Genomic DNA, 109705 nt, shown 5'->3' with positions numbered 1-109705 from the left:
GGGGCCCGGAAGCAGGTTCCCGGGCCCCTTACGGCGAAGGCCCCACTCATGACGGAACCCACTGAGGGCTATCTACTGGCCCCGCCGCCGCCACCTGAAGCCCCGCTGACGGCGCGGAATCTGGAAGACTACGAGGAGTGCCCCCGCAAGTACCTCCTGTCCCATTTTGCTACCCGCGCCGAGACCCGGGACTTCTCGGGAGGACCGGCAGCGCTGCACCGCGCGGTAAGGACCGCTCTCCTGGAGATGTACAAGGCCGGCGGCCCGGAGGTCTTGGGCCTCCCGGCCCTGTTAGAGTCTTTTGAGGACACCTGGGACGGCTCTCTGTGCAAGGACAGCCGCGAGGAGGAGGACCTGCGCCGCGACGGCCTGCGGATGCTGGAGCAGCACTGGTCCGAGCCGCTCTCGGTCACCTCAGCACTGAGCGTGGATCTGCGGCTGGAGGCAGAGCTGTCCGGGCATCGACTGGTCGCGGTCGCCGAGCTGCTGATTGGTGAGGGTTCGCCCTTGCCCCAGGTCGTGCGTTTCACGACCTCGCGACGCCCACCTTCCTCCGGGGAGCTGACCGGCGGCTTCTCCTGGGGCCTGCTGTACCTACTGGCGGCCCGACACCTCGGCGGCACTGAGGTGCAGGGAGTCATGGTGGACCTGCGCCGAGGCAGGCAGGTGACCTACGCTCTCAGCCTGCCGGAGCAGGAGGACCTCGTGAGACGCCTGGCCGGTGTTGCCGGGCAGATCCGCCGCGACCAGGCCTTCGGAGCGAAGAAGGGTGGCCAGTGCCGGTGGTGCCGCTCGCGAGGGGACTGCCCGGCATGGAGGAAGTAGGCTGATGGCGTCGTGGGTTCGGCCTCTGCTCTGGTTGGTGATGCTGGCGGTCGCTGCGAGTGGCGGTCTGACCCAGGGGGAGCGCCTCTCTCTGGGCGGTCGGAACCTCGACATCCGCTACTGGCCCGACCAGGAGGACATCGCCTTCGAGGTTCGCGGCTACGGTCAGGAGGCTCTCAAGGAGCTCGGCGAGACGCTGGACCTGCCCGTCACCGGAACCATTACGGTGGAGATCGTGCGCTCTGCCGAGGAGTTCGACCAGCGTGCCGGGGTCAAGCTGCCTCCGTGGACGCTGGGCGTCGCAGTGCACCACCGTCGACAGGTGGTCCTCAAGCCCTTGCACGGTAAGGACTTGCAGCGACTTGTCACCCACGAGTTGACGCATGTGCTGCTGGATATGAAAATGGGGCGTGAGGGTCTTGAACCGCCACGGTGGGTGCATGAGGGACTCGCGCAGTGGATGGAAGGCGAGATGCCTGCGGCACAGAAAGATGTCCTGGGGAGGGCGTCCGTGGAGGATCGCCTGCTGAGCCTGGACAACCTGGAGCAGGCCTTCAGCGGCAAGCGCGAGACCGTCGATCTGGCCTACGCCCAGAGCCATACGCTGGTTGACTTCATGATCGACAACGGGCCGCCGGGGGCCCTTGGGCGGTTCCTGGAGATCCTCGCTGCGCAGGGCGACGAACGCTTGGCCCTGCGTCGTGCCCTGGGGATGCCGCTCGATGTGATCGAGAAGCGGTGGTTGGCTGAGACCCGCAAGCAGTACGTGTCACGAGGGGTGCCGTTGACCGTGGAGTTGGCGATCTTCGGGGCGATGGCTGCGCTCTTCCTTGTCGCGGTGGTGGTGCGTTTCCGGATAGCACGGGAGATCCGGGAGCGCATGCAGGAAGAGGAACGTCTGCGGGCGCTGTTCGTCGGGATCGAACCGGACGACGAGTTTCTCGAAGGCACCAACGACGAAGGGCCACTCAGGGAGTGATTCGGCGTGAATGGTAGCTTCTTCTTGTACGTTCGCCACCTGTGGGCGGGCAATCTGCCCTTGCAGCTGACGCGAGCCGTCCTGGTGGCGGCCCTGTTCGAGGCGCTCGTATACCTCATCAACGCTCGCCTGCGGCGCCTGCTGGCTCCGGCCCTGGCCCGAGATGCAGGAGCCGAGAACCTCCAGCGCCTTGAGCGCCGGCGCCTCGTGCTCGGGATCCCGCTGATGCTCACGCGTGTGATCCTGTACACCGTGGCGCTGGCGATCATCTTGCGGATCTTCCGCTTCAACCCGCAGATGGACCTGTATCCGCTCGGCCTTGGCCTGCTGATCTTGGTGGCCCTCGGGATGCGCCAGCCGCTGCGCGATGCCGTGGCAGGGTATCTGCTGCACTACGACTACCTCTTCGCGGTGGGCGATGACGTGCAGATTGGTGCCTACAGCGGAACGGTCAGCGCCCTCACGCTGCGCAACACGAAGCTGCGCACTCGTGACGGCGAGGAGATCATCGTCCCCAACAGCGAGATACGCGGTCTCGTCAACCAGAGCGGGCCACGGAACCGGGCAGGGGAAAAGTAGCCTGTCCGCCCTTTGACGTGGCCCTTCGGCAGACTTGCGTCGGTGAGCGCGCTTCATGGAGCTCGTACTACCTCCTGATCCGCCGTCCGAGGTACCGGCTGCGTGGCAGGACCTCCTTGGGTCCCTGCCGGCCACCGGAAGGCTGGTGGTGTTTGGCGCCTCGGACAGTGGGAAGACCACGCTGGCCTGGTGGCTGGCTGAGCAGCTCCGGTCAGGTGGTCGCCCTTCCGTGACCCTGGTGGACGCCGATGTCGGCCAGTCCCGCATTGGTCCGCCGACCACCGTGGGATGGTGGCAACTGGGCACCGACCGCAGCGGGTTCTACTTCGTTGGAGCGACCTCGCCGGATCGTCGACCGGCGGGCATGGTGAAGGCGACCCTGGCCGCCTGCCGGGCCGGCGCAGGAGCCGGTTCGGATTGGGTTGTGCTGGATACCACCGGCTGCGTGAGCGGTCCCGTCGGTCCAGTGCTCAAGAGCGCCAAGATCAGGTACCTGCGTCCGGTCCACGTGGTCCTGCTGGGCGAGCTCACCGAGTTGGAGTCCTCCCTGGAGTCTTGGCGGGACGATCCCGGGGTGTCCTTCCATCGCCTGGCCGTCGCGCCGGCGGCGAAGGGCAAGTCGGTGGCGACGCGGAAGGCCTGGCGCGAGAGTCTGTTCGCGCGGTGGTTGTCGGGGGCGAATCTGCGGTGGGTCGAGAAGCAGGACCGGGACTGGCTCCACGCACCGGCTCCCGAGTTGTTTGCCGCTGATCCGGGCCTTGCCGAGCGGCTCAAGGGACTGCTGCTGGGGTTTTGCGACGGCGAAGGCCGCGGTATGTGCGTTGGCTTGCTGCAGGCGATTGACTGGCGCGCCGGTCGGCTTCTGATCCTGGGACCACCTCAGGCCGAGGAGGCCAGGGTGGTTGATTTCGGTTGCCTGCGGCTCAAGCCCGATGGAACCCAATTCTGAGGAGTGCTCCTAACCTTGAACAGAGATGATTCACCCAGGGAGACCTTGTTCACTGAGGAGGGACTGACCCTTCCCCTGCCCGAGGAGGGGGAGGAGGACATGAAAAAGCACTTCGTGCGCGACCTGGTCCCCAACGCACGGGTCACCAGCGTCTTCGCCGTCAAGAGCAAGTCGCTGGCGAGCTTCCGCAACAAGCCCGGCCAGTACATGAACCTGGTCCTGTGTGACCGCACCGGCGAGATCAAGGGACGGGTCTGGGATCGCGCGGAGGAGCTGGCTGCGGGTTTCGAGGTCGGTGACGTGGTGCTGGCCAGTGGCCGCGTCGAGGAGTACCAGGGCACACTCCAGTTCGTCCTTAGCGAGGTCGTGCTCGCCCCGGAGGGCACTTACGATCCGGCGGAGCTCATCGCCCGGTCCGGGAAGTCGCCCGATGAGCTGCTTGAGGGGCTGGATGCGGCAGTGGCCCAGGTTACTCAACCCTACCTGCGGGCGCTTCTGGACTCCTTCGTGACCGACGAGGACTTCCGGCGCAACTTCGCCTGGGCCCCGGGCTCGAAGACTCTGCATCACTCCTACGCCGGCGGGCTGCTGGAGCACACCCTGTCGGTCGTGGCGCTGCTCAACACGGCGGCCGATATGCACCCCGAGCTTGACCGTGACCTGCTGATCACGGGCGGGCTCTTGCATGACCTCGGCAAGATGCGGGAACTTGGCGGCGCGATAACGGTTGACTATACTGATCTGGGCCGGTTTGTCGGGCACACCGTGCTGACCGATCGCTGGGTGGGAGAGAAGATCGCCCAGATCGACGGCTTCCCCACTGAACTGGCCAACCTGCTGACCCACATGCTGCTGAGCCACCACGGAGAGCGCGACTGGGGAGCTCCCGTGGTTCCTTCGACGATGGAGGCCTGTGCTCTGCACTTCGCGGACAATCTGGACGCGCAGGTGCAAGGCTTCAAGCAAGTCATCCAGCGCGGTGAGCGAACGGGCGGATGGTCAGAGTACCATCCCTTGTACCAGCGGGCGATCTACCGAGGCAGGCCGAGTGAGCCTGGCGACGAGGCAGTGGTGCCGGCTGAGGATGCCTAGTCGGGGTGGTAGGTGAACAATCCCTATCCAGAAGCGTCCACCAATGTTGAGGGACTCCACAACAACTCAACTGGCGACGGAGGCCCTCGTTGAGCGCGCCAAGAACGGCGACCGGCGCGCTTTCGAGGGGTTGGTCGACTCCTACAAGGACAAGGTTTTCTTGTACGTGTCGCGCATGCTCCATGACCCAGAGGAAGCGCACGACATCGCGCAGGAAACCTTTGTGCGGGCCTACCAGTCCCTGCCCGGCTTCCGGGGCGCTTCGAGCTTTCAGACCTGGCTATACCGCATCGCGAGCAACCTTGTCATTGACTCGGTCCGACGGCATCGGCGGCGCGAAGACTCGGCCGTCTCTCTGGATGCACCGGTCGACACTCAAGAGGGCCAGATGGGGCGAGACCTGGCCGATGACCGAAGAGGCCCGGAGGCGCTGGCCGAAAGCAGCGCCGTGCAGCACGAGGTCCAGCGGGCCATCGCAAAGGTTACTCCCAAGTTGCGCGCGGTTCTGGTAATGTACGATATTCAGGGGATGAGCTACCAGGAAATCGCGGAGGTGCTTGGCTGTCCCCTGGGAACTGTAAAGAGTCGTTTGTTCAATGCACGGTCCCAGCTCAAAGACCTACTCGAGCAGCGTGGGGTGCTTTGAACAAGCGGTAGCCGTTGAGGGTTACTGCGGTCAGCGGGACATGAGCGGGCAAGTGATGCTCGCAGGTCCCACAGGTGGTGAGACGTGTGAACTGCAAGACCTTTCGCAAACTCGTGATGACGACCCGCCCTTCCGAGCGTTCGGGAGCCCTGGCGGAGCGGCTTGCGGCCCATGGTGAGCGCTGTGCGGAGTGCGCGCACTACGAGGCCCAGAGCGAATCGCTGGCAAAGCTCCTGGACGGGCTGAGGGCCGGGTCTGCACCAGCCGACTTCACTCGGTCCGTGATGGCGCGGGTACAGAAGGATCCAGTGCGCGCGCACGGGAGTCTGTGGAACCGCGTCTTTGGTGCCCTGCGTGCTCCGGCGCCCACTTTCTCGCTACGTCCGGCGATCGCGATTGTGGGAGTGGCCGTGATGGTGGGGGCCTTCGGAGTCTTCGTACGTGAGGAGCCACCGGCGAGCACCACTCAGCCGGCGCCGTCGGCCACGACACAGGTGGCTCAGGACGGCTCACAGGCGATGGACGATCTGGTCTACCGGCACCGAATTGCCGAGACCTCACTGCAGCCTCTGCCCGAGGATGAGGGCATGAGGCTGGTATCCTCTTACTGAGTCGAGGAGGTTCCTGGCGGCCGCGGTTCGAGGGCGGTCGCCGCGACCAATGCTTTCCCGCTGCAGGTCTGAGGGGCGCCACGAACGAGGTCTTATGATCTCGGCCCGTTTGGTTGTCCTGATATGTACCCCGCTCGTTGCCTTGCTTCTCCCCGTGCGCGCCCATGCTCTCACTCCCGCCGACATACTCCGGCTTGCGGTCAAGGCCGACGGTCGCATCGCCTACACGGCCGAAGTCGAGATCGGTGTCTACGACAGCGGCCATCAGGTCGGGGTCCATGCACAGAGGATCACCAAGGCACCTGTGAATCGTCGACGTGTGGAGAGTGTGGGCAGGTATGGCGGCGGCGTGATTGTGTCCAACGGCCGTGAGGAGTGGGAGTACCGCAATGGCCAGCCGGAGGCCCGGGTAAGGGAGCTGTCTAGCCCCGAGGATGTCCTGCGCTGGCGTCTCGCGGCTCTCGACGCTGTGGCCGGGACTCTCCACCCCGTGTACGAGGGACAGGCCACCATCGCCAAGCGCAAGTGCCATGTGATCGCCGTCAAGCCTCCCGACGGCGAGCGGACACGGAAGCGCGTCTGGATCGACAAGGAGAGATACGTAGAGCTCAAGACCATTCGGTACTCGCCAGGGGGCAGCATCCAGGCCACCTGGACGGTCAAGAGCATCTGCTATGAGCCTCGCATCTCTCCCTCGGTCTTCGAGTTCCGACCGTCTGAGGGTACCAGGGTTCGCCGGATCCCTCGAGCGCCACGGATGAACCTCTCTGCTGCCGAGCAGCGGGTCGGCTTTGAGGCCGTCCTGCCCGACTACGTCCCCGACGGCTACGTGCTGCTCAGAGAGCAGGTCGGGGTGCTGCCGGGACCGCGCGGCGGAGGTCTGTGGCTCCAGTTCACCGATGGCGTCGACAGCTTCTCGTTCTTCGAAAACCGCGGGGGAGGCCCGCCACCGCCACGAGGCGGTCACGGCGTCACCTCCTGGCAGGCCAGGGGTTACTCCTTTGTCCTTGTGGGACCTATCTCGCGCGAGGAAGCCGAGCGCATCAAGCGCTCGACAATGGACTGAGCCCGGCGCGAGTTGCTGCAAGAAGGCTGGCTTTCCGGTACACCTGCCACTTCCCGTGGCAGGTGTACCTGTCTCTGGAGCCCTGCTTCGGGAGCCTGCTGCACCGTAGATCACAGAAAGTGTGAACGAATTCCGCGGCAGCGCTTAAGTTGTGACTGCACGTGCCGATAGTCGACCTTGGAGGGCGATTGTCTCTGGGGGGCGCGGGATCGGAGGGACAAGACCATGAGGATCGACTCACCCCCGCCGCGAACGGCCTCGGCCGGGTCGACGGGGCGAATTGAGCGGCAGACCTTCGAGGACAAGCAGAGGGCAGGTGCGCAGCCTGCAGTCGGGGCGTCGGGGGCTGACCAGGCCATCCTGAGCCCGCTGGCGCAGGACATACTGGCCGCACGACGGGCCCTTGAGGCCACCGATGAGGTGCGCGCCGACAAGGTCGCCCAGATGCGCCAGAAGATTGCGAACGGTACCTTCAAGGTCGACGCTGAACTCGTTGTCGACCGCATCCTGGACGGTGAGCTCTAGGACAGGCCCTGCCGAAGGTACGAGGCGAAGTGGGGCCTTTACGAGGCTGCAGACACAACACCGGTCGTCGTGCCTTCCCCCTGCACGACGGCCGGTTCGTCTGTGCCTTGTGAATCGTGATCGGCCTACTCGTCTTTGTCGGAGGCGATCCCCAGAAGCTCGTTGATCTCCTCGCGGGTCGGCAAAGAGGGGATGGCGCCATGGCCCGTCGCGGTAATGGCCCCGGCGGCGTTGGCGAAGCGGAACAGCTCCTCCAACTGGGCGTGCTCCAGCTCTGAGACGTCCTGCTCACACTCCAACAGCCACACAAGCATCGCAGCGGTGAAGGCATCGCCGCAGCCCGTAGTCTCATCCACCGGAACCTCGAAGCCCGGCACCTGGCCGAAGTGGTGGCCGTTGTAGAACCAGCAGCCCTCAGGTCCGCGGGTCACCGCCACCAGCTCCGGGCCCATGTCCCACAGCGCGTGCACTGCCGTCTCGGGATCATCGTTGCCGGTGATGAACTCCAGTTCCTGCTCGCTCACCTTGATGACATCGCACAACTTCACGCCCTCGCAGATCCACTCGTGGGCGTCATCAAGAGACGGCCACAGGGACGGCCGCAGGTTCGGGTCGTAGCTGATGAGCAGGCCGGCCTCGGAGGCCACGTCGATCGCCTGGAGCGTCGCGCTTCGCACCGGATCGTCGATGAGAGTGATGGAGCCGAAATGGAAGGTCTGACCGCTCTCGATGTACTCCGGTCGCAGGTCCTCCTCCGTCAGCATCTGGTCGGCGCTGCGCTTCACATGGAAAGAGAAATCGGGCACGCCCTGAGCATTCAGCGCCACGAAGGCCAACTGCGTTGCGTAGTCCGGCGTCGTCAGGAAGTGATCCAGATTCACCTCGGCGTCGAACAGTGTCTGGCGGATGAACTCGCCGAAGTGGTCGGCGCCGACCTTGGTGATGATCCCGGACTCAACGCCGAGGAGGGACACTGCGGCAGCCACGTTGGTGGGGGCGCCACCGGCGGCTTTCTCGAAGGTGGTGGACTGAACAAGCCCCATCCCAGGCTGAGCGGACACCATGTCGATTAGCGCCTCGCCGAGGCAGATAAGGTCAGGCATTGGCAAACCTCCGTACCCAAAGGCCTGCGCACAAAGGGCGCAGGTCCAGTACTATGATTGAGGCAGGATTCTCCTCGACCAGGGCGAACTCCTGCCGCGCCCTTCTATCACCCGAGGTGACACCCATGCGCACGTGCCTGAACTTGGTAACACTGCAACGCGGCTTCGACACACTGCAGGGCCTTGACGTCGCAGCAAGAGCTGGCTTCGGCGGCGTCGGCATCTGGGCCGACAGTCTCGAGAGCCAGGCCTCGCCGGTGCACTATGCAAAGCAGGTGGCCAAGGCGGCTGCCGATACCGGCGTACGGGTCGAGGAGATGTGCTTCGTCGGTGGCTGGATGTGGGCCGAAGGTGAGGCCCGGCAGAAGGCCCTCGAAGCGATCCGCCGACGGGTCGAGATCGCTGCGGCGGCTGGTTGTCCACTGGTCATCGCCTGCGCCTCGGGCGGCACCGGTGAGCTCGCTGCCGCTGCCGAGGACTTCCGACAGGTCTGCGAGATCGGCCGCGAGCAGGGCATCTCCCTTGCCCTGGAGTACATCGGCGCCTTCCCGCAGATCAAGGATATCCCCTCCGGGCTCGAGGTCGTCCGGGCTGCTGATCATCCCAACGGGAAGCTCCTCATCGACATCTTCCACACCTTCCGGGGTGGCTCGACGGCGGAGGACTTCAAGCTCCCGCAGGGCAAGGAGGTCGGGCTGGTGCATATGAACGATGTGCCCGCCGGTGACCTCAGCCAGATGAACGACTCGCACCGGGTCATGCCGGGAGCCGGGGTCCTGCCGCTGACCGAGTGCCTCACCAATCTCCAGGCGAACGGGTATGACAGCGCCCTGTCGGTGGAGGTCTTCAGTCAGGACTGGTGGCAGCGTCCACCTGAGGAGACCGCCGCAGCGGCCTTTGCGGGCCTGGGTAAGGTCACCCCTGCCTGAGGACCAGAGCACAGAACCACAGCGCCGTCGGCTTCGGAGGGTGTGATCTCCGGCCGACGGCGTTTTCGTGTCTGATGCGGGGCAGTGCAGTTCGCCTATCCGACCGACGGCAGATCGCAGAACTCGGTCATGTGGCGGAGCTGCTGGTAGCGCTGGTACAGGTCGCCGACCGTGAGCCGGTGCAGCCCCTCGAGCGAGAACTCCTGCACGCAAGCCGAAGCCAGCACGGTGCCGCAGGCAAGAGCCTGTCGCAGCGAGGGCTCGTCGGTCGTTCCGAGCCAGGACAGGAAGCCGATTAGCCCGCCGGCGAAGCTGTCTCCGGCCCCGGTCGGATCGTGCACCTCGGGCAGCGGATAGCAGGGCAAGCAGAACTGCCCCTCCTGCGACACCAGCGAGGCCCCGTACTCGCCCTTCTTGATGACTACGTAACGCGGACCCAGAGCAAGGACCTGCTCGGCGGCCCTGGCAAGGTTGGGCGTGCCGGTCAACTGCCGGACCTCGGCATCGTTGAGCAGCGCCAGGTCGACGCGCGCCAGAACCTGCAGCAACTCCTCCCGGGCGCTGCTGATCCAAAAGTTCATCGTGTCGCACATGGTGAAGCGCGGCGACCGCACCTGGTCGAGCACCGAGAGCTGCAGCGAGGGCTGGATGTTGGCCAGGAACACAAAGGGGCTATCGGTGAAGCTGTCCGGGATCACCGGGTTGAACTCGCCGAACACGTTCAACTGGGTGTCGAGGGTGATCGCCGAGCTCATGTCGTACTCGTAGCGTCCGGCCCAGTGGAAGGACTTACCGCCGGGAACCCGCTGGACGCCCTCAAGGTCGACGCCACGGTCGGCCAGGGTCTCAAGGGCCTCCGCAGGGAAATCGTCGCCGATCACTCCCACCAGACGCACGGGAGCCAGCAGACTCGCTGCCGTGGAGGCGTAGGTGCCCGCGCCGCCAAGGGCCTGCTCGACCTTACCGAAGGGCGTCTCGACGCTGTCCAGCGCAACGGAGCCAACAATCAGAACGGGACTTCTCATGGAGGGTGCCTTTCAGTATCAAGAGCTCGGACCTGGGACGCGAGTCAGGGTCGGGGAGCGGCGTCCTCGATGTGTCCGGGCGGACGCAGCAACTCGGAGAAGGCGAGCAGCACGATCCGGGGTAGAGCCGTGAGTCGCGGCAAGCGCGAAGGCTCCTTGGCCACACGATACAACCACTCCAGACCCATGCGCTGCATCCAGACCGGAGCGCGCTTCTTGAGGCCGGAGATCACGTCGAAGCTGCCGCCAATCCCCACGCAGATGGGCACATTCAGCTCCTCGAGGTGCTTGCGGATCCACTTCTCCTGCCGCGGAATGCCGAGGGCCACGAAGAGCACGGCCGGGTGAGCCCGGCGGATCTCCTCCACCAGTGCCGGCTCCTCCTCTTCGCTGAAGTACCCGTCGCGACACCCCGCAACCTGCAGCCCCGGTACCTGCTGCACAAGCTTCTCGGCGGCCTTCTCAGCCACGCCGGGAGCGGCGCCGAGCAAGTACACGGGACGCCCGAGACGGGTCGCCACGCCGCACAGGCCCGACACCATGTCACAGCCCGGGCAGCGCGCCTCTATCGGGATATTGAGCAGTCGGGCCGCAAGGACAACCCCGGCGCCATCGGGAGTGACGAGGTCCGCCTCATTCACAATCTGACGGAACTCCGGGTCATCGTGAGCCCGCATGAAGCCGGTGGCGTCCGTGGTGACGATCATGTGCGGCCGGTCCTCGCGGATGAACCGCTCCGCCTCTCCCAGTGCGTCGGGCATGGTGACGGCGTGGAGGCGGACGCCCATCATCTGGATCGCCTGCACGCCTTCGGGTCCCTGCTCGGGCCTCGGGCGCCGCATCATGCGCAGGACAACGTAGAAGAACGCCAGGCCGACGACGACCGCCGCCAGGATCAGCAGCGCCTTCACGACAAAGGTGACCTCGACAATCGCCACGAGCAGCAAGGCCAGCAGACACAGGTACACGGTGCCCGCCATGACCACCTGCAGCACTTGGCGCGGCGAGTATCCCTGACCGATCAGGATCTCGTGCAGATGCCGGCGTCGCCGACTGACTGCGACCGCACGCCAGCCCGAGCGCAGGTCCGCCGCATAGGTGATGACTGCCGCGAAGAGGGGTGCGCCGACGACCAGCAGGGGCACCGCAGCTACCAGGAAGGCGGTGTTCTTGAGTGCGCCGGCGATGCTCACCGTGCCGACCAGGAAGCCTATCGCATACCCTCCTGCGGCGGCTCCTCCCCGCTGGAGCTTGCGCGCCAGGAACATCTGGGGGAGACAGACCCCGGACAGCGCCAGCGCCGCCGAGGCCGAGGTGGCGTTCGAAAGATCGGGGCGCAGATGGCCGATGGCGTAGAAGGTCAGACCGGCTGCAGCCGCTACGCCCGGCGAGACTCCGGCAATCGTCCCAGCGCGACCAAACAGCACCGAGAACACCAGCAGCCACAGGGCCGTCACGACCGAGGCCTCAACCCCCAGGTGTACGAAGCTCGTGGTGAAGGGGACCTTGAGGGTCTCGATGCAGACCCCCTGCTCCGCCAGGATCACCCCGGCGGCAAAGATGAACAGCGTGCGCAGGGTCGAAGCCGAGATCCCGTAGTCGACGAGAGCGCCCAGCACCAGCACGCCGAAGGCCCAGCCCACTACGGCAAGCTCCGGCTGGGCAGCGCTGCCCGCGGTGACGCCGAAGACGCAGGCCAGGGCGATCACCGTGGCCAGGCCGGTGAAGTCATACTTGGCGGCCGAGGACTTCCCCATCGGCAGCCGTGCTGTCACGGCCGCTAGGAGGAGGCCCCCTACCAGCGAGAAGACGAAAGACAGGGCAAACAGGTAAGCATCAGATACAGGCATATCACCAATCGTCTCCAAGGATACGCACTCCGCGGGTTGACGTCAACCAAGTGAGCACCCTCAGCTCCCGCAGGCAGGTGACTGTCACGGTGCAGAGGAATCTGTCGACATCTCTCGCGTGCCCCGGGAGGGGACCGCCTCCAGGTGAGCCTATGACAAGGCAGCCCGACTTCGAACGCCTGCGCACAGCCCTCTTCTGCGGACAGCCCGACCGCGTGCCGACGGCCGAGCTCAAGTGCGAGGACTTCATCAAGGAAGCCTTCCTGGGCGAGAAGCTGCCCTCACTGTCGAAAGACCCGCGAGGCTACCTGGAGAAGGACATCGAGTTCAGTTACCGTGCGGGCTACGACTTCGTGCGCGTCGCTCCGATGGTCAACTATGGCGAGCAGTGGCAGCCGGCCACCTTCGCCTATGCCACCGGGTCACCGGAGTTGCGGCAACGCAACTGGGCCATGACTCACGAAGGCCTGCTGCGCACCGAGGATGACCTTGACCGGTTCCCCTGGCCTGACCCAGCCAGCGCCACCTACGAGTGGATCGAGATGGCGCAGGAGCTGCTTCCGGCTTCCATGCAACTGGCGACCAGCCTCAAAGGCGGCGGAATCTTCGAGCGCGCCTGGATGCTGATGGGTTTCGAGGCCTTCAGCTTCGGCCTCCTCGAGCGCCCCGACTTTGTGCGCCGTGTCATCGACCACACGGGGCAGGTCTACCTCGAGTTCCTCCGGCGTGCCTTCGAGTATGAGCGGGTGCAGTTCGTCTGGCTTGGTGACGACCTCGCCTACTACTCCGGCCTGATGGTCAACCCACGGTTCCTGCGCGAGATGGTATTCCCCTACTATGCGCAGATCGCTGAGCTGTGCCGAAGCTACGACCCACCGAAGGCCTTCGTGTTCCACTCCGATGGGAACCTGTGGGAGATCATGGACGAGATGGCCGGGCTGGGGATTAACGCGCTGCATCCCATCGAGCCCAAAGCGATGGATATTGTCCGGGTCAAGCGTCACCTGGCCGGGCGCGTCTGCGTGATCGGCAACATTGATCTGGGCTACACCCTGACCAGGGGCACACCGGAGGAAGTGCGCGAGGAGGTACGTCGGCGCATCGAGACCTGCGCCCCCGGCGGCGGCTACGTTGTCAGCAGCAGCAACAGCGTGACCGAGTACGTGCCGATAGGGAACTACCGGGCGATGCTGGCCGCAGTGGAGGAGTTCGGCGCGTATAGCTGACAGCGCGTGCAAACGAGGCACAAACACAGACGCCCGGCCTGCTCGAGGCCGGGCGTCTGTCTCGTGGGGGACGGTCACGACTTTCAGGCAACGCCCTTGGCCTCCTGGCTTGCACAGTAGCGTTGTACGACCTCACCCAGTTCATCGAGCCCGAAGGGCTTGCTGAGCACTTCGGCCGCTCCCAGCCGCAGGGCCTGCTGCACATGCGCATCCGTGTCGTTGGCGGTGATGATCACGACCGGGGCTTGCGGCTGAGCGTCGGCGAGCACCGGCATCATTGCGTCGGCATGGCCATCGGGGAAGTGATTGTCGAGCAGCACCAGGTCGAACTGCCCGTCCTGGGCCCGCTCGCGACCTCGTGCAAGGCATGGGGCTGTAACGGCCTGACATCCCATCAGGCCCAGGGCCGCCTCCAGCATCTCCAGCAAGGCTTCCTCGTCGTCAATAACCAGAACTCGGGTGTGCACCGTTGATCTCCAGGATGGGAAGAGTGACGACCATGCGGGTTCCCACGTCCTTTGTGCTTTCGACGACGATGGTCCCCCCGTGGCCGTTTACAACGCTCTGACAGATGCTCAGTCCGAGTCCGGTCCCCTGACCGGCCGGTTTGGTCGTATAGAAGGGCTCCAGGGCGTGGTCACGCGTGGTCTCGTCCATCCCCGGTCCGTCGTCGGCGACCACCAGTCGCACGCTGTCCGACCGCGTCTCGGCGGCAAGGGTGACGTTCTTGGCCCCCGCCTCGAGGGCATTGTTGAGGAGGTTCACGCACATCTGCAGAAGCTCTGCTTGGTCGCCCCACACCCGGCAGTCCGTGGTGCTGTCTTGCAGCGAGAAGCGCACCGCTGCCTTCCTCGCCTGGGGGCCGACCAGTGTGATGACCTTCTGCAAGACATCGGAGACGACCACGGGTCGGAAGGTCTCCGTGTCGCTGCGTGCGAAGTCCAGGAGACTGCGCAACAGTGCGGTACTTCGCCGGATTTCGTCGCGCATCCCATGGAGGCTCTCACGAGCCAGGGGATCCTGGACGCCCTGCAGAAGCATCTCGGCGCGCAACTGGATCGGCGACAGCACATTGCGGACTTCGTGCGCGATGGAAGCCGCCATCTTACCGGCCATAGCCAGGCGCTCGCTGTGCAGAACCTGCCGCTGGGCCTGGTCGAGGTTGGCCATCATGTAGTTGAAGGCCGAGCCGACGCGGCCAAGGGCGTCATCGGTCAGCACTTCCACCGGCCGGGTGTCACGCCTGCCTTCCGCCAGTGCCTCTGCCCGAACTCGCAGCTCGGCGAGCGGCCGTGCAACCCAGGCGCTCACCAGACTGGTAAGCAGCGCCCCCAACAGAAGGGCACAGGCAAAGGCACACAGCGCAGCGATCCCGTAGCTGGGCCCACGGCCCGGGAGCGCCGAACGGTTCATCGACACGCTCACCAGGGCAGCCGGTGCCTCCCTGGCCAGTCCATAGAGCACCGACTGGGCCTGCACCCCGTTGCGCAGGATCCGAACGTCCAGGCCAGTGTGCGCGAAGCCGGAGGGTCCGGCCGGCCCGCGAGGCTTGACGTGCCGCTGCGTCTCCTGTGCGCTCAAAGACCGCACCGAGGCCCGGCAGGAGGCCAGTCCCAGGTAGTCCTCAAGCTCCGCTGCCCTGAGCCTGCGGCCCACCGCGAAGACGTGCCCGGGAAGGACAGACCCCGAGACCAGCACCGGGGCCGCTGCCACGAGAGTAAGCTCCGTCTTGTAGGGGAGAATCCCCCAGGCGGCTCGGCCCTGTGCGGCAGTCTGCACCCAAGGTGCAGAAGCTATTGCCGCATTGAGCGCAAGGTCCTCACCGGAAAGCACAGGCGAAGCGTCGGACCCGTCGTACACCAGCGCAGCGGCACTGATCTGGTGGTCTTGAGCATACTGTCGAAGACAGCTCTCCTCGTCGGCGTGCGAGCCCGCAAAGCAGGCCTGGCCCAACTGCCTGTCGGCAGCCCCCATCGTGGTCTCGTAGAGAAGCTCAACGCCCTGGGCTTCTACGTGTTGCTCGGCGACTAGCAAGCTCTGGCGCAGCGCAGACTCGTCGATCGCATCCAGCCGCACGCGCGTCAGGCTGTCCACAACGAAGGCATAGCCGACCAGTGGCACGCCAATCGCCACGGCGAAGGCCAGAATCAGTTTCCGGGCAAAGGGCAGGCGTGCAAGCGTCCGCCCCAGGCTGCATCTCTTGGCCCCGGCAAGGTGCAGCGCAATGGAATCAGAAAAGCTCATCCTTGTCATTCCCCCCCCCACGGCCAGGCAAGAGGCCCGGCCAAGGAATGTATGCCGAGCATATATGACCAGTACCACCGAGTCAAGCAGACGGTGATTTCTGCTCAGGACAGCGTGGCGTCGGCCAACAGGGCTCTCTCACTCCTGCCTCCGCATCGGCAACGAGCGAAGGCGAATCCCGGTGCCCGCGAGCTCCCTTGCCCCTTTGACGACCTCTGCCTTCCGGCGCATAATGGAGCCAGCTAAGGAGGGACTCTTCCATGCGTGAACGTCCGCGAATTGCCGAGGACATGACGCAGTTGATCGGCCACACCCCGCTCGTGCGGATTCGCCGCGTGACAGAAGGCTGTGTGGCACAGATCGTCGGGAAGCTGGAGAAAGAGAACCCCTGGGGAAGCGTCAAGTGCCGCATCGGTGTGTCGATGATTGAGGCCGCCGAGTGCGAAGGCCGACTCGACCACGACACCGTGATCATCGAGCCCACCAGCGGCAACACGGGTATCGGTCTGGCGGGTGCCGCCGCTGCCCGGGGCTACCACTGTATCCTGACCCTGCCGGAGACCATGAGCGTCGAGCGGCGGTCACTGCTCAAGGCCCTGGGCGCCGAGGTCGTGCTGACCCCCGGCTCTGAGGGGATGCGCGGCGCCATCGCGAAGGCCGAGCAGCTCATGGCCGAGTACCCGAAGTCCTTCATGCCCATGCAGTTCGCCAATCCGGCCAACCCGCAGATCCATCGCGAGACCACCGGCCCCGAGATCTGGGAGGATACGGACGGTCGTGTGGACATCGTGGTGGCAGGTGTCGGCACCGGCGGCACCATCACCGGCATCGCCGAGGCCCTCAAGCCGCTCAAATCCGGGCTGCAGGCCGTGGCCGTTGAACCCGCCGAGTCCGCTCTACTCTCCGGCAATCAGCCCGGACCGCACGGGATCCAGGGCATCGGCGCCAACTTCATCCCGGAGATCCTCAACCGTGAGATCCTCGACGAGGTCCTCCCGGTGCGCTCACAGGACGCCCTGGAAATGGCCCTGCGCCTGGCCCGCGAAGAGGGCATCCTCGTGGGCATCTCCGCCGGCGCTGCGGTCTGCGGCGCGATTGAGCTTGGCCGTCGGCCCGAGAACGCCGACAAGCTGATCGTCGTCATCCTGCCCGATTCGGGCGAGCGCTACCTCAGTGGCCCGCCCTTCTCCGAGGCGTAGTCCCTGCCTGCCGTGCCCAGATCCCGACGCGTGTCTTCCTGGAGGCTCCCATGCTTGCCGCCGTCGTCGAGAAGCCCGGCGTCCTCGCAGTGCGCGAGGTGCCCATGCCCACCTACACGGAGACGCAGTGCCTGGTGAAGATCCTCGCCTGTGGCATCTGCAACAGCACCGACCGCAAGATCCTCGATGGCCACTTCCGCTACAAGGGCGCCGATGCTTACCCGGGCATCCTGGGCCATGAATCGGTTGGCCGAGTGGTGGAGTGCGGCAGCAAGGTGGAGTCCTTCGAGGAGGGCGATCTGGTGATCCGGCCGGGCGCGAGCTACCGACCGGAGGAGAACGTCGGCCTCAACTGCATGTATGGCGGCATCGCCGAGTACGGAGTCCTCCAGGACCCCGTGCATGGCGGCAACAAGATGCACCAGATTGTGCCCCCGGACTACGACCCGGTGGATGCGACCATGCTCGTGACGCTGAAGGAGACCCTCTCGTGGCTGCAGCGTTGGGGCGTCGGAGGCGGCCAGAGCCTGGTCGTCCTGGGCAGCGGGCCGGTAGGTGTGTCCTTTGGGTACTTCGCGAAGCTCCTGGGATGCTCTCCTGTGATCGTCCTGGGCCGCAGGGATGAGCCCCTGGCACGGGCTCTTGGTCTGGGCATCGACGCCGTCGTCAACATCACCCGCGACGATCCTCTGGAGGTCGTGCGGCATTGGACGCGCGGCAAGGGTGCCGACCGAGTGGTGGAGGCTGTCGGGGACGACTCGCTCGTCGAGCTAGGCCTGCGCATGCTCAACAGCACCGGCAAGCTGGGCATCTATGGCATTGCGCCGACCCGCGAGCCTGGTGACATGGAGCGGCGTGCCATCGACATCGCCATGGGTCGGGGAGAGTGGGCAGTGGAGTTCTTCGGCCCGCAGGAGTGGGCACCGCACGACCACCTGCTATGGCTGGTCGACCGGGGCATCGTGCGCCTGCGAGACTACTATACGCACGTGGTGCCGCTATCGGAGACCCAGCGGGGCTTCGACCTCCTGGCCTCCAAGGAAGCCTTCAAGGTGGTCGTGAAGGTCGGCTAAGGTGCAGGTGAACCCCGTCCGTGCCCCTCCTTACACCCGCGTGTCGCGGCGGTAGACTACGATCGCTGCCTCGGGCTTGCTGGGGCACTTGTTCTCGCAGACCCCGCAGCCCACGCACTTGTCCGCATCCACCACCGGACGCTTCTGCCCCTCGTACTCGATCACTTTCACCGCGTCATAGGAGCACTGCTCGTCGCAGACCAGGCAGAGCTTGTACAGGTCGCCCTTCCGCCAGCAGAGGCACTTGTCGGTGTGGATGGTCGCCAGTCCGATCTGGATCTGCTTCTTCTCCTCCACGCGGAACTGCCCCAGCGCTCCCGTAGGGCAGACCTGACCGCAGGCCGTGCAGTTCTGCTCACAAGGCCCCAGCTTCGGTATGAGGATCGGCGTGAACAGCCCGTCGAAGCCCGCTTCCACGACCGCCGGCTGCAGCCCGCCGGTCACGCAGGCCTTCATGCAGTTGCCACAACGCACGCACAGGCTCCGGAACTCGCTCTCCGACATGTTCCGCGGGCCCGAGGGAGTGCGCAGGATGGCGCCCGGTGGACGCAGCAGGCGGCTGTGAGTGGCATGACGTCCAGCCCCGGTGGCAGCCGTGGCCCCGTAGAGCAGTCCCAGGCCGAGAGCTCCCACGAAGCGCCGCTTGCTCAGGTGGGTCTTCTCGTCCACATCACCGCTGCGGGTGCTGAAGCCGAGGCCACTGATGCCCTCTTGAGGGCACACCAGGCAGTCGAAGCATTGTACACACTCGGCGGCGACGGTGCGCCGGTAGTCCTCGCAGGGCTCCCCCGGGGCAGGAATCGCGCCCATCTTGCACTCGCCCTGACAGCGCTTGCAGCTCACGCACCCGTCAACCTTGCGGCCCAGGAAGCTGAAGCGTCCCACCAGGGCCAGCAGCGCTCCCAGGGGGCAAAGCGACCGGCACCAGTAGCGGCGACTCAAAGCTCCCAGGCCCAGGATTACCACGAAGACCGCCAGGACCAAGAGGTTCAGCGCGAAGACCGGCTCGCGGTCGGTCGGATAGGCGGACAGGCCGACGGCCTGCAACACCGGGTGGCCGACGGTCACGCCCAGGTTGTAGGCGGCGACGGCCAGCGGGTAGGCAACCACCGTGAGGGTACGAGTGAGCAAGGGGATCGGGTCGAGCAGCCAGCCAAGCTGCGCACCGAAGACGGCGGAAGCCAGGACTGCCGCCAGCAGGTAGTACTTCCAGGTGGGCCGATTCAGCTCCGGGCGTGGACTGCGCTTGCGCCACAGCAGGTGGTCGCTGAGGTCGAGGGTGGTCCCCAGCGGGCAGATCCAGCCGCAGAACACGCGTCCCAGCAGCACGGTGACCAGGAGGGTGATTGCTGCGGGCACAAAGAGCGGCAGCCAGGTCGGCGTCGGAGCCAGCCAGGCCGTCAGGGCAGTCAGCGGACCAAGTCGCAGGAACAAGGGTGGGGGAGAGCCGGTGCCCTGGCCGTGCCAACGGGTCTGCCAGAACAGGAAGAGGAAAGCGAGGAGTGCGAGCACCTGGACCGTGCGGCGAAGGACCTTGAGCGGGTTTCGCATATCGCACCTGCGGTGTCGTATGAAGAAGGCCGGGGATCGTGCCCCGGCCTTCCGGATTGCTCTGCGTCCGTGTCCACCTACCTGGTGGAGCGTGGGAGGCGGGCTGTTCACCCACCCATCGGGACAGTAGAGGTCGACTCGTCGGCCGGCTCCGGGCTGTTCTCAACCGCACCACGGTCGAGAGTCTGGTCGCCGCCGACCTTCTCGCCCACCAGTTCCTTCAAGGCCAGTTCCAGGTCCTCCGGCGTGCTCTTGGAGTCGAGCTTGAACCGCAGGTTCCCGTCGCGGTCGATGATCCGCACCTGCGGAATGGCCAGCGATCCCGTCGCCTCCGGGAAGTAGTCCTTCTGCATCTGCTCGCTGAACATGGCGATCTGGTAGGGGAAGTTGTTCTGCTTGGCCCAGCCGGCCGCCACTTCGGGGCCGGAATCGAGGGACACAGCCAGCAGCTCCACGCCCTGATCCGCGTACCTGTTCAGGATCGGCCCGTAGGCCGCGAGCTTCTTCTTGCACGGCTGACACCAGGTCGCCCAGAAGTCGAGGATCAGGACCTTGCCGCTGAAGTCGGCCTTGGTCACGTCCTGACCTTCGGTGTCCTTCAAGGTGAAGTCGGGGGCGAAGTCGTCCGTCTGCTGGACGCCCTGGGAGAAGGTAGGCGCGACCTCAGCGCTCGTAGAGGCAGAGTTCTCGGTAGCGCTCGTGTCCGGCTTCTGCATCGGGCAACCAGCCAGCCCAAGAACCACCAGGGCCAGCAAACTCACGGTCAAGATTGCTCTCATGAGGCTTCACCCTTGGCTGCCGCGGCACTCTGGATCTGCTCGTTCAGACGCGCCACCAGGGCATCGGGATCCAGGCCATGGGTCGTCGCGCCCTCTGCGAGCGTCTCCATTCGGGCCACGCTGCAGCCCATGCACGACATGCCCTCGTCGAGGAGAATCTGCAGCGCCGCGGGGCTGATCTCGAGGACTTCGGCCAGTGTCATCTCTTTGGTGATCATCTTTGCCATCGGCAACTCACCACTCCTCCTGCACGTCTGACGCTCTGAAGGCGCCGGACGGCATCACTGCACGCCGGTGTGCCCGAATCCGCCCTCGCCGCGGGAGGTGTCGTCAACCGCTGCGACGAGATCCCACTCAACGCGTGTGACAGGCGCAACGACCATCTGGGCGATTCGGTCGCCTCGGCTGATGGTGAAGGGCTCTTCACCCAGGTTGATGAGAATCACGCAGATCTCGCCACGGTAGTCAGCGTCGATGGTGCCTGGGGCATTGACCAGGGCGATACCCTTGCGCAGCGCCAATCCACTGCGAGCCCGGATCTGCGCCTCATAGCCCACCGGCAGGGCGATCTTCAGGCCCGTCGGTACGGCATAGCGCTTGCCGGGGTCGAGAGTCACCGGGGCGTCGACAGCCGCTCGCAGGTCCATTCCGGCTGCCGCTGCCGTCTCATACTGCGGCAGGGGCAGTCCCTGCGCATGAGGCAGAACCTCGACGTCCAGCTTGATCGCCTGGCGGTTCAGATTGTCGCTTCTCAGGTCGTGATTCGGCACATGGAGGATTATAGCATAGGCCCTCAGGGCAGGCAATTGCGGACGGCTCTAGTCTTGCGCAACGGGCCTGCAGGCTGTATGATGGCAAGCCCGAGTGGCGGGCGTTCCGCCACCGTGTTGCGCTGGATGGCCGGCGCCGTGCGACCTTTACGAATCCAGCCAATTGAGATCTGTTTCATTAGGTATGCATATTCCGAAGGGAGGTGCGGACTACGGCACTCAGAGTTCTCGGAGATCGTGTGCTGATCCGGCCTGACAAAGAAGCTGCACAGACCAACGGCGGCATCTATCTGCCCGAATCGGCCCAGGAGAAGCCGCAGCGCGGAACCATCATTGCAGTGGGTGAGGGTCGGCGGCTGGACAACGGGACGCTGGTGGCCCCCGATGTTAAGGTGGGCGACTGCGTCATGTACGCCAAGTACGTGGGCAACGAGGTAACCGTGGACGGCGAGAAGCTGCTGATCGTCAACACCAGCGGCATCCACGCCATCGTAACGGAGTAAGCGGCTGTTTCTGCCCGGCTTTGCTGGAGGGAGCCTCACGGGGCACGGGCTCTGGCCCGGGCTGGACTCCCTTCCCAACCAAGACCGCCAAGACACAAGGAGAATACCTGGATATGCCAGCCAAAGAGGTTCTGTATGACGAGGACGCAAGGCGTGCGCTGGAACGAGGGGCTAACCTCGTCGCCGACGCTGTAAAGGTCACGCTTGGCCCGGCAGGGCGGAACGTGCTGCTGCAGAAGAAGTTCGGCTCCCCCACGATCACCAAGGACGGCGTCTCCGTCGCCAAGGAGATCGAGCTGGAGAACCGCTTTGAGAACATGGGCGCCCAGCTACTCAAGCAGGTCGCCTCGCAGACCAACGACGTCGCCGGTGACGGCACCACCACCGCGACGGTCCTGGCTCAGTCGATGCTGCGCAACGGCCTCAAGGCTGTTGCCGCCGGCGGCAACCCGATCTTCCTGAAGCGTGGTATGGATAAGGCCGTCGCCGCTGCCGTCGCACGAATGCGCAGCATGGCCCAAGAGGTCAACACGCCGGAAGAGATGCGCAACGTCGCCGCCATCGCCGGTAACGACGATGCCATCGGCGCAATCGTCGCCGACGCCATGAGCGAGGTCGGCAAGGACGGCGTCATCACCGTCGAGGAGTCCAAGACCACCGAGACGCGCCTGCAACTCGTCGAGGGCATGCAGTTCGACAAGGGTTACATCTCCCCGTACATGATGACCGAGCGCGAGACGCTGCAGGCCATCCTCGAGGACCCCTACATCCTGCTGTACCAGAAGAAGATCAGCAACGTTGCCGAGATCGTTCCGCTGCTGGAGCAGGTTGTACAGTCGGGAAAATCCCTCCTGATCGTGGCTGAGGACGTCGAGGCCGAGGCTCTGGCCACCCTCGTCGTCAACAAGCTGCGTGGCGCTCTGAACGTCGTGGCCGTCAAGGCCCCCGGGTTCGGCGACCGCCGCAAGGCCATCCTCGAAGACATTGCCACCCTCACCGGCGGCGAGTTCATCAGCGAGGACCTGGGCATTAAGCTCGACAATATCTCGCTGGCCCAGTTGGGTTCGGCCAAGCGTGTGACGGTTTCCTCCGACGAGACCACCATCGTTGAGGGTGCCGGTAGCCCCGAGGCCATCAAGGGTCGCATCGAGCAGATCCGCCGCCTCATCGAAGAGACCGACTCGGACTACGACCGTGAGAAGCTCGAAGAGCGCCTCGCCAAGCTGTCCGGCGGCGTAGCGGTCATCGAAGTCGGCGCGGCCACCGAGACCGAGCTCAAGGAGAAGAAGCACCGCTTCGAGGACGCGCTGTCCGCTACCCGCGCGGCTGTCGAAGAGGGCATCATCGCCGGCGGCGGCGCCGCTCTGCTCCATGCCGCTCCGTGTCTAGACGACCTCCCGACTGCCGACGAGGACGAGAAGACTGGTGTCGAGATCGTCCGCAAGGCCCTGGGCGAGCCCATGAGATTCATCGCCGAGAACGCAGGCTACGAGGGCATGGTCATCGTCGAGCGCTGCATCAAGAAGAGCCAGAAGACCGGCTTCAATGCCCGCACTGGCGAGTACGAGGACATGTTCAAGGCCGGTGTGACCGATCCGCTCAAGGTCACCCGCTCCGCGCTGGAGAACGCCGCCAGCATCGCCAGCATGATCCTCACCACCGAGAGCATCATAGCCGACATCGAGGAAGAGCAGCCGATGCCCGCAGCACCTCCGGGTGGAATGGGCGGCATGGGCGGCATGATGTAACGGGCGCAAGCCCTCGCACAGACTGACCCTAGCGGCAGGCTGAAGGGCATGCGACCGGCGTTTCTACGCGCGGTCACGGCCTGGAGGCCTGCCGTTCCTTTACCCCCACGGATGGAGCAGGGGCATGATTCCGCTCTCCGACAATCTCCGCTCACGCAGCACGCCGGTGGTGAACATCGGCATCATCCTCACCTGCGTCGGCGTGTTCCTGCTGGAGGTCCTGCAGCCACAGTTTGTTGACCGCTGGGCCTTCAAACCCGCCTACCTGCTGTCTGCCCAGTTCTTCCAGATCGGGCCGGTCCTGGTTCTGCAGTCGATGATCGCCTCCGTCTTCCTCCACGGCGGCTTCCTGCATATCGCCGGCAACATGCTGTTCCTGTGGGTCTTCGGGGATAACGTCGAGGACCGGATGGGGCACGTCAAGTACCTGGTCTTCTACCTGGCCTGCGGAATTGTGGCCACGCTGGTGCATAGCCTCTCAGCGGTGTTCGGGCTGATGCACAGCCCGCAGGCGCTGGAGCAGGGAATTGTGGGAGCCAGCGGGGCGATTGCCGGCGTCCTGGGGGCCTACCTGGTGCTGTGTCCGGGGTCGACCATCCGCACCCTGGTCATCCTCGTGATCTTCATCACGGTGATCAACGTCCCCTCAGCGCTGTTCATCGTCTTCTGGTTCATCCTGCAGCTCTTCAACGGGGTCGGCAGCCTTGCAGGGCCGCTGGGCGGCGGAGTTGCCTACTGGGCTCACATCGGGGGCTTTGCGATGGGGTACTGGTGGGCGCGAAAGCTGATCTCCTACCGCAGTCGCAGACCACCCGACCCGCGGGTGATCAACATGGACGTCCGCGATCTGTAGCTCTCGCGCCGTGAGGGCCGGCTCAGGTCTCGGGAGTGGCTAGGCGTAGTTGCCGCGGACGTGGTCCATCTCCCGCAGCTCGGCGACGGCGCCCTGGTAGCCCTGAGGGTGGTTGAAGTACCACGAGCCGGTGACCACGGCATGAGCGCCGGCCTGCAGCACATCAAGGCCGGTCACGTCGTTTACTCCGCCATCCACTGAGACGAGTGTCGGCAGACCGTGCTGGTCGATGAGCTTGCGTACGTGGGTGATCTTGCGCAAGGCGATCGGCATGAAGGCCTGTCCGGCGGCCCCTGGCTCCACACTCATGATCAGCACCTGGTCCGCAGCCTCCAGGAGTGCCTCAATGCCCATCACCGGCGTGGCGGGGTTGTAGACAATCCCGGCCTTCTTGCCAAGAGCGCGGATGCGGTTCAGCAGCCGGACCGGCCGGTCCTCCACCTCGCGCTGGACGAGGATATGATCGGCGCCTGCCTCGGCATAGCTCTCGATCTGGGCGTCGGGATTGGTGATCATCAGGTGCACGTCGAAGGGTAGGTCCGTGAGGGGTCGCGCGGCCTTGAGCAGCACCGGGCCGAAGGTGAGGTTCTCGACGAAGTGCCCGTCCATGATGTCGAAGTGGAACCAGTCCGCGCCGGAATCGGCAACGGCCTTCACCTCTTCGCCCAGGCGTGAGAGGTCACTGCACAGCATGGAAGGGGCAATCTGAAGCACAGGCGCAACTCCTCTGCAAAAGCCGACCGGCGTGGCCCTAGACGATGCGAGCGAGGGGACGGCGGGTACGGGCCTGACTGCCGGCGGCTACCATCTCGTAATACAGCGCTTCGGTCTCATCGGCCATGCGGTCCAGGGTGAACATCCGCGCCACACGCTCCTGCCCGGCGCGTCCCATCTGCTGTCGCAAATGCGCATCTCCCACCAGGCGGTCAAGGGCTCCCGCGAGTGCGACGGGATCACCCGGCGGGACAAGCAGACCGTTCTCGCCCTGCGCAATGACCTCGTCGATGCCGGGAATCGCGCTTCCCACCACCGGCTTACCCAGGGCACCGGCCTCCACCAGGCACACTCCCAGCCCCTCCTTGGCCACCGAGGGCAGCACGATGATGTCCATCGCCTGCATCAGGTCGACAGCGTCGGGCCGGTAGCCCATGAACCGCACCTGGTCCGTGACGCCCTTCTCGGCCGCCAGGGCCTCGAGTTCCTCGCGCTGGTCGCCCTCCCCGACAAGATAGCACCGCAGATTCGGACGGCGGGACCGAAGCAGTGCCGTCGCCTCGATCAGGTAGCGCTGGCCCTTCTTCGGCGAGAGGTGAGCCGCCACGCCGACCACGGGTTCACCGTTGGTGAGACCCAGGTCATGGCGGACCTCGGGAAGCGGGCGTAGGCTCCCGGCCTGCGGCAGGTCGATACCGTTGTAGATCACGTGGATCCGGTCCGGCGGAACGCCCTGCACCACCAGATGGTCCTTGACGCCCTGCGAGCAGGCCGCGATCCGGTCGGCGTAGACAAAGCAGGTCTTCGTGTTCAGCGCATGGACGTGGGCCAGAACCGGGATGCCCAGCAGACGCCCCGCGAAGCTTCCCCACCAGGCGCCCGTGGACAGGTGAGTATGGATCACATCGGGCCGGACCCGACGGCACAGGGCCATCACCCGCAGCAGGGCCGCCGGGTTCACCTTCCCCGAGACGCTGGTGCTAAGACACGCCAGGTCGCGCTTACCCAGCTCCTCGAGGAACTCCTCCTGGTACTTGCACGCAAAGACGACGCGATGCCCGCGTTCCTGCAGTTCGGCGGACAGGTACGTGGCAATGCGTTCAGCCCCCGAATAGCGATGAGGGGCGATGATCTGGAGAACGGTTAGTGGGCGCTTGGACTGTGGCATGTCTGCGTACTCGAAGACCGGTACTCGCGCTATTGTACCACGGCACCGCAAGCTTGCCGTGCCTAATCTGGTCAAGCTTAACCTCGCTCCAGCTCTCCGCGCAAGACATCTCCCGTCGCGCTGTGGGTCCGCACTCGCACCAGCCGACCCCGAAGGCGCTCCTCAGCAGGCACCAGAACGCGGAGGTAGTTGTCGCTCAGCCCGTCGAAGACGCCGTCCAGGTCTGCCGCCGGGTGCTCCAGCACCACCGAGACCGTCTGTCCGGCTACCCGGCCTGCGAACTCCTCGCGCTTGCTCACAGACAGGTCACGGAGCCGGTGGTTGCGGGCGATCTTGACCTCGTGCGGAACCTGATTGGGCATGTCGGCAGCCCGGGTGCCGGGACGCACGGAGTAAGTGAACACGTGTAGATGGTTCAGCGGCAGCGCCTCGACCAGCCGGAAGGTCGTCTCGAACTCCTCGTCGGTCTCTCCCGGGAAGCCCACCATCACGTCGGCCCCCAGACAGGTCGCGGGCTCGGCTTCATGGATCCGCGTCAGCAGGTCCGCGTAGAAGGCGGTGTCATAGGGCCGGCCCATCCGCCGAAGGACTGCATCGCAGCCGCTCTGCAGTGGAATGTGCAGGTGACGGCAGAGACGCGGATGCCCGGTGACGAGCTCGATCAGTTCCGGCCCGACTTCGCGAGGCTCGATCGAGCTGAGGCGAATCCGTCCCAGTCCGGGCAGCTCAACCAGCGCCTGGAGCAGCCCTGTGAGGTCCGGTGCACCCTCCAGGTCGAGGCCATACTTGCCCAGATGGATGCCAATCAGCACCAACTCGGGAAAGCCGGCCTCGATCAGCCGCTGCGCCTGGGCCAGTACTTCCTCTGGTGGCACGCTGCGACTGGTCCCTCGTGCCTGCGGGATGATGCAGTAGGCGCAGTGCGCATCGCAGCCCTCCTGCACCTTGACGAAGGCCCGGGAGTGCTCGGCGAAGCCTTCCAGCATCTCGCCGTCAGCGTAGGAGTGATGGTCGGCCGGGAGCGCAGTGACTGCGCTTGCCTGAGAGCCGAGAAGCCCCGGCGAAATCCTCTCAGCGATTCTGTGCCCGAGCGAGGCCTTGCCGTCGTTGCCGACCACCAGGTCGGCCTCCGGGATCGCCTCCAGTTCCTCGCGATGGACCTGGGCATAGCAGCCGGTCACGGCGATGAAGGCCTCGGGGTTGAGTCTGTGGGCGTGGCGGATCAGCCGGCGGCAGTCGCGGTCGGTCCGCGCGGTCACGGTGCAGCTATTGATGATGTACACGTCCGCCACCGACTCGAAGGGCACAGAGGAGAAGCCCAGCCGCGCGAGTTGCTCGCGGATCTGCTGGCTCTCGAACTGATTCAGCTTGCAGCCGAGTGTTTTGATGGCGGCTGTGGGAGGGTTAGGAGACATGGAGGCAGTCGGAATGGGTGATGGGTGGATGCACGGGCCTTATTCCGGCGGGGTGCTGCGTCGAACCGCCGGGAGTATGTAGGCAACCCAGTATACACCGCCGACCATCAGGGCGCCACCAAGGATGTTGCCCAGGGTCGCGGGCAGGAGGTTGCCCACCAGGAAGGCCCGCAGCGTCAGGGAAGAGGAAGTGGCGAGGTCCACACCGGGGACCAGGCTCTTGAGGACCATGCCCAGCGGGATGAAGTACATGTTGGCGACGCAGTGCTCGAACCCACAGGCGACGAAGCCGGTGATCGGGAAGAGGATCGCCATGACCTTGTCCGTGGTGCTGCAAGCGCTGTAGCACAGCCACACGGCCAGGCACACCAGCGCATTGCACAGGATCCCGCGGGCCAGGACCACGGTGAAGGGTAGCTGGCACTTGGCGGCCGCCAGCTTGACGGCAGTCATGCCGACGGCGTTGTCGGCGAGGCTGTACTGCTCTGAGGCCACCACCAGGGCCACGAGCAGCAGCGACCCCAGCAGGTTCCCCAGGTACACGATCGCCCAGTTGCGAACCAAGGCCGTGCCGCTCACGCGACCACTGAACCAGGCCATGACGATCAGGGAGTTGCCGGTGAACAGCTCCGCGCCGCCGATGCCGACGAGAATCAGACCCAGCGAGAAGCAGAGACCGCCCAGAACCTGTTGGACGCCGAAACCGAGTTGGTTGCCGGTCTTGGCGATCTCGTAGAAGTTGGCCCCAAGGCCAATGTAGATTCCGGCAAGGAGGGCGAGGACGAGAGTGGGGAGGAAGGGGAGCCCGGCCTTGGTCTGGCCGCTGTCCAGGGCACGCTGGGCCATCTCCGGCCCGGCACAGAACCTGGGTGGCGGCGTCTCTCGCGGCGCTTCCACAGACATGAGGGGTCACTCGCAAGGATCGGGAGCGACCGGGGCCTGGGAGCGGCTTCAGGGCTCAGGAAGAAGGCGACCGAACTGCACAGACGAGAACGCGAGCGGGTGCGACAGTCGGCTTCCTGAGGCATGAATCCGTGTCTGGCAGCCCGTGGGTCAAGTCCCGTTCTGTTGTCGTGGCCTCGCGGCTTGTGCTATAATCGCGGCCGTTCGCAAGCGCCTCGTAACACAAGGCGGCCGGGGACAAGCTCCGGCCGCCTTCTCAACTTCAGGGTAGTCGGCCCCTGGTGGGGTCGAGAGATCTACCCGGCCTTCTGTACCTTGCCGGCCTTGATGCACGCGGTACACACGCGCATATGAGCGTTGCCCTGAGGCGTCGAGACATGCACGCGCTGCAGGTTCGGCATCCAGCGGCGCTTCGTGTGGCGCATTGAGTTGCTGACGTTGCACCCGGTGGACGGGCGCTTTCCGCACACTTGACAGACCTTAGCCACGGCGAACCTATCCCTTCCAGAAACTGCGCCTCGTGGCGCGCTACAAATAGCGAAGGCGGATCATAGCATAAGTTGGCCGAGCATGCAAGGTCGGTCAGGTGCTGCCGGGGTTGTGACTGCACCCAGACGGACGAGGAAGACTACGGAGTGAACGAGCATTCCTGACCAAGAGCCGATGTCTGAGTACCCCCAGTTCCATGCCTTCGAGGCCGGCCCGGTGATGCCGGTCCCTCGCATCTCGGGCACAGCCATGCCGCACGGCGTCTTCCTGTCCACCGGCACCGCCTCGACCGCCGGCCTCCTCAGCCTCTTCCTGACGGGTTTCTCAATCGTCAGTATCGGTATCCTGGCTGCGGTCCCCACCTATGTCCTGGCCTGGCTCGCCGACCAATACCTGCACTTGTCTTTGCCCGCGGTACTGCTGCAGATCGGGGGACCGGCCGACCCGACGCTGTCTGCGATCGCCCACATCCTCATCAACCTGCTCACCTTCCTGGTCTTCCTGCTGGTCCTGCGAGCCACACCCCTCGCCGGTTACCATTCTGCTGAGCACATGACGGTTCACGCTATCGAGCACTACGGCGTCCTCGGCTGGGAGCCCTTCGTCGAGCAGATGCCCCGCGCACATCGACGCTGCGGCAGCAACCTGCTCTCCGGCATTCTGCCCATCCTGCTGGTCGGCGCTCCGCTGGTCAGTGAGGGATCACCAGTGGCCCTCGCTCTTGCTGTCTTGCTCGCGATTGTGGGCTGGCGTGTGCGGCACTACGTCGGCTTCTTCATCCAGAACACCTTCACCACCAAGCCGCCCACAGAGCATCAACTCGCTCGTGGCATTGACGCCGGACAGAGGCTGATGTCCCAGTGGCTCGCCGGGCCGCCGCCCGTCCTGTCTCCGGTGCGGAGATGGCTGCACAGAGGTCTGCCGCAGATGGTCGCCGGCGTCTCTTGTGCCATCTATCTGATGAGCGCTGTCGCCGAGCAACTCTACCGCTGGCTCGACTGGTAAGCCGACAAGAACTTGACAAGCCGCGAAGTTGCGGTACCTTGCTATTCCCACTACCGGTATGGAGAGGGGATGGCCGACGTCGCCTAGGTGACCTCGGCACCCCATCGAGAGAGGCCATCAGTACATGATTCGCACGCAGGTTCAGGACCTAATCAGCGCCGGACTTCGAGCCGCCGCCGAGGCCGGAGAGATTCCCGACCTCGAGGCAACCATCGAAGTCACCCCGCCCAGGAAACCCGAGCATGGCGACCTTTCGACCAACGTCGCCATGATGATCGCCAGCACGGCCAAGCTGAATCCCCGCGAGGTGGCCGGCAAGCTCGTGGCGAGGATCCCGGAGAGTCCGCTGGTTTCCGCTATCGAGATCGCCGGGCCGGGGTTCATCAACTTCCGCCTGAACCCCACCTGGCTGCAGGAGGTCATCACTCGCTGCTGCACCGAAGGTGACCAGTACGGTCGCAGCAACTTCGGCCAGGGGAAGCGGATCCAGGTCGAGTTCGTCAGCGCCAATCCGGTCGGGCCGATTCACATCGGCAACGCCCGGGGTGGCCCCTATGGCGATGCCCTGGCTTCACTGCTGGACGCCGTGGGCTACGCGGTCAGCCGCGAGTACTACGTCAACGACGGCCCCGACAACACCCAGTTGAAGCTCTTCGGCAGCTCCATCCAGGCCCGCTACCGCACGCTGCTCGGTGAGGAAACGCCGCTGCCCGAGAACGGCTACCAGGGCGAGTACATCCTCGGTCTTGCCCAGGAGTTGCTGGACCAGTGCGGCGACCAGCACCTTTCGGTACCCTTCGACGAAGAGGGTGGCCTTCACTTCGCCCGACTGGTTGAGGACACGATGCTGGAGGGCCTGCGCGAGGACTGCGCGGCGGTCGGCATCGAGTTCGATGTCTGGTTCCGCGAGCAGCTCCTCCATGACGAGGGTGCTGTGAAGCGCGCCGTCGATGACTTTGTGTCTCGTGGCATAGCCTATGAGCAGGACGGCGCCATCTGGCTCAAGACCCAGGACTTTGGCGACGACAGCGACCGGGTGGTGCAGCGCAGCAATGGGGCGTATACTTACATCGCCTCCGACGTGGCCTACGCGGCGAACAAGTTCGACCGCGGCTTCGAGCACCTCATCTATGTGTGGGGCCCGGACCATGCCGGCTACGTTCCGCGGCTTAAGGCGGCAGTGGATGCCCTGAACCGGGGGACCTGCGAGATCATCATCTACCAGCAGGTGCGCTTCCTTGAGGGCGGCCAGCCGATGAGCCTGTCCAAGCGCAAGGGCGCCATCGTCTCCGTTCGCGACCTGGTGGAGGAGATCGGGCGCGACGCCACGCGGTTCTTCTTCCTCATGCGCAGCGTCGACGCACACCTGGACTTCGATCTCGACCTGGCACGCACGCAGAGCCAGGAGAACCCGGTCTACTATGTGCAGTACGCGCATGCGCGGATCTGCAGCATCGCCCGGGAAGGTCGAGAGCGAGGCATCGTCACCGATGAGAAGGCGGAGGCCGATCTGTCCCTGCTCACCCATCCGGATGAACAGTCTTTGATGCGCAAGATCGCCGAGTATCCCACGGAGCTGATTGAGGCCGCCAGGCTCCGGGCGCCGCACCGTCTGACCTACTTCGCGCGGGAACTTGCCCAGGCCTTCCACCAGTTCTATGGTAGTTGTCGGGTCCTTGACGCCGAGGCGCCCGAGTTGTCGCAGGCGCGCTTGCAGTTGGTGCGCGCCGCACGGACCGTTCTGCGCAATATCCTCAGCCTCCTGGGCCTCACCGCTCCGGAGCGGATGTAACCTTGTTCCGGCCGCCGATTCTCGGGACGTCGCCTCTTCGGGACGCCTGACAAACCTGAAAGGTCCTGCTGGATGAGCACAGAGCTAAAGCAGCGTCTAGAGCAGATTCTCTCCCTTGAGGCCGCGCCGGCGCGGTCACTTACTCCCGAGCAACGAGATGCCCTGGAGACCATCTTTGGCGGCGTGGATGACGAGTTGGCCCTCAACGCGCTGCTGCAAGTCGCCGTGACGGCCTTCACCCACTATGGCGGCAACCTTCGGGCCCGGTATGCCATGGCGCTCGCCCGCGAGGCAGCGGGCGACGACGAAGATGCCGGACTGGGCTTCCATGAGCTGGCCCGCGAGCTTGGTCAGCGTGAGGATTGGACCGGTGCCCGCGATCTGGCGGTCCATGCCCTCTCCCTGCGCCCCGACCACAAGACCATCCGTCTGCTCCTGGAGATCTGGGACCACCTCGAAGACAAGACCGAGATGGAGCAGGACCTGGAGCTCGCCCACCAACTGAATCCCGAGGCGCCTGATCTGCTGTGGCTGGACGCTCAGCGCGCGGCAGAAGAGGGACTCGTGGAGCAGGAAGAGGCCTTCGCCTGCCAGGCGCTCAACGAGTTCGTGCGTGCGAAGGAGGGTGACCGTGCGGAGGAGCCGCTGCTGCGAATCCTCGACAGCACCTCGCCGCGCGTCTTCCGCGACCTCTTGAAGATCCTCCCGCGGATGGCCACCGCGGGCCTGGACGATCTGATGCACACGACGCTGGAACTGGCCGGCAGCAAGTTCGAAGCGCATGGCCTGGAGGGTGACCTGGCGAAGTCCCTGGAGGCCATTCTCCTCAAGCACAAGGACCTGGCTCGTCTCCGGCCCGCCTACGGACGTGCGCTGCTGATGTCCCAGGGCGGCGACGCTGGAGTGGCCGCCTTCATCCATGACTGCGGCCTCGACAACCCGGAGATTCCGCTCGAGGACGCCCTCGAACGTTTCCGCGAGATGTACGACCTGCGACCGGGGGCCTATGTCCAGCATCACAACTTCGGTGTCGGCCGCATCAGCGCGCACGACGGGGAGTTCCTGATCATCGACTTCGAGGAGAAGCAGGGGCACCGGATGGCCCTGGAGATTGCCCGGCGGTCACTGCGACCCCTGCCCGACGGCTGCCTCCGCGTGGCGAGGTTCCGCGACCCCGAAGGCATTGCCAACGAGATTGCCAATGACCCCGCGAGCCTGCTGGTCCGGGCCCTTACTGAGCTCGGCGGCGAGGCCACTGCGCGTGACCTGCGCGAGTGTCTGGCCGGGACGACAGTGCCCGACGGCGACTGGACGAGTTGGTGGAAGAAGGCCCGCGACGCCGCGGCCAAGGACGATCGCGTGGACACCTCTCAGGCCTACCGGCAGTTCTACCGGCTGCCCGGGGTAGCCCCAGAGGACGAAGAGCTGGAGCTGCCCGCGCTCCCGGTCAAGAGTGGTCCGCGAGCCGTCATCACTCTTGTCGAACGCCTCCTCAAGCAGCATCCCGAACTCGAGGATCGCGTCCGCCGGCAGTATTGCGATGACCTGATTGATCGCGTGCAGAACGCTGATTCGCGAAGCGACGCCCTGGCCGCCGTTCCCACGCTGCTGCGCTGGCTTCCCAACCGCAAGGACCAGTGGCTGGAGATCGCACGCCACGGACTGCAGCGCGAACCCGGCGTCGCAGCCGGTGTGAATGCGGAGCAGCAGAAGGAACTCCTGGCCTTCGGTCTCGGCAGCGATGTGTGGCAGGAGGCGGCGCTCTCGGCCCTGGCCTCGCGCTTCCCGGCCATCCGCGACACGGCACTCAATGCCCTGCACGAGCGCCTGGGCGACGAGTTCACCTCGCGGCTGCAGGAGGTCTTGGTCTCTCGCTATCCACTGCCGAACACCCAGTTGGCCCTGGTTCGCATGGGTCTTGCCGGAGCTCTGAACGGCGAGGTCTTCTCGGCCTGGGACATGCTCGAGGGTCTTGTCCGGGTACTGGGCGGCAATCCGCCCCAGAAGCTGCGAATGGCGGCCCTCGAGCTCCTCGACCCGCAGGAGGAGCTGGGCAAGCTTCTCCGCGAGGCGCCGATGGATGACGAAGCTGAAGAGCGCGTCAGTCGCGCCACTCGTGAGTTGAGCGCAAGTGAGTCCGGCCTCGACGCCCTGGTTCTGCTGCTGAACGAATGCGGCCATGGAGAGGCCGTCGCGAAGATCCGCGAGGCGCACGCAGTGGCGGAGCGCGACCCGGTCCTGCTGCACTTCGACCCCAAGATCATGTTCATGTCGCGCGTGACCTTCGACCAGAACACGGAGAAGATCAAGGACCTGCAGCACCAACTCGCGGTGGCCATCCCGCGCGAGATCGGTCTTGCCCGCAGCCTCGGCGACCTGTCCGAGAACGCCGAGTACCATGCAGCTCGTGAGCGGCAGGGAATCGCCGATGCCACCTTGCGCCAGTTGCTTTCGCAGATGGAGCATGCGCGGGTCATCGAGGACCAGCACTTCCCGCCCAACACCGTCGTCGTCGGCACCGAGGTCGTCATCCGAAGCCTGGCCGACAGGGTCGAGCGCACCCTCTGGCTCCTGGGACAGGGCGACAGCGTTCAGGACGCGAGTGTCATCAACTACCTGGCGCCGCTGGGACAGGCCATCATTGGCAAGCACGTGGGCGATGTGGCCGACTTCGAGGCTGAGGGCGCGGTGCCGCAGCGGCTGGAGATCATGTCGATCAAGCGGCGACTGCCGCAGTAGCGGACCGGTCGTTTGTTGCCCATTCCCTTGCCCATCATACAAGGGGGCTTGGGGGGTGAGGTGCCGCTTGGCCTTCCGACAGCGGAAGTGGGTAGGTGTCGTTCGTCGTCGCATACTAGAGTAGAACCTCAGGGCCCCATGACCTTTCATGGGGCCCTGTGCCGAGACTGTCCCCTCCGATCGCCATACAGCAAGGCCTCCGGGAGTTGTCGATGTCGCCTGCCTTCCTTCTCGGCTCCGTGGTAGGGAGCGCTCTGCTGTGCCTGATTCCCCTGGGTCCGGCACGGGTCCTCGGAGCGATCGCTCTCGTGTGCTTGCTCCCGGGTTGGTGTCTGTGGCAGGCTCTGGACGAGACTTGGCCGACCCGAAAACCAGACTTGCGCCTGGTGCTGGCCTTTCTCGGGTCGGGGGCACTCACTCCCCTCACCCTCTACTGGGCCTGCTACGGTCGTCTCCTCACTGCTCCAGTCGTCGGCGCGGCGTTGGTACTGGTGTGCGTCGCGCTGATTGCGCTGAGCCTCCTGCGGCAGACTCCCACGACGCAGGCGAGTGCTGTGCCCGGCTTGCCCTGGTATGTTAGGCTCGGCCTTGCGGCGGTCTGCGTAGTGTTCGCAGCCCTGGTTCTGTGGCCCTGGGCCGGCAGCGGACGTGACCTCGCCGGGCTGGTGAACCACTCTCCCTGCTCGGGCGATTGGTCGGCGCACCGAGCCGTCACCTACGCGCTTCTCGACACCGGCGTCCCGCCACGCAACCCCTTCCTGTGCTACAAGCCGCTCACCTACTACTACGGTCACTACCTGGAGGCCGCAGCGCTGGTGCGCCTGTCTGGAGGCGCGCTGAGTGTCGAGGCAGCCCTTGCGCTGCTGTCGGCGCTTCTGGCGGTGGCTACCTGTCTGCTCGTGTTCCACTTGGTATGGCGGCTCTTCGGAAGTGCCCCGGCAGCCCTCGGTGCGGCGACCTTGACGGTGCTGGTCGGCGGCCTGGATGTGGGCGTGCTGGCGGCCACCAGGTACCTCCTGGACCCCTACTGGTGGAATCTGGGCCATGCCGGTGTCTGGACCTTGCAGCCGAGGCTTCCCTTCGCCTTCTCCAACCTGCACTGGTCGCCCCATCACCACATGGCAGCGCTGATTGCCCTGGCGACCCTGGCCCGCCTGGGTGAGACGAAAGCCCTGCAGGGGTCCGGAGCCTCAGCGCCGAAGAACTCCTCGGCCTTGGGCGGCTTGGGATGGCTTGCGGTGCCCCTGGGCGGGATCCTGGTCGGCGGAGTGGTGGTGAACAGCATCTACCTGGGCATGGTGGTGCTCGGTGCGCTGGCACTGCTGCAGCTTTGGCGACTCCTCTCCTGGCTGATCTGGCGCCGGGAGACGGCGGCTTCGGTAGCCGGGCCGATCCTGATCGCTGTGCTCGGGGTGCTTCTGGCCTCGGGGATTCTGCTCGAGGTTAGCCGGATGGTCGGCAACGACCGCCGGAGTCTCCAGGTGGCGCTGCCCTGCCTTCCCGTGGCCGAGGAGTTGCTGAAGGAAGCCACGACTCCGGCTCCTTCATCGGAGCGGATTCGGTACTTCATGCGGACCTCCGACCGGGTGACGCGCGAGCCCAGTACCGTCGATTGCGTGGCAGGCGCGGTGGCCGTTCCCCTGCAATTGGGGCTGATAGGTCTGTTGGGATTCCTGGGGTTGGTGCGACGTCGTGCCGGCTGGGTGCCCGCGCCGCTTCTGTGCCTGCTCTTGTCGGCCGGGCTAGTGGCTGTGTTCGTCAAGAACTTTGACCTGCAGATTCGCGCCGGTGGGTTGCTCTGGTTGGTGCTGGGCGTCTATGCGGGCCGGTACCTGACCCGCGCTCGACTGCGCTGGCCGATGTGGGTGCTGGTGGGAGTGCTGACGGTCGTGGGCGTCGGGAGTGTGCTGTTCGAGGTCGCAGGCATGTCCCGGCCGGTGTACTTCGACGCGCAGGATGTGCACGTGTTCTCCTGGGTGCGCGATCACACGCCGCCGCAGTCGGTGGTGCAGGCCTATCCCTTCACCTCACCACGGGTGGCATGGATGCCCACAGCCCGGTACTTTGTGCTCCCGTCCTTCCCGGAGTTCACAGGACGAGGCGCACTCCTGGGCGACCGCTCACACATCGCCATGTACGAGTTGCCGCCCACGCGGACCATGATCGCCCGCAAACTCGCAGCGGCCTTCAGCGCGAAGTCGGCAGAGGAGTCAGCCCGGGCCTTCTCGCGTATGCATGTAGACTATGTCCTGTGGACCTCGGGAGACGAACTGAGTGCCCACGCGGAAGCGAAGCGACTGCTGCTTGATACGCGCCACTTCCGCCTCGAATACCGGGATGGGGATAGCTTCGTGGTATCGCCCCTCCGGTAAGATTGGAGCCAGGACGATGGTGCTTGTCCTCTGCCGGGCCCTGAGCCTGCTGTGTCTTCTCGGTGCGATATCCTCTTGCTGCGCGGAGGGTGCAATGACCACGTTCTACGTTGCCACGACCGGAAGGGACACCTGGTCGGGTACGCTCGCTGCTCCGAACGCAGCGGGCACCGACGGTCCCTTCGCCACGATCACCGCAGCTCAGAAGGCCGTGCGCCAGGCCGTCGAGCGCAAGCAGCCGGTGACCGTTCAGATCCGCGGCGGACGCTACAGCCTCACGAGACCCTTGCGCTTCACCTCCCTTGATGGCGGAACACCCGAGGCGCCGGTCACCTACGAGGCCTTCCCCGGCGAGCGGCCGGTGTTCACCGGCGGGCAGCTCGTCACCGGCTGGCACAAGGGAGACGGGGAGTTGTGGGTCGCCGATATTTCCGAGGTGAAGGCCGGCGAGTGGTACTTCAACCAGCTCTTCGTCAAGGGTGAGCGGCGCATCCGGGCTCGGACTCCCAACGAGGGCTACCTGCGCATCGCCGGGACACTGGTGCCTCTCGGCGACCGCGAGGCGGCACGGCGCAATCCGGCCACCAAGCAGGGCTTCCGCTACACCCCGGGCGACCTGGCTGCCTGGAAGAACCCAGACGACGTCACCATCTTCTTGTACCACGCCTGGACGGCCTCGCTGCAGTGGATCAAGGAGCTCGACGAGAAGGAGCACACGGTACGCTTTACGGCGCCCTGCGGTTGGCCGGTGGGTTGGTGGGAGGCGAACCAGCGCTATCACCTGGAGAACTACTTCGAGGCGCTGGACTCACCGGGTGAGTGGTACCTGGATCGCGCCGAGGGACGGCTGTACTACTGGCCCCTGCCCGGCGAGGACATGACCAAGATCGAGGTCATGGCTCCTCGGCTCCAGCATCTGGTCGAGATCGTCGGTGACGCCTACGCCGGCCTGCCGGTCGAGAACCTCACTCTCCGCGGGCTCTCCTTCCAGCATGCCGACTGGCTGCACGACCGCAACAGACCCGCAGACGGCCAGGCCGCGATTCATCTCAGTGCTGCCGTCGTCGCCACCGGCGCTCGCAACTGCCTTCTCGACGATTGCGAGATCGCCCACGTCGGCGAGTACGCGGTGATCCTCGGCGAGGGCTGCAAGAACAACAAGATCGTCCACTGCCACCTTCACGATATGGGTGGCGGCGGCGTGCGAGTGGGCGAGACGAACCTGTGGCCCGAGCCCGAGCGCCAGACCGACCACAACGTGGTTGACAACTGCTTCCTCCACGACGGCGGAAACGTCTTCCGTGCCGGGATCGGTGTCTGGATCGGCCGGAGCAGCTACAACACCGCCTCGCACAACGAGATCTGCGACTTCAACTACTCCGGTTGCTCAGTGGGCTGGAGCTGGGGCTACGCCGCAAGCTCGGCCAACAACAACCTCTTCGAGTACAACCACATCCATGACGTGGGCAAGGCCGTGCTCAGCGACCTGGGCGGCATCTACTCCCTGGGGGTCTCACCCGGCACGGTGGAGCGCTTCAACCTCGTGCACGATTGCTACTCCTACAGCTACGGCGGCTGGGGCCTGTACACCGATGAGGGCTCCTCGGACATCCTGCTGGAGAACAACGTGGTGTACAACACCCGCAGTGGCGGCTTCCATCAGCACTACGGGCAGCGCAACCTGATCCGCAACAACGTCTTCGCCTTCGCGATGGAGGACAACATCAAGAGCTCGCGCAGCGACCTCCCGAACTCGCTGACCTTCGAGCAGAATTTGGTGCTCACCAACAACGGCATCCCCCTGGGCGGCAGGCTCGAGAAGCCCAACTTCACCTTGCGCAACAACCTCTACTGGGACTACGAGGGCAACGAGCCGGACTTCTACGGTCACACGCTGAAGGAATGGCAGGCTCTGGGCAAGGACGAAGGCTCGGTCGTCGCCGACCCGCTCTGCGTGGACCCGACCAAGTATGACTTCCGCCTCCGTGAGGGATCACCGGCGCTCAAGCTCGGCTTCAAGCCTTTCGATATCAGCACCGCCGGCCTCTACGGCTCGCCGGAGTGGGTCGACGCACCAAAGAAGATCGTCCGCAAGCCGGTCGTCATCCCCCAGGCGGAGCCGCAGAAGGTCGCGGACGACTTCGAGGGCACCGCCGTCGGGCAGCCGCCTGCGGTGGCCAAGGTCTCCGGGGAGACCAAGGGCGCCTCAATCCGCGTCAGCGACGAGACCGCCGCGAGCGGCAAGCACAGCCTCAAGTTCACTGATGCGCCGGGACTGGCCTACAACTGGCAGCCCCACATGGTATACTCACCGAAACAGCACAAGGGAATCGCGCGCCTCGAGTTCAGTGTGCGGAGGGAGAAGGGCGCCATCCTCTGGCAGGAGTGGCGCGATGCCGCTAGCCCCTACCGCGTCGGCCCCTCCTTGCGGATTGACAAGAACGGTGAGCTGCGGGCCGGTAACAAGGTTCTCACCACCCTTCCCCTCGGGCAGTGGATCAAGCTGCAGGTGACCTGCGGCCTGGGCAAGGACTGCACCGGCGACTACCAGGTGACCGTCACAGTCCCGGGCCAGGCTCCGCAGACCTTCGAGAAGCTGCCTCTGGGCACAGCGCAGTTTCGGTGGCTTGATTGGCTCGGGTTTGTCAGCGAGGCCACCGAGACAACCGTGTTCTACCTGGATGATCTCAAGCTGGAGGTGGAAGACCGGCAGTAAGATCTGTCGGCCCACACAGTCATGATCGGGTTTGTCTACGACGACATCTTCCTTGCCCACGGAGTGCCCTGGCACCCGGAGAATCCCAGGCGACTCGAGGTCACCCTTGAGCACCTGGGGGCGACCGGCTGGCTGGATCGTCTGACGCGCCTGCCCTTCGAGGCGGCCACCGTGGGCCAGCTATCCTGGCTGCACCAGCCCTTCTATGTGGAGGACTTGCAGGAACACTGCGCCTCCGGCGGCGGCTCCTACGTGCCGGATACCGTGGCAACCGAGCACACCTTTGAGGCGGCAACCATGGCCGTCGGAGGTTGCATGGCGGCCGTCGTCGCAGCCCTGAAGTCGACCGGGGCCAAGGACGACGCCTCGCCCAGGCAGAGCTTCTGCCTGGTGCGTCCACCGGGGCACCACGCCCTGGCCGAGAGGCCGATGGGCTTCTGCTTCTTTAACAACGCGGCCCTCGCAGCCGAGAAAGCACTTCGCGAGGGCTTGAGTCGAGTCGCGATCGTAGACTTCGACGTGCACCACGGCAACGGGGTGCAGGAGATGTTCTACGACCGCCGCGATGTGCTCTACATCTCCTTGCACGAGTCCGGGCGCTACCCTGGCACCGGCTCCCTGGATGAAGTCGGGGTCGAGGAGGGTGCGGGGTACACCATCAACGTACCGCTTCTGCCCGGTGCGACGGACGAGCATTATGTCGGGGCCCTGGAGCAGGTCGCTATCCCGGCGCTGGATGAGTATAAGCCCCAGCTCTTGCTGGTCAGCGCAGGCTACGACGCTCACCACCTCGACCACCTGTCCTACTCGAACCTGACGGTGCGTGCCTACCACCAGATGACGTCGCTGCTGGCCGCTGCCGCCGCGAAGCATTGTGAGGGACGCATGGTGGTCGTCCTGGAGGGCGGCTACCACGACGACGCTCTCAGCCAGGGCATCGAGAACACCTTGCGAGCGATGGCGGGCGAACCGCCCAGCGAGACGGACGACCAGGCGCCGCAGCTTCACCCGGACCAGCGCGAGACCATCGACCAGTCCCTTGAGCATGTGGTGGAGACTCACCGAACACGCCTGGGGTTAGGGACGGCCTAGCCTTCCTTGCCGCACACAGCACTGCCATGATCTGGGGCTCCGAGACCTCTCGGGGCCCCTTGCAGAAGGAGACTCTGAAGTCAGGCGGCGGGGCTTAGCACCCGACTGCCGTGAGAACGCACCATGGACGAACGTACACTGCGAGTACTCGAATACGAGAAGGTGAAGCAGCGACTGGCCGAACAGGCGGCCAGCTCCCTGGGCAAGAACCTCGCCTTGAGCCTGTCCCCGAGCGCACGCGTCAAGACCGTGCGAGCCGCTTTGGCGGAGACTGCCGAGGCCCGGCGGCTTCTGGAGCGCTACGGGACACCGCCCTTCGGTGGCCTGACGGATGCCGGGCCGCTGGTGGCCCGTGCGCGTGCCGGAGGACGCCTGGAGCCCGACGAGTTGCTGCGGATCGGCGACTTCCTGCGCTGTGTCCGGCGGCTTCGCGGCTATCTGCTTCAGGGCGTAGAGGACGCACCGCTCCTCGCGCAGATGGGCGAGACCCTGTCGCAGCACGAGGACCTGGAGAAGGAGATCGGCCGCTGCATCGACGATAACGGCAACGTGCGTCGCACCGCCTCCGAGCAACTCGGACGCCTCATCGACCGCGCCGACGTCCTCGAGCGCCGCGCCCGCGAGCGCATGGAGTCCATCCTGCGTCGCGAGGCCGAACGCGGACTGCTGCAGGATCCGATCATCGTCCAGCGCGAGGGCCGCTTCTGCCTCCCGGTGCAGACCAATCAGCAGTCCCGCTTCCACGGGATCATCCACGACCGCTCCGACAGTGGCGCGACCGTCTTCATGGAGCCGCTCGAAGTCGTCGAGATCGGCAACGAGCTGCGCCAGAACTACCTGGAGATGACCGCTGAGGTCGAGAGAATCCTGCGCGCACTCTCGGCGCAGGTCGGCATGATCGCCGGAGAGCTTGAGGAGGATCTCAAAACCGCCGGGACGCTGGACTTCATCACCGCCAAAGGCCGCCTGGCGCAGACGATGAATGCGACGGAGCCCGACCTGGTCTCCGAGCCGCGCCTCAAGCTGCACGGTGCCCGGCATCCGCTGCTGTCGGGGAACGTGGTCCCCATCGACGTCTGGCTGGGAGAGGACTTCGACACCCTGGTCATCACCGGGCCGAACACAGGGGGCAAGACCGTCACGCTCAAGACCGTCGGCCTGCTGGCGCTGATGGCCCAGAGCGGCCTTCATATCCCCGCCGATCCCGGTTCGCAGTTGACCGCCTGGCCCTTCATCTACGCGGACATCGGCGACGAGCAGAGCATCGAGCAGTCGCTGTCCACCTTCAGCGGCCACTTGACCCAGATCGTGAAAATCCTCAGTCGGGTCGGCGCTCACCAGCGCCAACGGTCTCGTCAGGGCAACGATGCAGGCCCGGAGCGTGCCCTCGTGCTTCTGGATGAGGTCGGCGCCGGTACGGACCCGACCGAGGGAGCCGCCCTGGCCCGAGCGATCCTCCTGGAGCTCCACGAGGCCGGCTGTCGTACCATCGCCTCAACCCACTACAACGACCTGAAGGTCTTCGCCTACGCCACCGACGGTGTCGAGAACGCCTCGGTGCAGTTTGACGTGAAGACCCTTCAGCCCACCTACAAGCTCCTGATTGGCCACGCCGGATCGAGCAACGCCTTCGAGATCGCCCAGCGCCTTGGACTCGCTCGCAGCATTGTGCGCCGAGGCCGCGAGTACCTCAGCGAGGAGCAGGTCAAGTTCGAGGAGGTCATGGGGCAGGTCGAGCAGCAGCGCCGACTTCTGCATGAGCGGACCCGTGAGGCCCAGACGACTCAGCGCGACCTGGACCGCCTCAAGCAGCAGTACGAGACCGACCTGGAGAAGCTCGAAGCCCGCCGTCGCAAGGCCATCGAGGACGGCTTCTCGGAGGCCGAGACGATCATCCGTGAGGCCGAGGAGCGTGCTCGCGAGATCATCGCCGACCTCCAGCGCCAGGGCAAGCAATCGAAGGTCACACAACAGCGCCGCGAGGAACTGGTCGAGTTGCGCCGCAAGGTCCGCGAGCAACAGCAGCAGGCCGTGGCACCTGCTCAGCAGCCCATCGAGGAGAAGCCGCAGGAGCCTGAGCTGGAGGAAGTGCTGCTCGGCGACCCGGTCTTCGTCCCGGCCTTCGGGCGCGATGGTGTCGTCGTTGCTGTGCCCCGTGAGGGCGTTGTGGCGGTTCAGGTCGGCAACCTGCGGGTCGAGACCAGACTGCAGGAACTCCGCCCGGCGAAGGAGCCGCAGAACACCGAAGGCGCCGCCATCGCCGAGAGGATGCAGACCCGCAAGACTTACGAGGTCCCACACGAGATCGACGTGCGCGGCATGACCGTCGACGAGGCTGTCCTGGAGCTGGACAAGTACCTCGATGATGTCGTCCTGGCCCGCTTCCCGAAGGTGCGCATCGTCCACGGGAAGGGCACCGGTCTTCTACGCAAGGGCATCCACGAGTTCCTGCGCAAGCAGAAACAGGTGCGCGAGTTCCATATCGCCGACCACGAGGAAGGCGGCGAAGGGGCTACCGAGGTCTTCCTGTAGATTCCGCACGAACCATCTCGCCGGAGGTGATCAGCCGTGCTATCCCTTGGCCGCGCCCACGAAGTTGAGGCTGTCCTGCAGGTGGCGCAGAGGATGTGCATCGCCGCGAGGACGGCCCCAAAGGCACGAGGTGCCGACAACCTCCTCACCGCGATCCTCACCCCAGGACTCGAGAAGGATGCGCTCGTCGCGGAGATGAAGCGCTATGGCGAGGAGATCAACACGCCCTTCTTCCTGCGCGATGCGGCCAATCTCGAAGCTTCGGAGGCCTGCGTGCTCCTGGGTACCCGACTGCAGCGCCTGGGCATACCCGGCTGCAACTTCTGCGGCTACGCGGGGTGTGCGGCCAATGAGGAGGCCGGCGGCCGCTGTGCCTACAACGCCGGCGACCTGGGCCTTGCTGTGGGCAGCGCCGTGAGTGTGGCGGCCGACTGCCGGGTCGATAGCCGTGTGATGTACTCTGTCGGTGTTTCCGCTGTGAACCTGCAACTTCTCGGCCCGGAGGTCAAGATCGCCTTCGGCATCCCGCTCTCAGTGACCGGCAAGAGCCCCTTCTTCGACCGCAAGTAACGCTCAGCATACGACGCAGACAAAACCGGCGAGCGCCTCTTCAGTGGGTGCTCGCCGGTCGTGATTCTGCGCAGTCCTTCGGCGGCTCAGTACCAGCGCCACCCCATGTGCCGGGCGCTGAACTCCGTGGCCGTAGCTGCGTCCTCAGGGGAGACCTTGAGGTCGCCGCCGTCGAAGATCGCCTCGTCGCCGAACTCCCGGCACCAGTCGATCAGCAGGCCACGGAGCTCCTCCACGACCACGCGCTTCTCACGGGCCAGATTCTGCAGCTCCGCGGGATCCTCGAGCACGTCATACAGCTCCTCAATCCCGCCAAGCTCATGGTAGACGTACTTGTACTGCCGGGTTCGGATCATGTACCGCTGCCGTGGCGAGTCCAGGCACTGCGAGACGTAGAAGTCGCGTGTCGGTGCCGAACGCTTGCCGAGGGTTGCCGCCAGGCTCACACCGTGGACCCACTGCGGGAGCGGGCACTCGCTTAGCTCGGCCAGCGTGGGCAGCACATCCTGCAGTCCCACCAACTCCTCGCAGGGACCCTCATGCGGGCGAATCCCCGGACCGGCCCAGATCATCGGCACACCGACAGACCCTTGCAGCATGTTGCTCTTGAAGAAGCACCCGAAGTCACCGAGAAGATCACCGTGGTCGGCGGTGTAGACGACGATCGTGTCGTCGAGCCGCCCGACCTCATCGAGATAGGACAGGAGACGGCCGATCATCTCGTCCTGGAAGGTCACCAGCCCGTAGTAGTGAGCCCGGGCAACCTGGATCGCCTCCGGCGACATCTTGTCCCAGCCATAGGTGATCGGCATCGTGCGCAGGTATGGGTCGCGGTCGGCCAGCAACTCGCGACTCCCGACCGGCAAGGGCAGCGACCGCGGGTCATAGCGGCGATTGTAGGGCTCCGGCGGGTCATAGGGTGAGTGCGGTTTGGCGAAGGACGCCCACAGGAAGAAGGGCTGCTTCGCGCGGCCCGCAAAATGCTGCTGCAGGTTCGCAATGCTGCGTGTCGCCACCCAGGCTTCCTCATGATGGGCGGCGGGTAGGGGAGAGGTCGCCGGATGCACGTCATTGTTCCCGGCGGCATGGGCCCGCGAGTAGCCGCCCCAGCCCACATCACGCAGGTAGTCGAAGTAGTCCTCGATCCCGCGCTGCTGTCCGGTGGGGTCGAACTGCGCGATCATCCGACCCGACTCGCAGGCTTCCCAGAGGTCGAAGCCATGCACCAGTCGCGGCTGATCGGGCGGCGAGTAAGGGTGATAGTGCAGCTTGCCGATGGCGTAGGTGCGATAGCCCGCGCTCCCGAAGTGCGAGGCGATCTTGACCTGATCGTCGCGGATGCGGCCGCCGTTGTTCTTCGTGCCGGTGCACACATGCGGGTAGTTGCCGGTGGTCAGGGCTGCGCGTCCGGGGATGCAGATCGGATTGGGGCTGAAGGCGTTCGTGAAGGTGACGCCGCGTGCCGCTAGAGCATCCAGGTTCGGTGTCGCTACGAAGGGATTGCCGTTGCAGGCGAGGGCATCGCAGCGCATCTGGTCGGCCGTGATGAGCAGCACGTTCGGTCGTGCAGGCATGAGAAGCTCCCAGGGTTCGAGTGAGTTGGCCGAGCGCCTAGCCTCCAGGGGCATCAGGTTATTCCCTCTCGGAACCCCTGTACCCTTGTTGTGCCGGCGCAAGGTCCACCTGTCTACTTCGTCGAAGTAAGAAGGCCGTCTACCTGACAGAAGGAGGTGAGGCGGACGGTGCTGTCCTGGGAGCGTGCAGTCCTTCGCTCCGCTGTCTCAGACGGCTCCGGCCCGCGCAGCCCTTGACTGGTTTTCTGTATGCTCTCGCCGGCTTACTCGGTCTCCTTGGCCTTATCTTCATCGCCGGGTTCAAAGGCATGATCGCCCGCCTGATCATCGGCCTCGTCCTCGTGGCCGCCGCGCTTGCTCTCGGCTGGCTGACGAAGGCCAAGGCCCCTGAGCGGACCATCGTCCAGAAGATCGACCTGTCCGGCGACGTATCCACCCAGCAGCTCACGTGCAAGCAGTGCGGGGCGCCGGTGGACGAGAAGTCCCTCGAGATGCGCGAGGGCGCCATGTTCGTCAAGTGCCCCTACTGTGGCACCTCCTATCAGCTCGAGGAGGCCCCGAAGTGGTAGCAGGCCCGCTGCGGAAGGCTGCTCATGCGGTCGCCGGTGACTGGTGCGCCTTCGTGCGCCAGATGCGGGTGACCGTGGGCAGTGGCCGCACCAAACCGGGTCTGTACCAGTGGCGTTTCCACGGCGGCTCGCAGGAGCAGGTGCGCCTTCACCTGCGAGTCGAGGCCGACGGAACCGGCCTCCTGCTGGTCAACGTGTGGGAGGCCGTCCACCTGTCTGCCCTGGCTACCGAGATGGCGCGCATGTTGTTGGACGGGGTAAGCGTCTCCCAGGTGGCGCGGCTGCTGCACAACTGGTACCCACAGGTGCCCGCGGATCAGCTCCAGGCCGACCTTGGCCGCGTTGCCGAACTCCTCCAGCGAGCCAGGACACCGCAGGCCGGCTGCCCGACCTGTGGCCTGCAGCTTGAGCGCCGCCCGGTCTTCTCAACGCGTGCCCGGGCCCCGTATAAGGCCGACCTTGCCCTGACTTACGCCTGCAACAATGCCTGCGCGCACTGCTACAACGAGCCGGGCCGCAAGAGCATGGCCTCGCTGAGCCTTCCGCAGTGGCAGCGCGCCTTGCGCAAGCTAACGACCATCGGTGTGCCCCACGTGATCTTCACCGGCGGCGAGCCGACCCTGGTGCCCTTCTTGCCCGCACTGGTTGCCTCCGCTGAGCGCTTGGGACTGGCCACCGGCCTCAACACCAACGGCCGGCAACTGGCCAGGGACGGACTGGCACGCAAGCTCGCCCGGGCGGGTCTGGACCATGTGCAGGTAACCCTCGAGTCGCCCGATGCCGAGGTCCACGATGCAATGGTCGGGGCCAGTGCTCAGGCCCAGACCGTGCGGGGCATCCAGTCCGCCCTCGACGCAGGACTGCACACCATCACCAACACGACGCTGACTTCCGCTACGCAGTCCAAGGCGGTCGAGATGGTGGACTTCCTACACAGCCTGGGCATCACGACCTTCGCAATGAACGGGATGATCTGCGCTGGCGGCGGCTGCCACAACCCGACGTCGCTTACCGAGGCTAGTCTGATCCCGCTCCTCGACCGTGTTCGCAGCCGGGCCGAGGAACTCGGGATGCGCTTCCTGTGGTACACGCCGACGCAGTACTGCAAGCTCTCGCCCCTGGACCTGGAGCTCGGACCGAAGGCCTGCAATGCCGCCGAGTACTCCGTATGCGTGGAGCCCAGCGGCGACGTCTTGCCCTGTCAGTCCTACTACGAGCCCGCCGGGAATCTTCTGACCGACGAGTGGTCCGCGATCTGGGAGAGCCCGCTCTTCTCCCGGATCCGCAATCGTCGCGAGCACCCTTGTGAGGCGGGGCTTCCGCAGCGATGCTGGACCTGTCCTGACCTCCCGGTCTGTGGCGGCGGGTGCCTGCTCGAGCAGGTCTCCAAAGAAGCCTCACAGACGCCGAAGCCCTCACTTGCAGCTGCCGGTTCTATCCGCTCTGAGGATCCGCAAGCCCAGGGAGGCCTGTAGGGATGCCCATCAACTGGCGTCGACTCTTCGGTCCGCCACCACCACCGGCCGCGCCCATCAAGCCGGGGCTATATCACTTCACCCGTACGGAGACCGATCCACCGGTGCGCTTCCATCTGCGCGTCGACACTGACGGCGGCGGTCTGCTCCTGGCGAACGCCTCCGAGGCTGCGGTGCTTTCGCCGGTCGGTGTGTTCATGGCCCACGGGATCCTCAGTGGGCGCGAGGACATCGCCATCAAGGCCGACGTGCGAGCCCACTTCGGCGGGGCCACAGACCCCGAGATCGCCGATGATCTGTGGCAGATGCACCATCGCATCGACGACCTCTCCTCGCCCGACGACAACTACCCGATCACCAACGTCGGCATCCGCGGAGAGAGCACGGTCGGACGCAGGCTCATCGCTCCGCATCGAGCCTTCGTCACCGCCGATCGTGCGGAGGTCCTGGAGCCTGTGCTGCGGGCGCTGTGGGAGGCGGCCATCCCGCACGTCACCTTCCTGCCCACTGCGCAGACCCCCGGGGAGGAGCTGGTGCGCTTGGTGGAGTGTGCCGAGGACCTGGGGATGATCACCGGGGTCCGCGGTCTCGCTTCCTGGTTCGGCGACGAAGAGCTCACCGCCGCATCGCTGGCGGGCCTGGACTACCTGACCGTCGTGCTGGCCTCCGTCGACGCCGAGGAGCACAATCGACTGGTGGGCGCTGAGGACTACGACAGCGTCCTCCGGGCCTTGAAGCTCTGTCGCGCGCTGGAGCTCTGTCCGGTGCTCCAGGTCCCGCTGACGGACTTCAGCGCACAGGAGCTGGAGGAAATGGTGGTCTGGGGAACTCAGCACAAAGTGAGCAACTACTCCTTCTTTGCCGTGGCCTGTCTGGATGGGGAGGAGCAGGAGGACGCCGCCGGGGCTCTTGCCGCTCGCAGTCTCCCCCAGGTGGCTGCGTCGGTGACGGAAGGTTCGGAGAGTGTGAACGCTCGCTTCCTCTGGGAGCCGCCGGTGCGCTTCGACCTGCGACGCACCCTGGCTGAGCAGATTGTCAGCGGTCCGCGTGCGGGCAGTGACGCCTCCGTGCGCGTCGAGCCGGACGGCTCCGTCTATCCGCCTCGTGGGCCGCGCGTCAAGGCAGGCAATCTGCTGCAGCAGGAGTGGGCCCAGATCTGGGCTGCGCCCTGCTTTGCTCCCTACCGGGAGGGTGAGGCTGCGCCCGTGCCTTGCGAGGTTTGTCCGGGGCTGGAGATCTGCGAAGCTGCATGCCCCCGGAACGTAGATTCCTGGAGTGACGACCGCAAGGACGGTGAGGCATCATGACCCTCCGCACTTCCCGACGACCAGCCTCCGGCAGGTCTGCAGCGCACCTCTCGGTGCTGCTGGCCCTGGCGCTGCTGACCACCCTCGCCGTCACTGCCTCGGCCCAGGAGTACCTGTTCTCCGTGCCGAAGATGCTGCTGGCGGTGGAGGTGAATCCGGACGCCTCCGTGACCTTGGAGTACACCATCGACTTCAAGTGTGCACCGGGAGCCCATGCCATCGACGCCGTCGACGTCGGCCTGCCCCATGGCGACTACGACATGAGCCAGATGGTGGCGTCCGTCGACGGTGAGCGCGTCTACAGCTTCGAGAAGTCACCCTACGTCGAGTATGGCGTGGCGGTCAACCTCGGCGACAAGAGCATCCAGCCTGGCGCCTCAGGGCGCTTCAGCTTCCTGTGCCGCATGCCCTCGATGGTCTGGCAGGACACGACGCGCAAGGACTACGCCTCCCTACGCATCACCCCGACCTGGTTCGGCAGTCAGTATGTGCAGGGCACAACCGACCTCTACGTTACGGTCTACTTGCCCAAAGACCTCAAGCCGGACGAAGTGCTCTACCAGGACGAGCGCCAGCCCTTCAACCGCAAGTTCGTAACCGACAAGTACACGATGGTGGAGTGGCGCTTCCAGGGCACTCGGCTCGATGGCCCGCACATGGTCGGCCTGTCCTTCCCGAAGCGCAACATGACCCACGTGATGTACATGACGCCCTTCGCGCTGTTCATGAAGTGGTGGCGCGAATCCCCGGACGTGCGGCTCCTCTGGGGTGCCTTCGTGCTGATCCTCTTCGGCATCATGTTCTTCCGCGCCAGTGCCGGGACGGGCTGCAGTTGCTTCGTGCCGCTCCTGATCCTGCTGATCGCCTGCTTCAGTGCCAGCCCCGGCGTGGAGTTGGCCGCCTTTCCGGTCCTGCTCCTGGTCTGGTACTTCACGGAGAAGGGGCTGAAGCGTCGTCGCGGTCACTACCTGCCGCCTATTGCCTCGGTCGAGGGCGGCGACATCAAGCGCGGGCTGACAGCGCCGGAAGCTGCCGTTCTGCTGGAGCTGCCGCTGAATCGTGTCCTCGCGCTGGTACTTTTCGGGTTGCTCAAGAAGGGTATCGTGAAGCAGCTCGACACGAAGCCGCTTTCCGTTGCCCTGAATCCCGGCTACGAGGCCGAGGAGCGTGGTGCGCGACGCAAGCAGGCCCAGGAGCAGGGCACCGTCGTCCATGCCTATGAGCAGCGTCTCATCGACGCCCTGCGTGAGGCCAAGAGCACCCGCGTCGACAAGGTCAATCTCAAGCCCGCGATGGAGGGTCTGATCGTCGACACCGCGGCGCGGCTCAAGGGCTTCGATGTCGAGAAGACCCGCAGCTACTACAAGCTGATCGTTTCCAAAGCGTGGTCGGAGGCCAAGGGCCTCGGCGACCTGCAGGAGCGCACGACCTACACCGACGACAACCTGCTCTGGATGCTCCTGGCGCCGGACTACAACGACAGCTTCGGCACCTGGTACGGGACGGGCTATCGCTATGACCCGCCCTGGATACGCACCGGTCCGGTCTTCGGTGGAGGCGGCATACCGACACCGGCTCCGGATACGGGTGTGGGCGGCCATACGAGCTTTGGCGACGTGGCCTCCTCCTTCGCCGGGTGGACGGAGAACGTTGCCGGTGGCCTGTCGTCAAGCCTTGACGGTCTCACAGTCCCGGGTGCCCGAGGCGGCGTGATGGACCTCTCCGGCATGGACAAGGTGAGCCTCGATGTGCTCGACACGATATCCTCCTCCAGCGGAAGTGGGGGAGGCGGTGGTGGCGGCGGATGTGCCTGCGCCTGCGCCGGATGTGCCTGCGCTTGTGCCTGTGCAGGAGGCGGACGGTGACGGCCTTGTGTTCGTAGCAGGCCCCGGCGGGTCGGCGATGCCCGAGCCCTTGCGACCCGACTTGCCCTCTCTTGCCCAGTCGGAGCGCCTGGCTTCCTGGCTGGCAGCTCCGCGGAGTCGTCTCCTGCGACGGGCGCAGATCGGGCTGCGTCAGCGTGTGCTCGAGATCGGCTGCGGCCACGGAGTGGTGAGCGAGGAGTTGGCCCGTCGGGTTCCGGGCGAGCTCGTCTGCCTGGACCGCCGTCTCGAGGCTGTCCAGACGCCGCCTTCGCCCTCGACAGGGCGGGTGGCAGCAGACGCCTGCGATCTCCCCTTCCGCGATGCGTGCTTTGACCTCGTGGTCTGCCAGAACATCCTGCTATGGGTGGGTGATCTGACGCGGGCTGTGGGCGAGATCGCCCGCGTGCTGGAGCCGGGAGGCGCTCTTGTCGCCCTGGAGCCTGACTACGGCGGGATGATGGAGTACCCGCCGTCGGTCGCTCTCCGTGAGGTGTGGATCGAAGGTTTACAGGCCGCCGGAGCCGACGCCCTTGTGGGGCGCAAGCTTCCGGCGGCCTGTGAAGAAGCGGGATTGAAGCCGTGCGTTGAGCTTCTCAATATGCCCCAGCCGGCCACTGTGCAAGGCGTGGGTCTGTGCCTGGGCTTGCCCCTCACCGAGCCGCAGCGAGCGCGAGTTCAGGAGGTCATGGCCGAGATCCGCCGGGCACGAAATACCTGGTCTTGCTTCCTCCACCTTCCCTACTTCCTGGTGCTGGCCACTCGCTGAGCGGGCCAACGCCAGGCCCGCCCCTACCCGATCAGTGCATCTTCTTCGGGTGCGGCGTCTTGATTACCAGGAAGGTTGCCGGCTCCTCTCCCGCGTTGCTCATATCCATCTGTGTGTCGAAGGGGACGCTGAGTGCCTCTCCCGTCCCGAAGACCTCTGTCTGCCCTGGTGTCTCGAACTTCAGTTGCCCGGCCAGTGCAAGCAGCACGACGTGCGAGTTGCTGTTGTGCCGTGGCAGAGCCTCACCCGGCGCCAGCCGAATCCTCATGATCTGTACCTCGTCGGTCTCCCAGACACACATGCGGTCGCCGTGGTCCTGCAGGTGAAGGTCAACCCTCTCGACTCCGGGCATCGCAGGCACTCCTCTCACTGACCGGCGAGTTCATGCGCCAGTTGGTGGTACTTCTCGTGCATCCCCTCACCGATTTCCTGGGTCTCGACCTGCTCGAAGGCCGCCACAAGCTCTTCGTTGTCCGCGTCGGTGAGCAGGTCCTCGGCCAGCATGAACAGTACCCGATTCTCCTTGTCGATGTGCTCCCGCATCAGGCCGTCATAGTCAAGCAGCGCCTGACGCAGCTTCGAGATGGCCTCGGCATCCCCCTTGGCAACCCCGGGCAGGACGTCGCCGATGTCACTGACGATCTCACGCCCGAGGTCATGCTCCTTGAGCATCAGGGTCGTCGGGCCATGTCCTCGCGGCAGTCCCCGTTGCCAGAGCCTCGGGAACAGGTGCCGCTCCTCCTTGGTGTGATGGCAATGGTCGACGAAGTTGGCAAAGAAGCCATGCAGCTTCTCCGCCAGTAGAGGGTCGGCCTGGAGTGCGCCGGCCAGGTTCCCGACAACACGCCGCGTCCCGTTCAGAACCAGCATCACGACCTCGTGCTCGTGCCGCAGAACCTCCGTCGCCTTCATGGTGGTCCCCTCCTAAAGGCTAAGTCGACCTTGCGATCACTCCGCTCTCCTGTGCGGCGCACAGGCCGAACACGACAACAGCGAGCGTCCCGGCTCCAGCGACTGAGACACCGAACCCGATTGTGAAGGACCGTCGTCTCCGACTTCTCGTCTGCGCCAACCCCGGGGAGTCGAGGCCCCAGGCCGGCCGCCTCGACTCCCGCTACCCCATCCTCAGACTGTCTAGCTCAGGCAGGCTGTTAGGTCTTCGTCCGGTGTGCTGATGGGCTTGAGGTCGAAGTTCTTGACCAGCACATCGAGAACGTTGGGCGTGACGAAAGCCGGTAGCGTCGGCCCCAGACGGATGTTCTTGATGCCCAGGTGCAGCAGCGACAACAGGATCGCCACGGCCTTCTGCTCATACCACGTAATGATCAGCGACAGCGGCAGCTCGTTCACTCCGACGCCGAAGGCGTTGGCCAAAGCCAGCGCCACCTGCACGGCTGAGTAGGCGTTGTTGCACTGGCCCATGTCGAGCAACCGGGGGATGCCGCCGATCTCGCCGAAGTCCAGCTTGTTGAACCGGTACTTGCCGCAGGCCAGCGTCAGGATGATGCAGTCCTGGGGCACCTTCTCGGCGAACTCGGTGTAGTAGTTCCGACCGGGGCGTGCTCCGTCGCAGCCGCCGATGAGGAAGAAGTGCTTCACTGCGCCGCTCTTCACTGCCTCAATCACCTTGTCGGCAATCGACAGCACCGGCAGGTGGTGGAACCCGGTCAGGATGGTCTTGCCCTCGGTCTCAGGCAGCGGCGGCAGCTCCTTGGCCATCGCGATTACTGCGGAGAAGTCGCGGCTGTGGCCGAGGTGCTTGACGCCCGACCATCCCACAGGCCCGAGGGTGAACACGCGGTCCTTATAGCTCTCCCGCGGCTTCATCAGGCAGTTGGTGGTCATGACGATCGGGCCGGGGAACTCCTCGAACTCCCGCTGCTGGTTCTGCCAGGCGCCACCCCAGTTGCCGACCAGGTGCGGGTACTTGCGAAGCTCGGGGTACATGACTGCCGGGAGCATCTCGCCGTGGGTGTAGAGGTTGATGCCGGTGCCCTCGGTCTGCTTGAGCAGCTCCAGCAGGTCGACCATGTCGTGCCCGCTGATGAGGATGCCGGGACCGGCCTTGGTGCCGAGGAATACGGGTGCCGGTTCGGGAACGCCCAGCTTCTCCACGTGCCCGGCGTCGAGGATCTCCATCGCCTTGATGTTGATCTCGCCGGTCTTGAGCGCCAGCGCCACGAGAGCGTCCACGGACATCGAGTCATCAGTCGTCGCGGCGAGGGCCTCATAGATGAAGGCGTCGAGACCGTCGTCGGTCTTGCCCAACTCGCGTGCGTGGAAGGAGTAAGCGCAGATGCCCTTCAGGCCGAGGGTGACCAGTTGCCGCAGCGCCGTTGCGTCGGCATCGGGGTGAGTATCCTGCAGGACTCCTACCAGCGCCGCCAGGGCGATCAGGTCTTCTTGCGAGGCATCCGCAGGAACCGCAGGCTTGAGGTCCTCCGGCACTGTGCCGCCGGCCTGCTGCAGCATCGCCTTCGCCTTGTCCTTCCAGGCCTGCGCCTCCTTCACATACGCCACGAAGCGCTCGGCATCGAAGTTGACGTTGGTGAGGGTGGCGAACAAGGCCTCCTGGACCCAGGCATCCATCTCGGGGTCCTTGGCGCCCAGCTCACGAGCGGGCTTCGCATAGCGAGCGATCCCCTTGAGCGAGAAGATCAGCAGGTCCTGCAGGCCGGCGGTCGTCGCGTCCTTGCCGCAGACCCCCTGCTTGGTGCAGCCGGTGCCTCCGAAGGTTTGCTCACACTGGTAGCAGAACATGGACATGGCACTTCCTCCTTGATCGAGCGATACTGGATCGGCGACCTTGGCACGATGATAGCCGCCGTCGATCCGGCAGTCTTTGACTTAGGTCAAGGCTGTGTCATGGGTGCTCTCGGCCGTGTGGGTTACCACCCCTCGTAGAGGGCGCGCAACCCGTCGGTGTCCAACAGCGCGACGCCCTGCTTGTGTTCCTTGATGAGGCCGTCCTCCCGCAGTCGCCGGAAGGACCGCGACAGCGGCTCCAGCACCGTGCCCAGTTGCGCGGCGAGTTGCGTCTTCGTGCCCGGGAGCTTGCAGAACCCGCCGACAGAGTTCTCGACCAGATACCGTGCCAGCCGTGCGGCGACATCCCGTAGCGACAGGTCCTCGATAGTTGCCACAAACTCCCGCAGACGCCGCGACAGCCCGGCAATCATCGCGAGTGACAGCTCCGGGTCTTCGCGCAGCAGCGCTACGAGTCGGTCGCGGTAGAACCTGGCTACCACGCAGTCTTCCGTCGCCATCGCCGAGGCCGGGTAGGTCCGCTGGGCGAACACGGCTCCCTCAGCCACCAGACCCCCGGCTTCAGCCAGATGCAGGATATGCTCCCGCCCGTCCGGCGAGAGAAGGTACACCTTCACCACGCCCGCCAGCACCACCAGGAAACTCTCCGCAGGTTGCCCGGCCGAGAACAGCTCCGTCCCGCGCGGATAGTCAACCACGTCGGCCGAATCTGTGAGCCCCTTCAGTTGCACCTCGGTCAGATCGGCGAACAACGGGATCTGGGCCAGCGCTTCCGGTAGCCTTGCCTTCATCGATGGTGACCTCGAAGACACGACGGGGACAGCGCTCCCGTTCCGCGTTACGGAAGAGGTGCTCTGTCCCCGGCGAATCGTGCGGTAGTTGTTTCGGCCCTAGCCCAGACGCGTCTTCAGTTCCTGGGCAAGTCGTGGTCCGTAGGTGTCGGTGATCTGCCGGGCATAGCCCTCGGCAGCGGTCTTGTCGCCGGCCTTCCTCGCTGCTTCGACGGCCAGCACGCCGGCCCAGGGCGTGAAGCTCTCCTCCGGTGCATACTGCATCAGGACCATCAGGCGGGCAGCGCCTTCTGTCAGCTTGCCCTGCGCCAACAGGATCAGGCCATCGGCAAGGACGCCGGACATCGCTCCCTGGAAGGCCTTCTCACCCCGCGCCGTCTTGTAGGCCGCGAGCCAGGGCTCAGCGAGCATCGGCTTGTTCAGCACGGCCGCGAGCGAGACCGCCCCGGTGAGCAGCTCCGCAGGCTCCTTGCCTTCGGGACCGGGTATGCCCTCACCGACCGGGAGAGCGCTGAGCCAGGCAAGCGCCCTGGTCGTCAAGAGCGCGTCGGCATCGCTGGAAACCCGCCCGTAGGTCATCTTCCCGTCGCTCACCACGAAGGGGTCCACCTGCGGTGCCGTCATGGAATCATTGGGAGTCGTGCCGACGACGGCCACTTCAGCCTCCGGCTCTTGGAAGTACAACTGTGGCTCGACTTCCTTCAGCAGCGCCAGCGACTCGGTCTTGCTCCCCGCACGGCGCAGCGCCAGGGCCTTGTACACCTTCAGCACCTTCACGTCTTCCGGCTTTGCCTTCGGGTTTGCGAGGCTCTTTTGCAGCCACTCGTCGGCCGCTGTCGTCTCCCCGTAGGCTCTGAGGAAGGCCAGGTGCTGCAGGATCACGTCGGCCCTGCACGGCGTCCCTTCGCTCTCGAGACAGGAGCGATAGTGGTAGCTCAGCAGCGCCGACACAGTCTCGACCGGCGGCTTGTTCATGACCACCCCGGTCAGCATCGAGTTCGGCGGGATGCGGACCTTCCCTTCGGCGTCCAGCACTGCAAAGTTCGGGAAGGAGCGGACACCGCACTGCGCGATGTCCTTGTTGGCCTTACCGTAGGCCAGTTCAAGCAGAACGAAAGCAGACGACGCGACGCGGAAAGCAGGCTTGGAGAAGCTCACGGCTTCTACCTGTGTGCAGCCCGGTCACCCAGGTAGGTTGAAGTACACAAAGATCAACTTGCCGGTCGAGGCTGCGCGTGCCTCGGCTTGGCCCAGGTCCGTGATGAAGCCCGGGGGAGCTGCCGCGGCCGTCGTCAGCAGGCCGGCCAGCAGAGCGGTGCAAAGCAGGACTCGCTTCATGGGCCTCCTCCTTTTGCCAGGTTGTGAGCGCCAGAACGAACTCTTCCCTATTCTCCTTGCAGACCGACACCTCCTGCCGACGCTGGTCCTTGTCCCCTCCCGAAGGGCGAGGTGTCGCACGGCGATGGCCTCCGGAAACGCTACGGGGACAGCGCTCCCCTTCCGGCTGTTGGAAGAGGTGCTCTGCCCCCGGCGAGATCGTGTGGTGGTCGTGTCGCCGCTAGCCCAGACGCACCTTCAGGTCCTCGGAGAGCCGCGACCCGTAGATGTCGGAGACCTGGCGGGCATAGGTCTCGGAGAGGGTCAGGTCACCGGCCTTCCTCGCCGCTTCGTAGGCCACCACTCCGGCCCACGGCGCGAAGCTCTCCTCCGGTGCGGTCTGCACGAAGGCCATCAACCGGCGAGCGCCCTCCTTCAGGTTCCCCTCGGCCAGGAGGATCAGGCCATCGGCAAGTATCGCCGACGTAGCGCCCTCGAAGGCCTTGTCACCCAGTGCCGTCTTGTAGGCCGCAAGCCACGGTGCGGCGACCAGCGGCTTGTTGAGCACCGCCGCGAGCGAGACGGCTCCGGTCAGCAGCTCTCCAGGCTCCTTGCCCTCGGGCGACGGGATCCCCGCTCCGACGGGGAGAGCGCTGAGCCAGGTGAGCGCCTTCGACGTCAGTTGCGGATCGGCGTCGCTGGAGATCCGCCCGAGGGTCACCTTGCCGTCACTCACCACGAAGGGCTCCACCTGCCGCGGCGTCATGGAACCCTTCGGTGTTGTCTCAGCGACCGCTTCGGCCTCCGGCTCCTGGAAGGTCAGCTTCGGCTCGACTTCCTTTAGCAGCGCCAGCGCCTCGGCCTTCTTCCCCGCACGGCGCAGCGAGAGCGCCTTGTACACCTTGAGCACTCTCACATCCTCCGGCTTGGCCTTTGGGTTTGTCAGGCTCTTCTGGAGCCACTGCTCGGCCGCAGCCGACTGCTCAGTAGAGGTGAGGAGGGTCAGGTGCTGGAGGATTATGTCGGCCCTGCAGGGCGTCCCACCACCTTCCAGACAGGACTGGTAGTGGTAGCCGAGCAGTGACGATACGGTCTGGACCGGCGGGGAGGAGCAGACAACCTGAGTCAGCGTTGAGTTAGGTGGGAGGAGTACCTCCCCTTCGGCATCGAGCACGGCGAAGTTCGGGAAAGTGTCGACCTCGTAGTCTGCAATGGTCTCAGACGCGGTGGCCTCGTTCAGTTCCAGCAGAACATAGGCAGAGGAAACGACGCGGAAAGCAGGCTTGGAGAAGCACACGGCTTCTACCTGTGCGCTGTACGGTCACCCAGGTAGGTTGAAGTACGCGAAGATCAGCTTGCCGGTCGAGGCTGCCTGGGCCTCGGCCTGACCCAGGTCAGTGATGAAGCCCGGGGGAGCAGCGACCGCCGTTGTCAGCAGGCCGGCCAACAGGGCGGTGCAGAGCAAGGCTCGCTTCATGGCCCCTCTCCTTCTACCAGGATATTGCGGCGAGAACGAACTTCGACATATTCGACCCCTACAGCGACATATCCTTCCTGATACCGCCGTCAGATTCAAGCAGGAGCCCGTGCGCCCGGAGTCGAAGTCTCCCGACCACATCCCGGCGCCATCAGGAGGCCAATCCCTTGCTACCCCGCGAACGCGTTGAGACGACCCTGCGCCATCAGGAGCCGGACCTCGTCCCCTGGGGCGAGCACTCGATCGACTACAACATCTACGAGATGACCCTGGGCCGCGAGACCTGGGTCCAGGCGAAGTTCAAGCAGACGAAGGGCTACTGGGACGGCCGTCGCGACGAGATCGTCGAGTCCCACAAACGCGACCTCCCCGACCTCGCCGATGCCCTGGGCTTCGACATCATCACCGTCGGCCAGAATGCGGGTGCCGGCTATCAGCCCGCAGCCCTCAAGCAACTCGACCAGGAGACCTTCGAGGCGGGGAACGGCAACCTGTTCCGCATCTCGGCCACGACGCATGACCTCATGCCCTACAAGGTGAACACGGAGGGCTACCAGCTCCCCACCGTCGAGTCGCTGCAGGGGCAGATCGACCGGCTGGAGTCTGAGCCGCCGCAGAAGCCCGACGACTCCTGCTGGGAGGTCCTGCGCCATGTGGTGAAGCTCAAGAAGCAGACGCACTGGATCAACAGTTGCGTCGGCGGCATGGGCTTCCCCGTGGTAGGCCCGACGGACGAGGAGCAGTTCCTCAACCTCGCGCTGCACCCCGAGTTGCATGCCAAGGTCGCCGAGCTCACCGCCAAGCGCCTCATGGCTCAGCTACCCTGGTATGCCGAGGAGGGCGTGGACTCGGTCATGCCCTGCCACGACCTGGGCAGCTCCACCAGCCTCTTCGCCAGGCCCAGCATCCTGGAGGAGAACGTGGAGCCCTGGTGGGCCGAGTACATCAAGCGCGCCCATGGACTCGGGCTGACGGTGCTGATGCATTGCTGCGGCTGTGTCTGGGAGGCGCTTCCCGCGGTCTGCCGAGCGGGGTATGACGGGTACGAGGGCATCCAGGCCAGCGGCGGAATGGACATGAAGCAGCTCAAGGAGCGTTACGGAGATAAGCTCACGCTCTGGGGCGGCATCTGGCACGAGCACCTGGTCCTGGGATCGCCGCAGGACATCGAGGAGGACGCTCGCTACTGCATGAAGTGGGCAGCGCCCGGCGGAGGGTTCATCCTGGGCTCCAGCCATTCGCTCGCGGTCGGCTGCAAGCCGGAGAACCTGAAGAGGATGAAGCAGTGCCGTGAGCGCTACGGCGTCTACCCGATCGCGCTCTAGTGGGAACACTGACGGGTCCTGCAGAGGGAAGCCGGCAGACTGAGGCGGTCAGTACCGGCCCGGAGCGTGCGGATTCCGGCCGCGGAAGCGCAGCTTCTGGCCGGAATCCGCACGAGATAGGGGGTCTGGGGCCTGGGCCCCAGCGGGGTTGTAGGGGCGGAGCCCCTGCGTCGTGAGGCCCTTAGCCCTGGACCATCGGCTCTTCAGCGCCTTACCCCTTCAGCCAGCGCTCCAGGAAGGCGAAGCCCTTCCTGCCCCAGAAGCTGTGCTCGCCCTCGAAGACTTCCATCCCGCAGCGGTGCTCGACTCCCAGCACGTCATAGGCTGACTTGACGCTCCGGAAGGCGGCCCGTGCCGACTTGAGCGGGAAGATGTCGTCCCGGGTGCCGTTCTCGAAGAACACCGGTCGCGGGGCGATCAGGCAGGCGATGTCGGGCATCTCGGCGTACTGCAGCAGGCTCGGCACGTAGTTGTCCGGGCAGTGGTGGATGCTGATGATCGAGTCCTTCCAGTACGCCAGGTAGCCGCTGATCAACGCTGCCGAGATCCTCTCATCCACGGCGGCCGCGAAGGTTGTCACCTGACCTCCGCCCGAGATCCCCATCAGCCCGATCCGCTTCTCGTTCACCTCCGGCCGCGTCAGCAGGTAGTCCACGCAGCGCATCACGTCATACACGCGGATCCCGGCCACGGTGTGGCCCATCAGGAGCCCGGCCATGCTGGGCTGCCGGCAGCTCGAGGTGTCCTTGGTTTGCGCCTGCTCGATCCGGTCGCGCCTCTCACCGAAGCCGAACATGTCCGGCGCGATCACGAAGAACCCGTGCCGCACCGCCTGAATCGCGAAGTCCTGTTGATAGCCCGCGTACTCGGTCCGCTGGGTGCCGTCATCGTTGATGCCGACGATGTCGTCCTTTCCGGGGCCATGTCCGTGCAGGCAGATAACCGCCGGAAGTCGCTGCGGTGTCCCTGCCGCCGAGAGACTCGCCTGCCCCTCAGGGATCAGCACCCAGGCCGGGATGCTCAGGTTCTCGCGACTCTGGAACACGACGCGCTCACGGGTATAGCCGCCCATCCGGGTCCGCTTGGAGACCTGGGGCTGGAGGTCACACCGGGGCTCGTCAAGCCCGCCGAGAAGGTCAGCAACTTTGGTCTTCAGCTTCCGCCGCCACTGCTTCCACTCGGCTTCCGAGGTGCAGTTCCAGGCCAGCGAAGGTGGGTAATCTGCGTAGAGTTGGCGAACATAGTCCATGGGTGCGAAGCTCCGCTTGACCGAGGCCGAGCGGGCACGAGGTTTGCTCGATGAGGGCACGAAGGCTGCCTCCCTTTGTCGTTAGGAATGCGTATCTGGTTAGCCGCCGGCAGCCCAGGCTCCTCCTTTGGACGATCCGTGTAGAAGGTGGGAACAACCGCCTCGCCGTAGAGTCCTAGGCAAGCGTAGGCTGTGCAATATCAGGGCATAGGGGCCAGCCAGACCCACGTGAAGCCGGGAGGAGCCGATTGCCATGCGTACTGGGGCGTTGTGCGCGGTGTTGGGGCTCACGCTGCTTGCAGGTACAGGCTGGGGACAGGCGCTCGTTCCCCGTGTCGCACCGGAGGCCAGAGACCTTCCGCCGCTGGAGTGTCGGACGCAGGCCGTCACCGTCGACCTCAACAATCAGATTGCCCGCGTCCGGGTCGAGCAGGTCTTCATCAACAACACCGGCGAGGACCTGGAGTGCGTCTACTTCCTGCCCCTGCAGGAGTCGGCCACGATCTCCCGATTCTCCTACTGGGTGAAGGGCAAGGAGATCGTCGGCGAGATCCGCGAGAAGGAGGAGGCTCGGCAGGTCTACGAGCAGATCGTCGCCCGCAAGCGCGACCCGGCTTTGCTGGAGTACGCCGGTCGCAACCTGTTCCGCGCTAACCTCTTCCCGGTGTCCTCCAGGGAGCCCCTGCGGGTCGTCGTCGAGTACTCGCAGGTGTGCGACTACGACTCCGGCATCGTCAACTTCCGCTATCCGCTGACCGCCGGTGGCTCGGAGCAGAAAGTCGGGCAGTTCGCCATCACCGTGAACCTGCGCGACCAAAAGCCCCTCAAGCGTGTCTGGTGTCCTTCCTACCCGGAGGCCTCCGTCGAGCTCGTCGCGGCGACCGAAGCCCACAGTGCCTCCGTCTCCTTCGAGAAGTCCAGGTTCACACCGAAGACCGACTTCGAGCTGCGCTACGAACTGGCCTCCTCAGACTTCGGCGTGTCCTTCCTCACTTACCGCGAGCCCGCGAAAGACGGCTACTTCATGCTGATGGTTGCGCCTCAAGAGCAGACCACCGAGGCAGACATCGTCAAGAAGGACATCGTCTTCGTCTTCGACAAGTCGGGTTCCATGGAGGGGGAGAAGATTCAGCAGGCCCGTGAGGCGCTCAAGTTCTGCCTCCGCAACCTGGGCAAGAACGACCGCTTCGGCGTCGTCACCTTCTCCGACACAATCGAAAGCGCCTCGGACAAGCTCCTACCTGCGACCGAGACCAACCTGAATGCGGCCATCAAACAGATCGGTGCGCTGGAGGCCACCGGCGCAACGGACATCAACGCCGCGCTACTCCAGGCGCTCGGGATGTTCGAGCCCAACACGAACCAGAAGACCATCGTCTTCCTGACCGACGGGCTACCCACCTCGGGTGAGCAGGAAGTCGGCAAGATCGTCGGCAACGTGAAGGCCGCGAACCACCGAGACGCCCGGCTCTTCACCTTCGGCGTCGGCGATGACGTGGACGACTACCTGCTGCTCAAGCTCGCCACCGACAACCACGGGGCCGAGCAGCACGTCCGAGCCGGCGAGTCCATCGAGGCCGCCGTAAGCAGCTTCTACTCCAAGGTCGCCAAGCCCGTTCTGGTCGATCTCAAGCTCGACTTCGGCAGCATCAAGACCCGGCAGGTCTACCCCGATCAACTGCCCGACATCTTCAAGGGCAAGCAACTGATCGTTGTAGGCCGCTACACCAACAACGGGCACCAGGACCTTGCCCTCAGCGGGCAGATCAACGGCAAGCCTCGCCGCTTCGTCTATCCCGCCGACTTCCCGGCCGAGAGCACCGAGAACGGGTTCATCCCCCGGCTGTGGGCCAAAGCCCGCGTTGACTGGGCGGTCGACTCGATGCGCCTCAAGGGCGAGAACCAGGAGCTCAAGGACGAGGTCATCGCCCTCAGCAAGCAGTACCTCTTCGTCACTCCCTACACTTCCTTCCTGGCGCTTCCGAAGGAGGAAGCCGAGAGACTGGCAGCAGCCACTCCCTCGGCTGCACCTGTAGGAGCCGATCCGCTGATCCGCGTCCTGGCTCCCTCGGACACCAAGCGCGTGCTGGCGGTCTTCCCCTGGGGACGCACCATGCCCCTGGTCCATGACGCCGCCACGGGCTACTGGAAGTGCCGCTTCGTGACCCCGAGCTTCGTGCCGCATGGCAGGTACGAAGTGACCCTGATCCTCACTCGCGGCGACGGGACTCAGCAGCGCCTGGTGATCGGCTTCGAGGCCGACCGTGAGACTCCCGGCGGCAGTGGGAGCAGTCAGGTCACTCGGCTCCGTGATGGCTGGCAGGTGCGTCTGTCCCTCCAGGCCACCGACGACACCAGCCGTGCCCTGGTGATGCTGCCCTCGGGTGAGCGGCTGGAGCTGAGCCAGAATCCGGATACGGGTCGCTGGGAGACCACCTTCCGACTCACCGGCACGGCGGGCGACAGTGTGATGGTCCCCGTCGTGCTCCTCGACCGCGGCCACAACCGCCTCACCCTCGAGGTTGAGGTGGAGCTTAGGTGACCCGATCGCAGTGCGACCTCCGCAGAGCCCGCCGGACCACTCCCTTCCGGTGGGCTCTGTGGACGCTTGCCCTCCTGCCGGCCCTCAGTGCAACTGCCGACCTCCGCTTCGACTACTTCCCCTCGACGCGCTCGGTGACGTGCCTGCAGCCCCTTGGCACCGAGTTGCTCGCGGGCACCGAAGGCGGGCTGGTTGTCCTTGATGACAAGGGCACCCGCAAGGTCCTCCTGCCTTGCCGACCAGTGGGAGCGATCCAGCCTGTTCCCGGTGCTGCCGACGAAGCCTGGGTCGCTTCGTCCTCAGGGCTGTACCGCTACGCTGCCGGCAAGCTAGTCGAACTCTCCGCAGAGCCCACCAGCGGCCTTTGCACGACCGCCGACGGCGTCCTCTGCTCCGGTCATGAGCTAGGTCTCGTGCAGCAGTGGCACGACGCCGCTCCGACTCCCCTGGTGCAGTTGCCCGGCATCGCCTTCGTTCACTCGCTGGTCTTCCACGAGGGCGCGGTGTGGGCTGCCACCCTCGACGGCGTATGGCAGATCCGCTCCGCAGAAGCAGGCGGCAAGTCTGTAGTGCTGCGCCAGGTCCTCTCCCGTGATCCGCTTAGCCAGACCGTCTTCTGCCTCACGCAGGTTCAGGGCGAGTTGTACGCCGGAACTGCCGCCGGTCTGTTCCGCTGGACCCACGGCGAGTGGGCGCTGATCCCAACGACCGCCGGGACGCCGATCCACGTCCTCAGCCTTGGTGCCACGGTCGCCTCCGACCAGACCGGCCTCTGGGCAGGCACCGACGGCGACGGCCTGTTCCAGCTACGAGAGGGCCGACTGACACCCGTCTGGGATGCCCGCTATCCTCGTGAGACCGGTGCACGAGCCCGCAACCAGGGAGCCATGCCACAGCTCGGGGATGGCCTCCTCGGCCTGTCGGCTCTCACCGAGTGGAAGGGAACGCTCCTTCTCGGGACCACAGAGGGGATCTGGGAGTGGCTGCCGACTCAGAAGGCTTGCCGCTGTGCCGCGGATCGTCGCGACCTCTCCGAGCCCACCGACAACGCCGTCACCAGTCTCGCCTTCGCGCGAAGCACCGGATGTCTCTACGCGGGCACCAGCACCCAGGGCCTCAGCGTCTACCATGCGGGCCAATGGACACAGATGACCTGCGAGACCGGGCTGCCCGATGACTGGGTCAGCAGCGTCGCGACCGACGGCACCCACGCCCTCTTCCGCACCTCCAGCGGCAAGGTCTGGACGACCCAGAGCAAGGGCGGCTGGCGACAGGTCGACAAGAAGATCGACCACTGGCCGCACGACTGGGCCAGCGCTCTCGGCAACGACGGCGACCGCCTCTTCGCCGCCACCTACTCCGCCTTCTACCTCTTCACCGGGGGCAAGTGGGAGGTCTTCGCCCCCAAGCCTCAACTCCACGGCAAGTTCGTCCTCGACGTGACCCTCCTGGGCGACGAGGTCTGGCTGGCGACCCAGAAGCAGGGCCTGCTCCTGTGGAATCGCAAGGCCAACACCTGGCAGGAGTTCAGCCAGGGCACCGGCCTGCAGGACACCTGGGTCACTTGCGTCGAGCACCTTGGGCAGGAGGTCTGGGCCGGCACCTTCGACGGTGGTCTCTACCGCCTGATCCGCAAGAGCGACGCTACCTCAAAGCCCCAGTCTCCGACCCGCTACGTCGCAACACGCCTGACGGGCGTCTTGCCTTCGGAGCACGTTGTCTGTCTCCTGGCCACGGATCGCGAGCTGTGGATCGGCACCACCGGCGGGCTGGCCTGGACCGACGGAAAGCAGTGCCGTAGTTACGGCGCCGCGGATGGCCTGCCCTCAGACAACGTGTTGGCCCTGACCTGCGACGGTGACGCCCTCTGGATCGGCACCGACAACGGTCTGTGCCGGGCCCGCCTGCAGGACCTCCGACCGCACTGACGCTCCCCACTAACCTCACCTGCCTTCGGGCAGGACATGGCCGACTGGCGGCGAACCCTTAGGAGTCAGGAAAACACCTTCGGAGGGTTGCTGATGACTGTTCGGCTGTCAGGTTTCTGCGCTTTGCTGCTCACCATCCCGTGCCTCGCGTCGGCCCAGATCACCACTCGTCTGGGAGCCCTGCCGCCTGCTCTCGAGGAGGGCAAGCCCCTCGCGATCTCGGTGCAGTATGATGTCCCGGCCAAGTTCGGCACGGTCTCCATGCACGTCGAGCTGAAGGACACGAAGGCCGTAGTGCTCCAGTCCTTCTCGCCACAGGTCTCCGGCAAGGGCACGCAGTCCCTGACCTTCACCGTGCCGCTGCGGACCGTGGCCGATCAGATCAGCCTCGCCGTCTGGTACGGCGACGACTGGACCAAGTCCCTCGCGCCCGTAGTGTTCGGGGAGGTAATCCCAGTGCTGACCGAGGCCCAGGCGAGTGACCTTGCTGCTCAGAGCCAGGCCGCCCAGGCCTGGATGGCCCGCATGAAGGACCGTCTTGCCCATGGCCCTGTCCCCGCAATCCTCGACGACGACGTCCCGGGTCTTGACCCTGCGCTGGTGGGGCGTGTCACGGAGCGCATGAAGGCCGCCGGGATGGAGCCCGTGGCCCTGTCCATGGCTGAGATGGCCAATCCTGCCATCCTGACTCCGGCCAATATCTCCTGCCTGGTGCTGACCAACGCTGCGACTTGCCCCGCCGAGGCCGGACCTGCACTCAGTCACTTCGCGGCCCAGGGCGGCAACCTCCTTGCCCTTGGCACACCGGCCTTCCAGCAGGTCGTGCGGCGTGTCGGCGATCGCTGGATGTCCGACCAGGACCTCAGGGCTGCACTGGCCGCCGTGAGACCCGAGAAGGTCCTCTTCGACTTCGAAAGCGGAAACCCCGCCGACTGGAGTCACACCGGCAGCCCCGGCCCCGCAGGCCAGTGGGAGTTCGCTGCCGGTGGCGCCGACGGCACCGGCCATGCCCTGAAGTGCACCGTGCCCAACTTCACCGGCTGGAACACTTTCGTCAGCCCCGCTGTGACGCAGCCCTTCGCCGCGGGCCAGACCCTCACGACCTTCTGGGCGAAGGGTGGCCCGGCAACGACTCAACTGGACGTGGAGTGGACCGAGAAGGACGGCTCGCGCTGGATCGCCGTCGTCCCGCTCACGACCGAGTGGCAGTATTTCGCGCTTGCCCCCGAGGCCTTCGAGTACTGGCATGACAGCACGAGCAAGGGCCGGGGTGGCTCCACTGACAGCTTCCAGCCTGCGAACGCTGCGAAGCTCACCCTGGGACTCGCCAAGACTCACACGCGACTCGGCGATGGGCGGCATGAGTTCTGGGTAGACCAGATCGGCACCGCCCGCAACCCCTACGGGATGACGAAGTTGACCCTCGACATGCCGCCGATGGACGGTCTCGCACCGGCCTACAAGTTCCATCGCGTCACCGAGGCCGCGTCGCTGCGGGTCAGTGACAAGCAGGGGCTGATCTCGCCCGCCGAGTTCCCGGTCCCGCAGGGCCTCATGTCTCTGCAGCCTCGCCCGCAGGGCACCGGCTACAACAAGGACCGCAAGTGGCGCTTCGTGCCCCTGCTCGAGGCCTTCAACAAGCAAGGCGAGGTCTGCGGCACTCCGGCTGCGCTGATCCTCAACCAGGCCGGTGGCGCACCGGGCTCGCAGATCGCCTCCTTCGCACTTCCGGCCTCCAGCTTCGAGAGCCAGGCCCTGCTCGACCTCGTGGCCCAGGTCGCCGTCCGTATGCGTGACCACGTCTTCCTCTTCGAGGGCGGCGCCGAGTACTTCGCCTACTTCCAGGGCGAGGCGGTTAAGCTCGGAGCGCGCCTTGCGGCGACAGGCTCAGCCTCTCCCGCGACCACGGCGAAGCCGGCTGCCGTCAAGTTCTTCGTCACCTCCGACATCGGCACCGAGTTCGAGATGACCGTCGCGCTCAAGGACGGCAAGGCGGAGACCACCTGGAAGCCCGGCCAGTTCGCGAAGAGAACCTACGAGGTCCTCTGCACGCTGGTCGATTCCGGCGGCAACCTGCTCGACATGCTCCGCCATCCGCTCCTGGTCTGGGAGCCCTCACGCGATCCCCAGTTCATGCAGGTCAGCAACGGGCACTTCAACCTGCGGGGCAAGCCCTGGTATGCGCATGGCGTCAACTACATGCCCTCCAGCGGCATCGGCACGGAGGACGGCGAGTACTTCGAGTACTGGATGGGCAGTCAGCCCTACGATCCGGTCATCATCGAGCGCGACCTGCGCCGCGTCGAGGCGATGGGCTTCAACTGCGTCAGCATCTTCTGCTACTACCGCTCCCTGGAGAGCCGCAACCTGCTGGACATCCTCGAGCGCTGCCGACGCCACAACCTGATGGTCAACCTCTCCCTGCGACCGGGCACGCCCCTCGACTTCCGCTGGGACGAGATGAAGGCGCTCCTCCAGACCTACCGGCTGGCGCAGAACGACACGGTCTTCGCCTACGATCTTGGCTGGGAGCCCATGTTCGGCAACTACGCAAAACGCGTCCGCTGGGATGGCGAATGGGAAACCTGGATCCTCCGGCAGTACGGGAGCCTTGCAAGCGCCGAGGCCGACTGGGGCATGCCGGTGCCACGGGCAGAGGGCAAGGTGACCGGTCCCTCCGACGAGCAGTTGACCAAAGAGGGCAAGCACCGAGTCATGGTCTGCGCCTACCGGCGCTTCCTCGATGACCTGCTATCCAAGTACCACAGCATCGCCAACGGTCTGGTGAAGAGCATCGACCCGAATCACTTCACCAGTTTCCGCATGACCCTCGCCGGTGATCCGACGGCGTCGCCGACTTCCTGCGGCTATGACTTCCGGGGCCTCGCCCGGAGTTGCGATATCATGGAGCCCGAAGCCTACGGTCGTCACGGTGCCTGGGAGAACGTGCAGCGTGGTCGCTTCACCGTCGACTATGCGCGCTGCGTGGCACCGGGCCGACCTGTGATGTGGGCCGAGTTCGGCCTCGCACCCTATGGTCCCGATGCCCTCGATGCCTCCCCGCAAGCCCAGGAGGCGACCGCCGACCACTACCGTCTCTTCTACCGCATGGCCCGCGAGTCCGACGCCGACGGCACTGTCTGCTGGTGGTATCCGGGAGGCTACCGCGTCGGGGAGCGCAGCGACTATGGGGTCATCAACGGCGACGGGAGCTGGCGCCCGGTCAGTCGCGTGATCCACGACCAGGCAATCCGCATGACCTCACCGAGACCTTCGCAGCCGGTCGATGAGTGGCTGACCGTCGACCGCGACGCCAGTGTGCGCGGTGTCGCGGGGATGTACGAGTCGGTTGCCCAGCGCTACACCCGCTTGATCAACGCCGGCAAGGCCCCGGGGTTGCGCACCGACGGCTATGGCCTCGACTCGGCAACCGCTCCGCTGATCGCCGTGGGCAATGTCCCGTACCGCCTTCGCGGCAACCCGCACAAGTACCTCAACGCTGAGTTCGACCAGCTCCAGATCCAGGACGCCCAGGGCCGCTACCAGACGGTGACCAAGGGCAGCGTGATCAAGCTCCGCCGGGGCGCGCCGGTCATGGTCCGTGCGATCATCGGCAATCTGGGCGATGCGAAATGGCTGGCCGCCCAGGGACATGGTCAGGTCATCGTGACCTGCGGCGAGGCCTTCACACCGCTGCCTCGCGATGTGCAGCCTCTCGGCACGGTCCGCCTCCAGGACTTCCAGGTCTGCGAGCTGCAGGAGAGCATGGACCTCGTCTTCCAGATGGGTGTGTGGTCTCCTGAGATACTGTTCGGGGAGCAGGTACAGGTGCGGGTGGAGGTTCAGTAGAGCCTGATGCTGCAAGAGGGGTGGAAGCGATGAGACTGTGGCGGCGACGTCCCTTCCCTCCCATCCAGTATGAGGACAGCGACTCTTCGTCGCCTCCGACTCACCGGGCCGATCCGAGACCGGCCTACCTGGGTCGCTGTCCTCGTCTCGACTGCGACGGGAAGTTCGTCGAGATGTTCCTGACCTTCCCTGACTGGGTGCGCTGTCCGCACTGCCAGGAGCGCTTCGCCACCTGCGGCGGACGCATCCTCGACCTGCGCAACGAGACTGTCCAGGGCTCCTCGCTCGTCACCGCCTGGCAACTGCGCTACACCCCCTTCGGTGCGGCGGAGGATGCCCTCGAGCTGAGGTTTTGCAGCCGTGAGCCCGCTCCCCTGCGCCGAGGGAGCTCCTTCGTTGCCCTCGTGGACCTGCAGACCCGTCAGGTCCTGGCACTCACCGAGTTCAACAGGCCCGAAGCGCCCTTGTGGAGATGCTGCGAAGGTGCCCCATGAACCCCCTGCTGCTGGTCAATCCGCGTGCCCGGCTGGTGGAGACGGAGCCTGATCTGGTCCCCCGTCTCGTGCGGTGTCTGGAGATGCACGGGGTGCCCTGCGACCTTCTGGTCACCACGCATCCCGGCCATGCGACCGAGCTGACCCGAGAGGCCGTGCAGCAAGGTCGTCCGGCAGTGATCGTGGCCGGCGGAGACGGCAGCGTCAACGAGGTGGTCAACGGGTTGCTGGGCACCTCGGTTGCGCTCGGCGTCATCCCTCTCGGCACCGGCAATGCTCTCGGCCACTACCTCGGACTGGAACCTGGCGACCTGAAGGCCGCGTGTGGCCTGATCCAGCAGGGCAATCTACGGCCCCTCGACGTGGGTCGGTTCAATGACCGCCACTTCGCGAACATGGCCGGTGTCGGCCTCGATGCGCAGGTAGCCTCGCAGGTCGGGAGGGTCTGGAAGCGCTTGCTCGGCGGCCAGGCCTTCGTGGGCCAGTTCCTGCAGACCGTCTTCAGCCAGCGTCCCTGGCGCTTCTGGGCAACCCTCGACGGGCAGGAGTTGGAGGGTTGCCTGTGGGCCCTCTTTGTGTGCAACAGCTCTCAGTACACCTGGCGGGTGAGCTTCACTCCTCAAGCACAGCCCGATGACGGCCTCCTGGACTTCATCCTCCTCCACGGGTGCCGCCGCGATCAGCTCCTGCGGGTCTCCGCCGAGATCTTTGCTCGCGGGAGATCCGCGGAGCAGCAGCCACACATGCAGGTCCTGCGTGGCAGGAGGCTGGAACTGCGCACAGAGCCGCCGGTGCCTTGGCAGGTTGAGGGTGAGGTCGGTGGCCTCAGCCCCGTGCGTTGTGAGTTGATGCCTGCGGCGATCAAGCTCCTCGGTCCACGGCGATCGAGCGCCGAGCCGGTGAGGTCATGAGGCGAAAATCAGTAACCAGATTATACAAACGAGAACCTTGACAGCGTGCACTGCGTCTGATAGATTGTAATCGCGTGGGGCTCTAGCCCCAATCTCAACCGCGACACGTTGACAGGAGGTGGTAGGTAGCCATGCCAGAGAGTAAAGGCTGCTGTGCCAAGAAGGAAGAGAAGAAAGAGGAGACCAAGAAGTCAGGGTGCGGTTGCGGGTCCAAGAAAAAGTAACGTGAGAGTGAGCGACTGCTCCCGGGCCTGGATCTGAGGCGAGAAAAGCTCAGAAGGAAAAGTGTCTCCTGCCTTCCTGGGCAAGCAGTCTTACAGCGCCGTTCGAAGACGCCCGACGGAGTTCCGTCGGGCGTCTTCGCGTGTGTAGAGGCTCCAAAAGAGGATTCAGTGCAGGGAAGTGCAAGAATCCACCCTTTTTCTTTACAGCATATTGACTCCTTGGAGAGGTCCGTCTAAACTGCCCCAAATCAGGGCTTGTCGCTCTGTATCCGCTTGCTGTGTTGGTCCGGAGGTGACGGTTGATGGCCGAGAAGAAGACGGCGACCGCCAAGAAGGCTACAGCAACGAAGGCTGCGGCACCGGCCAAGAAGCCCGTGGCTGCCGCGAAGGCCGCGGCTCCCGCCAAGAAGGTCGCAGCACCCAAGGCCGCTCCTGCCAAGAAGGAAGTCGCCGCCAAGGCAGCAGCGCCCGCCAAGAAAGCCGCAGCACCGGCCAAGAAGCCCGTAGCCGCCGCCAAGGCTGCAGCTCCCGCGAAGAAGGCCGCGGCTCCGGCGAAGAAAGCCGCTGCACCGAAGGCCGCCGCTGCGAAGAAGCCGGCTGCCAAGAAGAGCGCCTAAGGTCACAGTTGACGGCGCCGGGGCCGAGACTGGCCCCTCCATCATCCATCTCTATCGCCCGTCATCTCACGTCCGGGTCCCGACCCGAACTAATAACGCGTTGCCCCTAGGCCCGGTGAGTGCTCTCTCCGGGCCTCTCCTTTTCCCTGCGCTCTTCCCCTTGGAACACACAACTCGCCTCGCAAAGGTTGTATAATGCCCCTTGACGTGCCGTGGGGTGACCCCAGTGTGAGTTCACCACTGCGATAGAACGCGTTCCAGAGACGAGGCTCTTGACCATGCACGTGCGGTTCGGCGTACCAACTATCGCGGCCATGGCGTTCCTTCTGGCCGCCGCTATGGACACTGCCCTTGCACAGATCGAGTTCCCACCCCTTCCCAATCCGAGCTTCGAGGAGACAGCCGAGGGCGTCCCTGCCACGGGATGGCAGGTCGCAAACTGGGGTCCGGCCGCCTCGAAGAGCTCTGTGTCCCGTGACGATTCCGTCGCCCATCTCGGCGGCGTCTGCCTCCGCACCGAGGCCCAGGACGACCAGGCTCGTCCCGGCGTCTTCATCAAGCTTCCGCTTCCCGCTCAGCGCTACCAACTGCGCTTCTACGCCCGTGCCCAGAAGGGCACCCAGGCCCTGGTGCGAGCCTACCTGGCCGACCACTACGGCCCGGCACGCCTTGTCGGCGAGGACTGGACCGAGATCATCTACCGTTTCACCCTCGAGCGTCCCTTTGCCCAGGGCGAGATCAACCTCCAGAACTTCAGCGGCCGCCCCGGCGTGCTGTGGCTCGATGACCTTGAGCTCAAGGCCCTCCCGCCGGTGACCATAAGCCTGATGCCCGATGCCCGGCCGCAGGATCAGCGTCCCGGGCTCCTCTACGCCTCGGCGAACGTCAACTACCTGCGCGAGCATCCTGCCGACTGGGCCAAGCGCGGATTCACCGGCTTCTTCCTCTCCTATGTCATGCACGACTGGAAGACGGACATCTGGGCTCAGGATGCCAAGCCCGAGAGCCGCGGCGGCGACGACCAGTTCTTCCTGGAGATGCAAAACAGCCTCCGCGAGTGTCGCGATGGCGGCCTTCCCGCCTCCGGGATACAGGTCGGACTGTACTCCCCGCTGCCCGATCCCTATGACGAGGAGTTCTACAGCCTCCTGCGTGAGAACTTCCGCCAGGGAGCCCGTTTCGCTCGGGGTGTCGGCGTGACGCTCATGGCCATCGACACCAAGTACGCCGCCGATGAGTTCAGTTACTCCTGGTCCGGCTATGCCGCCGGCAAGCACACTCGCGATGAGTTCGCTCAGCGCTTCCGGGGACGTTGGCGCGATGTGGGCCGGGCGATCGCCGAGGCCCATCCCCGCCTGCAACTGGCCGTCATGCCCGAGGGCGTCCTCTACTACGGCCCGCTATGGTCCCAGCTCTTCGCCGGGCTCATTGAGGGCTATGCTCTCGGTGGCGGTGAGGGCGACGTGTATCTCCTGTGCGAGGGCACCTTCGACCTGCGTAATCCCGAGCAGATTCGCGATCATGCCGAGCATGTGCGCGCCATGATGGCGTACAACCTCGACGGCGAGGCCGCTACCATCTGGAAGCAGCGTGGCAAGGTCGCTCTCGGTGCCTGGCCGCTGGGGTACTATCGCGCCGTCACCGGTCCCGACGGCAAGCTGCGAGGCTACTCCGGCAAACCCGACCGTTTCGGAGACACCCTCGTCGGTCCCTTCGCCGACAAGAGCGCACGCTATCCCGTCGACCAATTCCGCACCCAACTGGCGGCGCTGCGGACCTTCTCCGACGGCTTCTGCTGGATCTACGGGCACGGCTCAAGCTGGTGGCAGGTAACACCCGAGGACGCCGACCGGTACGCCAAGAAGGTCAACCGCTTCCCGCGTGACAACTACCTGGTGCCGACGGTGTCCAACCTCAAGGACTACTATCAGATCACCTCGGAGCCCCTCGTCCTTGGCTTCACGGGAGAATGAGCATGCAGTCTTGGCGTCGCCGGGTCGCTAAGATCTGGGCCCTTACGTCACTTGCTTCGGGGAGGCCTCTTCTCCCCCTGACCGGCCTCTTGATGCTGACCTTCGCTGCCGCTGCCTGGCCTCAGCAAGTGGGCAACGGCACGCAAGCGGCTCGGATCCAGGAACTGCAGAATGCCGTGATCGCGGTCGACGGGAGCTCCGTCGACCACAACAGCCCGGCATACCGGACCAACTACCCCTTTGCCCTGCTGCAGCTCAAGAAAGCCCGGATGGCCGCCGCTCGAACCTGGTACGTCACCGACAACTCGGTGGAGACCTTCGTCCAGAAGGGCCTTGAAGCTCTGAGCCGTCTGCGCCGAGGGCAGACCTATCAGGCCGAACCCGGCATGCTCAGCGAGTTGGCCTACATCACCGCCAACGACTCCACCGTGCAGCCCTACTACCTGCACCTTCCCGCCAACTACGACCCGGCGAAGAAGTGGCCCCTGATCGTCTTCCTCCACGGGTATGTGCCGACGACTTCCATGCTCGATCCCTGGCTCCTGAGCGAGGCCGTGTGTCAGTTGGCCGAGGACAACGGCTGCATCCTTCTTCTTCCCTACGGTCGCCGCAACACCGACTTCCAGGGCGTCGGCGAGGTCGATGTCCTGGCCTCGACCGAAGAGGTGAAGGCGCTCTACAAGATCGACCCCTCCCGTGTGTACATGAGCGGCGTGTCGATGGGAGGCATGGGTGCGTGGAACATGGCCCTGCGCCACCCGGGGATGTACGCGGCGACGACGCCCATCTCCGGCCAGACCGACATGCACGCCTGGTGGCCGCGAGCGCTCCCCAACTGGCCGACGAGTCGCGACGACCTGGCCCCCTTCCGCCGCGTTCTGGTCGAGTGGGACAACCCCATCGACCTGGTGATGAACGCCCGCAACCAGCCCATGTTCGTGCAGCACGGCGAGCAGGACTCGCTGATTCCCGTCGAGCAGTCCCGCACTATGGTCAGCGCCGCCGCCAAGCTCGGAATCCCGATGAAGCTGTATGAGTTCAAGGGCCAGAACCACTACATCTACTGGGACCTGCCCTGCTTCCGCAATGCCTGGACCTGGACCAAGGACTTCAGCCTGCCCGAGACTCCGCCGCGCCGAGTCACCTACAAGACCTATAGCCTCAACTACGACACGGCCTTCTGGGTGCGCGTGGTCGATCTGATTGAGCCCGCCAAGGCTGCCACGGTCGACTGCCAGGTGAACGCGGATGGTAGCGGGTTCACGCTGAAGACCACCAACGTGCGGCTGGTAGACCTCAAGGTCGATCAGTCGCCGCTGCAGCGCGTCGAGGACTTCGAGGCCGTGGTCAATGGCAAGAAGCAGACCGTCCGCGCGACGGCGAACTGGGACCTGTACGTCCGCTGTGACGGCGTGGAGCAGACCCCGGCGGACTTCCCGCCACACAAGCGCAAGGGCCTGTGCGGACCCGTCGAGGACGTCTTCAACACCGCCTTCCTCCTCGTGGTCGGCACGAGCGGCACCGACGAGCAGAACCAGGCGAATGCCCTCAACGCTCGCAAGTGGAGTGACGAGTGGGATCAGTTCGCCGACGGGGTCCCGCCGCTGAAGATCGACCGTGACGTCACACCGCAGGACCTTGCGACGCGGAATCTGGTCCTGTTCGGCACACCGGCCAGCAACTCGATCCTCAAGCAGATCCAGCCGAAGCTGCCGATCAAGATTGGTGAGCAGGAATACACCGTGGCCGGGGGCACCTACAAGGGCGACGATCTGGGGCTCGTGATGTGCTACCCGAACCCCTTGAACCCTGAGCGCTACGTGGTCATCTACGCGGGCCGACTGTACGGGGAGAAGTGCGGGATCAACCACAAGCACGATTTGGTCCCCGACTTCCTGATCTTCAACTGCCACCGCTTCAACTACGACGACACGAACGAGCATGAGGTCGCGGGCTACTTCGGGATGGACTGGCAACTGAACACGGCCTCGACCTGGGTGCGCGATCCCCGGTAGCCGTCCGCCTTTGCGCGAGGGAGGCACACATCGTGAAGCTGGGCCTTATCAGCGATACGCACGGGAATCTGCAGGGCTGGGAGCGGGCCTGGGAGCTGGCCCTTCACGACGCCGACGTCATCTTCCACTGCGGCGATCTGCTCTATCACGGCCCAAAGTTCAAGCCGGTGGAGGCCTACGATCCGAAGGCCCTGGCCGAGGCGATCAACGCGGTCCCGCAGCCTCTGCTGATTGCACGAGGCAATGCAGACTCCGAGGTCGATCAGTTGGTCCTGCAGGTGCCCATCCAGCAGCCCTACGTCTTCGCGCAGGTGGAGGGCGTCCGCATCCTCGCCACCCATGGCCACCTCTTCAGCCCCGACGACCTCGAAGCGCTGTGCCTCCGCTGGGGCGTTCAGTACCTGCTCACCGGCCACACGCATGTGCCGACGATCCGCCCTCTGGGCACCTGCACCCACATCAACCCGGGCACGGTCACCTATCCTCTCAGCAGCGAGGAAAGCAAACGTCGTCCCACCTGCGGCGTGATCGAGGGGGACGACGTGTATCTGCTTGACCTCGGAACGGGCGAACGGTTGAGCGTGTAGGGCTAGCTCTTCATCCCCAGCAACCGCAACAGGTTGCCGCTCAGAATCCCCTGCTTCTGCTCCTCCGTGAAGGGCAGGCGGTTGACCCCGGCTATGCCCTGTGACTGCGGCTGCCAGGGGAAGTCGCTGCCCCAGAGGATCCTCTCAGGCCCGTGGTTCCTGATGATCCGCCCGACCTGCTCATCGCTGCAGATGTCGAAGACGTAGGAGGCATCGAACACCAGGTCCTCACCCACGAGGTACTTCTCCACGTCGTCCCACAGCCCCGAGGCCCCGAGATGTGCAACTATGAGACGCACCTGCGGAAAGCGCCGGTGGAGGTTCCGCACGCGTTCCGGCGTGGGTTGCACTTCGGGAAGCGGGATGATCTCGTTGCCGCCGTGCAGCAACACGATCAGCCGGTCGCCGATGCACTCGAACATCGCCAGCGTCCGCGGGTCGTCCAGTCGGTAGCCCTGGAAGTACGGCTGTAGCTTGATGCCCTTCACGCCGGCGTCGAGGAGCCGCTGGATCTCCGTCTCCATGTCCTCGTAGTAGGGATGCATTGCCCCGAAGGGCACCAGCCGCTCCTGGCCCAGACTCAGCAGCCAGTCGTTGATGGACTGCACCTGCGATGGCTTGGTGGCAACGGATACCGCCAGGGCCTTGTCGACCCCGCAGGCATCCATATGGGCAAGCAACCCGTCGGCCGTTGCTCGACCGACGGGTTCGACACCGTACCCGGCGCTCAGCGACACCATGGCACGGTCGACCAGACCCTCCGGGAAGATATGGGTGTGGCAGTCAAAGATCATGGCACTTCAGCGTTCCCCCGGTCTCAGCCCCGCATATAGAGTCGCACGGGGCCGATCAGGCCGGACCGCAGGCTCTCTCGCATCATGGGCAAGGACCGCTCGTAGTAGGTGTTGAACCATCCTTTGCGCTGAGCTTCCTCCACTGCGAGCGGCGAAGCGACCTGATTAGCCAGCGTATTGCTGACCTCCACCCGCAGCAGATTGTCGTGCTCGCGCAGTTGGTGCCCGACCTCCAGCACATAGGGTCGCCACAGGCAGGGAGCCAACTCGGTGCCGTTTAGCACCACACGCGCAGCGTAGCACACCTCGCCCAGGTCAAGGAAGACCTCCTCCCCCAGATACTCCGCTGCAACCGTGAAGCTGTACTCGTACGCGATGGTGCCGCTGAACTCCCCCAGCTCGAAGTCGCCCCAGGAACCAAGGTGCGTCGGCGGCTTGACGGAGGGTTGCCGGGTCACCCGAACATCGCCCCCGGTCAGTTCATACTGCTCGACAATCCTGATGGTGTCCGGCTCATCCAGGGCCTCAAGAATGACCTCCAGTTCGGGATGGCGTGGCTTGGGCTCCAGTTCGGAGGTGGCTTCCGGAGCTTCCGACTTCGGCACCAGCACCAAGATGGCGCTCTCACCGGGTCGCAGTCGCAGCCGCGTCCGCGTGATCTCCGAGATCTCCTCATGGACGGCCAAAAGATGAGCGGCTCCATCCACCGGGTACCAGCGCTCCAGGAGGCTCGGAACCTCGCTCACGACCTCCATGGTCACCTCGAGCGGCTCCTGGCTCTCGTTCATCGCGAAGGCCACCTGCAGCGGGTCAAGGTCGCGAACCATCACACGCAGGTCGGGCTCGACCCCGGCGGCCTGAAGACTGAACCGCCCCACACGCAAGGCCAGGACTCGTGCCAGGCGCCCGATCTCCTCTTCGGGCACCCTCAGCACCACCTTGTCCGCGGTGACGGCCGCCGGGAAGGCGTCCATGCTCCGGGGCATCGCAAGACCTGCGGCCAGTCCATCCCAGCGCGCTGCCTCATCCAGACCTCCACGAGTGTCTCCGGCCGGCAGCTCGCTCTCGGCCGTCAGGTCCATGGGTACCGAGACTGCCTCCAGCCGGTTGGCGGCGGCCTCATACTGCCGATCGGTCCCGTAGTCGCTGCATCGGGCAGGCACGTCTCCCAGGAAGACCACGCGTCCACCTTGCTCGTACAACTGCCCGAGTCTGTTCAGCACCCCAAGCGGCAGATAGCCCGTGTCGGGAAGGATGATGGTTGAGTAGTTCTCACCGGGTGTCTCCAGCGCGCCCTCGGAAACCGTCCCGGACTCGATGGCCCGCGCGTCGATGAAGTCGAAGGACACCTGCTCCTCGTTGAGCGCCCGGGTGACGAGCTGCAGCGACCGCCACGTCTGCTGTGCGGCCTCAGAGTCCAGGTCGGCCCAGACACCCTCGATGGGGTAGTACACGGCGGTGTCGGCCAGCGAGATGCCCCGGCGAAGGATCGCGCACAGTCGGCCCACGTAATCCGCAAACCCTTGGTACAACTTCCACTGCGGGCTGCCCGGACCGAGTTGATCCTGCGTGCGGTAGACCCTGCCCTCACTGGTGTCGTAGCTGTACGCCATCGGCGCGATCAGGTTGATGCCCCGCAGGCACTGGTAGTCGACCAGCCACCGCATTTGCTCGTAGGTCAGCCCGGCGCCGTACACGCCGTTCGTCTCCGTGATGACCAGGTTGTCGAAGGGGCTGTCCTCCTCCGGCGACCCTCCCTGTCCGGGTCGCTGATGAGCCGCCGACGCCGCAAACTGCGGGAAGCCGAAGTTGTCCTTGCCCCAGAAGAGCTGTCGCCAGATCGTGTCGACGCCTGGCGAGTGCAGCGACCCCGCCGTCTTGAAGTAGTGCCCGAAGCCATGCCGCGCGTGGTCGAGGAGGTTGTCTTCGCCCCCCACATGCCCGGTGTGAATCAGTTGGTGATCCTCACACCAACGGTTGATCTGCAGCCAGTAGGCCTCCTGGTACAGGTCCGTCCAGACATCGTAGAAGGCGCATCGCATCTGCCCCACAACAGCCGGGTCAAGGCTTGCCGGCACCTGTGCACCGACGGCCTCGCGGCTGAACAGCGCCGGAAGGAAGGGCCGCAGGTCGAAGCCCTTGCGCGACTGGAAGGCCTCCAGCATGTCGTCGGTCCAGGGGATCTCGCCGCTTCCCACTCGTCCCGCCACCGAGGGCTCGTCGGTGAAGAGGCCCGGGATCGTGTTGCCGAAGTACTCACCCACGACCTGGGCATAGCGCTCGTGGGTCACGTCGATGAACCGGCGCACCATCGCAGGGCTCAGCAGGTTCGTGCGCCCCTCGACGCGCCGAATCACGAAGGCCAAGACCTCCCCGCAGTCCTCAGGCACGACGGCCCCATCGCTGCCGTCCAGTAGTTGCGGCGGCTTCCCCTCGAAGACCGCGAACCAGGCTACGGTGTCCACGTCCGACGGTAGCTGTTCCCCGGCCGAGACCTCGAGGCGACGGCAGGATAGCACCTGGGCGCGATGCTCCGGGTGGCCTTCGAGCACCTTCCCCTGGGCGGTCCCACTCGGCCAGCCTCCCTCATCGTACAACCACGCGTACAGGCCATGCTTCACAGCCGCTTCGACGGCCCAGCGAACGGCTTCGAAGTACCCGTCGGAGAGATAGTTGGGTGAGATCCCCTTCACGAAGTCTTTCAGCCGGAAGTTCTCACCCATCGGATGGATGAAGAACCCGCCGCAGCCCTTCTGGGCCATATCCGCAACCTGTGCCTCGATCTGCTCGCGGTCTAGTTCGCCGTTCCAGATCCAGAACAGCATTGGCCGGTAGTGAGCCGGCGGGTCTGTGAAGGTAGCAAGAACCTCGTTGTAGGAGTGATGCATGGGATCGCCCCCAGGGTAGTATCTGGTAGCTGCCAAACGAAAACTCAGAGGACCTTTCGCGGGCGAGGCCCGGTTTCCTGCCTCACGAAAACTCACCCTTTGCGGGGTTTACAGCCCCAGGGGGTTCTGCTATACTACGACCTGCCGGGCGCTTAGTTCAGGGGAAGAACGCCACCTTGACACGGTGGAGGCCAGTGGTTCAAATCCACTAGCGCCCACCATCCCTGACAAACCTGTGGGCCATGTCTTCGCGGCATGGCCCCTTTTGTTTTGCCCCGTGCTTCCGCAGCCCCAGGTCCTCCGCGAGCCAGCCGACCCTCCTTCGCTCTCCCGCAAATGGTTACATCCTGCAGGGATGAATCGCCCTCCCTACGTTGAACTCTTGGTCTCAGGCGGCGTCCTTGGAACAAATCACGGGGAACTTCCATCGCGTACGATTGTCTGCAAGAGCCAGACCGCGGTGTGCAGTGGCGCGTGAGAGCTGACCTCTCGCCGTTCTCCTCGGTTGGGCGGGGCCCTCGACGTTTGCCCCGGCTGTGTCGTGGCCGCTAGTCGGAGGTCATCTGGTCGCAGAGCCGGCCTGACCTGGTCGGTGTCGCACACATCCTAGTTCGCCACATCCAGCGTCCAGGAGGAAGAAGATGCGCAAAGGTTTCACGCTCATTGAGTTGCTGGTTGTGATTGCGATCATCGCAATCCTCGCGGCCATCCTGTTCCCCGTGTTCTCCCGGGCTCGCGAGAAGGCCCGTCAGTCCAACTGCGTATCGAACGTGAAGCAGATCATGCTCGGCGGCCTCATGTATGCGCAGGACTATGACGAGCTCTTTGTGCCCTCTGAGACCAACTCCACCACTCCGTGGACTGACCTCATGAAGCCCTATGTGAAGAACTCCCAGATCTTCAAGTGCCCGAGCTTCCGTGGCAACGGCGCAGCCACCGTCATTGGCTATGGCATCAACCTCGCGCACGATGGCACCGGCGGCACCAACCCCTCGCCCGCAGGGCAGTCGTTGGCGATGGTCGAGGACTCCTCCACGGTCATCGGCTTCGCTGAGATCGAGGGCGACACCACTGCCGGCCCCTGGGCCGTCACCATGGCAACCAGCGCCCACGGGTTCTCGCTGAAGGATTTCAGCGCGAAGGCCTCTGAGCGCCACAATGATGGCTCCAACTACGGCTTCATGGACGGCCATGCCAAGTGGTACAAGCCCTCGGCTGTGAAGTGCTCCGCCACTGAATGCTGGTGGCAGTGCTACTAGTACCAGGGCTGACGCACCGCCCTTTTCGGCTACCAACAACGGGCCAGGACGCGAGGGTGTCCTGGCCCGCGTGTCTCTCGTGATATGACTACCGAGCGTGGGCTATACGTCCACTTTCCCTATTGCCGGCGCAAGTGCGCTTACTGCGACTTCAATTCGGGTGTGGCCTCAGACGCAGAGCGCCATCTCTATCTGCAGGCGCTCGCAGCCGAGATTGCGCAGTCGCCGCCGCTGCCGATCTCGACCGTCTACTTCGGGGGCGGTACTCCAACCCTCTATGAGGCGCAGGAACTGGCGGGCGTCCTGGAAGCCTTGCGAGGTCACTTCGCCATCGCAGCCGACGCTGAGATCACCGTCGAGGCCAACCCGGGAACGGTCGCCCTCGCTTCCTTGCGTCTCCTGCGTCAGGCGGGCTTCAATCGCCTGAGCCTGGGAGTGCAGTCGCTCGACGACACTGAACTGCGGCTCCTCGGCCGCGTCCATACCAGTACGGAAGCGCGAGAGGCTATTGCGGCAGCGCGCGAATCGGGCTTTGACAACCTGTCCCTTGACCTCATGCGCGGGCTGCCCGGCCAGACCGCCAGTCAGTGGGAGAGCGTGCTGACCCAGGCCGTGGCCCTGTCGCCGAACCACCTCTCGGTCTACGGGCTGATTCTGGAGCCCGATACGCCCCTGCGTGAGCAGGTGGAGGCCGGTCTCCTGCCCACGCCGGAGGAAGAGGACGCGGCCGACTGGATCAGGTGGACGGTCGACGCCCTGGCCGAAGCCGGCTATGAGCGCTACGAGATCTCGAACTACGCGCAGCCTGGCCATCGGTGCCGCCACAACCTCCTCTACTGGCGCGACGGCGAGTACGTCGGCCTGGGTGCCGGAGCGGTCAGTTACCTCTCCGGCGAGCGTCGCCGTAACCTGGTGAAGGCGACGGACTACCTGGCGGCGGCGCTGGAGCAACGGGGCCTGGTAGCCGACTCCGAGCGCCTCGATCCGGACACGGCTTGCGGCGAGGCGGTCATGCTCGGCTTGAGAACCACGGAGGGCATTGCACCGCAGGAGCTGACCCGACGCTTCGGCGTTGACCTGCGTCAGCGTCACAAGGACCTCATCGCCCGACTGGTGGCTGGAGGTCTCATGCTTGACGACGGAGTGCGCCTCCGACTAACATTCGAAGGTATGCTGGTGCAAAGCGCCATCGCCTGTGAGTTCCTTCCGTGACGCACCAGAGGCTGCACCGGAAGGACTTCATGAGGCGAAGGGCGAATAGTGGCGTATGTAGCGGTCGGGTGCGTGTCCGATCGGCTGTCTTGGTGGTGCCGCCCGCTGTGCGGGCGCACAATGCGTTGGAGACCCAGAGGTGAAGGCCATGACGTCAAGAGCGATCATGCGATCCATCCTCGTTACGGCGATGCTTGCGGTGCTGACCTGTTGTGCCTTCGCCGACACAGCGGTGCTGTATCAGGGCAAGGCCGATGCGGGCAAGCTGAGCCCCTGGGGCAACGGCAAGGTCCAGGTGTCCTCGAGCTTCAACTACCAGAGCACCGCAGCGATTGAGGTCGACAGCCGCGGGTACTATGAGGGTGGCTACCTGAGCGTGGAGCCCGCCCTTGACCTCGCTCCCTACCTGAACGCGCCGACCCGCAGCTACCTGATCGCGCGGGTCAAGCTCGAAGCCTCGGCGGGTGTCTCCGGTGGCGGCGGGATGGGCGGCCCCTTTGGCGGCTTTGGCGGCGGCCAGGGCATGGGTCCTGGTGGCGGTCAGGGCATGGGTCCCGGCGGCGGCCAGGGTGGCTTCGGTGGCGGCCAGGGCGGTTTCGGTGGTCGGCGTGGCCGACGGCAGCGCGGGGGCGGCGAAGGTGGCGGCGGAATGGACCAGGGCGCCCTGCCCGGCAACTCCAAGGACCTCACCAACTACGCCCAATACTACGGCCTTCCGGGTCTGCCCGGTATGGGCGGTATGGGTGGTAGCTCCTCCGGCGGAAGCATGGAGATGCCCTCCCAGATGCCTGGTGCTACCGGCATGCCCGGTGGTATGTTCATGCCGGGCTTCGGCATGGGTATGGGCATGGGCCGTGGCTCCTCCGAGCCGGTCAAGCCCCTGGAGAGCGCACGGATCGCCCTCGTAACCGACAAGGGCCAGTTGGACGCCGGCTCCTTCCTGGTGTCCTCGCTGACCAAGGACAACGACTGGGGCGAGATCAAGGTCCCCTTCGCCAACCTCAAGGGCAAGGGCGGCGCAGCGGGTGCGAAGCTCATCGGCGTGGTCATCACCGGCAACTCCGTCGGCAAGGTCTATCTCGGCATGCTCCAGATCACCAGCGGGTAGGGCACTGCCCATCCCGCTCAGACGCGAGGAACACGAGGCCTCCATTGTAGCCGGAGGCCTCTTTTCGTGCCGGGCCGGCGACCGGACCTTACCCCCACAGTCCCGACTGCCGGCACCTACCGCAACAACGCTGATCTGCTGAGGGTGCAAGCTCAATGGGACTGTGCCTGCATGGCGCGACACTGGTTGATCCTGCGACCGGTCGAACTGAGGCCGCAGACTGCTGGCTAAGCGACGGCCGAATCCTCGGCCTCGGTCCGCAGCCTGAGCCCGGCGACTGGGATACCGTGGATGTGACCGGGCTGGTCGTCTGCCCCGGGCTCATCGACGTCCACGTCCACCTGCGCGAGCCTGGTCAGGAGCACAAGGAGACCATCGCGACCGGCACGGCAGCGGCGATCGCCGGAGGCTTTACCACCCTCTGCTGCATGCCGAACACCACGCCGCCGGTGGACCGATCGAAGCGAGTAGCCGACCTGCTGGGCCGGATCAGCGCCGATGCCCGCTGTCGCGTGCTGCCTATCGGTTGCGCGACTCTCGATGGCTCAGCCGATCGGCTGTCCGACTTCGCCGGGCTCCTGTCCGCGGGCTGCGTCGCCATCTCAGATGACGCGGTGCCGATTCAGAGCCCGGAGGTTGCCACCGAGGCGGTGAAGCAGGCCTCAGAAGCCTCGGCGCTCTTCGTGGCCCACTGCGAAGACAAGCAGGTGAGCGCCAACGGAGCGATCAGCGCAGGTGCCGTCAGCCGCGACCTCGGTGTAACCGGGCAGGACCCGCGCTCCGAGGTTCTGGGGTTGCGTCTCTGGGCACAGGCGGCCACCGACCAGGGCAAGCCCTTCCGGCTGCACGTGGCCCATGCAAGCACCGAAGCCCTGGTTCAGGAAGTGCGAAGGCTGCGGGACGAGGCGGCATCCCTGCACTTGTCCGTCGAAACCGCGCCCCACTACTTCGCCCTCACTGAAGAGGCCGTCCGCGAGCAGGGGGCCAACGCCAAGATGAACCCGCCTTTGCGCACCGAGCGGGACCGACGGGCGGTCCGCCAGGCAATCCTCGACGGCACGATCCAGATCATCGCCACCGACCATGCTCCCCACAGCTCCGAGGAGAAGGGTAAGGGGCTTCAGGAGGCGCCCTGGGGGATCGTCGGCCTTGAGACGGCGCTGGGAGTGACCCTCACGGAGCTGGTGCACACCGGGGACATGACGCTTCCGGCGGCCCTGGCCCTGATGACCTGCAACCCGGCACGCCTCTTCGGCCTTCGGTCTGCAGAGGGTCTCCCGCTCGGGGTCTTGCAGGTCGGCGCCGCCGCCGACCTCACCCTTCTGGACCCCGACAAGGAGTGGGTTGTCGACCCCTCCAGCTTCCGCTCGAAGGGTCGCAATACGCCCTTCGCAGGCAGGCGACTGCGAGGCAGAAGCTGGGGAGTCTGTGTCGGTGGGCGGCTAGTAACGAACGACGGTGACCAGACTCTTGCAGTATAGGGCGATGAGTGAGTAGCCCTGCGATTTTGCCCCTTATGCGACCAAGGCTCCGCTTGCACGGGGCTCCAGGGGCGACTATAATTGTGACATTCTACGCGTTGGCAGGTTCATACAGAAAGACGCAGGCAGCCGTGGCGCAGTGGATGTAAGTTGGGCCGGGGTAGCTTGGTGTCTGCATGATTGAGCGTCCCTTCAGTCGGGCACACGCAGCCATTGTCGGGTGAGGGCTGCAAGCGCGGTCAGGTACGAGTGAGGCGATCGTCAAGTGCGTAAGCCGGCATTGCTGGCTCTCGAAGACGGGACGGTGTTCGAAGGCACCTCCTTCGGCGCCGAGGGTGAGAACAGCGGCGAGGTCGTGTTCAACACGGGCATGACCGGCTATCAGGAAGTTCTCACCGACCCCTCCTATCGGGGCCAGATCGTAACCATGACTTACACGCAGATGGGGAACTACGGGGTCAACCTCGCAGACGTCGAGTCCTGGCGCCCGTGGGTCGAGGGCTTTGTGGTTCGCGAGGCCTGCGAGATCCCCAGCAATTGGCGCAGCACCCAGAGTCTGGGCGACTACCTGCGCGAGAACAACATCCTTGGCATAGAGGGCATCGACACGCGGATGCTCACTAAGCACCTGCGGACCCACGGGGCCAAGATCGGTGTGCTCTCCACGGTTGACCTTGATCCGGACAGCCTGACTGAGAAGGCTCGCCAGGCGCCGAAGATCGTCAACCTCGACCTCGCCCAGGACGTCACCTGCGAGCGTGTCCGCGAGTGGGGCAAGGAAGGCTACCGGGAGTTCCACCCTGAGGCTCCACGACTCGCCTTGGGAATGGGCGCGGACCACGAGCAGCGCACCTGGTCACACGAAGACGTGCGACCTCGCGTCGTCATCATCGACCTCGGGGTCAAGCAGAACATCCTACGCCAGCTCTACAGCCACGGGTTCCAGGTGATCGTGGCCCCGGCGAAGACTTCGGCCTCCGAGATCCTTGACCTGGATCCCGACGGCGTCGTCGTCTCGAATGGACCGGGCGATCCCGACCCGATCACCTACGCCATCGAAGCGACCCGTGAGCTGGTCGGCAAGGTCCCGCTGTTCGGCATCTGTTTCGGCCAGCAGATTCTTGCTCTCGCCCTCGGCGGCCGCACCTACAAGCTGAAGTTCGGACACCGGGGTGTAAACCACCCGGTAATGAACCTGAGGACCGGCAGTGTCGAGATCACCACGCAGAACCACGGCTTCTGCGTAGACTTGGACTCGCTCAAAGACACCGGGATGGAGCAGACGCACACCAACCTCAACGACAACACGCTGGAGGGCATGCGGCACCGCGAGTTGCCCATCTTCTCCGTCCAGTACCATCCCGAGGCGGGACCTGGTCCGCATGACTCCCGCTATCTGTTCGACGAGTTCCGAGCGGACATCAACGCCTTCCGTGGCTGGGGATAGGCGCAACCGGCCTCCGGTGGCCGGCAACTGATCCCCTGATGCAGACAATCTAGCGTGCAGCACCTGTGGCTGTGGGGTAGCGTCCGGGCTTCCGGGCCGTGCACAGGGTGTGTGCGAGCGCTGCGATGTATACAAGTTCCGACGAACACATTCGCCACCTCAGACCGAGGCTGCGCACCCGAACGATCCTGTTTGGTGTGCTGCTCTGCCTATTCGCGGTTGTGCTGCTTCTCGCAAGTCGGCAGGTTGCTCTCACCAAGACCGGTTTGCCGACCGAGACGCACCCCTCCTTATTGGTTGGTCGCGACGACGTGGATGTTCTGCGGGGACGCCTGGATCGCGAACCCTATCGGACCTGGGAGCGTAGACTCCTCGTCGAGGCCGATGCGATCGATACAGGTGCGAGGGTTAGTGAAATCGAGATTGCTCACCGGGCGAAGGCGCTTGCCTTCGCCTTTTCCTTGTCCGGAGACCGGCGCTACGCAGAGAAGGTCGAGCGGCTCTTCGTCCGTGCGAAGCGTCCCTCCTGTGGCGGCAGGTGGCGAGAGCTCGATGAGGTCGTGGCCGGCGCCGCTGACTACGCCCTGGCCTACGATCTGATGGCGCCACACCTGCGTTCCAACCAACCCCTCGACACCAAGATGCGGATGTTCATCGACGAACTCGCGGGCACCCTCTACCGTGAACGCTACGTCTGGCCAAGCCCCGGTGGCGATACCCGCGAGGTTCGTCAGGCCTGTGCCCTGGGAATGTGCGCGCTGGCCATCCGCGGCGAGGCTCCCCTACACTCTCAACCGGGTCCGCGTGCCTGGTATACGCGGGCACGGCGCCAGCTAACCGCCGCCTTCGAGCACCAGATCTGTCGAGATGGGGGCTACGCCGAGGGGCCCGGCCGGCACTTCGAGGCGGCTGAGTTGTACCTGCCCTTCTTCGCCGCAAGCAAGCAGGTAATGGGAGAGGACCTGCTGACCGGCGACGTACTTCAGGCCTGCGAATGGGGAGCCCGCATCCGCATGCCCGACAGCCTGCGCCCGGCTCTCGACAGCTCTGTGCCGACGCCGAGCTGCAGTTACCTGGCGGCCGCACTGGCGCCCAAGTCGAAGCTTCTGAGCTGGGACGCCGCGACCAGCGACCTGGGGGGTACGGTACCCGCCGAGCAGCTTCCCGAGGCACTTGCCCTCTACGATGACGGAACCCCGGCCGCCAAACCGGGCGGACACCCCAGTCAGGTCCTCAGCGCTGCCGGCGACGTTGTCTTGCGCAGCGACTGGGGCCCGACGGCCAACTACCTGCTCCTGCTGGCCGAGCATGGGCGAGCCCGTTCCGCCGGCGGCGTCTATGAGCAGCCGGACTCCTCCAGTCTGGTGCTCTGCCGCGGACCGGAGACCCTTGTGATGGATACGGGCTGGGGAGGCTGGGCTCATCGTCAGGACACGAGCGGGGGACGGGCCCACAACCTGGTCCTCATGGACAATCAGGGCCCACCGGTCAAGACCGCGCTCGGGGCCATCGTGGCCGTGGATGTCGAGGCGCAGGTCACAGACAGCATACTCGACCGCGAGGTCGATGCCGTGCGAGTCCGGCGGATGCACGACCAGGCGATCTTCGACCGCACGGTCATCTTCGCCAGCCGCAAGGACTACCTCCTCTTCGACCGCCAGCTCGCCGGGCAAGGACCCCACGACTTCACCTGGCAGTTGCATCTCAACGCGGGCGGAACCACCGGGGGCCGCCTCGTCGTGGAGAAGAACACCGCCAGGGTGACCCGCGAGCAGGCCGCCCTGACGATCTCGCTATACTCCTCGCATGACGGCGGCGACGAACTGACCACCGACGAGGCGATCCACTACCTGCACGAAGGGCAGCCGGAACGCCACACCGTACTCAGGGCCACGGCCCGCAACCGCGACCAGGTGAGCTTCCTAACAGTGCTCTCACCCACAGGGCCCAGATCGCAGGCGCCATCGACCTCCTCCCACCGCGATCGTGGCTGGATGGGTCTGAAGCTCGGGGAGACCGGACACGGCGCCTTCCGCACCGAGGGCAGCGGGATCATCGGCGACGACGGCGTCCGCACCGACGGGTATGCGCTCTACTGGGAAGCGGATGGCTCCGGACACCCCAGCTACGTCTTGATCATGGGAGCCTCAAGGTTGTGGGTGGAAGGAAAGCTAGTGTGGAAGACCCGCCAACGGCAGACCGCCGTCTGGCGCCCCCACACTGCAGCGCAACCCTCCTGAGTTTCCCACATGCCGCAGCATACCTTCCTTCTTTTCCGAGCCCTGGAACCACCGCACGTCAGAGCGCTTGCCCCTCCTCCGCCCACTCCCGAATCCCGAGTTTTCCACCGAAATCAACAGGATGGGAGGGGTTTTCCACCGACTCATCCACATACTTGGGCATTCAAGCCATGGTCCGTTCTGTAATAGGCATGGCCGAAAAAACGTCAAGATCGAGGTCGTCCCAGCCACGACGTTGCGCCCCGAAGAACCCCGCTGCACCCACCATTGCCGCATTGTCCGTGCAGAGGCGCAGCGGTGGGAAGCACGCTGGAACGCCGTGACGCTGGCTCCACTGGCCCACCTTCTCCCGCAGTCTGGAGTTCGCCGCCACTCCTCCGGCCAGCATCACCTGACGGGCCCCATACTGCGCCGCCGCCTCAATCAGGTTGCGGGTCAGCGTATCCACGACAGCCTCCTGGAAGCTCGCTGCCAGGTCGGCGATCTCCTGCGTTGGTGCGTCGATGCCCTGGGCGCCGCCCTTGGTTGCGTTGCCGTAGCGCGATTGCACCTCGCGCAGCAGCGCTGTCTTGAGGCCGCTGAAGCTGAAGTCCAGGGTGTTGGGCACCACGGGACGCGGGAAGTTGACGGCCGTCCGGTCGCCCTCCTGCGACGATCGATCAATCGCCGGGCCGCCGGGATAGCCTAGGCCGAGGACTCGCGCCGCCTTGTCCATCGCCTCACCGGCCGCGTCATCCCGCGTGGCACCCAGGACCTGGTAGCTGCCCAGGCCCTTCACCAGCACCAGATCACTATGCCCGCCCGAGACGATCAGGCATACGCTTGGGAACAGGTCCAGCGCCGGCGAGCGCTCCTCCTCGGGCTTGCGCAGGAAGTTGGCAAGCAGGTGGGCCTCAACGTGGTTCACCCCGATCAGCGGCAGGCCTGTGGCGAGTGCATACCCCTTCGCCGCCGCAACGCCCACCAGGAGCGAGCCCACCAGCCCAGGACCGTGAGTCACCCCGATCCCGGCGAGGTCCTTCCAGCCAAGGCCGGCTTCCGCCAGCGCCTGCTCCACCACGGCGCTGATAACCTCGGCATGTTTGCGCGAGGCCACCTCAGGCACGACACCGCCGAACCTGGCATGGATGTCCACCTGCGAGGCGATCACGTTGGAGTGAATCACCCGACCGCCCTCCACTACGGCAGCGGCGGTCTCGTCGCAGGAAGTCTCGATCCCCAGCAGCAGGCTATCGGTCCCAGATAAGGTGGCGCTCATGACGGCTCTCCCAGCTCTTCCTCAGGCTATTCAGGTGCCTCTGTAGCTCGGGGCTGCGCAGTTCCTGCAGGATTGCCTCGACGGCATCCTCGCCGTTGTCCTCGTAGTAGCCCCGGCGGAGGCGGTTGGGCTTGTACCCAAGCTTCGCATACAGATTCGCGGCTGGCTTGTTCCCTACTCGGTACTCCAGAAAGACGGTGTTGAGCTTGTGCTCCCTTGCCTCGATCAGCATGCACAGCATCAGCGCCTCACCGAGGCCCTCACCCCGGTGCTCCTCAGTGATGGCAACCGTCCCCACGTGCCCCTCATCAAGCGCGAAACGCATCCCGGCATAGCCAATCACCTCCCCGGCCAGTTCGGCGACCAGGAAGACCGAGTCGGGGCGCATCATCTCGTCCTTCAGACTCCAACTAGGCCACGGGTCGGAAAAGCTGGTGCGCTCGATCCGCACCACGGAGGGAAGATCATGCACTCCGGCGCGTCGGACCCGAACCACCGGCGCCTCCTCGGGAATCGCGGGGCACATGCAGCAAACCTCTGAGGGCAAGGGCGACCAGGCCGCAACACCTGCAGGTCAGTCGGCCCTGACGGAATGGGCGCAATCAGCGGATGCGGCGGAGGGTGATCGACCAGTCGGTAATGTCGACGGCGGCTCGCTGGGCCTCTGTCACGTTCCCGCGCAGCGTCGAGTCATTGGCCCCTTCGGTGACGAAGCTGTCCGCGTTGGAGTACGTCCGATACTCGCTGGTGCTGAAGGTCACGGCGTCGTTGCCCAGCGGCCCCAGGGCATCGTAGCAGTGCTGCGCGGGGTCCGTCACGCTCGGGTCGTAGATCAGTTCGGTGGTTGCGATCACGTTGAAACCGAGGTCCGTCAGCCCCGAGCCGAACTCGGAGAGGTCAATCGTCGCTCGCAGGCTGTTAGCCCCTGCCGGAATAGTGTAGGCGAAGGGAGGGCCAAGGAGCTGCGGCGACTGTGAGATCTCGGTATCGATGCGCGCCGTCCCACCGTAGACCAGATCGCCCGTGGTGATCGTGGCACCCGGAATCGGCGGCGTACTGGTGGCGGCGGTCGAGTTTGCCCGCAGTGAGGCGGTGCTCTGAACCGCCGGCGCCGGTGCCATCGGAACGAAGGTCACACTGACCGTCGCCGTCGTCGGTGCGACGGTGATCGTCTGCGCCCCGGCCGTCGCGGAAGCCAGCGTGAGAACCAGTCCGAAGCTGTCCAGCGAGGTCGTTTGCAGCGCGACGCCACCGGCGTTCAGACCGGCAATCTGTGCTTGTTGAGTTGGCGTGAGCGTCGTCGAACCTGCGGCCGGGGTGTACACAACGCTCCCGGCGATGGTCTTGCCCGCTGCATCGGTGCTGACTGTGATGCTCCCGGCCGTCTGCCCCGAGGCGTTGTTCACGCCGCTGATCATCCCGGTGCCGCTCAGGGAAGCGACGCCGGGAACCGGGGCTCCCACGGTGAGGTCATAGCGACCGGCGTCGGCTCCGCTCGGAGTGCCGCCGGCAGCCAGAATACCGCCGCCTGCCTGGCGCAGCACGATCGTCAGATTGGTCGAGTAGAACTCGTACTGCCCCAGGCGGTACTCCAGAAAATGGGTCATCGACCCGGTGCCCCAGCCGTTGCCCCAGAAGGGCCCCGTAGCGACGGGGACGGGAATACGTGTGCTGAAGTTGGGGTTCTTGTTGAGGGCCAGGAAGTAGTAGGCCGAATCCTCCACCGGGCCCCGGAACTGAACCCACACGTCCATCACCGACTGGGGCAAGGTCGTGCCCTCACCCCGCGCGCAGCCACCGACACTCAGCACCGGCACCATTGCCACGAGCGCAAGACACAACAGGCGAGCGCAGCGCAGCCAACTGCCACAGGGCTGTGCGCGGCCGGTAGACGACTCGGAGTCGATGCTGCTGGGCCCGCGTCGGGTCAGGCGACTCATTGGGTCTCCTCGGAAGTCATGCGAGAGCGTGCACGGGCCAGCAGCGCTCGGGGGTTCGTGTCCAGAATCGTCTCGAGCATCTCGGGTGAAACCCCGCTGCAGCGGGCGACGTGCTCGGCCCACTGCGGGGTTAGGATGTCCTCGGGGCGATGCGTGTCACTATTGACGACCATCGAGGCGCCGGCCGCGAGCGCGACCTGGGCGACGAGACCGTTGGCCATCCCGTGACCCTGTCGAGAGGTCAGCTCGATCATGACACCGTTCTCACGAGCCGCTTTGGCAACCTCCGGCGTCAGCAGCCCCGGATGGGCCAGCACATCGACCTCCGGACACTGGGCCGCGGCCAGGTTCGTGCCGGGCTGGACGGGCTCGACCGGCGACTCGCCGTGAACAACCACCAGAGCAGCACCGGCAGCCTTGGCCTGGGCGGCCAGTTCGGCGATGGCCGTCGCCGGCACATGGGTCAACTCCACGCCCGGGTACACCTCGAAGTCCCAGTGCTTGCGGGCGAGGGCACAGTCGCGTGCGCCCTCGGTGATCACGCGCTCGAGGGTGCTGGCACTCGCGTGATCTGCGATGGCCATCCCTGCGTAGCCGTGGACGATGCAGCGGCGGATCAACTCGATCGGCAGCAGAGCACCGTCGCTGAGAAAGGTGTGCATGTGGAAGTCGAAGACGACGGAAGATGACATGTCAGATCTCGCCTCGCCCATAAGGAAGGTGTCCATGGACACCCGTGAAGAACCGCTTGAGGTGTCGAACTTGGATGCACGCACAGGCAGCTACCCCCGTCCGCGGGAAGCGCAGGACTGCCTCTTGTGGCTTAGCACACCGGCCACTTAGGAGCTGGACTTTGTCTCGTACTCGACCGCGCGGGCCAGGTACTTGAGCACCACGAGCGCGCCGTCGGTGCGCGCGCCCGCCGAGTTGATCTGGTCGACGAGACTGCGAGCACCACCGGCCAGCGACATCAGGTCGGCCGGCTTGGTGTTGTTGCTGTAGGCGGCGGTCAGGATCAGCGCCATCTCACCATACCCCACACCTTCGCCGCGCAGCTTGGCCACGAGTTCAGGACGCTGCATCGTGAAGTGGGCCACCATGCCGTCCAGACTCGGGCGCAGGACAGGATCGACGCCGGTCGCGGCAAGGTTCACCCGTGAGATCAGCGAACGCAGTGTTGCCCGGTCGACCACTTGCTTGGCCTTGGCGGTAGCTGCCAGGGCCGTCAGTGCCCGCGCCTCCGTCAGTTGGGCCGCAAGCTGGGCCCTCTGGGCCGTGGCTGCGGTCCGGTCGCCGTTCATGATCCGGTCCACGTAGCCCGTGGCTTCCTCCGCCGCTTCGGCCGCCGCCTTCACGGCCGGTTGCGCACGAGTCAGCTCATCCAGAGCCGTCTGCACATCGTCGGCGGCCCTCTGGGTCTCGCGCAGTGTCCGTTCGAGGACGGTCACGTCACCAGCCGCGAGCCGCCCGTCTTGGGCCGCCCCGAGTTTCGCCTGGATCTGGGCCGCGCTCTCCGCCACCTGGGCGGCACACAGGTTGAGGCCTTCGCGCTGGCGCTCCACCGAGTACACCGGATCCAGCGCGCGGTTCACGACGCTATTCGCAAAGGCCACCAGGCTTTCCGCAGCTTCGCTCAGTTCGGCCTGCGAGTCGGCGAGACCGAACAGGTTCTCGATCACCGACTGCGCGCCCTTGATGGAGGGATGGTACGCCGCAGTCAGTGCCTCCACCTGACGCCCGGCGTCGGTAGCGGCCTGCTCCGCCTTGGACACCCCACGACCGGCGTCGGCAAGCAGCAGCGTCGCTCGCTGTCGTTCGGAGTCTGAAGCCGGGGTGACCGTCGGCAGCGAAGTGGTCGCCGCCAGGCGGACACCCTCCGTGGCATAGTTGCTAGATCGGATCCGCAGAGCCGTCTCGAAGGTCTGGCGGGCACGTTCCAGATCGCCGCGGTGCAACTGTACCTCGCCCAGCGACACCACGCTCTCCGCATCCGTCGGGCGAAGCTCCACAGCCTTCGCCAGCAGGTCGGAGGCTCGGCGGAACTCGTACCGATGGGCATAGCCGCGGCCGGTCTGCAGCAGTGCGTCGGGGTTGTCGTTCGAGAGTTCGGGCATGGCCATCTGGCGGGCCGCACGCTTGTCGGTCGTTGGGTGAGTGCGGAACATGACCTCGATGCTGGAGGGCCGGCTCTTCTCGTACTTGGCCAGCAGACGGCCGAAGAAGTCGACTTGCCCGCGCGGGTCATAGCCCGCTGCGAAGGTCAGCCGACGCCCCATGTCATCGGCCTCATACTCGTTCTCGCGGCTGTAGCGCAGCGACAACAGTCCCAGACCAAGGCCCGCTGCGTCTGCCAGGCCTCGACTTTGGCCGCCGAGAATCGCCAGCCCGATGTTGTACAGGAACCCGCGCTTGACCGCGCTGATGGAGTGGCGATTCGATACGTGGCCGATCTCATGGCCGATGACGCCCCAGACCTCCTGCTCGCTCTCGCAGAAGTCCAGCAGCCCCGTGGTCACGTACACATGCCCGTAGGGCGCGGCGAAGGCGTTGACCAGGTCCGTGTCGATGACCTTGAACTCATAGGGCAGGTTCTGGCGCACCACGTAGCCGAGCATGGTATGGCCCATGGTGTTGATCCAGTCGGTCAGGAGTGGGTCCTTGACGACCTTGTACTCACTCTCCACCGACGCCGCGGAGATGTCACCGATCTTCTTCTCGATCTGCTCGTCGCATCCAGAGAGGAGGCCGAGCAGCAGCACCGACCCCAGCAGGACAAGCCAGAGACGACCACAGCGGTTCATGCACTCTCACCTTCTCTTCGGCACACGCCTCGGACCCAGTGCGAGCCCGTCGGATGGTAGACTGACCCGCCGACGCCAATTCTGCGGCAACCTGCGATCAAGAGTCGTAACGACAGGCCCGCGGATACCTTCCGCCGCGCTTTGCGGCATTGTAGGTTTGCCCTGAAGTGGGTGTCAAGGAAACCCGCGCCTTAGGGCTCCACCGGGCCACAGAACCGGCCCCAAGGTCAGGACGGCCCACAGGATCGAGGAATCCGGGGTGTCACTGACACGTGGTGACACCCCGGTAATCGCTACTTAGCAGGCTTGTACTGTGTGTAGTGCGGCTGATACATCCCATCCCGCAGCGTCTTGGCAAGGTCGCCGACTGCCGGTTTCGCCGCAAGGCCCTCGCGGATCGCCGACTCCATCACCGCGGCGCCGATCTGGGCCGAGACCGACCTCAGGTCGCGCACCGGCGGCAGAACCAGACCGCGCTCGTAGTCCGCGTCATCGGTCAGCTCATGCAGCCGCCGGGCCGCCGAGGTGAGCATGCGGTCCGTGATCCGCGTCGCCCCACACACTGCAGCACCCAGGCCGACGCCGGGGAACACATAGACGTTGTTGGCCTGCGAGAACTGGTACTCCTTCCCCTTGTACTCCACCGGATCGAAGGGGCTTCCGGTGGTGATGATCGCCCGCCCGTCACTCCAGCACAGGATGTCTGCCGGAACCGCTTCGGCGTTGGCGGTCGGGTTGCTCATGGCGAAGATCGACGGACGCTCATTGAGCTCGGCCATGGTCCGCACGGCTTCCTCGTCGATCGCGCCCGGATGACCTGAGAGTCCCACGAGTGCCGTCGGGCGAACGCGCTCGATGACGTCATAGAGCGACAGTCCGCCCCAGCCCTCGACCACAGAGGCCGGAGTTGCGACCTGGCGCTTGTAGTCAGGCAGGCCGGGCCGGGTATCGACGAGCAGACCGCGACTGTCGAAGACGTAGACCCGCTCCTTGGCTTCCTCCAGGCTCAGCCCCTCGCTCTGAAGGGCATCGAGGATCCCGAGGGTAACGCCTACGCCCGCGCAGCCGGCTCCGACGATACAGATGACCTCCTTGGCGAAGGACCGTCCAGCCAGCTTCGCAGCGCCCATGAGACTGGCAACCGTGACCGACGCGGTGCCCTGAATGTCGTCGTTGAAGGAGCACACCTCGTCCCGGTAGCGAATCAGGTTCTCAAAGGCGATGTCGCGGCTGAAGTCCTCCCACTGCAGGATGGCGTTGGGCAGCCGCTTCTTGAAGCCCTCGACGAAGGAGTCGATGAAGCTATCATACTCGGCCCCCCGGAGCCGAGGTTGCTTGACGCCCAGGTACAGCGGGTCTTCCAGCAGTCGGCGGTTGTCGGTGCCTACGTCAAGGCACACCGGCAGGCACTCGTCCGGTCGGAATCCACCGGCCGCCACATACAGGGCAAGCTTGCCGATGGGGATGGCCATCCCGCCGGTGCCCTGGTCGCCGATGCCGAGGATGCCCTCGTTGTCCGTGCAAACCACCACGCGCACATCCTCGCACGGCACGTTACCGATGACTTCCTCCATCCGCACGCTGTCTTCCGGTGTGAGGTACAGGCCGCGAGTGGCGGCGAAGAGGTGCGAGAACTCCTCCACCGCCTGAGCCACTGTGGGCGTGTAGACAATGGGCATCATCTCGGCCAGATGCGAGATGAGAGCTGCGTAGAACAGGGTCTCGTTGCGGTCCTGCAGGGACCGCAGGTAGACGTGCTTGTCGATGGGAGTGGCCTGGCGCCGGAAGTTCTCGAGCACACGCTGGACCTGCTCGTCGAGGTTGGAGACGTGATGCGGCAGCAGTCCCTCCAGTCCAAGCTCGATGCGCTCCTCGTTGGTGAAGGCGCTACCCTTGTTCAGTGAGGCGTCGCTCAGGAGGTCGCCGCCGCGCGCGGTTACGTAGAGAATGTCGTCGTCTGGCTTTTTCATTATGACCACCTTTTCTGGTTTATTGACAAGATGTGAAGGTAAAACATACAATCGACGAAGCCGAAACCGGAAGCGAGATGGTGATCCGTCCCGGCCCTCTCGCTACTATCCGGCACGGCCGTGAGTTCCTTGCTTCACGAAGCGGTCCTCTTTCCCGGTGGACCTCAGAGCCCGCTCTGCGCGCTGGTCCCGTTCCCGCACCGGGGGAAGGCGTGAAGTCGTCTGTGGCGAAATGGGTGTTATCTCGAATACAGACTTGACGGCACATCATGAGATAGGGTGCTGTGCGCAATGACTGTGACAGGTCGGCTGACGACGCTTGCCCGGGAGCAGATAGACAGAGCTGTTCAGTGGGTGAGCAGCCTCACACACCTGCCCTGCGCCTATGTCTGGGTACAGGAGGCGCAAGACCACACGGCACCATGGCCCGTGCAGCCGGTCGGTCGCCATCCGGTCTACGCCCTGGTTGCGGCCGATGCGGCCGAAGCCAGGATGGTAGACGAATTGTCGCGTGCAGGCCGGGAGGCTGTCAAGCGCGGTGAGCCAATCTTCGCCGATTCCCTGCTCGGACCGGCAACAATCTGGGCCTGTCCGTGCTTCTCGCACTTCCCGGGGGGCGGCCCAGTCGCCGGTGCGCTTACGGCCTATCTCCACACCGGGGCAGCGCTGATGCCGGTCGCCGAGCTGGCCGATCGGCTGGGATGCCCCCCTGAGGAGGTCTTGTCGGCGGTGGAGCAGTGCTTCGCCCTGGGGCTGACCGATGAACAGGCTGCTGCGACGCGAGCCTCAGTCCAAGCCCTCTGCGAGGCCCTGGACCAGCGACTCGAGGAGAGCCTCTCGGGCGACTGCGAGGGCAACGGGTCCGACGATGCGCCTGCCCCGCCTTCCACCGCAGCCCTGCGAACTCCTGAGAAGCGTCTGCAGAGTCGCGAGACCACGCTGCGCCTGCAGGAGCTGGGAATGCGCCTCGCCGCTGAGAACGAGGGCCTGCGAGAGGCCCTGCGGGCTCGGAGCCTGCTGATGGCGCATATGAGTCACGAGCTGCGCACGCCGCTCAACGGGATCATCGGGCTTACCGAGCTTCTGCGTGACGGTGCCTTCGGGCCGGTAACCGAGGAGCAATCGAAGTACCTCGCCACCGTTGAGAGCAACGGGGCCCACCTCGTCCGCCTGATCGACGACCTGCTGGATATAGCAACCATTGAGACCGGAAGGTTCACGATCCGCTCCGAGCCCTGTGCCCTTGGACAGGTGCTGGCGGATGCCGCGCAGACCCTTCAACCGATGGCACGGAGCCGCCGCATCTCGCTGTCGCTCACGCTGCCGCCGGACGACACCATCGTGGTCATCGACGCCGAGAGACTTCGCCAGATCGCCGTGAACCTCATCTCGAACGCCGTGAAGTTCAGCCCGCGAGGACGGTCGGTGGAGGTCCGGGCTCGACTGGACGGGCCGGACCTGGTCTTCAGTGTGCGCGACTGGGGCCCGGGGGTTCCGGCGGCAGAACAGGACGTCATCTTCGAGGAGTTCCGGAAGGGCTCGGCACAGTCTGAGGGGAAATACGAAGGTACTGGTCTGGGACTTCCGCTTGTCCGACGTCTCGCGGCTGCGATGGGTGGCACCATCGAGTTGCACAGCGAGGAGGGTCACGGTGCGGAGTTTGTGGTCCGGCTGCCGGCCTCTGGAATGCCCACGAGTCAGGCGAACGAACCCAGGGAGGCGACCGTTACGCCGGCGGTGGCAACTGACGGTCAAGGGACCGTCCTCATCGCGGAGGAGGATGAGGCCAGTCGAGCGGTCCTTGCTGAGGTGGTGAGCGGCGAGGGCCTGCGCCCCGTGACGCTGGCGAGCCCTGACGACCTGCCCCATCTCACCCGCGAGCTTCGGCCGGCTCTGCTGTTGGTTGGACAGGCGAAGGGTGGCCCCCATGTCGTAGAGGGGCTGCGGAAGCTCCGCCAGGACCCCGCACTCGTCGACGTGCCCGTGGTCTTCGCCGGTCCGCGCGATCTGCGAGAGCAGGCGATGCAGATCGGGGTGACGGAGACCTGCGCGTACCCGGTCCGGCGGCCCTACCTGGGGCGGCTCATCAACCGCATCCTGGCGAGGTCGGCAGTCAGTGGCCTGGCCCTGGTAATGGACGACAACCCGGCCTTCAGCGAGGCCATGGCGATCCTGATCGAGACGGCGGGCTTCCACGCTCTGTCGGTCAACGATGGGCGGACGGGTCTCGAGATGGCTCTGCGGCACCTGCCCGATGTGATCATCCTCGACCTGATGCTGCCGAGGATGAACGGCTGGCAGGTAATCGACGCCCTCAACGCTGATGAGCGCACACGCGGCCTTCCCGTGATCGTCTCGACGGTCAAGCCGCTGACCGAGACCGAACGCAGTGAGCTGGAACAGAAGTGCTACGCTCTTTTGCCAAAGGCTAGTTTTTCGTCAGACGCTTTCCTCTCCTTGCTCGGTGGGCTCCCGGCGGGAAGGGACGTAAGGGGTGACTGATGCATGGGTGACCAACCGCTATCCATCTTGCTGGTGGAGGACGCTCCGGTAAACCGTGAGCTGGCAGAGATTGTCCTCACGCGCGCCGGCCACTCGGTGCAGTCTGTGGAGACCGGACAGGCGGCGCTGGAAGCACTCGGCGCTCACGAGTACGACGCTCTCGCGCTCGACATCCGCCTTCCGGACATCGACGGGCTGGAGATTGCCCGCAAGCTCCGGGCCGACCCGAAGACCCACGACATGCCCATCGTGGCCATCACGGCGCTGGCGATGAAAGGTGACCGCGAGGCTGCGCTGGAGGCCGGCTGTGACGGCTATATCACCAAGCCCGTGAATACCCGAACACTGGCGAAGGACGTAGCGAAGATCATCGCCGAAGCCCAGAAGCACAGGAACACCAAGTAGCAGAGGCGCCCCTCGTCGGAGCGCCTCTGCTTGGATCCCCGGGGGAACTGCACTGCTCTAGATGGCGTCGGGCCCGCGCTCCCCGGTACTGATGCGGACCACTTCCTCGAGCGCGTAGACGAAGATCTTGCCCGCGCCGATGCCCCCGTCCCTTGCGGCACCGCAGATAGTATCGACCACCTGAGGTGCGAGCCTGTCATCCACGACGACCTCGATCTTCACCTTCGGAAGGAAATCGACGTGGATTTCGTTGCCGCGGTAGACGCCGGTCTGCCCCTTCTGACGTCCGAAGCCGCGTACCTCGGACGCCGTCATCCCCGTGACGCCGATCTCGTGTAGAGCAGCCTTCACGTCCTCGAGCTTCTGTGGTCTGATGACTGCCTCGACCTTCTTCATGTCACTCCCGCTCTCCTCTCATGACGCCTCCCGACTGGGCGAGGTGGCCTAGAAGTTGATATCCAGTTGCGTCGTGATAGTGTCGTCGAGCGCGCTGTCGTTGTACAGATCGTAGCCGAAGAGCAGGCTGACCTTGTCGGTGACTGCGTAGGAGGCGCCGAAGCTAAGGGCCCCGAAAGCGTTGTCGCCGCTCTGGTAGTCGATCGCTCCCCACCACTTCCTGTCACTGGTAAGGTACCCATCCACACCGGCCAGCAGCATGTCGGAATCGCGGCCCAGCGTCGCTTCCTTCCCCTTGCAGTAGCCCAAGGTCACACGAGCGGGACCGAGGGTCTTCGCGCCCAGCACATACAGCATGTTGCAGTCGGTCACGCCGGACTCGGTCCCCAGATTGTACACGCCAACCGCCACCGCGGGGGCCTTCTCGCTCTCCGGCACCAGCAGGCACTTGGCGTTGAAGTACAGCGGGTCGTCGGAACCGCCCAGGTAGTCAACGCCAACCTCTGCCTTGCCACCCAGTAGGCCGTAGGTGAGGCCAACATCGGTGGGAGAGCGGTAGCCGTCGGTCTTGGTGAAGTAGTTGTCGATCCCCAGGTGCCAGGTTCCGTCGGCCTGGATATCGGTGGAAGGGATCCAGATCAGGGTCGAGGGTGTTGCGTGGGCAACCGTCGTGCCCAGGACTGCCAACAGGATTCCCGTCAGGAACAGAGTGGTTCTCATGAGAGCTTCCCCTTTCGCGGGGTCGTGTTGTGCTCGGCGCAGGGCGGCCGAGGTGTGTGAGGACGGCTCAGTCGGTGCATCAGAAGCCGAAGTCCGGGTAGGCAGTGACACCTGTCTCAGGAAGGTCGAGACCCTTTTCTTCGTCCTCAGCCGGGCTGCGCATCGGAGTGATGGCGTTGAGGACCTTGAAGACGATGAAGGCCATGACCAGGGCGTAGAGGATGACGGTGACGACGCCTATCAACTGGGCGAGGAACTGATCGGCGCCACCGTACAGAAGGCCGCGGACCGCGTGATCGACGCCGTTGAGCCCCTTGCCGTAGGTGCCGTCGGCGAAGATACCGAGCGCCAGACAGCCCCAGAGACCGTTCGCGCCGTGAACGCCAACCGCACCAACCGGGTCATCGACGTGCAGCACGCGCTCAACGAAGAAGACGACGACGCAGACCAGGACACCGGCGACGAGGCCGATCACCAGTGCGGCCCAGGCGGGAACGAAGGCGCAGGGCGCGGTGATGGCGACGAGACCTGCAAGGAATCCGTTGGCTGACATTGGTGCGTCGAACTTGCCGGTGATGCTCTTCATGTACAGCATTGCCGATAGCATCCCGGCGGCCGAGGCGAGCATGGTGTTGACGGCTACTACAGCCAGGCGGACATCCCCACCGGCCAGCGTGCTGCCCGCATTGAACCCAAACCAGCCGAAGGCGAGGATGTAGGCGCCGAGAACCGCGATGGGAATGTCGTGGCCGGGGATCGCCCGGGGCTTTCTACCGGCCGTGAACTTGCCGATTCGCGGACCCAGGAGCCAGGCGCCGACGAGTGCGGTGAGACCACCCATGGCGTGGACGACGCTCGATCCGGCGAAGTCACAGTAACCATTCCCCAGGGCGAAGTTCGCACCGAGCTTCGAGAGCCAGCCGCCGCCCCACACCCAGTTGCCGAAGACTGGGTAGCTGATCGCCGATACGACGAGGCCGTAGAGACAGAAGTTCGAGAACCGCCAGCGCTCGGCCATGGCGCCTGTGGGGATGGTCGCCATCGCGTCCATGAATACGACCTGGAACAGGAACATTGCGAAGACGGCGACGTCGTAGTTGTTTCCGGCCAAGGCCGCACCCGACCAGCCGAAGAGGCCGAAAGGCTTGCCGAACAGGTTCACGGTGATCTCATGACTCAGGCCCGCCCCACCGGCGAGTGAGGCAAAGGGGCCCGCACCGCCGAACATCAGGGGGAAGCCTACGAAGAAGAAGCCGATGACTCCGAGGCCATAGATGACGAGGTTCATCATCATCGTGTGCACCGCGTTCTTGGCGCGGACAAAGCCTACCTCGAGCATCGCAAAACCAGCCTGCATGAACATGACCAGAAAGCCCGCCATCAGCAGCCACACGTAGTTGACAGCGATCTTCGTGTGACCGAGCTCGGCGGCCATCTCGTTCATGGTCGGCTCTCCCGCCGTTGCCGCCACCACATCGGCGGCGGTTCCCGTCTTGTCGCCTGTCGGGTCTCCCGCGTAGGCGAACTGCATGACTGCGCCAAGGAGGACAACCGTCGTAACCGCCAGGAGCAGAGCTCGTCTGGCTGTAGTGCGTGGTGCCATCGATGAACACGTCCTTTCTGCCAGCCGCAAGATCACGTGCTCGACTGAGCTGCAGTCACTTTCGCACTCTGGTGTTTCCCCGGCCTTTCGGTGGCGTTTCCGGCGTGTTTCGGGATCGGAAGCTCACGGGGGTACCAAGGGCAAAGAGGTTTCTGACCGTAAGGAGAGAAGGGGGTACCGTCGACGTCGCTACCACTGAGGGAGTCGAGCCCAATGTCTGATCGAGAGCGCATCCGCCTCACCCAGACCAGTTCCTGCGCTGGGTGAGCGGCTAAACTCGGGGCGGCAGCCCTCTCGCAGGTTCTGCGAGGACTTCCCACCTTCGTGGACCCCAACCTCATCATCGGCAACGAAACCGGCGATGATGCGGCGGTGTATGCTCTTGCTCCCGATCAGGCGGTCGTGTTCACCGTAGACGCTTTGACGCCGATCCATGATGACCCGCACGTCTTCGGCGAGATCGTGGCGGCCAACTGCCTCAGCGACGTCTGGGCCATGGGTGCCCGTCCCATCCTGGCGATCAACGTGTGCGGGTTCCCGCAGGTCGGACTGCCGCCGGAGATCCTCACGCAGATCCTGCACGGTGGTATGTCGAAGGCTGCGGGGGCAGGAGTCACGGTCGCCGGCGGCCACACGATGAGCAACCCGGAGCCCTACTACGGGATGGCGGTACTGGGGCTTGTCGACCCGCACAAGCTGGTCTCCAATGCCGGTGCGCAGCCGGGTGACCAGCTCGTGCTGACCAAGCCGCTGGGGACCGGGGTGCTTGTCACGGCGATGCTGGGCGACAAGATCAGCGAGGAGGAACTGGCGGCGCTTACCGCGTCGATGACGGCCCTCAACAAGGCTGCCTCTGAGACGATGGTCGAGTTCGGCGCCCACGCAGCCACGGACATCACCGGCTTCGGCCTGATTGGTCATGCGCAGGTCCTGGCCCAGGCGAGTGGTGTGGGGCTGAGGTTCTGGTGGGACCGCTTGCCCTTGCTGCCCGGTGCTCTCCGTCATGCGGCCGAAGGGACCGTCACCGGTGGCGGGGCGAGCAATCGCGAGTACTACGGGCAAGATGCCGACTTCGGCGCTGGGTCTGAGGCGCAGATCGAGCTGGTGTGCGACCCGCAGACCTCGGGCGGGCTGCTGATCGCCCTGCCGGAGGATGCCCTCGAACCGGCGCTGGAGACAATGGCCTCGCGAGGAGTCCAGGTGGTGCATGTGGGCGAGGTGGAAGCCGAAGCGGCCGGACGGCTCACCTTCCTCGGGGAAGGAACTGCCGGGTAGCCCGGCGAATCTCTTACTTGCTGCCGGTCGTGATTCAGGCGGCCGGAAGCGACCTTACGGGGGCGGATGGTGCCTGGTGGTGCTCGCGGGCTTCAAACCCGTCGTGGGGCATTGAGAGATGTCCCGGGTGGGTCCGATTCCCACACGCCCCCGCCAAAGTGAGCAAAGCCCGAGGCCGAACAGGGCGCCTCGGGCTTTCGTGTGTCTGAGGGTAGGGCGACGGGGCTCTCAGAGCACTGTGACGCGTGCCCCGGCGGAGAGGGCTTCCGGTGTGAGGTTGTACAGCGCGTCATGGAGCGCGACCCGGAAGGAGCCTGGCCCGTGAGTGTCCTTCTCGGCCAGTTCCGCGGCGTATCCCAGGCAGGCCAAAGCACCCGCGGCGGCGATGACCGGGTCAGACTCCACGGCAGCGAAGGCGGCAACCACGGTCGTCGAGGTGCACCCCGTTCCGGTCAGCGTGGTCAGCCAGGCGTTCCCATTGTCGACAGCCAGGGACCGCGTGCCGTCGGTGATGTGATCCCGAGCGCCGGTGATGGCTACGGTCGCTCCCCAGGCCTGAGCAGCCTGCTTTGCGATGGCCGGCACGTCTCCGACCTCACCCACGCTTTCGACACCGCGCACTTCTCCGCCGGCGCCAATCAGCGCGCCGATCTCCCCGGCATTGCCCCGGACGATGGTGGGCTGAACCTCCGCTATCAGACGCAGGTTGCTCTGGGTCCGATAGGTCGTTGCACCCGCGCCGACGGGATCGAGGACCACTGGGACGCCGCAACGCTTGGCCTCCTGCCCGGCGAGGATCATGGCGGTCACCCAGGAGGGCTCCAGCGTGCCGGGGTTCAGCACCAGCGCCCCGGCGCAACGCACCATCTCGGCGACCTCCTCCTGCGCATGGGCCATGACCGGCAGAGCCCCGAGCTGGAGGGTGACATTGGCGGTGTCGTTCATGACGACGTAGTTGGTGATCTGGTGAATCAGCGGCTTCGTCTCGCGGATCTTGGCGAGGTCGGCGCCGATTCGGGGGCTGAGGTCTTCAGGCTTCATGGCTGGTCTTCCTTTGCGAAGGGGAGGCCGGTGAGCGCTAAGGCTTCCGGCAAGCTCTGGCGAGTTCTCGGGCAGCCGCCTCTGGGTCCGGCGCTGCCATGATGGCACGAACCACGGCACAGCCGGCTGCTCCGGCCGCCATCACGTCGGCAGCCTTCCCCAGGTCGATGCCCCCGATGCCGACTACGGGCACGGGCGACACCCGGCACATCTCCCGCAGTCCCGTAAGGCCCTGCGGGGTCCCTGTGTTGGTCTTGGTGGGCGTTGCGAAGACGGCATTCGTGCCGACGTAGTCTGCACCGTCCTTCACCGCCTCATCCAGTTCGGCAGCGTCGGCAACGGTGACGCCGAGAATCTTGTCGGGGCCGATCATCCGGCGGACGCGGTCGGCTGGAAGGTCCTCCTGGCCAACGTGAACGCCGTCGGCATCGGCGGCCAGCATCACATCGACGCGGTCATTGATGAGGAGCGGGACGCCGGCCGGTCGCGTGATCTGCAGCAGCGCCTCCGCCAGCTCAAAGAACTCGCGGCCCTCAGCCTTCTTCTCCCGCAACTGCACAACCGTCGCGCCGCCGGCGATTGCGGCGGCCACGACATCGACGAGCTTGCGCCCGGCGAGCAGTGACCGCTCAGTAACCAGATACACGGATAGGTCAAGCTTCACAGCTCATCGGCTCCCGTCTTGTGAGGATCACGGGCCCTATTGTACACGCGCCCTGTCGGTTCGCAAGGGAGGTTGTGGGGAAGAGGGGGCGACACTGGGTCGCTGTGGCCGAGGAGGCAAGGCAATCAGGGCCGCGAAGGGAGTGCCCTTCCCGGCCCTGAGGGTGTACGTAGCTTTCCGGCAAGCCTTGTGGGGCTAGCCTGCCTTCTTCTTCTTCAGCGCGAGGACGATGACGACGATCACGACAACTGCAGCGACTGCGCCACCAAGGAGGGGCAGAGGCAGGCCCTTGCCGCCACCTGCGCCGCCCTCTTCAGAGGCCTCGCCGCCTTCAGCACCAGGGGCGGCTTCGCCACCGGGTGCTCCGGGACCACCCTTGCCGCCTGCAGAGGGTCCACCGGGAGGCGCACCAGCGCCCGGGCCTTCCGCTGCAGGTCCAGCAGGTCCGCCTTCGCCACCAGCCGCAGGCGCTCCCGGAGGTGCGCCGGCACCAGGGCCTTCTGCCGCCGGGGCACCAGGTCCACCCTTACCACCAGGCGCAGGTGCACCGGGCTTGCCACCAGGTGCGCCGGCCTGTGCTGCCGGTGCGGCGCCAAGGTCGGAGGCCTTCACGGTTTCGAGGGTCTGGAAGTTCATCTGTGCTCGGTCGAGGAACACGCCGCGATCCGCATGGTCACCCTTGGCGACCTCAGCCTTGATCACGTCGCGCATTTCCCACGGCAGGGCATGGGCGGCCGGAGCAGGCGTGCCCGTCGCAAGGTCGACGGTGGTGTAGCTAAGCTGCCCGGTCTTGGCATCCATGCCGCCCAGAACGAGACGGCTCACTTCCTTGCCTGAGGCGTCGTAGACACGCCAGGCCTCTCCGGCGTTCACCGGCGGCTTGACCTCGCCCGCCCACGCGAGAGAGGAGAGGATAAGACACGTCACCGCGAGCATCACTGCCGTACGCTGAGAGCGTAGGGACATTGCATCATCACCTGTTAGGATTAGCGACCCTGTGGACCAGCGAGGGGAGGAGGTTTCTTCGCGCGTGCCGGGAATCCTTCCCCGATCCCTGACTGGACACCTTGCGCCTACATAACATACCACGATAGGTGATCTTGTGATACCCGGTTGGATCTCACGTCCTGACAAGGTTGACGCCCAGGTAGCGGAGTGGAGCGAGAACTTCCCCCATGCCTTCACCGCGGAGAGCTTCCCTCAGTACGCCGGTCGCCCCGTGTGGGCGCTGAGCGTAACCGACAAATGTGCGTCTTCCGAACGCAAGAAGCGCATCCTCATCGACAAGCCTCATGCCCACGAGCCTGCGCCGATCGCCGGGCAGGTGAACGTGATCAACATGCTCCTCACCGGCGAGAGCCTCGACGGTCGCCCGACGGAGTTCGACAACGACCGCGTGCTGCATGACTGTCTGATCACCTTCCTCATCGACGCCAATCCGCAGGGAACGGCCAGTGCTCCCGTCGAGTGCTGGGATGGCAGCAAGTACACCAATGACGAGTTCTGGGCCTGGATGCGCGGGGTCGACCCCGACACCGGGCTGATGTGGAAGCGCGTGGATCTGTGGGACGACACCAAAGAGGAGAAGCTGCCGACCCGCTACGGGATTGTCTACGAGCAGGTCTCGGAGCATGAGTACGTGGAGCCGAACCGCCATCATCGCAGCTCGCTGTTCCGGTGGCTGTACAAGCTATGGGACCGGTACCCCTGGGACTGGATGCTCTCGCTCCACCAGACGGAGTTCGTCAACAGCGACCGCAACTGCATGGTCATCATGCCCTGTGCCTACGACGAGCAGCCGCCACAGATCCAGCAGGCGGAAGGAGCGTGGGGAGAGGCGGTCGTGGCGGCGTGGCAGAACCTCGAAGGGGCTCGGCCCATCGAGAAGGTGGAGCCACTGAATTACACCGGTGAGCAGCGCGACTACCTCGTGAGAGCCTGGCGCGACTTCAGCTCGCGAGTGCCCATGCTTACGAGCGAGATCCAGAACAACAGCCCGACCACGCCGCCCTTCGTCCAGATGCGGCTCAATGAGGTCGCCGTCCGCGCCACCATCGAGCACGCTTTGGCGTAGGGGTACTTCGGAGGAAAGCGCAAGGGCGTGGTTGGCTACCCCACGCCCTTGCGTTGTGGTTTGTGCTTCGGGGTTAGTGCGCGACCATCCAGACGGTCCCGCGAGAGTCCGTTCCCCCGTTCGACTTCAGCAGACCGGCCACCTCATACTTGCTCCCCGGCTTGAACCCCTTGAGCTGCAGCGTATAGGTATTGTCGCGAGTGCCTCCGCCGCTCCAGCCCTTGTGGGTGTCCTCGGCCACAGGCTTGCCGTCACACAGCAGTTCGGTCTTGACGATGTCCACTCCATGAGCGCCGCGCGTGTACTCCCACTCGACGACGACTGGTCCGTCACCCTTGATGAACTTGGTGACATCGTAGGTGACCGTGGCGCCGGTCTCGCTCATCTGAGCCGGCACCCACTCGCCGAGTCGGGTGTACGTCCCCGACACGAAGCCGAAGGTCTCGCCCGCCGGCAAGGCTTCGATGGTCCCCGCTTTGGCTTTGGCCTGGAGATCACGCAACTGACCGGCAGTCGCGCCAAGCTGCTCCGACTGCTTGTTCAGCCGGTCCCAGTCGCCGAGGTACGCCCCGCAGTTGTCCACGAAGTAGCGGTAGCCCTTGGCTGCCTCGCCAGCCTCACTTCCGAGTCCTGCGATGCCGTCGGCGGCCTCCTGGAGTTTGGCGGCGCAGGCAGTCGAGTCCTTGCCTATCAGGTCAGCGGCGGCCCGGTAGGTGACTCCTGCCTGCTGCATGACCTCGAGCTTGTGAGCGGCGTAGCTCATCATCTGCAGAGCAAGACCGGTAGCCTGAAGCGTCACCTTATTGGTCGACGCCCGGGCCGAGAGATCGGCAACACGACCCAGCGGCGCCTCGAGGGCGGTGGCGAACTCACCCGCGGATTGCGCGAGGGCCGGCGGCTGCTTCATGGCGAAGTCCCGGATCACGCGGTTCGGCGCACACCAGATCAGGTCGGTGAGGGTGCCCAGGTTGCGCCACTGGCTCACCTTGCGGTCCATCGGCAGCGGGTCGGAGATCGTGCTCTCGATCTGGTCGGCGGCCGCAGCATCACGCAGGCCGAAGAACTCGTCGGCGAACCGTCGGTTGAACTCCGTCTTGGGGGTGCTCTCGGGATTCCAGGCGCACTCGGCGGAGTAGATCAGCCCGTACCAGGAGTTCTCGATGAGAGCGCCGTGCATGAACTCCCAGGTGGTGCAGTAGGCGCCGCCGCACTTGTGCTCCTCCCCGGCCTTGTAGAAGCCGCTGATTCCACGGAAGGTTGTGCGGTAGTCCGGGTAGATTCGTGAGTAGCCCACGACGGCCGGGCAGCAGTGCACATCCTTGAACCCAGCCTTCTGGTACTGTTCGATCTGCGGGTAGCTGCTCGGCCCGTGGTAGATCCACTCGGTCGGGATGCAGTCCTTCTCCAGCAGGTCCTGGTACTGCAGCGTCATGTAGCTGAGCGCCGGAGTCGGTCCGCCGTGAGAGGGCCAGAACATCATGGTCTTTCCGTGCTTCTTGACGAGCTGGTTGAGCTTGTTCATGTGCTCGGAGTACAGCAGTCCGTAGCCGCCCTGGGCAACCTTGGCGCTGCAGGCCGGGCACTTGCCGAAGCCGCCTTCGAACTCATCGGCGCCAACGTGGATGAACTCGGTGCTCGGGAAGGCCTCAAGCAGCTCGGTGTAGACGTCGTCGAGGAACTCCCAAGTCTTTGGCTCGCTGGTGCAGAAGACCCAGGAGCCACCGGCTTCACGGTACTCCTTCATCTCGGGATGACCGAGCACGGCGCTTGCGTGCCCCAGTGATTCGAACTGCGGGATGAGCTGCACATGGTAGGGCTTGGCGAAGGCCGATAGCTCGGCGGCCTTCTCGTGGGTGAAGGTGCCCTCGCGCCCGAGGAAGGGGTACTTGCGGAACTTGAAGTCGTCTTCCATGTAGAACAGCACGGCGTTGATCTTGCAGCGCGCCAGTTCGCGGAGGACGCGCTTGACATAGTCCACGTTGATGGTCTGACCGCGTGCCACATCGTACTGGATGATCCGGTAGGGGAAGGCCGGCCAGTCGCGGATCGTGCAGTGCGGCAAGCCGACCTCGCCGTCGCTCTTGCGGGCCAACTGGCCGACGGTCATCGCGGCGTACAGACATCCCTGCTCCGTGGGCCCGACGAGGAAGGCGCCGTCGTCATCGACGAAGGTGAGGTAGCTTTCGTTGCCTGGCGGGATAAGCCCGGCAGGCGGCTGCTCAGGCCAGAAGCTGTCACCGGCCAGACCGAGGTTGATGTGCCCGAAGCGTCCCTTCTCGCAGGGCTCAAGGCGCAGGTCCAGACCGGTCCGCTCCTGAAGAAGGTCATGCAGCTCCCGCGCGGCGAAAAGGACACCTTCGGATGCCGTGGCGGGGTAGCAGATGTGCGTGTCGGCAGCGAGCTTGAAGCTGCCCTCTTCGAAGCGCATCTCACGAGGCTGCGGGATCACCGACACTCCGAGGCGCTGCATGGCCTTGGAGGCTGCGAGGCGCTTCGTAAGCTCCGGACTGGCAATCGCGGCATAGGCGTAGATGGGGCGACCGGGCTGGTTGCGATACAGCGTCCAGCCGTCACCTGTGACGATGCCCGTGGCGAACAGGTCGAGATAGCCACGGGCGCGGTCGGCCTCCGTCAGCGTGTCGGTGAGGTCGATGGGTGTCCGGTTGGTGGCATTCCATTCGTCGCCGTTGGCGATGGTCGGCCCCTGATAGACGACCGGCCCGGTGGCTGAGTCACGGCGCACGAGGAGCTGGTAGGAGCTGCCCTGGCCGCTCATGCCGACGACGTTGCTGAGGCTCACCCAGTAGCCGACGAGATCGCCTGCGGGGATCGGGAACCGAACCTGCAGCGACTGACCTGAGGCGATGGACCCGAGATGCCCGTCTCCCTGCGGCGTGGGTTCAAGGGATTCGTAGCGGGTAGTGAAGTCACCGTAGTCAGCCCAGCGGTCGGCGGAGGAACTTTGGACGAACATAGCCAATAAGGCGGCACAGACCACTGCAACTTGACACAGACGCTGCATTGCGGGGCCTCCCTTGCGAGATGGTAGCCGAGTACTTCTCGGAGGAGGGCGCTTCACCTTCTGACCCTGGACCGTGACGGTGCGACCAAGCTTCCACAAGCAAGGAGGCCGCCGGTGACAGGTCTGGTCCGTGCACAGATAGGCAACACGGGTGGTCGGTGGAGAGGCTATGTCGGTTGGGGCTTGCTGGTGCTCTTCGTGGGGATCGGTCTGCGGCCGCCGGGAGAGTGGCTGACGCCCGACCAGGCGATCTATGGTCTGGTAGGGCGTGAGATGCTCCAGGGGGCTGTGCCCTACCGTGACCTGTGGGACAACAAGGGCCCGGTGATGCTGTTTGCGTACACGGGCCTGG

The 109705-nt window shown here is 65.2% G+C and carries 88 protein-coding genes, 2 tRNA genes and 1 pseudogene; 52 read left to right on the top strand and 39 right to left on the bottom strand.

Features of this window, described 5'->3' with window-relative positions; all coding sequences use genetic code 11:
- From ABFE16_09165 to flgM, 9 genes are all read left to right on the top strand, one after another.
- The coding region (locus ABFE16_09165) for a PD-(D/E)XK nuclease family protein (GenBank protein MEN6345466.1) at positions 1–825 on the top strand (825 nt) is incomplete at its 5' end.
- Positions 826–829: 4 nt separating this feature from the next.
- Positions 830–1804, top strand: a complete 975-nt coding sequence (locus ABFE16_09160) for a peptidase MA family metallohydrolase (GenBank protein ID MEN6345465.1) — start codon at positions 830–832, stop codon at positions 1802–1804.
- 6 nt (positions 1805–1810) lie between these two features.
- On the top strand, positions 1811–2383 hold the full coding sequence (locus ABFE16_09155; protein MEN6345464.1) for a mechanosensitive ion channel domain-containing protein: 573 nt from the start codon (positions 1811–1813) through the stop codon (positions 2381–2383).
- A gap of 55 nt (positions 2384–2438) precedes the next feature.
- The gene (locus ABFE16_09150; GenBank protein MEN6345463.1) at positions 2439–3332 is read left to right on the top strand and encodes a Clp1/GlmU family protein; all 894 of its coding nucleotides are present in this window, start codon (positions 2439–2441) and stop codon (positions 3330–3332) included.
- A 99-nt stretch (positions 3333–3431) separates the two neighbouring features.
- On the top strand, positions 3432–4424 hold the full coding sequence (locus tag ABFE16_09145; protein ID MEN6345462.1) for an HD domain-containing protein: 993 nt from the start codon (positions 3432–3434) through the stop codon (positions 4422–4424).
- Positions 4425–4467: 43 nt separating this feature from the next.
- A complete protein-coding gene (locus tag ABFE16_09140; protein MEN6345461.1) occupies positions 4468–5070 on the top strand; it encodes a sigma-70 family RNA polymerase sigma factor in 603 nt (200 codons plus the stop codon).
- Between the two features lie 86 nt (positions 5071–5156).
- Positions 5157–5681 carry a hypothetical protein gene (locus ABFE16_09135; protein MEN6345460.1) on the top strand — a complete coding sequence of 175 codons (525 nt, stop codon included), beginning with the start codon at positions 5157–5159 and terminating at the stop codon, positions 5679–5681.
- 94 nt (positions 5682–5775) lie between these two features.
- On the top strand, positions 5776–6747 hold the full coding sequence (locus ABFE16_09130; protein MEN6345459.1) for a sigma-E factor regulatory protein RseB domain-containing protein: 972 nt from the start codon (positions 5776–5778) through the stop codon (positions 6745–6747).
- Positions 6748–6972: 225 nt separating this feature from the next.
- A complete protein-coding gene (flgM, locus tag ABFE16_09125; protein MEN6345458.1) occupies positions 6973–7272 on the top strand; it encodes a flagellar biosynthesis anti-sigma factor FlgM in 300 nt (99 codons plus the stop codon).
- A 125-nt stretch (positions 7273–7397) separates the two neighbouring features.
- On the opposite strand, the gene ABFE16_09120 is transcribed toward flgM, so the two are convergent.
- The gene (locus tag ABFE16_09120) at positions 7398–8375 is read right to left on the bottom strand and encodes a carbohydrate kinase (protein MEN6345457.1); all 978 of its coding nucleotides are present in this window, start codon (positions 8373–8375) and stop codon (positions 7398–7400) included.
- Positions 8376–8500: 125 nt separating this feature from the next.
- On the opposite strand from ABFE16_09120, the gene ABFE16_09115 reads away from it, so the two are divergent.
- Positions 8501–9304, top strand: coding sequence for a sugar phosphate isomerase/epimerase family protein (locus ABFE16_09115; GenBank protein ID MEN6345456.1), 804 nt, complete (start codon positions 8501–8503; stop codon positions 9302–9304).
- A 95-nt stretch (positions 9305–9399) separates the two neighbouring features.
- On the opposite strand, the gene ABFE16_09110 is transcribed toward ABFE16_09115, so the two are convergent.
- Positions 9400–10329 carry a PfkB family carbohydrate kinase gene (locus ABFE16_09110; protein MEN6345455.1) on the bottom strand — a complete coding sequence of 310 codons (930 nt, stop codon included), beginning with the start codon at positions 10327–10329 and terminating at the stop codon, positions 9400–9402.
- 44 nt (positions 10330–10373) lie between these two features.
- Complete coding sequence (locus ABFE16_09105) at positions 10374–12179, bottom strand: WecB/TagA/CpsF family glycosyltransferase (protein MEN6345454.1); 1806 nt, start codon at positions 12177–12179, stop codon at positions 10374–10376.
- A 152-nt stretch (positions 12180–12331) separates the two neighbouring features.
- On the opposite strand from ABFE16_09105, the gene ABFE16_09100 reads away from it, so the two are divergent.
- Entirely contained in the window at positions 12332–13405 is a 1074-nt protein-coding gene (locus tag ABFE16_09100; GenBank protein MEN6345453.1) for a uroporphyrinogen decarboxylase family protein, read from the top strand.
- Positions 13406–13488: 83 nt separating this feature from the next.
- Here the strand turns inward: ABFE16_09100 and ABFE16_09095 are convergent, their stop codons facing one another.
- Positions 13489–13872, bottom strand: coding sequence for a response regulator (locus ABFE16_09095; GenBank protein MEN6345452.1), 384 nt, complete (start codon positions 13870–13872; stop codon positions 13489–13491).
- On the bottom strand, positions 13847–15649 hold the full coding sequence (locus ABFE16_09090; protein MEN6345451.1) for a HAMP domain-containing sensor histidine kinase: 1803 nt from the start codon (positions 15647–15649) through the stop codon (positions 13847–13849). Before ABFE16_09090 ends, ABFE16_09095 begins: the two co-directional genes overlap by 26 nt.
- A gap of 260 nt (positions 15650–15909) precedes the next feature.
- On the opposite strand from ABFE16_09090, the gene cysK reads away from it, so the two are divergent.
- Both cysK and ABFE16_09080 read left to right on the top strand, forming a co-directional pair.
- The gene (gene cysK / locus ABFE16_09085) at positions 15910–16848 is read left to right on the top strand and encodes a cysteine synthase A (GenBank protein ID MEN6345450.1); all 939 of its coding nucleotides are present in this window, start codon (positions 15910–15912) and stop codon (positions 16846–16848) included.
- Positions 16849–16898: 50 nt separating this feature from the next.
- Positions 16899–17921, top strand: a complete 1023-nt coding sequence (locus ABFE16_09080) for a zinc-binding dehydrogenase (GenBank protein ID MEN6345449.1) — start codon at positions 16899–16901, stop codon at positions 17919–17921.
- 30 nt (positions 17922–17951) lie between these two features.
- Here the strand turns inward: ABFE16_09080 and ABFE16_09075 are convergent, their stop codons facing one another.
- The 4 genes from ABFE16_09075 to dut form a co-directional block, all read right to left on the bottom strand.
- Positions 17952–19472 (bottom strand): 4Fe-4S binding protein, encoded by a 1521-nt coding sequence (locus tag ABFE16_09075; protein ID MEN6345448.1) that lies wholly within the window; start codon positions 19470–19472, stop codon positions 17952–17954.
- A gap of 107 nt (positions 19473–19579) precedes the next feature.
- A complete protein-coding gene (locus tag ABFE16_09070) occupies positions 19580–20251 on the bottom strand; it encodes a TlpA disulfide reductase family protein (protein ID MEN6345447.1) in 672 nt (223 codons plus the stop codon).
- Entirely contained in the window at positions 20248–20478 is a 231-nt protein-coding gene (locus ABFE16_09065) for a DUF1858 domain-containing protein (GenBank protein MEN6345446.1), read from the bottom strand. The genes ABFE16_09070 and ABFE16_09065 overlap by 4 nt, the downstream gene beginning before the upstream one ends.
- 54 nt (positions 20479–20532) lie before the next feature.
- On the bottom strand, positions 20533–20991 hold the full coding sequence (gene dut / locus ABFE16_09060) for a dUTP diphosphatase (protein MEN6345445.1): 459 nt from the start codon (positions 20989–20991) through the stop codon (positions 20533–20535).
- Positions 20992–21224: 233 nt separating this feature from the next.
- Here dut and ABFE16_09055 point away from each other — a divergent pair, with 233 nt between their 5' ends.
- The 3 genes from ABFE16_09055 to ABFE16_09045 all read left to right on the top strand — a co-directional run bounded on the left by ABFE16_09055 (position 21225) and on the right by ABFE16_09045 (position 24125).
- Positions 21225–21524: a co-chaperone GroES gene (locus tag ABFE16_09055; protein ID MEN6345444.1), complete on the top strand. Its 300-nt coding sequence runs from the start codon at positions 21225–21227 to the stop codon at positions 21522–21524.
- A 113-nt stretch (positions 21525–21637) separates the two neighbouring features.
- On the top strand, positions 21638–23272 hold the full coding sequence (gene groL, locus ABFE16_09050; protein MEN6345443.1) for a chaperonin GroEL: 1635 nt from the start codon (positions 21638–21640) through the stop codon (positions 23270–23272).
- 124 nt (positions 23273–23396) lie between these two features.
- Positions 23397–24125, top strand: a complete 729-nt coding sequence (locus tag ABFE16_09045; GenBank protein ID MEN6345442.1) for a rhomboid family intramembrane serine protease — start codon at positions 23397–23399, stop codon at positions 24123–24125.
- 39 nt (positions 24126–24164) lie between these two features.
- Here the strand turns inward: ABFE16_09045 and rpe are convergent, their stop codons facing one another.
- The 5 genes from rpe to rpmB all read right to left on the bottom strand — a co-directional run bounded on the left by rpe (position 24165) and on the right by rpmB (position 28813).
- Entirely contained in the window at positions 24165–24839 is a 675-nt protein-coding gene (gene rpe / locus ABFE16_09040; protein ID MEN6345441.1) for a ribulose-phosphate 3-epimerase, read from the bottom strand.
- Between the two features lie 37 nt (positions 24840–24876).
- Entirely contained in the window at positions 24877–26007 is a 1131-nt protein-coding gene (locus ABFE16_09035) for a glycosyltransferase family 4 protein (GenBank protein MEN6345440.1), read from the bottom strand.
- Between the two features lie 77 nt (positions 26008–26084).
- Positions 26085–27422, bottom strand: coding sequence for a tRNA (N(6)-L-threonylcarbamoyladenosine(37)-C(2))-methylthiotransferase MtaB (mtaB, locus tag ABFE16_09030; GenBank protein ID MEN6345439.1), 1338 nt, complete (start codon positions 27420–27422; stop codon positions 26085–26087).
- Positions 27423–27461: 39 nt separating this feature from the next.
- The gene (locus tag ABFE16_09025; protein ID MEN6345438.1) at positions 27462–28325 is read right to left on the bottom strand and encodes a formate/nitrite transporter family protein; all 864 of its coding nucleotides are present in this window, start codon (positions 28323–28325) and stop codon (positions 27462–27464) included.
- A gap of 296 nt (positions 28326–28621) precedes the next feature.
- Positions 28622–28813, bottom strand: coding sequence for a 50S ribosomal protein L28 (gene rpmB, locus ABFE16_09020; GenBank protein MEN6345437.1), 192 nt, complete (start codon positions 28811–28813; stop codon positions 28622–28624).
- A gap of 175 nt (positions 28814–28988) precedes the next feature.
- Here rpmB and ABFE16_09015 point away from each other — a divergent pair, with 175 nt between their 5' ends.
- The 8 genes from ABFE16_09015 to ABFE16_08980 all read left to right on the top strand — a co-directional run bounded on the left by ABFE16_09015 (position 28989) and on the right by ABFE16_08980 (position 43632).
- Complete coding sequence (locus ABFE16_09015; GenBank protein ID MEN6345436.1) at positions 28989–29819, top strand: DUF1385 domain-containing protein; 831 nt, start codon at positions 28989–28991, stop codon at positions 29817–29819.
- 124 nt (positions 29820–29943) lie between these two features.
- Positions 29944–31611, top strand: a complete 1668-nt coding sequence (argS, locus tag ABFE16_09010; protein MEN6345435.1) for an arginine--tRNA ligase — start codon at positions 29944–29946, stop codon at positions 31609–31611.
- Between the two features lie 72 nt (positions 31612–31683).
- Positions 31684–34350 (top strand): GreA/GreB family elongation factor, encoded by a 2667-nt coding sequence (locus tag ABFE16_09005; GenBank protein ID MEN6345434.1) that lies wholly within the window; start codon positions 31684–31686, stop codon positions 34348–34350.
- A 212-nt stretch (positions 34351–34562) separates the two neighbouring features.
- A complete protein-coding gene (locus tag ABFE16_09000; protein ID MEN6345433.1) occupies positions 34563–36722 on the top strand; it encodes a hypothetical protein in 2160 nt (719 codons plus the stop codon).
- A gap of 94 nt (positions 36723–36816) precedes the next feature.
- The gene (locus tag ABFE16_08995; protein MEN6345432.1) at positions 36817–39438 is read left to right on the top strand and encodes a right-handed parallel beta-helix repeat-containing protein; all 2622 of its coding nucleotides are present in this window, start codon (positions 36817–36819) and stop codon (positions 39436–39438) included.
- Between the two features lie 21 nt (positions 39439–39459).
- Complete coding sequence (locus ABFE16_08990; GenBank protein MEN6345431.1) at positions 39460–40530, top strand: histone deacetylase; 1071 nt, start codon at positions 39460–39462, stop codon at positions 40528–40530.
- A 123-nt stretch (positions 40531–40653) separates the two neighbouring features.
- Positions 40654–43062, top strand: coding sequence for an endonuclease MutS2 (locus tag ABFE16_08985; protein MEN6345430.1), 2409 nt, complete (start codon positions 40654–40656; stop codon positions 43060–43062).
- A gap of 36 nt (positions 43063–43098) precedes the next feature.
- A complete protein-coding gene (locus tag ABFE16_08980) occupies positions 43099–43632 on the top strand; it encodes a DUF2148 domain-containing protein (protein MEN6345429.1) in 534 nt (177 codons plus the stop codon).
- Positions 43633–43718: 86 nt separating this feature from the next.
- On the opposite strand, the gene ABFE16_08975 is transcribed toward ABFE16_08980, so the two are convergent.
- The gene (locus tag ABFE16_08975; GenBank protein ID MEN6345428.1) at positions 43719–45206 is read right to left on the bottom strand and encodes a sulfatase-like hydrolase/transferase; all 1488 of its coding nucleotides are present in this window, start codon (positions 45204–45206) and stop codon (positions 43719–43721) included.
- Between the two features lie 308 nt (positions 45207–45514).
- Between ABFE16_08975 and ABFE16_08970 the strand changes: the two genes are divergently transcribed.
- The 5 genes from ABFE16_08970 to ABFE16_08950 are packed head-to-tail and all read left to right on the top strand — an operon-like array spanning position 45515 to position 51188.
- On the top strand, positions 45515–45775 hold the full coding sequence (locus ABFE16_08970) for a hypothetical protein (GenBank protein ID MEN6345427.1): 261 nt from the start codon (positions 45515–45517) through the stop codon (positions 45773–45775).
- Positions 45769–47250 (top strand): radical SAM protein, encoded by a 1482-nt coding sequence (locus ABFE16_08965; protein MEN6345426.1) that lies wholly within the window; start codon positions 45769–45771, stop codon positions 47248–47250. The genes ABFE16_08970 and ABFE16_08965 overlap by 7 nt, the downstream gene beginning before the upstream one ends.
- 2 nt (positions 47251–47252) lie before the next feature.
- A complete protein-coding gene (locus tag ABFE16_08960) occupies positions 47253–48557 on the top strand; it encodes an SPASM domain-containing protein (protein MEN6345425.1) in 1305 nt (434 codons plus the stop codon).
- A complete protein-coding gene (locus ABFE16_08955) occupies positions 48554–50422 on the top strand; it encodes a hypothetical protein (protein MEN6345424.1) in 1869 nt (622 codons plus the stop codon). The genes ABFE16_08960 and ABFE16_08955 overlap by 4 nt, the downstream gene beginning before the upstream one ends.
- Positions 50364–51188: a methyltransferase domain-containing protein gene (locus tag ABFE16_08950; protein MEN6345423.1), complete on the top strand. Its 825-nt coding sequence runs from the start codon at positions 50364–50366 to the stop codon at positions 51186–51188. The genes ABFE16_08955 and ABFE16_08950 overlap by 59 nt, the downstream gene beginning before the upstream one ends.
- 31 nt (positions 51189–51219) lie before the next feature.
- Here ABFE16_08950 and ABFE16_08945 read toward each other — a convergent pair whose 3' ends face one another.
- The 8 genes from ABFE16_08945 to ABFE16_08910 form a co-directional block, all read right to left on the bottom strand.
- Positions 51220–51540, bottom strand: a complete 321-nt coding sequence (locus ABFE16_08945; GenBank protein ID MEN6345422.1) for a cupin domain-containing protein — start codon at positions 51538–51540, stop codon at positions 51220–51222.
- Positions 51541–51554: 14 nt separating this feature from the next.
- A complete protein-coding gene (locus ABFE16_08940) occupies positions 51555–52100 on the bottom strand; it encodes a hemerythrin domain-containing protein (protein ID MEN6345421.1) in 546 nt (181 codons plus the stop codon).
- Positions 52101–52322: 222 nt separating this feature from the next.
- The gene (hcp, locus tag ABFE16_08935) at positions 52323–53954 is read right to left on the bottom strand and encodes a hydroxylamine reductase (GenBank protein ID MEN6345420.1); all 1632 of its coding nucleotides are present in this window, start codon (positions 53952–53954) and stop codon (positions 52323–52325) included.
- A gap of 122 nt (positions 53955–54076) precedes the next feature.
- Complete coding sequence (locus ABFE16_08930; protein ID MEN6345419.1) at positions 54077–54745, bottom strand: Crp/Fnr family transcriptional regulator; 669 nt, start codon at positions 54743–54745, stop codon at positions 54077–54079.
- 99 nt (positions 54746–54844) lie between these two features.
- Positions 54845–55903, bottom strand: coding sequence for a hypothetical protein (locus ABFE16_08925; protein ID MEN6345418.1), 1059 nt, complete (start codon positions 55901–55903; stop codon positions 54845–54847).
- Positions 55904–55927: 24 nt separating this feature from the next.
- Positions 55928–56083 (bottom strand): hypothetical protein, encoded by a 156-nt coding sequence (locus tag ABFE16_08920; protein MEN6345417.1) that lies wholly within the window; start codon positions 56081–56083, stop codon positions 55928–55930.
- A gap of 220 nt (positions 56084–56303) precedes the next feature.
- Positions 56304–57359 carry a hypothetical protein gene (locus ABFE16_08915; GenBank protein MEN6345416.1) on the bottom strand — a complete coding sequence of 352 codons (1056 nt, stop codon included), beginning with the start codon at positions 57357–57359 and terminating at the stop codon, positions 56304–56306.
- A 24-nt stretch (positions 57360–57383) separates the two neighbouring features.
- Entirely contained in the window at positions 57384–57539 is a 156-nt protein-coding gene (locus ABFE16_08910; protein ID MEN6345415.1) for a hypothetical protein, read from the bottom strand.
- 167 nt (positions 57540–57706) lie between these two features.
- On the opposite strand from ABFE16_08910, the gene ABFE16_08905 reads away from it, so the two are divergent.
- A complete protein-coding gene (locus tag ABFE16_08905) occupies positions 57707–58864 on the top strand; it encodes a uroporphyrinogen decarboxylase family protein (GenBank protein ID MEN6345414.1) in 1158 nt (385 codons plus the stop codon).
- A gap of 211 nt (positions 58865–59075) precedes the next feature.
- On the opposite strand, the gene ABFE16_08900 is transcribed toward ABFE16_08905, so the two are convergent.
- On the bottom strand, positions 59076–60173 hold the full coding sequence (locus ABFE16_08900) for an alpha/beta hydrolase family protein (protein ID MEN6345413.1): 1098 nt from the start codon (positions 60171–60173) through the stop codon (positions 59076–59078).
- A 193-nt stretch (positions 60174–60366) separates the two neighbouring features.
- Between ABFE16_08900 and ABFE16_08895 the strand changes: the two genes are divergently transcribed.
- The 9 genes from ABFE16_08895 (at position 60367) to yfcE (ending at position 75253) form a co-directional block, all read left to right on the top strand.
- Entirely contained in the window at positions 60367–62655 is a 2289-nt protein-coding gene (locus tag ABFE16_08895; GenBank protein MEN6345412.1) for a VIT domain-containing protein, read from the top strand.
- Entirely contained in the window at positions 62652–64583 is a 1932-nt protein-coding gene (locus ABFE16_08890) for a hypothetical protein (GenBank protein ID MEN6345411.1), read from the top strand. The genes ABFE16_08895 and ABFE16_08890 overlap by 4 nt, the downstream gene beginning before the upstream one ends.
- Before the next feature lie 93 nt (positions 64584–64676).
- The gene (locus ABFE16_08885; GenBank protein ID MEN6345410.1) at positions 64677–68432 is read left to right on the top strand and encodes a hypothetical protein; all 3756 of its coding nucleotides are present in this window, start codon (positions 64677–64679) and stop codon (positions 68430–68432) included.
- A 29-nt stretch (positions 68433–68461) separates the two neighbouring features.
- A complete protein-coding gene (locus ABFE16_08880) occupies positions 68462–68926 on the top strand; it encodes a hypothetical protein (GenBank protein ID MEN6345409.1) in 465 nt (154 codons plus the stop codon).
- On the top strand, positions 68923–69837 hold the full coding sequence (locus ABFE16_08875; protein MEN6345408.1) for a diacylglycerol kinase family protein: 915 nt from the start codon (positions 68923–68925) through the stop codon (positions 69835–69837). Before ABFE16_08880 ends, ABFE16_08875 begins: the two co-directional genes overlap by 4 nt.
- A gap of 526 nt (positions 69838–70363) precedes the next feature.
- A complete protein-coding gene (locus tag ABFE16_08870; GenBank protein ID MEN6345407.1) occupies positions 70364–70678 on the top strand; it encodes a hypothetical protein in 315 nt (104 codons plus the stop codon).
- Between the two features lie 278 nt (positions 70679–70956).
- Positions 70957–72651, top strand: coding sequence for a hypothetical protein (locus ABFE16_08865; protein MEN6345406.1), 1695 nt, complete (start codon positions 70957–70959; stop codon positions 72649–72651).
- A 2-nt stretch (positions 72652–72653) separates the two neighbouring features.
- Complete coding sequence (locus ABFE16_08860; protein MEN6345405.1) at positions 72654–74666, top strand: prolyl oligopeptidase family serine peptidase; 2013 nt, start codon at positions 72654–72656, stop codon at positions 74664–74666.
- A 32-nt stretch (positions 74667–74698) separates the two neighbouring features.
- A complete protein-coding gene (yfcE, locus tag ABFE16_08855) occupies positions 74699–75253 on the top strand; it encodes a phosphodiesterase (protein ID MEN6345404.1) in 555 nt (184 codons plus the stop codon).
- A gap of 2 nt (positions 75254–75255) precedes the next feature.
- Here the strand turns inward: yfcE and ABFE16_08850 are convergent, their stop codons facing one another.
- On the bottom strand, positions 75256–76047 hold the full coding sequence (locus ABFE16_08850; GenBank protein MEN6345403.1) for an amidohydrolase family protein: 792 nt from the start codon (positions 76045–76047) through the stop codon (positions 75256–75258).
- Between the two features lie 23 nt (positions 76048–76070).
- A complete protein-coding gene (locus ABFE16_08845) occupies positions 76071–78935 on the bottom strand; it encodes a hypothetical protein (protein ID MEN6345402.1) in 2865 nt (954 codons plus the stop codon).
- Between the two features lie 146 nt (positions 78936–79081).
- Between ABFE16_08845 and ABFE16_08840 the strand changes: the two genes are divergently transcribed.
- From ABFE16_08840 to ABFE16_08810, 7 genes are all read left to right on the top strand, one after another.
- A tRNA-Val gene (locus tag ABFE16_08840) sits at positions 79082–79156 on the top strand.
- A 420-nt stretch (positions 79157–79576) separates the two neighbouring features.
- Positions 79577–80194 (top strand): prepilin-type N-terminal cleavage/methylation domain-containing protein, encoded by a 618-nt coding sequence (locus ABFE16_08835; GenBank protein ID MEN6345401.1) that lies wholly within the window; start codon positions 79577–79579, stop codon positions 80192–80194.
- Between the two features lie 84 nt (positions 80195–80278).
- Complete coding sequence (hemW, locus tag ABFE16_08830; GenBank protein MEN6345400.1) at positions 80279–81406, top strand: radical SAM family heme chaperone HemW; 1128 nt, start codon at positions 80279–80281, stop codon at positions 81404–81406.
- 148 nt (positions 81407–81554) lie between these two features.
- On the top strand, positions 81555–82514 hold the full coding sequence (locus ABFE16_08825; protein ID MEN6345399.1) for a hypothetical protein: 960 nt from the start codon (positions 81555–81557) through the stop codon (positions 82512–82514).
- A 155-nt stretch (positions 82515–82669) separates the two neighbouring features.
- Positions 82670–83995: a dihydroorotase gene (locus ABFE16_08820; GenBank protein ID MEN6345398.1), complete on the top strand. Its 1326-nt coding sequence runs from the start codon at positions 82670–82672 to the stop codon at positions 83993–83995.
- Positions 83996–84260: 265 nt separating this feature from the next.
- A complete protein-coding gene (carA, locus tag ABFE16_08815) occupies positions 84261–85442 on the top strand; it encodes a glutamine-hydrolyzing carbamoyl-phosphate synthase small subunit (GenBank protein ID MEN6345397.1) in 1182 nt (393 codons plus the stop codon).
- 311 nt (positions 85443–85753) lie between these two features.
- Entirely contained in the window at positions 85754–87682 is a 1929-nt protein-coding gene (locus ABFE16_08810) for a heparinase II/III family protein (protein MEN6345396.1), read from the top strand.
- Positions 87683–87845: 163 nt separating this feature from the next.
- Here the strand turns inward: ABFE16_08810 and tsaD are convergent, their stop codons facing one another.
- The 6 genes from tsaD to ABFE16_08780 all read right to left on the bottom strand — a co-directional run bounded on the left by tsaD (position 87846) and on the right by ABFE16_08780 (position 95651).
- Complete coding sequence (gene tsaD, locus ABFE16_08805; GenBank protein ID MEN6345395.1) at positions 87846–88940, bottom strand: tRNA (adenosine(37)-N6)-threonylcarbamoyltransferase complex transferase subunit TsaD; 1095 nt, start codon at positions 88938–88940, stop codon at positions 87846–87848.
- Complete coding sequence (rimI, locus tag ABFE16_08800; protein MEN6345394.1) at positions 88912–89466, bottom strand: ribosomal protein S18-alanine N-acetyltransferase; 555 nt, start codon at positions 89464–89466, stop codon at positions 88912–88914. The genes tsaD and rimI overlap by 29 nt, the downstream gene beginning before the upstream one ends.
- A 76-nt stretch (positions 89467–89542) precedes the next feature.
- Positions 89543–90880 (bottom strand): hypothetical protein, encoded by a 1338-nt coding sequence (locus ABFE16_08795; protein ID MEN6345393.1) that lies wholly within the window; start codon positions 90878–90880, stop codon positions 89543–89545.
- Complete coding sequence (locus ABFE16_08790) at positions 90877–91572, bottom strand: histidinol phosphate phosphatase domain-containing protein (protein MEN6345392.1); 696 nt, start codon at positions 91570–91572, stop codon at positions 90877–90879. Before ABFE16_08790 ends, ABFE16_08795 begins: the two co-directional genes overlap by 4 nt.
- Before the next feature lie 147 nt (positions 91573–91719).
- The gene (locus ABFE16_08785; protein ID MEN6345391.1) at positions 91720–93681 is read right to left on the bottom strand and encodes a M48 family metalloprotease; all 1962 of its coding nucleotides are present in this window, start codon (positions 93679–93681) and stop codon (positions 91720–91722) included.
- Positions 93682–93974: 293 nt separating this feature from the next.
- Positions 93975–95651: an NAD-dependent malic enzyme gene (locus ABFE16_08780; protein MEN6345390.1), complete on the bottom strand. Its 1677-nt coding sequence runs from the start codon at positions 95649–95651 to the stop codon at positions 93975–93977.
- Between the two features lie 291 nt (positions 95652–95942).
- Between ABFE16_08780 and ABFE16_08775 the strand changes: the two genes are divergently transcribed.
- Both ABFE16_08775 and ABFE16_08770 read left to right on the top strand, forming a co-directional pair.
- Positions 95943–98153: an ATP-binding protein gene (locus ABFE16_08775; protein MEN6345389.1), complete on the top strand. Its 2211-nt coding sequence runs from the start codon at positions 95943–95945 to the stop codon at positions 98151–98153.
- Between the two features lie 3 nt (positions 98154–98156).
- Positions 98157–98558 (top strand): response regulator, encoded by a 402-nt coding sequence (locus tag ABFE16_08770; GenBank protein ID MEN6345388.1) that lies wholly within the window; start codon positions 98157–98159, stop codon positions 98556–98558.
- A 57-nt stretch (positions 98559–98615) separates the two neighbouring features.
- Here the strand turns inward: ABFE16_08770 and ABFE16_08765 are convergent, their stop codons facing one another.
- From ABFE16_08765 to ABFE16_08755, 3 genes are all read right to left on the bottom strand, one after another.
- Complete coding sequence (locus ABFE16_08765; GenBank protein MEN6345387.1) at positions 98616–98954, bottom strand: P-II family nitrogen regulator; 339 nt, start codon at positions 98952–98954, stop codon at positions 98616–98618.
- A 48-nt stretch (positions 98955–99002) separates the two neighbouring features.
- On the bottom strand, positions 99003–99674 hold the full coding sequence (locus tag ABFE16_08760; protein ID MEN6345386.1) for a hypothetical protein: 672 nt from the start codon (positions 99672–99674) through the stop codon (positions 99003–99005).
- Between the two features lie 79 nt (positions 99675–99753).
- Positions 99754–101277, bottom strand: a complete 1524-nt coding sequence (locus ABFE16_08755; protein MEN6345385.1) for an ammonium transporter — start codon at positions 101275–101277, stop codon at positions 99754–99756.
- Positions 101278–101556: 279 nt separating this feature from the next.
- Between ABFE16_08755 and selD the strand changes: the two are divergent.
- Together selD and ABFE16_08745 are read left to right on the top strand one after the other, a co-directional pair.
- A pseudogene (selD, locus tag ABFE16_08750) lies at positions 101557–102552 on the top strand (selenide, water dikinase SelD).
- Positions 102553–102610: 58 nt separating this feature from the next.
- Positions 102611–102708, top strand: a tRNA-Sec gene (locus ABFE16_08745).
- A 72-nt stretch (positions 102709–102780) separates the two neighbouring features.
- Here ABFE16_08745 and thiM read toward each other — a convergent pair.
- From thiM to ABFE16_08730, 3 genes are all read right to left on the bottom strand, one after another.
- The gene (gene thiM, locus ABFE16_08740) at positions 102781–103593 is read right to left on the bottom strand and encodes a hydroxyethylthiazole kinase (protein ID MEN6345384.1); all 813 of its coding nucleotides are present in this window, start codon (positions 103591–103593) and stop codon (positions 102781–102783) included.
- A gap of 37 nt (positions 103594–103630) precedes the next feature.
- Positions 103631–104257: a thiamine phosphate synthase gene (gene thiE, locus ABFE16_08735; GenBank protein MEN6345383.1), complete on the bottom strand. Its 627-nt coding sequence runs from the start codon at positions 104255–104257 to the stop codon at positions 103631–103633.
- A gap of 195 nt (positions 104258–104452) precedes the next feature.
- Complete coding sequence (locus tag ABFE16_08730; protein MEN6345382.1) at positions 104453–105223, bottom strand: hypothetical protein; 771 nt, start codon at positions 105221–105223, stop codon at positions 104453–104455.
- 136 nt (positions 105224–105359) lie between these two features.
- On the opposite strand from ABFE16_08730, the gene ABFE16_08725 reads away from it, so the two are divergent.
- Positions 105360–106331, top strand: coding sequence for a hypothetical protein (locus ABFE16_08725; GenBank protein MEN6345381.1), 972 nt, complete (start codon positions 105360–105362; stop codon positions 106329–106331).
- A gap of 73 nt (positions 106332–106404) precedes the next feature.
- On the opposite strand, the gene ABFE16_08720 is transcribed toward ABFE16_08725, so the two are convergent.
- A complete protein-coding gene (locus ABFE16_08720; protein MEN6345380.1) occupies positions 106405–109353 on the bottom strand; it encodes a family 20 glycosylhydrolase in 2949 nt (982 codons plus the stop codon).
- Positions 109354–109467: 114 nt separating this feature from the next.
- Here ABFE16_08720 and ABFE16_08715 point away from each other — a divergent pair.
- Positions 109468–109705, top strand: a 238-nt coding sequence (locus ABFE16_08715; protein ID MEN6345379.1) for a hypothetical protein, incomplete at its 3' end; no start/stop codon positions are given.

The sequence above is a fragment of the Armatimonadia bacterium genome, assembly GCA_039679385.1.
Lineage (GTDB): Bacteria > Armatimonadota > Zipacnadia > Zipacnadales > JABUFB01 > JAJFTQ01.
Note: the sequence above shows the minus strand (reverse complement) of the source record. Positions and strands in the feature narration are given on the sequence as shown.

Excerpts from the sequence above, each read along its gene's own strand:
- ABFE16_09160 (MEN6345465.1), top strand. The coding sequence starts at position 830 with ATGGCGTCGTGGGTTCGGCCTCTGCTCTGGTTGGTGATGCTGGCGGTC.
- ABFE16_09150 (MEN6345463.1), top strand. The coding sequence starts at position 2,439 with ATGGAGCTCGTACTACCTCCTGATCCGCCGTCCGAGGTACCGGCTGCG.
- ABFE16_09145 (MEN6345462.1), top strand. The coding sequence starts at position 3,432 with ATGAAAAAGCACTTCGTGCGCGACCTGGTCCCCAACGCACGGGTCACC.
- ABFE16_09140 (MEN6345461.1), top strand. The coding sequence starts at position 4,468 with ATGTTGAGGGACTCCACAACAACTCAACTGGCGACGGAGGCCCTCGTT.
- ABFE16_09130 (MEN6345459.1), top strand. The coding sequence starts at position 5,776 with ATGATCTCGGCCCGTTTGGTTGTCCTGATATGTACCCCGCTCGTTGCC.
- flgM (MEN6345458.1), top strand. The coding sequence starts at position 6,973 with ATGAGGATCGACTCACCCCCGCCGCGAACGGCCTCGGCCGGGTCGACG.
- ABFE16_09120 (MEN6345457.1), bottom strand. The coding sequence starts at position 8,375 with ATGCCTGACCTTATCTGCCTCGGCGAGGCGCTAATCGACATGGTGTCC.
- ABFE16_09115 (MEN6345456.1), top strand. The coding sequence starts at position 8,501 with ATGCGCACGTGCCTGAACTTGGTAACACTGCAACGCGGCTTCGACACA.
- ABFE16_09110 (MEN6345455.1), bottom strand. The coding sequence starts at position 10,329 with ATGAGAAGTCCCGTTCTGATTGTTGGCTCCGTTGCGCTGGACAGCGTC.
- ABFE16_09105 (MEN6345454.1), bottom strand. The coding sequence starts at position 12,179 with ATGCCTGTATCTGATGCTTACCTGTTTGCCCTGTCTTTCGTCTTCTCG.
- ABFE16_09100 (MEN6345453.1), top strand. The coding sequence starts at position 12,332 with ATGACAAGGCAGCCCGACTTCGAACGCCTGCGCACAGCCCTCTTCTGC.
- ABFE16_09090 (MEN6345451.1), bottom strand. The coding sequence starts at position 15,649 with ATGAGCTTTTCTGATTCCATTGCGCTGCACCTTGCCGGGGCCAAGAGA.
- cysK (MEN6345450.1), top strand. The coding sequence starts at position 15,910 with ATGCGTGAACGTCCGCGAATTGCCGAGGACATGACGCAGTTGATCGGC.
- ABFE16_09080 (MEN6345449.1), top strand. The coding sequence starts at position 16,899 with ATGCTTGCCGCCGTCGTCGAGAAGCCCGGCGTCCTCGCAGTGCGCGAG.
- ABFE16_09075 (MEN6345448.1), bottom strand. The coding sequence starts at position 19,472 with ATGCGAAACCCGCTCAAGGTCCTTCGCCGCACGGTCCAGGTGCTCGCA.
- ABFE16_09070 (MEN6345447.1), bottom strand. The coding sequence starts at position 20,251 with ATGAGAGCAATCTTGACCGTGAGTTTGCTGGCCCTGGTGGTTCTTGGG.
- ABFE16_09065 (MEN6345446.1), bottom strand. The coding sequence starts at position 20,478 with ATGGCAAAGATGATCACCAAAGAGATGACACTGGCCGAAGTCCTCGAG.
- groL (MEN6345443.1), top strand. The coding sequence starts at position 21,638 with ATGCCAGCCAAAGAGGTTCTGTATGACGAGGACGCAAGGCGTGCGCTG.
- ABFE16_09045 (MEN6345442.1), top strand. The coding sequence starts at position 23,397 with ATGATTCCGCTCTCCGACAATCTCCGCTCACGCAGCACGCCGGTGGTG.
- ABFE16_09035 (MEN6345440.1), bottom strand. The coding sequence starts at position 26,007 with ATGCCACAGTCCAAGCGCCCACTAACCGTTCTCCAGATCATCGCCCCT.
- mtaB (MEN6345439.1), bottom strand. The coding sequence starts at position 27,422 with ATGTCTCCTAACCCTCCCACAGCCGCCATCAAAACACTCGGCTGCAAG.
- ABFE16_09025 (MEN6345438.1), bottom strand. The coding sequence starts at position 28,325 with ATGTCTGTGGAAGCGCCGCGAGAGACGCCGCCACCCAGGTTCTGTGCC.
- ABFE16_09015 (MEN6345436.1), top strand. The coding sequence starts at position 28,989 with ATGTCTGAGTACCCCCAGTTCCATGCCTTCGAGGCCGGCCCGGTGATG.
- argS (MEN6345435.1), top strand. The coding sequence starts at position 29,944 with ATGATTCGCACGCAGGTTCAGGACCTAATCAGCGCCGGACTTCGAGCC.
- ABFE16_09005 (MEN6345434.1), top strand. The coding sequence starts at position 31,684 with ATGAGCACAGAGCTAAAGCAGCGTCTAGAGCAGATTCTCTCCCTTGAG.
- ABFE16_09000 (MEN6345433.1), top strand. The coding sequence starts at position 34,563 with ATGTCGCCTGCCTTCCTTCTCGGCTCCGTGGTAGGGAGCGCTCTGCTG.
- ABFE16_08995 (MEN6345432.1), top strand. The coding sequence starts at position 36,817 with ATGACCACGTTCTACGTTGCCACGACCGGAAGGGACACCTGGTCGGGT.
- ABFE16_08990 (MEN6345431.1), top strand. The coding sequence starts at position 39,460 with ATGATCGGGTTTGTCTACGACGACATCTTCCTTGCCCACGGAGTGCCC.
- ABFE16_08985 (MEN6345430.1), top strand. The coding sequence starts at position 40,654 with ATGGACGAACGTACACTGCGAGTACTCGAATACGAGAAGGTGAAGCAG.
- ABFE16_08975 (MEN6345428.1), bottom strand. The coding sequence starts at position 45,206 with ATGCCTGCACGACCGAACGTGCTGCTCATCACGGCCGACCAGATGCGC.
- ABFE16_08970 (MEN6345427.1), top strand. The coding sequence starts at position 45,515 with ATGATCGCCCGCCTGATCATCGGCCTCGTCCTCGTGGCCGCCGCGCTT.
- ABFE16_08960 (MEN6345425.1), top strand. The coding sequence starts at position 47,253 with ATGCCCATCAACTGGCGTCGACTCTTCGGTCCGCCACCACCACCGGCC.
- ABFE16_08955 (MEN6345424.1), top strand. The coding sequence starts at position 48,554 with ATGACCCTCCGCACTTCCCGACGACCAGCCTCCGGCAGGTCTGCAGCG.
- ABFE16_08945 (MEN6345422.1), bottom strand. The coding sequence starts at position 51,540 with ATGCCCGGAGTCGAGAGGGTTGACCTTCACCTGCAGGACCACGGCGAC.
- ABFE16_08940 (MEN6345421.1), bottom strand. The coding sequence starts at position 52,100 with ATGAAGGCGACGGAGGTTCTGCGGCACGAGCACGAGGTCGTGATGCTG.
- hcp (MEN6345420.1), bottom strand. The coding sequence starts at position 53,954 with ATGTCCATGTTCTGCTACCAGTGTGAGCAAACCTTCGGAGGCACCGGC.
- ABFE16_08930 (MEN6345419.1), bottom strand. The coding sequence starts at position 54,745 with ATGAAGGCAAGGCTACCGGAAGCGCTGGCCCAGATCCCGTTGTTCGCC.
- ABFE16_08920 (MEN6345417.1), bottom strand. The coding sequence starts at position 56,083 with ATGAAGCGAGTCCTGCTTTGCACCGCTCTGCTGGCCGGCCTGCTGACG.
- ABFE16_08910 (MEN6345415.1), bottom strand. The coding sequence starts at position 57,539 with ATGAAGCGAGCCTTGCTCTGCACCGCCCTGTTGGCCGGCCTGCTGACA.
- ABFE16_08895 (MEN6345412.1), top strand. The coding sequence starts at position 60,367 with ATGCGTACTGGGGCGTTGTGCGCGGTGTTGGGGCTCACGCTGCTTGCA.
- ABFE16_08885 (MEN6345410.1), top strand. The coding sequence starts at position 64,677 with ATGACTGTTCGGCTGTCAGGTTTCTGCGCTTTGCTGCTCACCATCCCG.
- ABFE16_08880 (MEN6345409.1), top strand. The coding sequence starts at position 68,462 with ATGAGACTGTGGCGGCGACGTCCCTTCCCTCCCATCCAGTATGAGGAC.
- ABFE16_08875 (MEN6345408.1), top strand. The coding sequence starts at position 68,923 with ATGAACCCCCTGCTGCTGGTCAATCCGCGTGCCCGGCTGGTGGAGACG.
- ABFE16_08870 (MEN6345407.1), top strand. The coding sequence starts at position 70,364 with ATGGCCGAGAAGAAGACGGCGACCGCCAAGAAGGCTACAGCAACGAAG.
- ABFE16_08865 (MEN6345406.1), top strand. The coding sequence starts at position 70,957 with ATGCACGTGCGGTTCGGCGTACCAACTATCGCGGCCATGGCGTTCCTT.
- ABFE16_08860 (MEN6345405.1), top strand. The coding sequence starts at position 72,654 with ATGCAGTCTTGGCGTCGCCGGGTCGCTAAGATCTGGGCCCTTACGTCA.
- ABFE16_08850 (MEN6345403.1), bottom strand. The coding sequence starts at position 76,047 with ATGATCTTTGACTGCCACACCCATATCTTCCCGGAGGGTCTGGTCGAC.
- ABFE16_08845 (MEN6345402.1), bottom strand. The coding sequence starts at position 78,935 with ATGCATCACTCCTACAACGAGGTTCTTGCTACCTTCACAGACCCGCCG.
- ABFE16_08835 (MEN6345401.1), top strand. The coding sequence starts at position 79,577 with ATGCGCAAAGGTTTCACGCTCATTGAGTTGCTGGTTGTGATTGCGATC.
- hemW (MEN6345400.1), top strand. The coding sequence starts at position 80,279 with ATGACTACCGAGCGTGGGCTATACGTCCACTTTCCCTATTGCCGGCGC.
- ABFE16_08825 (MEN6345399.1), top strand. The coding sequence starts at position 81,555 with ATGACGTCAAGAGCGATCATGCGATCCATCCTCGTTACGGCGATGCTT.
- ABFE16_08820 (MEN6345398.1), top strand. The coding sequence starts at position 82,670 with ATGGGACTGTGCCTGCATGGCGCGACACTGGTTGATCCTGCGACCGGT.
- tsaD (MEN6345395.1), bottom strand. The coding sequence starts at position 88,940 with ATGAGCGCCACCTTATCTGGGACCGATAGCCTGCTGCTGGGGATCGAG.
- rimI (MEN6345394.1), bottom strand. The coding sequence starts at position 89,466 with ATGTGCCCCGCGATTCCCGAGGAGGCGCCGGTGGTTCGGGTCCGACGC.
- ABFE16_08795 (MEN6345393.1), bottom strand. The coding sequence starts at position 90,880 with ATGAGTCGCCTGACCCGACGCGGGCCCAGCAGCATCGACTCCGAGTCG.
- ABFE16_08790 (MEN6345392.1), bottom strand. The coding sequence starts at position 91,572 with ATGTCATCTTCCGTCGTCTTCGACTTCCACATGCACACCTTTCTCAGC.
- ABFE16_08785 (MEN6345391.1), bottom strand. The coding sequence starts at position 93,681 with ATGAACCGCTGTGGTCGTCTCTGGCTTGTCCTGCTGGGGTCGGTGCTG.
- ABFE16_08780 (MEN6345390.1), bottom strand. The coding sequence starts at position 95,651 with ATGAAAAAGCCAGACGACGACATTCTCTACGTAACCGCGCGCGGCGGC.
- ABFE16_08775 (MEN6345389.1), top strand. The coding sequence starts at position 95,943 with ATGACTGTGACAGGTCGGCTGACGACGCTTGCCCGGGAGCAGATAGAC.
- ABFE16_08770 (MEN6345388.1), top strand. The coding sequence starts at position 98,157 with ATGGGTGACCAACCGCTATCCATCTTGCTGGTGGAGGACGCTCCGGTA.
- ABFE16_08765 (MEN6345387.1), bottom strand. The coding sequence starts at position 98,954 with ATGAAGAAGGTCGAGGCAGTCATCAGACCACAGAAGCTCGAGGACGTG.
- ABFE16_08760 (MEN6345386.1), bottom strand. The coding sequence starts at position 99,674 with ATGAGAACCACTCTGTTCCTGACGGGAATCCTGTTGGCAGTCCTGGGC.
- ABFE16_08755 (MEN6345385.1), bottom strand. The coding sequence starts at position 101,277 with ATGGCACCACGCACTACAGCCAGACGAGCTCTGCTCCTGGCGGTTACG.
- thiM (MEN6345384.1), bottom strand. The coding sequence starts at position 103,593 with ATGAAGCCTGAAGACCTCAGCCCCCGAATCGGCGCCGACCTCGCCAAG.
- ABFE16_08730 (MEN6345382.1), bottom strand. The coding sequence starts at position 105,223 with ATGTCCCTACGCTCTCAGCGTACGGCAGTGATGCTCGCGGTGACGTGT.
- ABFE16_08720 (MEN6345380.1), bottom strand. The coding sequence starts at position 109,353 with ATGCAGCGTCTGTGTCAAGTTGCAGTGGTCTGTGCCGCCTTATTGGCT.